Source organism: Aeromonas simiae (assembly GCF_014892695.1).
Classification (GTDB): Bacteria; Pseudomonadota; Gammaproteobacteria; order Enterobacterales; family Aeromonadaceae; genus Aeromonas; species Aeromonas simiae.
This window is the reverse complement of the sequence record NZ_CP040449.1, coordinates 2353547-2468889: the sequence shown is the minus strand read 5'-3', so window position 1 is coordinate 2468889 and position 115343 is coordinate 2353547. Positions and strand designations below refer to the sequence as shown.

Genomic DNA, 115343 nt, shown 5'->3' with positions numbered 1-115343 from the left:
TTATCACCTGTTTGGCTAAGGGAGGGGATGCGATGCCCAAGGAGGGAGATCATGTTGAAGCTGGCGTTGTTTCCCAAATCAGCCAGCAAGTCATGACGTTCCCAGCCCAGGGTGAGCGCTACACTCGGGGCTTTCTGACAGGTAGGCCAAGGGTATTCAGTTTGTTCATCGCACACACGTAGGCCATGACCTCTCCCACTTGACCGTTGTAGTTACGCAGACTGATTTTCCCCGTCAGCAACTGTTTGAACCGGTACATCGCCGTCTCTGCCAGCGAGCGACGGTGATACCCCGATATCTTCTTCCAGTGCGCCAACCCTTCCTTGCGCATCACCAGCACAGCCTCATTTCTTGGATGCCCCTTTTTCCAGAGCCCCGCACTCTTGCGAGGCGGGATACAGGCTATCGCCCCTTTGCGCGAGATAAGCTGATGGCTGGCCTTGCTGTCATAGGCGCCATCTGCATAAACACGCCCCAGCTTACGCCGCAGAGGGTTAAGCAAGGTGGGCAACACCTCAGCATCATGGACATTTTCCAGCGAGACTTCCGCCGCCACGATATCGTGGCTCACCGGGTCTACCGCCAGATGCAACTTGCGCCACACTCGCCGCTTCTCAGCGCCATGTTTTCTAACCTTCCACTCGCCTTCGCCAAACACCTTCAGGCCAGTCGAGTCGATAACCAGGTCGGTGATGCGCCCCTTGCTGGGCTGCCGATAGGTCACGGTCACCGTGCGGGCCCGCTTGCTGACACAGCTATAGTCCGGTGCGCACAACGGCACATTCATCAACTCGAACAGGGAGTCGAATAGTCCCTGAGTAGCCCGCAGAGTGAGGTTGAAAATTCCCTTGAGCATCAGGAAGGTACAGATGGTCTGGTCAGTGTAAAGCTGGCTGCGGCCCCGCCGCCCATGATGGTCGTGGTAGAGCCAGTTGTTCATGACTTCGGCATCAACCCAGAAGGTGAGTGAACCTCGGTTAATTAAAGACTTGTTGTATTTAGGCCAATTGGTGATGGGGTGAAGCGACTTGCCCATAATGCAGACTTGAAGAGGATGGTGGTGATCAGATCACCAAGTCCTCTGTTAGTTCCATTCAAGCTGCATCGATTTGGGAAACAACGCCATGATCGAGCCGTCCATTGGCGATATCGGCTATCAGCATAGGTAATTCTGTCGGCTTTAGGGTCGGCATGTGCTTCTTGCTTGGCTTTTTGAACACCTTGCGAATTGCTGCACAGGGGTTGGCATCGAGTAAACCGTGGTTAACGCTGTAGTCGAGGATTTCGTTAATCCGTTGGCACAGTCTCCGCACCGTCTCATGCTTACCGTCTGCTTCTATGGGGCGAAGCATCTCAATTACTTTAGGCGCCCGGATCTGGTTGATTGGCATAGAACCAATGAATGGCAGCACATACAGCTCAAGAGATCGCCATGAGTCATCAGCATAGGCTTCCGATACGTCATGGCGCTTCAACTCAAGCCACATGGCAGCCATACGTTCGAACGTGTTCGCGTTGGCTTCTTGTTCTGCCTGAACAAACGCAATTTGCTCTTCTTTATGACGTTTGGGGTCGATTGCTTGAGTCAATAGAGCACGAGCTTCTCGCCGCCGTTCTCGGGCTGCGGCAAGAGTAACATCAGGGTAGGGGCCAAAACTGATATTGGCGCGTTTCTTGTCGCTCGGCCTGTAGTAGTTGAACACCCATAGCCTCGCACCATTCGGCTTAACCCTTAGGTAAAGCCCGTCACCGTCACCCAAGCTGTATTCCTTGGCTTCAGGCTTGGCGGTTCTCAGCTTTGAGTCGGTCAGCTTGTCTTTACTCACGGCACATTCCCCCAGTAGTAACACCAAAACCGGTGTTACAAAACCAATGTGACCGTAGATGTTACTCTTATGGCTGGATTTAGGCGACTTGCTCGGACTACCGCGGACAACAAAAAACCCGCAAGACGTTGAATCTTGCGGGTTTCTGTACTTCTTCGTTCCCGGCCGGAACAGTGTTTGGTGGAGCTGGCGGGACTCGAACCCGCGTCCAAAATTCCTACATCCTCGGCACTACATGCTTAGTCACTCTTTACATTCGCCAACCCGCTGCGGAGAGACACGCCACGAATAGACTAGCTCGATTGGTTTTAACGCTTCCGCCCCGAGCAGGACTTCCACGCGATCCTGTGAAGGATGACCTTCCATTTCCCTAGGACACAGGCAAGCTAGGGGAGAAGGGCTCAACGCAGGTTATTAAGCTGCGAGTGCGTAGGTTTCGTCGTTTGCGACTATTTTTTTGCGGCTTTTTAGCGAGGCCAACCGCACCTCGGCATGCACCTTGGGTTTCGAGAATCCTGTCGAATCCAAAATCAGCCCCAAGTAGCAGCGATTGTACGCGCTTCGACGAGCCTCTGGCAAGGCTCATAGACGAATTGACCGGCATTTGCCGGTCAATCGAAGAAAGTTTGTGCAGACAAGGGGTTAGCCCAGACGCTTGTTCTTCATGATGCGCGCTTTCTCGCGGCTCCACTCCCGCTCCTTGGTGGCTTCGCGCTTGTCGTGATCCTTCTTGCCCTTCACCAGGCCGATCTCGACCTTGACCCAGGGGCCCTTCCAGTAGAGGGCGAGCGGCACGACGGTATAACCTTGACGCTCGATGAGGCCGGTCAGCCGATCCAGCTCGCGGCGGCTTAGCAGCAGCTTGCGCAGACGGGTCGGATCACAGACGACGTGGCTTGAGGCCATCTGCAATGGCAAGAAGGTGGCGCCGAACAGGTAGGCCTCGCCGCGCTGAAAGCTGATGTAGGCCTCACCGATATTGGCCTTGCCTGCCCGCAGGGATTTGACTTCCCATCCGAGCAGGGAGAGGCCGGCTTCGACCTTCTCTTCGATGAAGTATTCGTGGCGCGCCGTCCTGTTCAAAGCGATGGTGTTGGAGCCGGCTTTGTTTTTACTGTTCTTTTTAGTCATGAAGGGCGATTCCGGCAGAGTAATAAAGGCCGCCATTATACGTCCCTGTCGGCGGCTGTAAAATGTGCGATGGGCCGAGTGAACAATTGTTACACAGGGATGACGGTGATTTTGCGGCGCACGGTGGTAGAATCGCCGCGACAGGATTGAAGGAAGTGCCATGCCCCGTATAAACCGTAGTGCGCTGGTGATGTTCAGCGCCGAGCAGATGTTTAAGCTGGTTAATGATGTCCATGCTTACCCCCAGTTTCTGCCTGGCTGTGTTGGTAGTCAGGTGCATGAGCAGGGGGAGGATTATATGACCGCCTCGGTTGAGGTGGCCAAGGCGGGTATCGCCAAGACCTTTACCACTCGCAACGAGCTCGAGCCCCACCATCGCATTAGCATGCAGTTGGTCGATGGCCCCTTTAGCAAGCTGATGGGCTGGTGGACCTTCACCCCCCTTGATGTGGATGCTTGTAAGGTGGAGTTTGAACTCGACTTCGAATTTACCAACCGCTTGGTCGAGCTGGCGTTCGGTCAGGTGTTCCGTGAGCTGGTGGGCGCCATGGTCAATGCCTTTACCCATCGCGCCAAGGAGGTTTACGGTGTCTGAATCCTTACTCGTAGAGGTGGCCTATGCCCTGCCTGAGCGCCAGACCGTGCTCAAGCTCAAGGTGCGTCCCGGCACCACGGCCGAGCAGGCGATCCACTCATCCGGCATCCTGGCACTCCATCCCGAAATTGATCTGACGGTCAACAAAATTGGCATCTACAGCCGTCCGGTGAAGCTGACCGACGAGCTGCACGATGGCGATCGGGTCGAGATCTATCGTCCACTCATTGCCGATCCACGCGAGATGCGTAAAAAGCGTGCCGACAAGGCAAAAGAGGAGGGGCGCGCCAACCCGGTGACGGGGGCTCGTCTTAGTTAAGTCGGTGTGCTGTAAGGGGATGGAGTCAGAGAGGCTGCCCTAAACGCGTGGCTTGAACGTAGCCCACCGCGCGTCATCGTTTCATCACCCGTGTATCGTTTTTGTCCCTGCCTCCCGAGGCGTTCATATGGTCGTGAGTCTTGTCTTATCAAAGCCATCTGCCACGCAGATGGCTTTGCATTGTATCGTCACATAGCTGCTTCGGCAGGCGCTTCGCTCTTGACGCCGCTGATGCGCACCTCGACCCGGCGATCCGGAGCCAGACAGGGGATGAGCTCAACCTTCGCCTTGATGCCATCGCACTGATTGCCAGTGACCGGGCTGCCCTCACCGCGACCGATGGCGCTTACCTTGTCGGCCGGAAGACCCTGACCGATGAGGTAGTCGGCGACTGTCTTGGCCCTGGCCTCGGAGAGGCGCTGGTTGTAGGCATCGGAGCCGATGCGGTCGGTATAGCCATAGACTTCGGCATTGCCATCCTTGGGCTGTTCGGCAGCTATCTGCTGATAGAGCGACTGTAGCGCCGCTTCACCCTCGGGTTTGAGGGTGGCCTTGTTGAAGTCAAACAGCACGTCGGAGCTCAGGTTGAAGGTCTTATCGACGGGCTCGGGAGCTGGAGGAGGGGGGATCACGGCCGGAGTCGGTACCGGATCGGCTGCACGGCTGCGGTTGGGATGGATCACCAGCTCCAGGGTTGCCGTGCTGGCGTCAGTGACCCAACGCTCGGTGCCGCTGCCGATGTTCCCGTTGCTGGCATCGTCACCGACGCGCACCATATAGCGGTAACGGGCTTGCAGATCGACCCAGTCATGTACTCGCCAGGTGGCCCCCAGCCCGACGAGGGGAGCCAAGTCGGTGTCGCTGCCGTTGATGGTGTCCACCGTGTAGAGATAGGCGCCCCCCTCGGCAAACAGGGAGAAGGCATCACCGAGGGGGGAGCCGGCCGATCCCGCTCAGGGTTGCCCCTTGGCTTTTGAAGTCCTCGTCATCGACCTGCCACTTGCCGGTGTTGAGGTAGCCCAGCTCACCGCCAAAATAGTCGTTGACGTTGTAACCGACGAAGACGTTAAAAGCGGTCCCGTGTTTGTCGACGTCAGAGCCGAGATCCTTCAAATCATGGGCGATGGATGCCCCGCCACCTGCGCCGATATACCAGTCGCCAGCCTGGGACGGCGCCGCCAGGGCCAAAGCAATCAATGCACCAATGGTTGTTGCTCTCATTATGTTTCCCTCTTTTGCCAAATCCTGTTGATAAGCATCACTTTAGTTATAGCTGTTATCCCCAGGAATACGGGATGGGATAGGTAAGGCGTGAGCTGGGATACAAAAAAGCCGCCTTGCGGCGGCGTTTTAATGTCAAAACATGGCGTCATTGGGTGACTTGTTGAGTCCCGGTAACCTGTACCTCAACGCGGCGATCCGGGGCCAAGCAAGCAATTTGCTTGGCGCGCGGGGTCACCTTGGCACAGCTGTCACCGGTCACAGGGTTGGCTTCACCTCGGCCTTCAATCGAGACCTTGGAAGCAGGCAAGCCCTTGCTCACCAGGAAGTCGGCCACGGTGCGGGCACGCGCCTCGGACAGACGCTGGTTGGCGGCGTCGGAGCCGATGAAGTCGGTATAACCAATCACCACGGCCTGGCCATCCGTCGGACGGGCATCCGAGATTTGCTGGTACAGGGTGTTAAGGGCGCTGGTGCCTTCCGGCTTCAGGGTGGATTTGCCAAAAGCAAACAGTACGTCGGAGCTCAGTGAGAAGTTCTTCTCAACGACGACTGGCTCGGGGGTCGGCTCAGGAGCGGGGGCCGGGGCGGGGGCCACGTAGCTGGTGCGGTTCGGGTGCAGCACCAGTTCGAGTGAGGCGATGCCGGTGTCCGTTTCCCAAGTACGGTTGTCGTCGCCCACGTTCCACAGATAGCGATAGCGGGCTTGCAGGTCGACCAGGTCGGAGACCTTAGCGGTCAGACCTAGACCAGCCAGCGGTGCGGTGCCGTTCTTGCTGTCATCGTTACCCTTGGCATGGTAGAAGTAGGCACCCCCTTCGGCGAACACCGAGAAGATGCTGTTGAGCGGCAGGCGACCGATACCGGAGAGGGTTGCACCCTGGGTCTTGAAGTCGACGCCGTCAACTCCGCCCTTACCGGCATATTGGTAGCCGAGTTCGGCGCCGAAGTTCTCATTGAAGTTGTAACCACCGAACAGACTGATGGCGGTGGCATCCTCATCGGCATCTTGGCCAAATTCGGACAGTTCGCGGAAATCGGCCCAACCAGCACCGACACCGGTGTACCAGTCATTGGCCTGAGCAGAGGTTGCGCCGATCGCCGCCAGGGCGATGGCGATAAGGGAAGGGGCCACTTTCATTTTCATCGTTATTTCTCCTCGTTGTCGCACCTGCCGAATGGACAAGTGCCGCACTCTTGGTGTGCAGGCCTGGGAGCTGCCTGCTGGAGGCCATAAAGACTCGGCCAGTTTGCATCATACCTCAGGGGGTAAGTCTGCCAGTGCCGGTCGGGCTGGCCGTCCCCCAATTTGGGGGGATGGTGCGCTCCGGCTCTGATTGGAGCACTGTACTATAAGATGGAGAGTGAAAAATGATCAATGAGTGGTTTGGTCGGATATGACGGGGTATGACACAAAAACAAAACGGGGCGCAGAGCGCCCCGTTTTTTTCATTCACCGTAGTGAAGAAAATTACTGCTGAACTTCTTGTACGCCGGTCACGCGGATTTCTACGCGACGATCCGGAGCCAGGCAGGATACCAGCTGAGCCTTAGCCTTGATACCGTCGCACTGGGTGCCGGTAACCGGGTTGGAGGCACCACGGCCTTCGATGGCAACCTTGGAAGCCGGCAGACCCTTACCAACCAGGAAGTCGGCAACGGTGCGAGCACGGGCTTCGGACAGGCGCTGGTTAGCAGCGTCAGAACCGATGCGGTCGGTGTAACCGATCACAACAGCCTTGCCATCTTTCGGGCTGGCAGCAACCAGGTCTTGGTACAGGGCGTCCAGAGCCTGCTGACCTTCCGGCTTCAGAGAAGCCTTGCCGAAGGCGAACAGTACGTCGGAGCTCAGGTCGAAGGTCTTCTCAACAACCTGCGGAGCCGGAGCTTCTTCAGCAACCGGAGCTGCAACCGGAGCTACGTAAGAGGTACGGAACGGATGGTATACAGCTTCCAGGGTACCGATGCTCTGGTTGGACTTGTAACGAGCACCGTTGTCAGCGTGCAGGTCAGCCACGTCCCACATGTAGCGGTAGCGAGCTTGCAGATCCAGGGCGTCGTTGACACGGTAGGTCACACCAGCACCAGCCAGCGGGGAAACCTTGGTGTCCTTGGTAGCCAGACCGTCGGTGTGAGCCCAGTAGGCGCCAGCTTCAGCGAACAGGGAGAAGTCACCACCAACCGGCAGACGAGCGATACCGGAGAGGGTACCACCTTGGTTTTCGTAACGATCACCGTTGGAGTTACCACGACCGGCGTACTGGTAGCCCAGTTCGGCACCCAGGTAGTCGTTGAAGTTGTAACCGGCGAAGGCGTTAGCAGCAGCGGCGTCTTCGGTACCGTGAGTCACGCCACGGACGTTGTTCAGGCCGTTGAAGTGAGCAGCACCGGCACCGGCACCGAAGTACCAGTCGTTGTCAGCAGCGTTGGCAGCGGTGGCGGACACAGCGGCCAGGGCGATGGCGATCAGGGAAGGAGCCATTTTCATCATTGTTCAATCCTCTTGGAGATAGCACGGATGCGAATCTCACATATTGATTCATGCAAGCTGCAGGCTCTGCCGAAGGGGCGGGAGACACTGGCCGGCATCCTTTTGTTATAGGGAATGCACAAAAACTAAATGCTGAGCATTCCATGTCATTTGGATGACGCTGGGCACTTTAGTCCTATCCGAGAACATGATCAAGTTCACATTCGTATCTGGTCAGCCAAAGAATGTCGCATCCATGTGACCCCGTTCATGCTGGGGTCAGTGATCCAAATAAGCGCGATAGAGCTTTCTCTCCAGCTTCATATAGGACTCAACCCAGGGGCTGCGGGGGGCGTCAGCATGATGACGAGCAGTGAAGATGGCTCGCAGATCCGCCTCAGTGGCTGAGGCAAGCAAGGGGGTGAGCATGGCCTGATAGTGACGAGCCAAATAGGGGTCCAGAGACCAGATATTGAGGATAGCGCGGAGCACGGGGGCGATGGCCGCTGGGGCGATGAAGTGGCGGCAGCCCCGTTCCAGCCAGGACTCCAGTTCGAGCAGGGCGCTTTCCGGCGCCCAGCCTTCCATGGTGGCGTCGGATGGCGGAGTCGAACAGATATTCACCTGTTGGCTATCGGGCCATATTCCCTCCTGCGTGACATAGATTGGTAGATCAGAGGGCATAGCTAGCAGAAGATGTTGCTGAGGCGCATCCAGTGCGTGATCGAGCAGCAGGGCTTCGGCGCGGGTTTCGAGACACTGTTTCAGTTGAATATCGAACTCATTCAGGTCATTTACAGTATGTAAACGTGATAATACAGATGTGGAACGCATTTAATACTCCATTACCAAGGATGGTTGAGTGGTTGTCTCTTCTTGGTGAACTGTCAGAAACGCATGATTCCCGTGCGAGGCTGTTTACCTGAGTCGAGTGAGGCATTAACATGCGTCTGCTTCAAAGGGTTGTCGCTTATTTAAGCGTTTTAAGAGAAAGAGGCTCGACCATAACGAGTCCGTAAGAACTGATACACTGACTATGAGTCGTCGCGAAAAACAAGCGGTTTACCGCACATGGAGTATGGAACCATTATGAGTCCTAACGTTGTTCCCGTAGGGAAAAAAATCCGCCAAATCCGCGAAGCGGTTGGTCTTAGCCGCCCTAAGTTTGCCGAACTGCTGGGTGTCCCGCCAACAACCTTGAAAAACTATGAACTGGGCTACCGAGAGGTCGGCGGAGCCTTCCTGGTTGCGCTGGCCCACCACGCTGAGCTGCACCAGTTCACCCTGTGGCTGCTCTCCGATAAGAAGGCCCCCGAGATTGGCCAGATTGATCCGGAAGAGTATCTGGCCAAGGCTTAATGCCTCGCTGCCACTCAAAGATGCCGCCTTAGGGCGGCATCTTTTATTTGGGCGCTTCCTCGACGCGCCTCTCACTTCGGATGGTGCTTCTGCGCCTCATGCCGACAAGACAACCTAGATTACCCCAAGACGTGACAGCTCCTCTTCGAGTTGCGGGCGCTGCCGCTCGATGCAGGCCTCTCCTTCTTCGATGGCGTCGGCGGCGCGGTGGAAATCGAGAATGGAGAAAGAGCCGAGCCTGGGCGCAAGCTGGATCTCGGGAGGGTCACCCGCCATTCGGGCGCGGGTTATCCGCTCTTGCATGATGTTGATGCTGCCGCTCATCACGCTCCACATGCCGGGGGTGGGCACCTGCTCACTACGGTTAAACCACTGGGTCAGCGGATTGAGTGAGCGCCCTTCGTCCGGCTCGTCGGCCCACGGCTGGTGGGTGTCGGCGTTGAGGTTGACCGCGATCACCACCTCGGCGCCCATGGCGCGGGCCAGCGAGATGGGCACCGGATTGACCACGGCGCCATCCACCAGCCAGCGTCCATCTAGTTGGGTGGGGGTGAGCAGGCCAGGAATGCCGCATGAGGCGCGCACCGCCTGACGCAGTGCTCCTCGTTTGAGCCAGATCTCGCGGCCTGTGTCGAGTTCGGTGGCAATGCAGGCAAACGGGATGGGGAGATCTTCGAGCTGCGACTGAGCCAATTGGCTGGCGGCGATGCCAAACACCTTGTCACCGCGAAACAGGCCGCCGGAGAAGGCAGGATCGAGTAGCCCGACCACCTGCAAGCGGGTAAAACCGCGTACCCACTCTTCGAGCTTATCGAGTTCGCCGGCCGCATAGGCGGCGCCGACAAAGCTGCCGATGGAGCAGCCGGCCACCAGATCCGGCGAGATCCCCATCCGCTCCAATCCCCTGATGATCCCGATGTGGGCCCAACCACGTGCCGCGCCGCTACCCAGGGCTAGGCCGAGGCGAGGTTTTCTTGACACCATGGTCTCTCCTGCAAGTGAAAGCGCCAGCTTAACGTGCCCGCCGGGCGGCGTCATCCGCTGATGGCCGCCACGCTGCGGTTACGCCCTTGCGCTTTGGCCTGGTAGAGCGCGCTATCGGCCTGGCTGATGGCATGATCCAGCTCGTTGGGATGGGCCATGGGGCAATAGCCGAGGCTGACGGTGACCACCAGATCGGCGTGCAACTCTCGCCAAGGGTAGTTGGCAATGACTAGGCGCAGACGCTCACTGATGATGTGTAGCTCGGCGGGATCTGCCGCTTTGCTTGCCGTATGGCGCGTCCCGGCCAGCAGCACCAAAAACTCCTCCCCTCCCCAGCGGATCAGGCGATCCTGAGGGCGCAGGGTCTGCATGCACAGCTCCACCAGCTTTTTGAGTACTTCATCGCCGATGAGATGGCCGCAGCGATCGTTCACCTGCTTGAAGTGATCGCAATCGAACATGATCACCGCCGTAGGGGGGAGCTGGCGGCTCAACTCCCGTTGCAGTGAATAGCGGTTGAGTGCGCCGGTCAGCTGATCATGGTGGGAGATGTACTCCAACTGGTGGTTCAGGGTGCGTGCCCGCAGGCTAGAGATGGCCGCCCAGGCAAAAAAGATCAGGGTAAGCAGCATGGTCTGGGATTGCTGCAACAGCGCCTTGGTCAGCGCCCAGGGACCGATGCGATAGATCAGTGTGAGCGAGTTGTGAGGAAGGGGGTGGGTCAGTTGCAGCGCCCCCCGCTGCCATACATAGGTCATCGCCTCTGATGGCAGATAGGGCGAGGTCGATGGATTGACGATGGCAAGGGGAATATTGTCCTGATTGAGCAGGGCCAGCTCCCCGGTTAAGTTGGGTTGTTGCAGCAGTTCCGTCAGGCGGGAGAGCAGCAGATCGATACTGAGCATGCCAAGAAGTGTCCCCCCTTTCATCACGGGGGCGGAGAGGGTCACCATCTGACCCAGGCCGCCTAAGTCGTCGTAAGGACGCGACAAGAGAATGGCTTCATTGGCGTTGGGGTGAGTGGTCACTGCCTGCCAGTAATCCTGCTGATAGATGGCCGGGTCGAAGCGCACATGCTCCGATGCCCGGCGCGGGTAGAGGTACATGAAGTTATCGATGCTGGTGTAGTAGACCCACCCCACGTTGTTGGTAGATTGGCCCCTTGAAGATCCAGACACTTCGCCCCTCTTAACTTAAGAGGTAGTCTTGGAGCTATGTTCAGTACTAGTCACAACGAGAAGATGGTCGAAGTGTTAACAGGGGCCGAGCGCCGTCGACGCCGGACTCCACAAGAAAAGATCGCCATCGTGCAGCAGACCTTTGAGCCCGGGATGACCGTCTCTCATGTTGCTCGCTTGCACGACGTCAACGCAAACCAGCTTTTCAAATGGCGTAAGCAATTCCAAGAAGGGTCTCTCACGGCGATCACCGCCGGTGAGGATGTTGTTCCTGCTTCCGAGTTGGCTGCTGCCATCAAGCAGATCCGAGAGCTTCAGCGTCTGCTCGGGAAGAAGACCATGGAGAACGAGATCCTCAAAGAAGCCGTGGAGTATGGTCGAGCAAAAAAATGGATTGCGCATGCGCCCTTGTTGCCGGGGACGACGATTAAGTGCTGTGAGCCAGGCTCTTAATGTATCGCGTGCGCAGCTATCCGTTCGTGTTCATCGAAAACCGGGTTGGCAAGATGGTCGTCATCATCGCCAGCGTGATGATGCAGCCTTACTTGGCCGTATCATGGAGGCGATGGCAGAGCTTCCCTCCTATGGCTATCGCCGGGTCTGGGCGCTGTTACGGCGTCAGTCTGAGGCAACAGAACAACCTGTGGTAAACGCTAAGCGGGTATATCGCGTCATGCGCGAACATGGCTTGCTGCTGGAAAGAAAACCAGCTGCACCATTGGCCCAGCAGGCACATAAGGGGCGTGTTGCCGTCAAGGAGAGCAATCGACGGTGGTGCTCAGATGGCTTCGAGTTTCGCTGCGATAACGGTGAAAAACTACGTGTCACGTTCGCCATGGATTGCTGCGATAGGGAAGCGTTGGACTGGGCGGCCAGTACTGGGGGTTACGATAGTGACACTGTGCAAGATGTCATGCTGAGGTCTGTCGAACATCGCTTTGGGGATTCGTTGCCGGCATCACCGGTGGAGTGGCTGACTGATAATGGCTCGGCGTATCGAGCCCATGAGACCCGCGCGTTTGCACGAGAAATCGGGTTGGAGCCCAGAACGACAGCAGTGAGAAGCCCACAGAGTAACGGTATAGCGGAGAGCTTCGTGAAGACGATGAAGCGAGACTATATCGAGATGATGCCAAAACCGGATAGCCGAACAGCGGTAGGCAATTTGGCTATCGCGTTTGAGCATTATAACGAGCACCACCCGCACAGCGCCTTGGGATACCGTTCACCACGGGAATTTCTGCGCAGTCGGGTATCACAACCCTAAGCGGGAAAAAGTGTCTGGACCTATGGGGTCAAATCCAGTTGGCCAGGTAGTTGCTGGCGGTGGCCAATAGCGGAGAGAGGCTCAAGGCAAGATGAAACTGGGAAGCGCGCTCACTGCCCGGTGCTGGCAGGGGGCCGTGGCCGGTCAGGGTGCCTGCGAGTAATGGAGGCAGCCCATTGGGCAGGTGCGGGATGCGCACCTGCTCTTCGTCGACACACTCCATCTGATCGAAGAGTTCTTTGGTCAATCCGGACTCAGGATTGCTGCGCAGCCGCTCCTCTGCCTGTCCGCGCATGGCCTCGAGAAAGGCGGTCACCTGTTGCAACTGGGTGGAGAGGCGCTCGGCGCTGGTATTGGCTACCTGATATTGATGTGCTTTGAACTGCCGCAGATTGTGATGAAGCGTGATAACAAGGAGCAGCGCCAGTACGATCACTAAAAGCCCCATTAAGGTGGATGATCGGTGCCAGCTTGGCGAGGGGGGCATGAACTCTCTCCCGTGAATAAATACCGCATCTATATCATGGATTTTACGATGAATGAGGTGAATTTCGCCTGAATCTCCTTTTCCATTTTGATTGTTACGTTTCGTTACATGATTACATAGTCGCGGCATAGTTTCTCTCTACAATAGCGACATCTCGCATCAGACCTGTTCCACGAGGCCCCTCTTTCATCATGAGATTGCGAATCTGGTTACCCCTGTTGGCGTTGCTCGCCACCGGATCTGTGCTTGTCTGGCACCTTTACGCTCGTCCCACTGAGTCAGCCGGCCAGCCGGGCCGGCAGGTGCCGGTGCGCTCCACCCTGGTCGAGGCGACCCGTGCCGAGCCACGCCTGCGTCTCTCCGGTACTTTGGAGGCCAATCATTCGGTGGTGATCTCCCCCGAGGTGACCGGGCGGATTTTAGATATCCCGGTACAGGCCGGTCAGCAGGTGGCCGCTGGCGCCGTGCTGGTGCGGCTGGATGCGCAAAAGCAGCAGGCCGAGCGAGCCGAGCTGGCCGCCAGCCTGCGCGATGAGGAGCGCAAGTTGCGCGACATGCGCCGGCTGGTGAGCCGTGGGGCGGTGACCCAGTCCGAGCTGGAGGGGCAGGAGGCCAGCGTGGCCATGGCGAGGGCGCGCCTCGACGGGGCCGATTACGAGCTGTCGCTGCGTACCCTCACGGCGCCGTTTGCCGGCACGGTGAGCCTCATCGATCTCAGTCGTGGCGCCTTGGTCAGCAGCGGCGTGACCTTGCTGCATCTGGATGATCTTCAGACCCTGCGCCTCGATCTGGCGGTGCCCGAGCGCTATCTGGCCATGTTGCAGCGCGGCATGGCGGTCGATGCCAGCAGCAGCGCCTGGCCCGACGAGCAGTTCAAGGGGGAGGTGAGCGCCGTCGACTCGCGCGTCTCCGAGGACTCGCAGAACATCCGGGTGCGTATCCAGATAAGCAATCCCGACGCCCGCCTCAAACCGGGCATGCTGCTCGAAGTGGCGCTGGCGCTGCCGGCCCGCGAGGTGACCCGCATCCCCTCCCAGGCGGTCGAATACGCCGGGGCTGAGCGCTTTGTCTATCGCCTCGAGGCCGACGGCAAGGTGCGCCGCATCCCGGTGCAGCTCGGTGAGCAGCACGGTGAGACGGTCTGGATCCTAACTGGTCTCAGTGCCGGTGAGCGGGTCATTGTCGAGGGGTTGGTCAACCTGCGTGACGGCGCCAGCGTGCGCGATCTGGCGCAGGAGAAAAGCTGATGTGGCTCTCTGACGTATCGGTGCGCCGCCCTCTGGTGGCGCTGGTGATCAGTGCCTTGCTCACCGTCTTTGGGGTGGTGGCATTTTCTAAGCTCACGGTGCGCGAGATGCCGGACGTGCAGACGCCGTCGGTCTCCATCACCACCACCTACGAGGGGGCCTCGCCCGCCGTGATGGAGAGCCAGGTGACCAAGCCCATCGAGGATCAGCTCTCAGGGATCAGCGGCATCAAAAACATCAACTCCATGACCCGCAAGGGGCGCTCGATGGTGACGGTCGAGTTTCGCCTCGGCTGGGACATGGTCGAGGGGGTGTCGGACGTGCGCGACGCCCTCTCGCGGGCCCGCGCCAGGCTGCCGGACGGGGTGGACGAGCCGCTCATCACCAAGGACAACGGCAACGGCGACGTCGCGATTTGGCTCAATTTCAGCAGCGATCGCATGGACAGAACTGCCCTGACCGATTACGCCAACCGAGTACTGATTGACCCCTTGAGCCTGGTCGACGGGGTGAGCGAGGTGATGCTGTCGGGCAACCTCGAGCGGGTGATGTATGTGCGCCTCAAGGCGGCCGAGATGGCGGCGCGCGGCCTCACTGTCGATGACGTCAAAACGGCCCTAGCGCGCGAGAACGTCGAGTTGCCGGGCGGCGAGGTGCGCAACAACAGCATGACGGTGTCGGTGCAAATTGAGCGCCTCTACCACACCCCGGAGGATTTCCGGGCCTTGCAGATCACCCTCGGTAAGGATGGTCGCCCCATCTATCTGGGCGACATCGCCGACGTGAACGAAGGGGCCAAGAACGAAGACAGCGCCTACCAGCGCAACGGCAAGGAGAGCCTGGGGCTTGGTATCATCGCCCAGTCCACCGCCAACCCGCTGGCGGTGGCGCAGGGGATCGAGCAAAAACTCGCTCAGATGCAGCGTTTTTTGCCCGAGGGGGCCAAGCTTGAGGTCGATTACGACTCCACCGTCTTCATCGAGCAGGCGATCCTCGAGGTGTACGAGACGCTCGCCATCTGCGCCGTGCTGGTGGTGGCGGTGCTCTATCTGTTTCTCGGCCAGGGGCGCACCACCCTCATCCCCGCCATCACGGTGCCGGTGTCGCTCATCTCGGCCTTTATTGGTGCCTGGTACCTCGGCTTTTCCATCAACCTCATCACCCTGCTGGCGCTGATCCTGGCTATCGGTCTGGTGGTCGATGACGCCATCGTGGTGGTCGAGAACATCCACCACCACCTGATGCAGGGAAAGCCGCCGCTGCTGGCGGCCTGGCATGGCACCCGCGAGGTGGGCTTTGCGGTGATCGCCACCACCGCCGTGCTCATCATGGTGTTTGTGCCTATCGCCTTTATGGATGGCATGGTGGGCCGGCTGTTTACCGAGTTTGCCATCCTGCTCTCGCTGGCGGTGCTCTGCTCGTCGCTGATCGCGCTCACCCTGACCCCGGCCATGGGCTCTTGGCTGATGCGCGCCAAGGACAGGCCCAACCGCCTCACCGGCCTGCTTGACCGCGCCCTGGTTCGCTTAGAGGAGGGCTATCGCCACCTGCTCGGTGCGAGCCTGCGGCGCCGGCACTGGGCACCGCTGCTGCTGGTATTGTGCCTAGCCGGCATGGCGCTGCTCTATGCTCGCCTGCCGACCAGCCTGACCCCGACCGAGGATCGCGGCGTGGTCTATGTCTTCGTCAAAGGGGCCGAGGGCACCAGCATAGAGCGGATGAAGCGCAACATGCAGCAGGTGGAGCAGGCGGTGATGCCGCTGCTGGGGCAGGGGGTGGTGAAGTCGGTGAGCTTTAGCACCCCGGCGTTTGGGCGCGGCGGCGATCAGACCGGTCTTGCCATCATCCAGCTGACCGACTGGGCCGAGCGGGAGCAGACCTCGACCGAGTTTACCCGCACCCTCACCGCCCGCCTTGGCGACATTCCCGACGTGATGGTGCGCGCCTTCCAGCCGGGCTTTCGGCGCGGCTCTAACGCGGCGGTGCAGTTTGCCCTGCTTGGCGGCGACTATCAGGAACTGTTCGCCCAGGCTCAGGCGCTGCAACAGGCGGCGGTGGCGAGCGGCCTGATGACGGCGCCCGATCTCGACTATGCCGAGAAGACCCCTGAGCTGCGAGTGTCGATCGACCGGGTGCGCGCCGGCCAGCTCGGCATTCCGGTCTCTCAGGTGGCCAGCAGCTTGCAGACCCTGCTCGGCGGCAGCTCGCGCACCACTTATGTGGATCGGGGCGAGGAGTACGACGTTTACCTGCGCGGTGATCAGCGCGACTTCAACGGCAGTAGCGATCTCAGCCGCATCTACCTCAAGGCGGCCAGCGGCGACATGGTGAGCCTGTCGACCCTAGTGACGTTGGAGCAGGTGGCGAGCCCGCAGCGCCTCAACCACTACCAGCGCCAGAAGGCGGTCACCCTGACTGCCGACGTGGCCGCCGGTCATACCCTCGGTGAGGCGCTCGATTTTCTCGATCGCTGGGCCGCCGAGCACCTGCCGGCCGGCATGACGGTCGATTACAACGGCGAGTCGAAGGAGTATCGCGACAATCAGGGGGAGATGGGCATGGTGTTCGGCCTGGCCCTGCTGGTGGTCTATCTGGTGCTGGTGGCCCAGTTTGAGAGCTTCATCGCCCCCGGCGTGGTGATGGTGACGGTGCCGCTTGGCATCTTCGGCGGCCTGCTTGGGCTCTGGCTCACCGGTCAGGAGATGAGCATCTATGGCCAGATCGGCATGATCATGCTCATCGGCATCGTGGCTAAAAACGGCATCCTCATCGTCGAGTTCATCAACCAACTGCGCGAACGCGGGGTGCCGTTTGAAGAGGCCATCGTGCGCGCCTCGGTGCGCCGCCTGCGGCCGATCCTGATGACCTCGCTCACCGCCATCATGGGGGCGGTGCCCCTGATGCTCTCTCTGGGTGCTGGCTACGAGAGCCGCATGGCGGTGGGCACAGTGGTGTTCTTTGGCCTGACCCTCTCGACCCTGGTCACCTTGCTGCTGGTGCCGGCCATCTACGCCTTGGTGGCGCGCCATGCCGGGGTGGCCGGCGAGCGGGCCAAGGCGGTGGAGGCGGCGCTTTTTGCCGAGCGCGAGACGCCCTGACCAAAAGGGGGCCGAAAGGCCCCCGCTGGCTGGCGGGGGCGCGGTTCCCCTGCACTCTCTGGGGCTAAAAAGCCATCGCTCCTGCCGCCCCCAGCCGCTATAATGCGCGACCCGAAATGTCCCAGGTGGTCAATATGCAACCGGTTACCAACATCTTCTCCTATCCCCGCTACTGGGCCGAGTGCTACGGCACGGCGCCCTTCCTGCCCATGTCCCGCAAGGAGATGGACGCACTTGGCTGGGACAGCTGCGATGTGATCCTGGTGACCGGGGATGCCTACGTGGATCACCCGAGTTTTGGCATGGCGGTGATCGGCCGTATGCTGGAATCCCAAGGCTTTCGGGTTGGCATCATCGCCCAGCCCGACTGGTCATCGAAAGAGGACTTCATGCGCCTGGGCAAGCCCAACCTCTTCTACGGGGTGACGGCGGGCAACATGGACTCGATGATCAACCGCTACACCTCGGATAAGAAGCTGCGCCACGACGATGCCTACACCCCGGGCAACGTGGGCGGCAAGCGTCCCGATCGCGCCACCTTGGTTTATACCCAGCGCTGCAAGGAGGCCTATAAAGAGGTGCCTGTGGTGATCGGTGGCATCGAGGCCTCCTTGCGCCGCATCGCCCATTACGATTACTGGTCTGAGACCATCCGTCGCTCCATCCTGTTTGATGCCAAGGCCGACATTCTCATCTATGGCAACGCCGAGCGGCCGCTCATCGAGGTGGCCCACCGCATCGCCGCAGGCGAGAGCATCGACGCCATGCAGGATATTCGCGGCACCGCCGTCATCCGCCCCGAGCCCCTGCCGGGCTGGAGCGGGGTGGACTCGAGCAAGCTCGACCAGATTGGCCGCATCGATCCCATCATGAACCCCTACATGGAGGGGGCGCCGTGCAGCGACGACGAGAGCAGCGCGCCGGCAGCCCAAGAGGCCCAACCCGTGCTGGTGCAGCCGGCCAAGCCCAAGCCGTGGGAGAAGACCTATGTGAAGCTGCCGGCGTTCGAGCGGGTGAAAGAGGACAAGGTGCTCTACGCCCATGCGTCGCGCATCTTGCACCACGAGACCAACCCCGGCTGCGCCCGCGCCCTCTCTCAGGCCCACGGCGATCGCATCATTTGGGTCAACCCGCCCGCCTTCCCGCTTGAGACCGATGAGATGGACGGGGTGTTCGGCTTGCCCTATCAGCGGGTGCCGCACCCGGCCTATGGCAACGAGAAGATCCCGGCCTATGACATGATCAAGACCTCGGTCAACATCATGCGCGGCTGCTTCGGCGGCTGCTCCTTTTGCTCCATCACCGAGCACGAGGGGCGCATCATCCAGAGCCGCTCGCAGGAGTCGATCATCAAAGAGATCGAAGAGATCCGCGACAAGGTGCCGGGCTTTACCGGGGTCATCTCGGATCTTGGCGGCCCCACCGCCAACATGTACCAGCTGCGCTGCAAGAACCCTAAGGCCGAGCAGACCTGCCGGCGCGCCTCCTGCGTCTGGCCGACCATCTGCCCGCACATGGACACCGACCACACCCCGACCATCAACCTCTATCGCAAGGCGCGCGACTTGAAGGGCATCAAGAAGATCCTGATCGCCTCCGGGGTGCGCTATGACCTGGCGGTGGAAGATCCGCGCTACGTCAAGGAGCTGGCCAAGTACCACGTGGGCGGCTACCTCAAGATTGCCCCGGAGCACACCGAAGAGGGGCCGCTCTCTAAGATGATGAAGCCGGGGATGGGCTCCTATTACAAGTTCAAGGAGCTGTTTGACAAGTTCTCCAAAGAGGCGGGCAAGCAGCAGTACCTGATCCCTTACTTCATCGCCGCCCACCCCGGCACCACGGATGAGGACATGGTCAATCTGGCCCTGTGGCTTAAAGAGAACCGCTTCAAGCTCGATCAGGTGCAAAACTTCTACCCGTCGCCGCTCGCCAACGCCACCACCATGTATTACACGGAGAAAAATCCGCTCAGCAAGGTGCACCGGATCGGCGGCGATGTGTTTGTCGCCAAGGGCGAGCGCCGCCGCCGCCTGCACAAGGCAATATTGCGCTACCACGATCCGGCCGGCTGGCCGCTCATTCGCGAGGCCCTGCTCGAGATGGGCAAGGGCTACCTCATCGGCAATGGCCCCGAGTGTCTGGTGCCGCCGGAAGGCCGTGGCGAACTTAAAGGCAAGGGCGGGGCCGAACGCAGCCGCAGCAAGGGCTTGAAACCGGCCCTGACCCGCCATAGCGACATCGCCCATCAACGTGGTAACGGCGCGGGCAACAAGAGTGCCGGTGGCCAGAGCAAGGGGCACGGTAACGCCCAGACCGGCAAGGGCCCGGCGGCGGGCAAAGCCGGTAAAGGCAACGGTAAGCCGGTGGGCAGCGAGCTGAAATTAGGGAAGGGCAACGGCAAACCGGCCGCCCAAGGGGCAGCTCAGAAGCCCGCAGGGCAGGGGAAAACGGCCCACAAGGGCAAGGCATCCACCCGCGCCGGCACCGGCAAACCCACCGCCCAAGGTGGCAAGCCGGCGGCCAAAGGTGGAGCCAAGCGGCCGGCTCGGTGAGTTTGCTGATTAGAAAGCGATAGAAATAAAAAGGCGACCGGAGGGTCGCCTTTTTATTTCTTGGTACAATTCCTTCTATTTATTAAATTTAATGACAAGTATCCGCACCAGACATATAGAGACCATTACATCAGTAATTAGAATAATGGCATGCATATATAATGAGGCTTCTTCTATCCCCAGTCGGACTATTGATGGATAGAAAATACAAAGAATGAAAAGCCAAAAAATGAGAGAAATCATAGATGAACGTTTTTCATTAATCGCGTTTTTAACATCAGGCCATATGAAGAGTCCATATATAGATGAAAGTGCCAGCAGTACGGTAATGAGGAATAAATAGTATATGATTTGAGGTAACCAATAAGCTACAAACACTGACGCACCAATCTCATGCTGGGATACAAAAAACAACCTATAAATACACTCAAAAAGAACATTAATAATAAGCAGCAGCGCACCATGACAAATTTTTGCTGGCTTGTAATACCTTGCCCTATACTTAGCTCTTGATTTTTTAATAAAGAATATAAATAATAATGTAACAATGCCGAGGGTAAGATACATTTCAATTTCGTAGGTACTATTGTAATATGATATCATACATGTCCATTATGAATGGTTAATCAACCTATCTCACCTAGTGAGTGAGTTTAATTTGTGAGTTTTCGCTATCTCTGTAAATCTAGCGATTAGATTCACCTCGGGTTCATAGTCTAAAGCCCTGTTGGCGTCATCTAAAATCAGCACTTTTATTATCTCGCATGTTGGATTTCGTAAGCGCACCGCCAACCTACATGGTTAATTAGGACTGTAGGTTGTAGCTGAACGAGGTGAAGCCCAACGTGTACCAATAAATGCGTTTATCGTTGCCACGTCGCACCGTAATATTGATGCTCCTTCTCGCCAATTTATGATGTCAGTATCAAGGGAAGAATGAGCTGGTATGAGTTGGTGGTGCAGATGCAGACAGATCTGGACAGCTACTTATATCACTACAACACCCAGCGGTCACATCAAGATTGGATGATGAAGGGGAAAACTCTACATCATGTTCAAAAAGGGTCTTAAATTGATTCCGCAGGAAGTGCGCCATAAAGTAGCGTAAACAAGACACCGGTTTGAGGCCGGTGTCAGGTGATAACTAGATCTGTACACTTTGAGTGAAGAATACTCGCGTCATAACAACGTCCGGTATAGCGTCAGTTCCCCGCCGGTGTGATCGCATCTGAATTGGCGCCATCGATGCCAAGACATTCTCTTTTAGCCCCCAAGTTTCACAAATGCCATCGCAAATGCTGGATGACGAGTTGTGCTGGGCGATGGATGAGGGCTTTCTCCAAAAGATGGATGTCCTGATAATTATTCCCAGATTTCGGCTGATATAAAAAGACACCGGCTAGGAGCCGGTGTCTAGTCATAACTAAAGCAATGTGAATAAGATCGCGGGTTTTACTTTATTACGGTGATTTTCTTATTGATTATTGCAGATTCAAGGATCTCACTTTCTCCCCTAAGAATTTCACCAATTATACTTACCGAGCGCCTGGCTCTAGTTATAGATACATATAGACGGTTATGTGCGACATAATTTTGGAACATCTTGGTTGCCATAGAGGTTGCTTTGCTAACATCCGGTATTCTGCCTTTATCAACACCGACTAAGACAACTCCTTCGAACGGCGTTGTTTCCCAAATCAGCCAGCAAGTCATGACGTTCCCAGCCCAGGGTGAGCGCTACACTCGGGGCTTTCTGACAGGTAGGCCAAGGGTATTCAGTTTGTTCATCGCACACACGTAGGCCATGACCTCTCCCACTTGACCGTTGTAGTTACGCAGACTGATTTTCCCCGTCAGCAACTGTTTGAACCGGTACATCGCCGTCTCTGCCAGCGAGCGACGGTGATACCCCGATATCTTCTTCCAGTGCGCCAACCCTTCCTTGCGCATCACCAGCACAGCCTCATTTCTTGGATGCCCCTTTTTCCAGAGCCCCGCACTCTTGCGAGGCGGGATACAGGCTATCGCCCCTTTGCGCGAGATAAGCTGATGGCTGGCCTTGCTGTCATAGGCGCCATCTGCATAAACACGCCCCAGCTTACGCCGCAGAGGGTTAAGCAAGGTGGGCAACACCTCAGCATCATGGACATTTTCCAGCGAGACTTCCGCCGCCACGATATCGTGGCTCACCGGGTCTACCGCCAGATGCAACTTGCGCCACACTCGCCGCTTCTCAGCGCCATGTTTTCTAACCTTCCACTCGCCTTCGCCAAACACCTTCAGGCCAGTCGAGTCGATAACCAGGTCGGTGATGCGCCCCTTGCTGGGCTGCCGATAGGTCACGGTCACCGTGCGGGCCCGCTTGCTGACACAGCTATAGTCCGGTGCGCACAACGGCACATTCATCAACTCGAACAGGGAGTCGAATAGTCCCTGAGTAGCCCGCAGAGTGAGGTTGAAAATTCCCTTGAGCATCAGGAAGGTACAGATGGTCTGGTCAGTGTAAAGCTGGCTGCGGCCCCGCCGCCCATGATGGTCGTGGTAGAGCCAGTTGTTCATGACTTCGGCATCAACCCAGAAGGTGAGTGAACCTCGGTTAATCAAAGACTTGTTGTATTTAGGCCAATTGGTGATGGGGTGAAGCGACTTGCCCATAATGCAGACTTGAAGAGGATGGTGGTGATCAGATCACCAAGTCCTCTGTTAGTTCCATTCAAGCTGCATCGATTTGGGAAACAACGCCCCTTCGAACTCTAGCCCTCCAACATAATCTGCCATTGTTAGTACGTATAAAGCTCCTTTTTCTGCTTGGTTGACACTAATCAAATCCCCTCGTTTAGTGACTTCTATATATCGTTTTCTGGCATCCTTTGCATACTGAATCGCTTCGTGGAATAAAATTCTATCGAAAAATATGATAGCTATTTGATGGGTTTTAAGATTGAGTCGATTCTTTGTTTCGTCAGCTACATCAAAGGCTTTATGGAATATGCTCGTTGCACTATCAATTAGATGATATGTCGGATATTCATCCGCGACTTCATTCCCATATATATAAGGAGAGTCTGATATTGGGTTGTCAAAATTAGTAAATAAATTTGCTCCGTGTGAGGTAATGGAGAATGCAAGATCAGTAATCTCAGGTGAGCACCTGAAAACAGCTTTCAAAATAACTTTTTCAGAATTATTTTGTATCCCAACAGACTCATTGAAGTCAATGTCGTTCCATGCGATGTCGCCAATTGCCTGAGACAAGTCAATAGCGTAAGAAATAGGTGATAGAGTAGTGGTTTTTGTTAGGTGATGAATAAGCGACAGTTCATTCAAGTTAAATAAATGCACCTCATCAATGAAGATGGAATCATAACCTTCATGCTTACGACGTCTCCTCCAAATTGGTGAGTCCAGCTTAGACATTGCAGATATAGCAATATCATCAACATCAAATTGCGATATCTTTTCAAGAACTTCGGTGTAATCAGTGTAAACATCGAAAATAAATCTACGATCATTTACTGTAGATATAGGAGCGCCATATTTTGGCCTGCTGATGTCCTTGTATACATCAAAGGTTTCTGCGGAGCGACCTTTTATAACCACACTAATCTCATGTCTTATTAGTTCTGATATATGTAGTTCATCTTCATTTTCAAGAAATTGATAAAATTCAGCACTAATAAAATCTTTGAGTGATGAGATGTTTTTTATTTTCCCTGAAATTATATCAGATAAATGTAATAACTGAACGTTCTTTGACTCTAGAGTATCCTCGTCTAAAAGCTCACTCTCATGTATATCTTGTTTTAAAAAATCAGTATATATATCTTGTAATGTCTTTACTTCAATTCCACTTAATGATTCTCGAGGGAAGTCAATTATGTTGGATGTTAATACATCAATAAAATATGTTACATTATTTACAATCTCCCTACTAGGGGCAATGAATACAAATTTAAACCCTACACCATCATCGTGGCATTTATGAGCCCAGTACAGCATTTTTAATATCATACATATAGTTTTTCCTGACCCGGCAGGTCCTTCTATACGTGACGGTTCATTATAATTTGTCTCTATAAATTTTCTTTGTTTTTCTGATAAATGTTGATAAGGGTTAATTTGACCTAATAGTGTGGGTGTATCAATATTATCAGTGGCTAAATTTGCTGTTGTAAAGGGAGTTGTTGTTGTATTAGTTGAGTTTTGATTGTCGCTCTTGTTTTCATATGTAGAATGTGAAAACAAACACTCTATGGATTTATTAAAGTTTGTTGTTGGGCATTCCTCTTTTATGCCATCCCCACCATTATTTCCAAACCTATAGGCTAATAAATGTTTTCCAGGGTATCGTCTTGATAGTCTTTTTTCGCAAGGTTGTCTTTCAAGAGTGATCCTGTAAGAGGTACTTGATGCTACAGGAAAGGGGAAAACAATGGCCTTACTAGAGCTGGGGGGGACATATTCATTATTGTTTAGGCCTAAATTCCCCCAGTATTTAACACAAAAGCGAAGTGTTTTTTGAATCAATGTAATGAGCATTGAATCATTTAATGATGAAAGGTCACAGCATCGAAAGTCTAGGGTGAAAGTGTGTTTTTGGGCAGAAAATTCTTCAGTTGGAGATGTTAAAACATATCCATTTTTATAATTTATGAGGTTTAATCCTATATTTTTACCATTGTGCTCACTTCCATCCCCTCTAAATATGGTTATGAGGTTTTCAGATAATGAGAAGTCAGAACTCTGCAACCCTCTGTTTGATAATATAATACCGGCTGCATTTTCTGTTAGACCAATATAATCAGCGCGCAAAATAAACCTCCAAGATTTCGTTGTAAACGTTATCTGATATATCTTCAGTGCCTATTCTTGCATAGAATTGTGAAAATCTCTGTAATAGATGCTCGATGTATGGTGATTTAATAATGCACTTGAAACTAGCACTTTCATCTTCATTAATTAAGATGTTTCGATATATTTCATCCTTGTCTCGGTTATATTTTTGGTGAAATAGTATATTTGATATACCTTTTGCGGCGTCAATCGGAAGACTGATTGGCTCTGAGAGGTCGACAACTAGTCCAATATGCTCAATACCTTCAAGGTACTCAAAGAAATGTATGTTTTGTTTCTGGTTGTTAATAATGGATTCTATATATCTTTTTTTGCTGTCAGTAATGTTTTTTATTTTTGGTAATTTGCATTTATTGCAAATAAAGTCATGTAGTTGAATTATTTTATCTATGTCAGTTTTTTTTGTGCAGCGAGATGATAGAATTCGTGTGAATTCATCAATCCCAAAAGTTTTACATGTCTCATAGTTAAGTTCGTATTTTGTTGCTAGATCATCAAACTGTGTTGTCGCAGCTTTTAAGTTTTTATTATAAAAGTCATCATTACCATATATTTCCATCCATGTGGAAAGGGGATAAATAGGTAAGCAAACGACTTTATCGACTTTGTCGTGCTCTAGATCACATCTTGCAGTTATAATGATTCCTAAAGTGGATAAGCCATTTGAATTTTTGAGTCCATTAAATATTGAGCCTTGAGAAAAATAATTCCCGTTGGCTAAGTCTGATATTACACGCATTAGTTTCCTTGCAATAAAGTTGTCATTAATTTTAATGGATTTTTGGCTGTGTTTTCGTTCAGCCTATAAATATTCCATCGCCTTTTAGTCGCTGGTGCCTGATAACAATAATTGCGCCCTATAAAGTGTTTATATGCAATATTGTTGTCCATCTCAGGTTATGGGCACGACGGCCATGGTGATCCGAACGAATCTCTACTGACCAGTCAAAAATTGATGCATCTATCAGGAAGATCTGCGTTTTTTGCGCCAGCTCAACAATTGAAGCGAAGGCGCCGGGTGGCCGGAGGGAGGGGCAGGGAGGGGGTTGTCGAGAAGGAAGGGCACGGGGGAGGGGACTATAGTGCAGCGAGGCAGGGTGCCTCGTTTGGCCCGCGTGAGTGGGGGCTAACCACAATGGATAAAACGATGGGAGTTGGTCATATGAAGCGGATCCTGATGGCGTTGAGTCTGTGTGCGATTGTTATGGGAATGGGAATGGGAATGGGAATGGGTATGGGAATGGGTATGGGAGTGGCCCAGAGCGCGACGGTGGCGAGCGATGGCGTGGGGGCGCAGCAGGCGTGTGAGGCCCAAGCGGCGGTGAAGAAGCTGGCGGGCGCCGCCAAAACCAGCTTTGTGGGCAAGTACGCCAAGGATGCTGCCGCCGCTGAACCGGCCAACGCCAAGGCTGGGGAGAATCTGGGACACCCACCTTTCTGTGTGAGGCCTATCACAACCAATTTCCACGCTACCGCCCGTGGATCTAGCTTCCAACGCGCTCCATTAAACGGCATGGGGGGAACCCATCGCGGCCTAATGGGGTTCGGGGTAGGATGGTAAACAAATGAGCCCGGGCGGGCGAGTGGCATCAATGAGTAATTTATCAAAAAAGTGCCGTTTTTTGAGCCGGATCACCCATACCGCGCCATGGCCGGTGGCCGCGTTTCATCGAAAGGGGCGTGGCCCTGATGGCTTATGGGGGCCACTCGGGCGGCTGCTTTCCCGGCGCAGGCTGCGCGGCGACAGGGGGCGGCGCGTCGGTGAGCAGGGCGGGGAGTTTATGCCTCGGCTCACAGAACCGGGTAGCTAAACGTCATATGATTGATTTTATTATGAGTCTTGTGCATTCGGCCGCAGGCCTTTCACCCTCAATAAGAGAACGACTATGGCAACTGGACAATATCTGCTCTGGAAAGATGCAGAGGGCAATGAATTTCGTCCCGTCTCCCTGACCGGAACCGATCTTCTGAACAACCGCTATCTCAACAAGGGCACCGCTTTTACCGAGCAAGAGCGGGCCGACTTCGAGCTGGAAGGCCTGCTGCCGCCCCAGGAGCAGACCTTCGAGGCCCAGCTCGAACGGGTCTACGAGGGGTTCAAAAGCGCCTGTAGCGACATCGAGAAGTACCAGAACCTGCGCGCCCTGCAAGACAGAAACGAGACCCTCTTCTACGCCCTGTTGTCGCGCCATGTGGAGGAGATGACCCCCTACATCTACACCCCGACCGTGGGCAAGGCGTGCCAGGAGTTCAGCCACCGCTTCCAAAAGCCGCGTGGCCTCTACATCACCCCCGACAATGTCGATGACATGGGCAGTCAGGCACGCCACTTCGATGCCAAGTCCATTCGCATCATCGTCGTCACCGACAGCCAGGGGATCCTCGGCATCGGCGACCAGGGGGTGGGCGGCATGGGCATTCCCATCGGTAAGCTGGCCCTCTACACCCTGGCGGCCGGTATTCACCCCGCCTGCTGCCTGCCCATTGCCCTCGATGTGGGCACCGACAACCAGAAGCTGCTCGATGACCCCATGTACTTGGGGCGCACCCACAAGCGGATGCGCGGCACTGAGTATGAGATGTTCATCGAGAAGTTTGTGCAGGGGGTCAAGCGCCACTTCCCCAACGCCGTGTTGCAGTGGGAAGATTTCAGTAAATCCAATGCCTTTAACAACCTGTCCCGCTACCAGCAGGTGCTGCCCTCGTTTAACGATGACATCCAGGGCACCGGTGCCGTGGTGCTGGCCGGCATCATCGGCGCGGTCAGGGCCAAGGGCGAGACCCTGAGTCAGCAAAACTACTTGGTCTATGGCGCCGGAGCCGGTGGGGTGGGGGTGGCCGATCAGATCTGCGCCGGCCTTATCTACGAAGGGCTCGAGCCGCAGGCGGCGCGCGATCGCATTTATATCCTCGACACCCAGGGGCTGGTGTGCGACTGCCGCGAGGGGCTCGACGAGTACAAGCGCCGGTACGCCAAGCCATGCGCCCTGCTCGAGCAGTGGCAGACCGAGGTGCCGGGTAAGGCCAACCTCACCGAGGTGTTGCGTCACGTGCCGATCACCGTGCTGCTTGGCACCAGCGGCGCCGGCGGCGCCTTCCAGGAGCAGCACATCAAGCTGATGCTCGAGCACAGCGATCGCCCCATGGTGTTCCCGCTCTCCAACCCCACCGCCAACTGCGAGGCGCTGCCCGAGGATATCTATCGCTGGAGCCAGGGGCGGGCCATCGTCGCCACCGGCAGCCCGTTCCCGCCGGTGGAGTATGAAGGGCGCCGCATTCGCATCGGTCAGGGTAACAACGTCTTCATCTTCCCCGGTGTGGGGCTGGCGGCCATCGTCGGTCAGGTGCGCGAAATCACCCCTGACATGTTCACCACGGCGGCCTTTGCGCTGGCCGAGTGTGTCGGCATCAAGGACATGGAGCAGGGCTCGGTCTACCCGCCCATTGGCGATCTGCGCCGCATCTCGGTGCAGGTGGCGACCGCCGTGCTCAAGGAGATAGTGCGCCGCAACCCGACCCATCCGCTGATCGGCCAGGATCTCGAGCAGCACCTGCTGAGCCACATGTGGGAGCCGGTCTATCTGCCCTATCGCAGGGTTTAGGTTCACATCATGAAAAAGGCTGCCCACGGGCAGCCTTTTTGTTAGGTTCCGAGCGGAATCCGAGGGTGGTTTTGTCAGCACGGCGGCACTCAGGAACGATGGAAAGCGATTGCCAGCCCAAATTTAAGTGCGTAAAATCGCGTTCTCGATGCTTGCAGCAGCGAATACCCTCCAAAATAGCGGTTTCATGCCCCTTCACAAGCAGGATAAGGTCAACTCTTCACCAGGTATGGGGCGAGTTGGTCAGGAAAGAATCCTGAGTCGGTAGAAAAGGTAAATTTCCAGACCTATCGACGAAAACGCTAAGGATAACCATGTTTTCCTCCATCAAACAGAGCGTCGCCGGGCTCCAGATCCTGTTCGTGGCCTTCGGCGCCATGGTGCTGGTACCCCTGCTGACCGGGCTCAACCCCTCCATGGCTCTGCTCGGCGCCGGTGTCGGCACCCTGCTGTTCCAGCTCTGCACCCGTCGCCAGGTACCGATCTTCCTCGGCTCCAGCTTCGCCTTCATCGCACCCATCATCTATGCCACCCAGACTTGGGGCCTGCCGTCGACCATGTTCGGTCTGTTTGCCGCCGGTTTCATGTACTTCATCCTGGCCGGCATCATCCGGGTGCGTGGCATGGGGCTGGTCAACCGCTTGCTGCCGCCGGTGGTCATCGGCCCTGTCATCATGGTGATCGGCCTCTCGGTGGCCCAGGTGGCCTGCAACATGGCCATGGGCCGCGCCGGGGGGCAGCAGGTGATTCCGCTCTCCACCGCCCTGACCCTGGCCGGTATCTCGCTCACCGTGACCCTGATTGCCGCCGTCTTCTGCCGCGGCTGGATCAAGCTCATCCCGATCTTAAGCGGTGTGGTGGTCGGCTATGTGGTGGCCGTATTCATGGGTGAGGTGAGCTTTGACGGCATGGTTAACGCCCCCTGGCTCGCCATGCCCCACTTCGTGACTCCCGAGATCAACTGGGCTGCCGCCCTGTTCATGCTGCCGGTGGCGATCGCCCCTTGCATCGAGCACATCGGCGGCGTGATGGCCATCGGCGGCGTGACCGGCAAGGACTACACCAAGGAGCCGGGCCTGCACCGCACCTTGGCCGGTGACGGCTTCGGCGTCTGCTTTGCCGGCCTTATCGGTGGCCCCCCTGTCACTACCTATGCGGAAGTGACCGGTGCCGTGATGATCACCCGCAACTTCAACCCGGTCACCATGACCTGGGCGGCGGTGTTCGCCATCATCCTGGCCTTCTTCGGCAAGTTCAACGCCCTGCTCACCTCGATCCCGATGCCGGTGATGGGCGGCATCATGCTGCTGCTGTTCGGCTCCATCGCCGCCATCGGCCTCAAGACCCTGATCGAGGCCAAGGTGGATCTCGGCCTGGCTCGCAACATCGCCATCGTCGCTATTACCCTGACCGTCGGCATCGGCGCGCTGGAGCTGAAAATCGGTGACTTCGCCCTGGCCGGCGTGGGCTTTGCCTCCATCGTGGCCATTGTGCTCAACCTGATCCTGCCGCAGCACTCGGAAGAGGGTGAGATCGCCTCCGCCCGCGACTGAAAGCCCTGAATGCAAAAAGCCACCCTAGGGTGGCTTTTTTTATGCGCCTTATCTTAATCCCGTTTGCAGATCAGCGGGCTGATGAGCTCGGCCAGTTTGTAGAAGGTCTGTACCCGGGTGGTACTCGGGCGCCACACCAGACCTATCTCGCGGGAGGCCTGCTCCCCCGGCGGCTGCACCGCCACCAGTTCGGTGTTGTTGAGGATGCCGGCGTCGATGGCCATCTGCGGCAGGAAGGTGGTGCCAAGGCCGGCCCCCACCATCTCCACTAGGGTGTGCAGGCTGGTGGCGGCAAACGGGTTGATCTTGTCCTTCTCACGCAGTTGGCAGGCGCTCACTGCATGATCAGTGAGACAGTGCTCCCGCTCGAGCAGGAAGATGCTCTGATCGGGCAGCTCCTTGTAATCAAACGGGGTATGCAGGGTGGCTGCCATCTCTTTGCGCATCACCATCTTGAATGGATCGCTGCCGACCTTCTTGCAGTGAAAACCGCCGACATCGATGGGCAGCGCCAAGATCAACAGATCCAGCTCCCCCTGCTCAAGCTGCTTGAGCAGGTTGGCGGTGGTGTCTTCGCGCAGCAGCAGCTCCAGCTCGGGGTAGCTCTGGCTGCACGCCTTGACCAGCCGGCTCAGCAGGAAGGGGGCGATGGTCGGGATGCAGCCGAGACGGATGATGCCTTGCATCACGCCGCCTTGGTTCTGGCCCAGCTCCATCATGTCGCGGGCATCGGAGAGCAGGTTGCGCGCCCGCTCGACCATCTCGATGCCGATGGGGGTCATGATGAAGCTCTTGTGATCGCGCTCGACCAGTTGCAGGTTGAGCATCTCCTCGAGATTCTGGATCCCGGTGCTCAAGGTCGACTGGCTGACGTGGCACGCCTTGGCGGCGCGGTTGAAATTCTTGTGTTCGTCCAGTGCGACGAGATAGTGCAGTTGCTTCAGGCTGGGCCAACGTTGCATAGAGAAACCGATAGAGTCCATGGCGAATGTCTTGCGGCTTACTCTATCACCGGGATTGGGGGATTGTCCCGACCGGTGGGGGGGAGGGGGGAACAAATGCAGCGAGGGCGCCTAGTGGCGCCCTCGTATCACGACGTTACTCGTCGTCAAAGACACCGAAGTGCTCTTTGGCGAAGGCGATGCGTTGGGGCACCGTCATCTTGGTGTTGCCGAGCTTCTCGACCGCCTTGAGGTTGGGCACCAAGCCGCGACCGTTGGCGATCTGGATCGCCAGCCCCGGGCGGGCGTTGAGCTCAAGCAGCATGGGGCCACGCTGCTTGTCGAGCACCATGTCGGTGCCGATGTAGCCGAGCCCCGACATCTCGTAGCAGGAAGCCGCCAGCGTCAGCAGGGTATCCCAGTGGGGAACCTTGAGCTCGAACAGGTCGAGCCCTGTATCCGGGTGGTGGCGGATCGGCTGGTTGAACTGCACTGCGCGCAGCGCACGGCCCGTGCGCAGGCACAAGCCGACGCCGACGGCGCCCTGGTGCAGATTGGCCTTGCCATCCGAGGCGGCGGTCGACAGCCGCATCATGGCCATCACAGGGAAGCCCTTGAAGATGATGACCCGGGTGTCGGGCACCCCCTCGAAGGAGTAGCCATCGAACACGTCATCGAAGTTGATGAGGTTTTCAACCAGCACCTTGTCGGGCTTGCCGCCGAGCGAATAGAGGCCGGCCAGGATGTTGGAGACGTGGCGCTCCAGATCCTGAGCGGTGGCAGCGCTGCCGTTGGGCTTGTAGTAGAGCCCGTCCTCGTGGCGCAGGATCACCAAGATCCCCTTGCCGCCCGAGCCGCGCGCCGGCTTGATGCAAAAGCCCGGCCACGCCTCGACCATCTGGGCAATCTGGCTCACCGCGTGCTGCTCGGTGATGGTGCCGATGAGATCCGGCACCGTCACCCCCGCATCGAGGGAGATCCGCTTGGTCTTGAGCTTGTCATCCACCAAGGGGTAGAGACTGCGCGGGTTGTAGCGGCTGATATAGGAGTGGTTGCGCTTGTTCATGCCGAGAATGCCGCATTCTGACAGCTTCCACGGCCAGGTGTACTTTTCCCAGGGCCACATGTTAGCGCTTGTCCTTGTCGGCGTTCATCTCGTCCACCAGCGGCTTGAAGCGTTTGAGTTCGCTCAGCTTGTAGCCGGTGTAGTTACCCAGCAGCAGCACGGTCGCCATCAGCACCAGTTGCAGGCCGAGGAAGTTAAAGGTCAGGTGACGGATCAGCTCGTTATCCATGGCCAGATAGGCGATGACCGCCACCAGCAGCGAGCCGCCCCCCTGCTTGACCACTTCCTTCGGACCCTCTTCTTCCCACAGGATCGACATCCGCTCTATGGTCCAAGAGAGGATGATCATCGGGAAGAAGGTGATCTTCATGCCGTTGGTCAGGCCGAGCTTGAAGGCCAGCGCCGAGAAGATACCGATCATCGAGATCACCATGATGATGACCGCCGATATGCGCGCCACCAGCAGCAAGTTGAGCCGCGATAGGTAGGAGCGGATGATAAGACCGGTACCGACGATGAGCAGGAAGCCCACCAGGCCGGTGATCAACTGGGTCTGGATGAAGGCCACCGCGATCAGCACCGGCATGAAGGTGCCGGAGGTCTTGATCCCCACGATGACGCGCAGGAACACCACCATCAGCACGCCGATGGGGATCAGCAGCAGCCCCTTGAACAGGGTCTGCTCTTCAAGGGGCAGGCTGTGGATGGAGAAGTTGAGCCACTCGGAGGACTCGTACTTCTTAGCCAGCGCGACCCCGACCGGTTGCTCCTGCTCGATCATCGAGAAGGTGACGCGGGAGTTGTGACCGCCGGTCACGTCCAGCAGCGAGCCGGAGTTGTACTCCCACAGCAGCAGGTTGGCCGGTTGGCCCTGCTCACCGTTCTTGGGATTAAACAGTTGGTACTCCTTGCCCCTGAACACTTGCAGATAGTCGACCAGCTCCTGGCGGCGGCGGCCATCCTCGAGTTGCAGCGCATGCACCACTCGGGCAGGCACATCGGCGTTATTGAGCAGTTGGGCAATCAGGTTGGCGCGGCGCTTGTGGTTTTTCAGCAGCTCGGCGTTCTGGTTCTGATTGTCCATCTCCTTGATGATTTCGCGGGTCAGGGTGTAAGGGTCAGCCGAGCGCTCTTGGGCGCGCTCGAGAATTTGGGCCATGGCAGTGGCGTATGGCTCGCTCTCGATCTCTTTCTCAATCGCTGGCGGCTGCGGCAACAAGGCGGGTTTGGCGTAGGCGTCCGCCATCATGTCGACGCGATAGTAGAGCTCCTGGCGGCCGGCGGCAGTCCGGATGGACCACTCGGCGCGGGCATCGCCCCCCTTCTCGACAAACGAAAGACCGTAGCCGGGGCTGGCGGCGTTTTCGTTCATCAGGGTGAAGCCCTCCTGGGTACCGGGAATGGCCAACGAGGCGATGACCGGCTCGCCGGTGGCGTCAAACTCCAGTTTGGCTTCGATAGACCAGATCTGGCGCTTCTCACCCGGAGTGAGTGGGACGTCCAGAGCGACGTGGTGATAGATAGTCATGCCAAGGCCGACCAGATAGAGCAGGGCGACCAGCAGGTAGAAGGGCTTGCGCGAAACCATGGATTACTTCACATCCTTGAGCTGCGGTTTGGGTTGGATGTATTCGCGGGCCACGTCGACCACGGCGATGTCTTTGAGGAACTCACGACCGAGCAGCACGGGGAAGGCCATGTCGCTGCGATCTTTTAGGGTAAACTCGGCCTTCTCGGTCATGTCGCCGAGGCGCACGGCCAGGCGCACCACGGGACGGCGATCGAGATCGTCGGCAGAAGCCTGGCGCACGCGCACGTGGCGCACCAGCGGGGCCTCGATCTGGATGCGATCTTCGGCATCCTGATGGCTCAGGAAGAAGCGCACCCAGTTTTTGCCGTTGCGCTCGAAGATGGTGATGTCTTGGGCGCTGATGGAGGAGGTGGTGGCGCCGGTGTCGACCCGGGCCTGGAAGGCATCGTTGGCGGCATCAACCCAGATCCATTCGGCTTCGCCCACCAGCAGCTTGCCATCTAAAGTATGTCCCTGCGCCGGGGCAGGGCACTTGGCCGGTGTGACCACGACCGGTTTGGGCGAGGCGTCCGGCAGCTTTGCGAGTTTGTCATCCACCTTGTTCACACTCTCTTTCATCTGCTTGAGATCGTGGGTCAGCCGCGCAATCAGATCAGACTGTTGCTGGATCAGCTGCTTTTGCTGCAACGCCAGCGAGGAGTGCACCCGCTGCTCGCTCAGGGAGAGTTCACTCTTGATCTCGGCCAGGGTGGCCGGGGGCGGCGTGGCTGGTTTGTTCATGGCGACGCACCCGCCCAGGGTGAACATCGAGAGCAGGGTCATACCTTTCAGTGTGCTGTTCATGTGCTTCATTTAGATGGGCTTCCTGGAATGGGGTCAGTGTAACTATCCTTGCTGACGACGGCTAGTCCTTGGCCTTGCGGGCAATCAGTACGGCACGCTTGGGCGCCGGGTATCCTTCCACCGTGAGCGACGGATCGGCAGGATCCAGATAGTCGCTCAGGGATTCATTAATCATCCAGCTGGTCCGACGCTGTTCGTCAGTGCTGGTCACATTCTCGTCGACAATTCTGACATCCTCGAAACCACAACGTTCCACCCAGCGCTTGAGGGCGCGACTGGAGGGGATGAACCAGACATTGCGCATCTTGCCGTAACGATCCTCGGGCATCAGCACCTGGTTCTCATCGCCGTCGATGACCAGGGTCTCGAGCACCAGCTCGCCGCCATCCACCAGTTGGTTGCGCAACTGTTCGATGTGCTCAATGGGAGACTTGCGGTGATAGAGCACCCCCATGGAGAAGACGGTGTCAAAGGCGCGTAAGGCGGGCAGCTCCTGAATGCCGAGGGGCAGCAGGTGGGCGCGCGGGTCGTGACCAAGGAAGTGGCGAATCGCCTCGAACTGGCACAAAAACAGCGGGCTCGGGTCGATGCCGACCGCCATCTTGGCGCCTTCTCCCACCATGCGCCACAGGTGATAGCCGCTGCCGCAGCCCACGTCCAGCACATGGCGGCCGGCCAGCGGCGACAGGTGCGGTAGCACGCGATCCCACTTCCAGTCAGAGCGCCACTCGGTATCGATATGAATGCCGTGCACATGGAAAGGGCCCTTACGCCAGGGCATCAGGTGGCGCAGCAGGCTCTCGACCTTCTTGCGCTCCCCTTCGCTCAGGCTCTGCTCACTGCCAACGGATACCGCGTGCTGCAAATCCAGAGGGGTAGCCGCTGCCTGCGGCAGCTTGGCCAGGGCGCGCTCCCAGCGCGGCAGGTCTCCGTGCTGGTTGTCATGGCGCCAGGCGTGCAGTTGGGCTGGCAGGGTATGCAGCCAGTGGCTGAGCCGGGTCTTGGCGATCAGTTGATAGAAGTTGGCAAAGTCGATCATGCGTGCTTGATGGCCACCAGTGAGCCGAAGTTGAAACATTGGAACCAGAGATCCACATGGGAAAAACCGGCCTCATGGAGGCGGGCCTTGTGGACCGGGATGGAGTCGGTACGCATCACGTTCTCGAGGGCGTTGCGCTTTTGGCTGATCTCGAGCTCGCTGTAGCCATTGGCGCGTTTGAAGTCGAGATGCAGGTCGATGAGCAGCTCGTTGACCGGCTCATCTTCGAAGCGAAACTTCTCGCTCAGCACCAGGATGCCCCCCGGAACCAGCCCTTCATGAATGCGGCGCAGCAGGGCCAGCCGGGCGGCCGGCTCGAGAAATTGCAGGGTGAAGTTGAGCACCACCACAGAGGCATTCTCGATGGGGGTCTCGCAGATGTCCCCTTGCCGCAGCTCGACCGGCAATCCCTTGAAGGAGGCCAGGTGCTTGCGGGCCCGCTCTATCATGGGGGCAGAGAGATCCACGGCGGTGATGGCACAGCCCTCGGCCGTGACATGGCGGCGCATGGACTGGGTCGCGGCGCCGATGGAGCAACCGAGATCGTAGAGCCGGGTATGGGGGCGGGCGTAACGAGCGGCCATCATGCCGATGGCGGAGATGATGTTGCTGTAGCCCGGAATGGAGCGCTGGATCATGTCCGGGAACACTTCCGCGACCTGTTCGTCGAAGCAGAAGTCCCCCAGTCGGTCGATCGGGGCGGCAAAAATCTGATCTTTGGAGTGCATGTCGTGCAACCTGATTGCCGCTGTTGGGCAACCGATATTCGGGTAATGTGCGCGGTCCTGCCCATCGCCGGTGGAAACCGGATTCACAATGGGCAACGGGGCGCTAGTGTAGAGGATCGTCCCCCGTTTGTCTTGGGAGGTGGCCCGGCGCACAGTAAAAAAAGTGCTGGCGCGCCCGGCTGCGTCAAAAGTCGAGAATTCCTTGTTGGGCGCAATCGTTTTCACCCACAAAAGGGGGCAGTGGCAGGTTGAGTGCCGTGGCCACCTGGCGGGCCAGTTCGGGGGCGTGGGCATTGTCGGCGGTGTGAATGAAGAGGTAGAGCGTTTTGCCCTCATCAAGCCAGCTTCGCCAGCGTGGCAGCCAGGGCTGTAGGAAGCGGTGGTTCTGCTCTGGCTGGGGCAGGCCGATAAAGCGCACTACCGGCGCCTCGGCGGTCGCCAGCACATGGACCGGCAGTTGTGGCTTCTTGCCCTGGGCCTCGATCATGGCCGCACTCTTTGCCGCGAGAGTGGCCGGCACCGAGAACAGCGGCCGGCTGTCGAGCATGATGCGGTTGATGCCACGCTCGATCAGCAGGCGGTTGAGGGCTCGCTCGGCTTCCCCCTTGGCGAAAAAATCGGGATGGCGCACCTCGACGGCATAGGCAAAGTCTGCCGGCAGTTGCCGGAGGAAGGCCTCGAGACGGGGCAGGCCGGCCGGACCGAAGCTGGCCGGCAGTTGCAGCTTGAGCAAACCGAGGCGCTCGTGCAGCGGGGCGAGCAGTTGGATGAAGGCGCTCACCTCCCGCTCCATGCCGAGCAGCTCGCTCTGGTGGCTGATGGTCTTGGGGAATTTAAAGGTGAAGCGAAAGGCGTCGGTAGTGGCGTCACGCCAGCGCAGCACGGTATCGGGGCTCGGATTGGCATAGAAGGTGGTGTTGCCTTCGATGGCATTGAACACCTTGGCGTAGTCAGCCAGATGGTCACTTGGTCGGGTGGCGCGGCCGAGCAGATGACCTGGCCAGGCGCTGTGGCTCCATTGAGGCAGGCCAATATAAAGAGGCATGGACAGAATTCCCGCTGGGAGGTGCATCGGGCCATTTTACCCGGAGTGGGCTTTTCCTCTATAATGTGCCCCCTTTTGTGACCAAATTCTTGTGACCCATGCCTATCTACCCATATCGTTGCGATGACAGTGGTCAGGAATTTGCGAAACAGCAAAAGCTATCTGACGTCCCGCTGACCAGCCGCCCCTCTTGCCATCAGAGCGCTCTGGTTAACAGTGTCTCTGCGGCCGGTTTTTGGCCCAAGGGCGCGGGGCGGTACGAGACCAATTTCAAACCGGGCAGGAAAAAGAATCTGGCCAGCTGCGATGCAGACGGTGCTTGCCAGTCGTGCCCGGCGACTCTGGGTTAACCGTCTCTCATCATTTTCGAAGGAAGAAGTCCATGCGCACACATTATTGCGGACAGGTCAACGAGGCCCATGAAGGGCAGACCATTACTCTTTGTGGCTGGGTGCACCGTCGCCGCGATCTGGGTGGCCTCATCTTCATCGATATGCGCGACCGCGAGGGTATCGTCCAAGTGTTCTTCGATCCGGACAAGCCGGAGGCATTTGCCCAGGCGTCCGAGCTGCGCGGCGAGTTCTGCATCCAGGTGGAGGGCGTGGTACGTCTGCGTCCGGAGTCCCAGCGCAACGGCGAGATGGCGACCGGTGCCATCGAGGTGTTTGGCCACACCCTGACCATCATCAACCGCGCCGAGCCGCTGCCCATCGACTTCAACCAGGTCAACAGCGAAGAGGCCCGCCTCAAGTATCGCTACCTGGATTTGCGTCGCCCCGAGATGGCCAAATATCTGAAGACCCGTGCCAAGGCTAGCGCCTTCGTGCGCCGCTTCATGGACGAGCACGGTTTCCTCGACATCGAGACCCCCATGCTGACCAAGGCCACGCCGGAAGGGGCGCGCGACTACCTGGTGCCGAGCCGGGTACACAAGGGCAAGTTCTACGCCCTGCCGCAGTCTCCGCAGCTGTTCAAGCAGTTGCTGATGATGTCTGGCTTCGATCGTTACTACCAGATCGTCAAGTGCTTCCGTGACGAAGACCTGCGTGCCGACCGCCAGCCGGAATTCACCCAGATCGATGTGGAGACCTCCTTCATGACCGCGCCGCAGGTGCGTGAAATCATGGAAGAGATGATCCGCAAACTGTGGCTGCACGTGCTGAACGTGGATCTCGGCGACTTCCCCATCATGACCTTCGATGAGGCGATGCGCCGCTTCGGCTCTGACAAGCCGGATCTGCGCCTGCCGATGGAGCTGGTTGATGTGGCAGATCTGCTGACCGCGGTCGAGTTTGCCGTGTTCGCCGGCCCGGCCAACGATCCGAAGGGCCGCGTGGCGGCGCTGAAGGTACCGGGCGGCGCCGAGCTGTCTCGCAAGCAGATCGACGAGTACACCAAGTTTGTCGGCATCTATGGTGCCAAGGGCTTGGCTTGGATGAAGGTCAACGAAGCTGCCAATGGCATCGAAGGGGTACAGTCTCCGGTGGCCAAGTTCCTCACCGACGCCATCGTGCGTGAGATCCTGGCCCGCACCGGCGCCGCTGATGGTGACATCATCTTCTTTGGCGCCGACAGCAAGAAGGTCGTGTGCGATGCCATGGGCGCCCTGCGCCTCAAGGTGGGCCGCGATTTGGGGCTGCTGGAGAACGTCTGGAAGCCGCTGTGGGTCATCGACTTCCCCATGTTCGAAGAGGATGGCGAAGGCGGTCTGGCTGCCATGCACCACCCCTTCACCGCGCCGAGCAACTTGAGCCCGAGCGAACTCAAGGCCAATCCGTTGGCGGCTTATGCCAATGCGTATGATATGGTCATCAACGGCTACGAAGTGGGCGGCGGCTCGGTGCGGATCCACAGCGGTGAGATGCAGGCCACCGTGTTTGATATTCTGGGCATCACCCCGGAAGAGCAGCGTCTGAAGTTCGGCTTCCTGCTCGATGCGCTCAAGTATGGTACTCCGCCTCACGCGGGGCTGGCGTTTGGCCTCGACCGTCTCAGCATGCTGCTGACCGGCACCGAGAACATCCGCGACGTCATTGCCTTCCCGAAAACCACGGCGGCTGCCTGTCTGATGACCGACGCCCCGAGTTTTGCCAATCCGGCCCAACTGGGTGAGTTGGCGATTGCCAGCACGGTTTCGGCAGACGAGTAAGGCACGAGGCCGCACTGGGTGCGGCCCGTTCAGTTTTACTGAACAGTTAAATCATTGAAATTCAAAGAGTATAACGGAGAGTTTTTATGGCAGGTCACAGTAAATGGGCCAACATCAAACACCGTAAGGCGGCTCAGGACGCCAAGCGCGGCAAAATTTTCACCAAGCTGATCCGTGAAATCACCACCTCGGCGCGTATCGGTGACGTCGACCCTGCCAACAACCCGCGCCTGCGTGCCGCGGTGGCAGCCGCCCTGTCCAACAACATGACCCGCGACACCATCAACCGCGCTATTGCTCGTGGCGCCGGCGATGGCGACGGTGATCAGCTCGAAACCATCATCTACGAAGGTTACGGCCCGGCTGGTACCGCCGTCATGGTCGAGTGCCTGACCGACAACCGCAACCGTACCGTATCCGAAGTGCGCCACGCTTTTAGCAAGAGCGGCGGCAACCTGGGTACCGATGGTTCGGTTTCTTACCTGTTCAGCAAGAAGGGGGTGCTGACTTATGTCGGTGCCGATGAGGATGCCCTGATGGAAGCGGCGCTGGAAGCCGGTGCCGACGACGTGCTGAGTGAAGGGGATGACACCATCGAGGTGTACACCACCCCGAACGACTTCGGTGCGGTACTCGATGCCCTGGAAGCGGCTGGCTTTAAGGCTGAGAACGCCGAAGTGACCATGATCCCCTCCACCGAAGCCGAGCTGGATGCTGACAGCGCGCCCAAGCTGATGCGCCTCATCGACATGCTCGAAGATCTGGACGATGTGCAGGAGGTGTACCACAACGGCTCCATCTCCGACGAGATCGCCGCCACCCTGTAAGGGCCACGCGACGCAAAAAAGGCAGCCAGATGGCTGCCTTTTTTTATTGTCGGCGGACGGTTTCGGTTCGAAAGAGGATAACCCCTTCATCTGCTGATGTTTTTTTGCCCATGGCCGGCAAGGGCATGGTATGGGTGGTTGAGGGGGATTATTCAGATTTGTCCAATGAGTTATCCCCAGCTTTTGGGGATAACTCAGAAGGCGAAATAATAACTAAAACGGCGGGTCAGGTTGAAGAACTGGCGCTGTGCGTCATCCAGATCATCGGGAGAGAGTGCGCGCAGTATGCTGCGCTCGTCCTCCTTGAGATCCACCATGCTGACCCCCTCAGGTTTCTGCCCCTTGATAAAGGGGAGGATCTTCGGCTTGAGGGTGTTGCTCGGCTCGGTGGAGAGCACCAGTGCCAGGCTCTCATCGGAGAGCTGCACCAGGCTACCAGGGGGGTAGATCCCCAGCAGCTTGATGAGCAGCTTGACGTGATGGGGATCGAAGCGCCCGGCCGAGAGCTTGTAGAGCTGGGCAACCACCAGATTGGGCGGGGCAGGCAGGCCGCTGGCTCTGGGATGCAGCAGCTCGTCGTAGTGGTCGGTCAGCCCGATGATACGTGCCAGCGGTGAAATTTCGTCCCCCTTGAGCCCCTTGGGGTAACCACTACCATCGAGCCGTTCATGATGTTGCAGTGCCACCAGCCGGATCTTGGGCTCAAAGGCATCAAGCTGGTTGAGCATGTCGAAACCGTATTGGGGGTGCATGCGCAGGAAGTTAATCTCGGCCTTGCTGAGTTCACCTCGCTTTTGAGTGATTTGGGTGGGGATGCGCAGCTCGCCGATGTCATGGATCAGCCCCGCCAGCCCGACAGCTTCTATGTCCATCGGAGCCATTCCTAACTCACGCCCCATCAACATGGCCAGGTAGGCGACGTTGAGGCTGTGGTGCAGCAGGGGATCGCCCTGATGGATGCGGATAAGGTGCAACCCAAGCGGCCCCTCATGGTTGGCAATTTGAACTGCGGTGCTGCGCACTATCTGGGCTGTGTTGGCGAGCCCCTCGTCTGGCTTGAGGTTGAGCGCTCCCAGCGCATTGCGCAGATCGGAAACCGACTGGCTGAACGCTTTCTCGGCCACCCGCATCGAGCGGCGAAATGCCTTCTCATCGAACAGGGGCAGGGGGGAGGTAAACGGGTTGTCGTCGTGCTGGGGAACGTGGGTGGGTTCACGCTCAGTTTCAATGAGCGTAGCCAAGGGAAGGTCGCTCTTGTCGACATCCACCATGACCAGCAGGGTGGTGTCTAAATGGCGGATGATGTTGAGCTGCTCTTCGTCCTTTATCTTGAAGGCGTTGAACAGAAAGGGGTGGTTATGCCAGCCCCCTGGCAGGTGAACGTAGTGCCCAACCCTGAGTTGCTCTATCGATGCCTGGACGAGCGCCATGCGCCCCCCTTTCTGTTGTGCCGTGTTAGATAAAACCTAGCAAGGTTAATGAGATGGCACAAAAGAAAAGCCCGCGCAGTGCGCGGGCTTTCATCTATTCAGGCGAGGTTATCAGGCCTTGCTCTTCTTCTTGCCTTCCGCTTTCTCGGCCTTCGGCGCTTCTGCGGCTACGGCACCTTCGGTGAAGGGGCGGCCGTAGTAGGTATCCAGCAGGATGGCCTTCAGCTCGCTGATCAGCGGGTAGCGCGGGTTGGCGCCAGTGCACTGGTCATCGAAGGCTTCTACGGCGAGCTGGTCAACAGCAGCCAGGAAGTCAGCTTCGTTCACACCGGCTTCGCGGATGGAGGCCGGGATGCCCAGAGTGGCTTTGAGCTCGTCCAGCCATACCAGCAGCTTCTCGATCTTAGCGGCGGTACGGTCACCAGCGGCGGTCAGACCCAGGTGGTCAGCTACTTCGGCGTAGCGACGGCGAGCCTGCGGACGGTCGTACTGGGAGAACGCAGTCTGCTTGGTCGGGTTGTCGTTCGCGTTGTAGCGGATGACGTTGCTGATCAGCAGGGCGTTGGCCAGACCGTGCGGGATGTGGAACTCGGCACCCAGCTTGTGAGCCATGGAGTGGCAGACACCCAGGAAGGCGTTGGCGAACGCGATACCGGCGATGGTGGCTGCGTTGTGCACCTTCTCGCGGGCAACCGGGTCGTTGGCGCCGTTCAGGTAGCTAGAGGGCAGGTACTCCTTCAGCAGCTTCAGGGCTTGCAGGGCTTGACCGTCGGAGTACTCGTTAGCCAGTACAGAGACGTAAGCTTCCATCGCGTGGGTCACGGCGTCGATACCACCGAAGGCGCACAGGGACTTCGGCATACCCATGACCAGGTTGGCGTCAACGATGGCCATGTTCGGGGTCAGCTCGTAGTCAGCCAGCGGGTACTTCACGCCGGTAGCATCGTCGGTCACAACGGCGAACGGAGTGACTTCGGAGCCGGTACCGGAAGTGGTGGTGATGCAGACCAGTTCGGCCTTCACGCCCATCTTCGGGAACTTGTAGATACGCTTGCGGATGTCCATGAAGCGCATGGCCAGATCTTCGAAGGCGGTATCCGGATGCTCGTACATCACCCACATGATCTTGGCAGCATCCATCGGCGAACCACCACCCAGGGCAATGATCACGTCCGGCTTGAAGGAGTTTGCCATCTCGGCGCCCTTACGGACGACGGTCAGGGTCGGGTCGGCTTCCACTTCGTAGAAGACTTCCACTTCCATCGAAAGGCCCTTGAGCAGACGAACTACTTCGTCGGCATAGCCGTTGTTGAACAGGAAGCGGTCGGTCACGACCATGGCGCGCTTCTTACCTTCCAGGTCGCCCAGGGCGATCGGCAGGGAACCACGACGGAAGTAGATGGATTTCGGAAGTTTGTGCCACAGCATATTTTCTGCCCGTTTTGCGACTGTCTTCTTGTTGATCAGGTGCTTGGGACCCACGTTTTCGGAGATGGAGTTACCACCCCAGGAACCGCAACCCAGCGTCAAGGACGGTGCAATGGCGAAGTTATACAGGTCACCGATACCACCCTGAGTGGTCGGGGTGTTGATGAGGATACGGGCGGTCTTCATCTTGTCGCCGAAGTACTTGATGCGGTCGGCGTTGCGGTCCTGGTCGGTGTACAGACCGGAGGTGTGGCCGATACCACCCAGGTTGACCATCTTGCAGGCCATCTCGACGGCTTCTTCAAAGTCCTTGGCACGGAACAGACCCAGGGTCGGAGAGAGCTTCTCGTGAGCAAACTCTTCGGCTTCACACACTTCCAGACCTTCACCGATGAGGATCTTGGTGGTGGGGGGCACGGTCACGCCGGACATCTCGGCGATCTTGGTCGCCGGCTGGCCGACGATATTGGCGTTCATGGCACCGTTGATCAGGATGACCTTACGAACCTTGTCCGCTTCTTCTTTGCTCAGCACATAACCGTTGTGAGTGGCGAAACGCTCTTTCACTTGGTCATACACGGCATCAACCACGATGGCGGCTTGCTCGGAGGCACAGACCACACCGTTGTCAAAGGTCTTGGACATCAGGATGGAGGCCACGGCACGCTTCACATCGGCGGTTTCGTCGATGACAACAGGCACGTTACCGGCACCCACACCGATGGCCGGCTTACCGGAGGAGTAAGCAGCCTTCACCATGCCCGGGCCACCAGTGGCCAGGATCAGGTTGATGTCTTCGTGCTTCATCAGGGCGTTGGAGAGCTCAACAGAGGGTTGGTCAATCCAGCCGATGATGTCTTTCGGGGCACCGGCGGCAACGGCTGCATCCAGCACCAGCTTGGCAGCGGCGTTGGTGGAGTTCTTGGCACGGGGGTGCGGGGAGAAGATGATGGCGTTACGAGTCTTCAGAGAGATCAGAGACTTGAAGATGGCGGTGGAGGTCGGGTTGGTGGTCGGAACGATACCGCAGATGATACCTACCGGCTCGGCGATGGTGATGGTACCGAACTCGTCATCCTCGCTGAGGATGCCACAGGTCTTCTCATCCTTGTACTTGTTATAGATGTACTCGGAGGCGAAGTGGTTCTTGATCACCTTGTCTTCGATGATACCCATACCGGATTCTTCAACGGCCATTTGGGCCAGCGGGATACGGGCGTTGTTGGCGGCCAGGGCGGCGGCACGGAAGATCTGGTCAACTTGCTCTTGAGAGAAGGTAGCGAACTCGCGTTGAGCTGCCTTCACACGGGCGACCAGTGCATCCAGTTCTGCCAGATTGGTTACTGCCATAGATGTCATCTCCTGATGATTTTTTGAAAACTGTTTAATAAGACGTTGCTACGACGCTGCATCCGAGGTTCGGCAAGTATAGATGCCGTGTCAACTCAAATTCTCCCCCGCAGGGGTATTGCATAGCTTATTAAACCGCTTTCGACATCGATTGTAGGGGGGGGAGGGAGAGAAGAATTTGATCCTGGTCAAATGTAACAAAAGTACAAAAGAAATTTCTTTTCAGCAACCGAGCCACCCGGAATAGAGTTTTAGTGGGTTAGAAAAAAATCAATTTAAAACAATGAATTATTGAGGTGCAACATAACCATGTACGGGCTGAACCCAGCTTGAATCGATCCGGTGATTCGGGGGGGGAATGCGGGAAAACTGGTCATTTAATAACGTTCTCTCGCGTCATCCATGATGGAGAGGCCTAGATGCCCACCGTTCGTGATACTCAACTGGATGCGGTCACCAAGATTGTAAATGCACGGTTGCATTTGTTTACGAGGTGAGCGATTTGATAGGTGTTAGGGGCTCAGTGGATGGTTAATGAATTGTATGTCATTAGCTTGGCTTATCTGACGGGTGGCTGAATACACAGTTTATCTCATTGGTGCCGCCTGCCGGCTTGATGTAGATTGACGCGCGATTTATGGATCATTACCGACTGACTGTGAACGGGACGCTATGGCAGCAATCGATTTTTCTCTCTATTTGAAATTTTTCATCGGCCTCATCGCCATCATCAATCCACTGGGGTTGCTGCCGGTCTTCGTCAGTCTGACGAACCATCAGACGCCGGTGGAGCGGATGAAGACCAATACGACGGCCAACCTGGCGGTGATGATTATCCTGCTGGTCTCCATGTTTCTTGGTCAGCATATTCTGGATGCCTTCGGGATCTCGCTCGCCTCGTTTCGCATTGCCGGTGGATCGCTTATCACCTTGATCGCCTGGTCGATGCTGCAAGGTAAGCTCGGCGAGGTGCGTCACAACAAGCAGGAAAAGGGTGAACTGGCGGCCCGTGAATCGATCGCCGTGGTGCCGTTGGCGCTGCCACTGATGGCGGGGCCGGGGGCTATCTCCTCGGTTATCGTTTATGCCAGCCAGAGTCACTGGCAGCAGTTCATCGGCATGTCCATCGTGGTGGTGATCTTCTCGTTCTGCTCTTGGCTCATCTTTCGTGCCGCCCCCCTGCTGTTCAAGCTGATGGGCAATACCGGTATCAACGTGGTGACCCGTATCATGGGCCTTATCATGATGGCGCTCGGTATCGAGATCATGGTGGCCGGCATTAAAGCGATGTTCCCCGTGTTGCAATAACCACGCTTGAGTGTGAAAAGCCGGCATTGAGCCGGCTTTTTTATTGGTTTCCTTTCGCAGACGGATTTTCTAGAATTGATCGGTTTGTTCAGAAAACAAACTCCTTTGCCTGAGAAAATCCTGTCCTTTGCGTTCTTAGCTGAATATCTTGCCAGGAAACCAGCGTTGAACTCATTACCGCATATTGCATTAGCCCATAGTGCAGTGAATTATGCTAGGGCGGGGCACTTTGCTCGCAAATGGATACAAGCATGGAATGTTCTTGTTGGAGTATGGAAATGACTCACCATAAAACGATGATAAATACCCTGTTGGTTGCAGCCCTGTTCGGTGGTTCAGTTCAGGCCGCCGATGTTCCTGCCGGCACCAAGCTGGCGCCGGAGCAAGTGCTGGTCAAAGGCAACGGCTCCGAGCCTGCCACATTAGATCCACAGAAGGTGGAGGGCGTGCCTGAATCCAATATCCTGCGCGATCTGTTCGAGGGGTTGGTCAACTCAGGCCCCAAGGGAGAGGTGTTGCCTGGGGTAGCCGAGTCCTGGGAGACCAAGGATAACAAGCACTACGTATTCCACCTGCGTAAGGACGCCAAGTGGTCAAACGGTGAACCGGTCACCGCTCACGACTTTGTCTATGCGTTCCAACGCGCCGTCGATCCCAAGACCGCGTCTCCCTACTCCTGGTATTTGGAGATGCCCACCATCGTCAATGCCACTGAGATCATCGCGGGCAAGCAGCCGGTGGATACCCTCGGGGTGAAGGCGAGCGACGATCACACCTTCGAGGTGCAGCTAGAGAAGGCGATCCCCTATTTCGTCAGCATGCTCTCTCACACCACCACCTATCCGGTGCCGAAGAAGGCAATCGAGCAGTTTGGTGACAAATGGACCCAACCCGGCAACATGGTTTCCAACGGTGCCTATGTGTTGAAGACGTGGGTGGTCAACGAGCGGATCGCCCTCGAGCGCAACAAGCAGTATTGGAACGACGGCAAGACCGTCATTAACCAGGTAACCTACCTGCCGATCCAATCCACCAACGCCGAGCTGAGCCGCTATCTGGCCGGTGAGGTGGATCTGACTTACACCACGCCGATCGAGCGTTTCAAGCAGCTCAAGAAGGATTACCCGAGCGAGTTGCAGGTGACCGGTCTGGTCTCCACCTACTACTACAACTACAACTTCAAGCACAAGCCGTTCGATGACGTGCGAGTGCGCACCGCGCTCTCCTATGCCATCGATCGCGACGTCATCGCCGACAAGGTGATGGGGCAGGGGCAGACGCCCGCCTATGGCCTGACCCCCGACTATGTGGATGGGTTCAAGCCGGTGGCCCAGCCTTGGTCCAAGCTGACTCAGGCCGAGCGCGACGCCAAGGCAAAAGCGCTGCTGACCGAGGCCGGTTTCGGCCCGGGCAAGCCGCTTAAGTTCGAGCTGCTTTACAACACCGACGACAACCACAAGAAGGTGGCGGTAGCGGTGGCCTCCATGTGGAAGAAGCTCGGCGTGCAGGTGAGCCTGGTGAACCAAGAGTGGAAGACCTACCTCGAGACCAAGAAACAGGGGCAGTTTGACGTGGCCCGTGCCGGTTGGAACGCCGACTATAACGAGGCCTCCTCCATGCTGGATCTGATGCAGACCACCCACGGCAACAACGACGGCAAGTACTCCAACGCCGACTACGACAAGCTGATGGTGGAGTCGCGCAACCAAGTGGATGCCGAGGCGCGCAACCAGCTCTATGTTCAGGCCGAGGCGATCCTCGCCAAGGACATGCCGATCATCCCCATCTACCAGTACGTCACCCCGCGCATGGTCAAGCCCTATGTGGGCGGTTATCCGGCCAACCCGCTGGATAACCTCTACAGCAAGGACATGTACATCATCGCCCATTGATGTCACGCGTCGCATAACAAACCGGGGGCCTGCGAGCCCCCATTACAACGCGACCCTCTGGAAGCAAATCAGGACTGGTATTGTCTATGTTGAAATTTATTCTGCGGCGCCTGTTGGAAGCCATTCCAACCCTATTGGTGCTGATCACCGTTTCGTTTTTCATGATGCGCTTTGCCCCCGGCAACCCCTTTAGCAGCGAGCGCTCCCTGCCCCCCGAGGTGATGGCCAACATCGAGGCCAAGTACGGTCTCGATAAGCCGATCGGGATGCAGTACCTCACCTACTTGGGCAACCTGGTGCAGGGGGATCTCGGCCCCTCGTTTAAGTACAAGGACTTCTCCGTCAACGATCTGGTGAGCCAGGCGTTGCCGGTGTCGGCCAAGATTGGCTCGGCGGCGTTTGTGCTGGCCGTGCTGCTCGGGGTGACCTTCGGCACCATAGCGGCGCTCAAACAGAACACCCTCATCGACTATCTGCTGATGTCGTCGGCCATGGCCGGGGTGGTGATCCCCGGCTTCGTGCTGGCGCCCCTGCTGGTGCTCTTTTTCAGTATTCACCTCGGCTGGCTGCCGGCCGGTGGCTGGCAGGGCGGCGGCATCCAGTTCATGGTGCTGCCGGTGCTTGGCATGATGATGTATTACATCTCGGCCATCTCCCGCATCATGCGCGGCAGCATGATCGAGACCATGAACGCCAACTTCATCCGCACCGCCCGCGCCAAGGGGTTGCCGCTGCGCCACATCATCTTAAGGCACGCTCTGCGTCCGGCCATGCTGCCGGTGGTCTCCTATCTTGGCCCGGCGTTTGTCGGCATCATCACGGGCTCTGTGGTGATCGAGACCATCTTCGGCTTGCCGGGGATCGGCCAGCTGTTTGTCAACGGGGCGCTCAACCGTGACTACTCCATGGTGCTTGGCCTGACCATCTTGGTCGGGGCCCTGACCATCACCTTCAACGCCGTGGTCGATATCCTCTATGCCTTCATCGACCCGAAGATCCGTTACTGAGGGGGCGCGACATGGTAGTCAACACACAAAAGCGGGCGGAGGTGATGGCCTTCGCACAGCAGATGGAGGTGGAGGGGCGCTCACTGTGGCAGGATGCCCGGCGCCGTTTCCTACGCAACAAGGCGGCCCTGACCAGCCTCATTATCCTGACCCTCATCACCTTGGCGGTGATAGTGGGGCCGCACCTGTCCCAGTACACCTTCGATGATCCGGACTGGGGCGCCATGCAAAGCGGCCCCGATTGGGAGAGTGGCCACTGGTTCGGCACCGACAGCCTGGGGCGCGATCTGTTCGTGCGCACCCTGCTTGGCGGGCGCATCTCGCTGATGGTCGGCATACTGGGGGCCCTGGTGGCGGTGCTTATCGGCACCCTCTATGGCGCCGCCTCGGGCTTCATCGGTGGACGGGTCGACAGCCTGATGATGCGGGTGCTGGAGATCCTCAACGCCTTCCCCTTCATGTTCTTCGTCATCATGCTGGTGACCTTCTTCGGCCGCAATCTGGCGCTCATCTTCCTCGCCATCGGGGCGGTGAGCTGGCTCGATATGGCGCGAATTGTCCGCGGCCAGACCTTAAGCCTCAAGAGCAAGGAGTTCATCGAGGCGGCCCACGTCTGCGGCGTCTCCAAGTGGAAGATCATCACCCGCCATATCGTGCCGAACGTGCTCGGTATCGTGGCGGTCTACGCCACCTTGCTGGTGCCGGGCATGATCATGTTCGAGTCCTTCCTGAGCTTTCTCGGCCTCGGGGTGCAGGAGCCGATGACCAGTTGGGGGGCCCTGCTCGATGAGGGCTCCAAGGCGATGGAGGTGGCCCCGTGGCAGCTGCTGTTCCCCGCTGGCTTCATGGTGGTGACCCTGTTTTGCTTCAACTTCCTCGGGGACGGTCTGCGCGACGCCCTCGACCCGAAGGATCGTTAAGGAGAGACGATGAAACTGCTTGATGTGAACGATCTGCGGGTGGAGTTCAAGACCCCGGACGGCAACGTGGTGGCCGTGAACGACCTCAACTTCTCGCTGACGGCGGGGGAGACCCTCGGCATCGTCGGTGAATCCGGCTCCGGCAAGTCACAGACCGCCTTTGCCATCATGGGGCTGCTGGCCAAGAACGGCGTCATCACCGGCTCGGCCAAGTTTCAGGGCGAAGAGATCCTCAACCTGCCCGAATCCAAGCTCAACCGTATCCGCGCCGAGAAGATTGCCATGATCTTCCAGGACCCCATGACCTCGCTCAACCCCTACATGAAGGTCAAGGATCAGCTGATGGAGGTGCTGATGCTGCACAAGGGGATGACCAAGGCGGCGGCGTTCGAGGAGTCGGTACGCATGCTCGATGCGGTCAAGATCCCCGAGGCGCGCCGGCGCATGGGCATGTATCCGCACGAATTTTCCGGCGGTATGCGCCAGCGGGTGATGATCGCCATGGCCCTCCTGTGCCGACCGCAGCTGCTCATCGCTGATGAGCCGACCACGGCGCTCGATGTGACGGTGCAGGCCCAGATCATGGCGCTGATGGGGGAGCTCAAGCGCGAGTTCAACACCGCCATCATCATGATCACCCACGATCTCGGGGTGGTGGCCGGCCTCTGCGACAAGGTGCTGGTGATGTATGCCGGCCGCACCATGGAGTACGGCCGAGTGGATGACATCTTCTATCGCCCGAGCCACCCCTACACCGAGGGGCTGCTCAAGGCCATTCCCCGCCTCGACAGCCAGGGCGCTGAGCTGCCGACCATACCGGGCAACCCGCCCAACCTGCTGCGTCTGCCCGCCGGCTGCCCCTTCCAGGAGCGCTGCCACCGGGTGAGCGACATCTGTCGCAGCGAGTCCCCACGGCTGACGCCGTTTGGCGATGGGCGCCAGCGCGCCTGCCACTGGGTGTCTGAGGTCATCGGCAAGGAGGCGGTATGACGGTCGAGAAGAAGCTGCTGCTCGAGGTGAGCGATCTCAAGGTGCATTTTGCCATCAAGCAGGAGAAGGGGTGGCCGTGGGCCAAGCCCGGCACCCTCAAGGCGGTGGATGGGGTGAGCCTGCGCCTCTACGAGGGGGAGACCCTCGGCGTGGTGGGCGAATCCGGTTGTGGCAAGTCCACTTTCGCCCGCGCCATCATCGGGCTGGTGCCGGCCACCGACGGCAAGGTGGTGTGGCTGGGGCAGGATCTGACCCAGCTCGAGCAGAAGGCGCTGCGTGAGAAGCGTAAAGAGATCCAGATGATCTTCCAAGACCCGCTGGCCTCGCTCAACCCGCGCATGACCATAGGCGACATCATCGCCGAGCCCCTCATCACCTTCTATCCCAAGCTCCCCAGGGAGGAGGTGAAGGAGAAGGTGCGTGCCATGATGAGCAAGGTGGGGCTGCTGCCGAACTTGGTGAACCGCTATCCCCACGAGTTTTCCGGCGGCCAGTGCCAGCGCATCGGCATCGCCCGGGCACTGATCCTCGAGCCCAAGATGATCATCTGCGACGAGCCGGTGTCGGCGCTCGATGTTTCAATCCAGGCCCAGGTGGTGAACCTGCTCAAGTCCCTGCAAAGGGAGATGGGGCTGTCGCTCATCTTCATCGCCCACGATCTGTCGGTGGTCAAACACATCTCGGATCGGGTGCTGGTGATGTACCTGGGGAACGCGGTGGAGCTGGGGGAGGGCAAGGAGATCTACGCCAACCCGCTGCACCCTTACACCAAGGCGCTGATGTCGGCGGTGCCGGTGCCAGATCCGGCGCGGGAGCGCAGCAAGGTCATCCAGATCTTGGAGGGGGATCTCCCCTCGCCGATGAACCCGCCCTCGGGCTGCGTGTTTCGCACCCGCTGCCCCGAGGCGGGGCCTGAGTGTGCCAAGACCCGCCCCATGCTAGAGGGGAACTTTACGCATGCGGTCTCTTGCCTCAAGGTCGATCCGCTTTGAATCTGTGTTGTCACTAAGGGAGGCTTCGGCCTCCTTTTTTATTTCTGCTGCATTTCGCGCTTGGCGGCCACCCGGCTCCCTGCTATTGTGCGCCCCACAAGGGGAGTAACTTCTCGCCGGTTTGTCGTCATTACGGTGCATCCATGTCCTACAGTGCACCCGGCAGCCGGGCAGTTGATTGACCGTCAGCTGTAAGTGAGACCTTGCCGAGAGGCAAGGTGTATCTGCTCCAAACGCAAACCCACGCCTCTCGGTCGTGGGTTTTTTCGTTTTTGGAGAAGTGAAAAATGGGTGAATGGTGGATGTGGGCCGGTTTTTTCAGCATAGTGCTGGCCCTGTTATGGATTGACTTGCGCTTTGTCGGTGGTGGCAAGGCGCACAAGGTATCGCTCAAAGAGGCGGGCATCTGGTCGCTGGTCTGGATCAGTGTGGCGCTCTTGTTCAACCTGGCCATCTGGCTCTGGCTCGATCACAGTGCCGGGCGTGAGCTGGCCAATCAGAAGGGGTTGGAGTTTCTCACCGGCTACCTCATCGAGAAGGCGCTGGCGGTCGATAACGTCTTCGTCTGGTTGATGCTGTTTGGCTACTTCGCCATTCCGGCCGAGTTACAGCGCCGGGTGCTGCTCTACGGTGTGTTGGGTGCCATCGTGATGCGCGCCGGCATGGTGTTCGCCGGTAGCTGGCTCATCGAGCAGTTCCACTGGATCCTCTATTTCTTCGGTGCCTTCTTGCTGCTGACCGGCGCCAAGATGCTGTGGGCGGCCGACAAGGAGCCGGATCTTGAGAACAACGCCTTGCTCGGCTGGATGCGCCGCCGCTTCAAGGTGACCGAGACTCTGGAGGGGGAGCGCTTCTTCGTCTGGCGCGACGGGGTTCGCTATGCCACGCCGCTGCTGCTCATTCTGGTGCTGGTGGAGGTGAGCGATCTCATCTTCGCGGTGGACAGCATTCCGGCCATCTTCGCGGTGACCACCGATCCCTTCATCGTGCTCACCTCTAACATTTTCGCCATCATGGGGCTGCGCGCCATGTACTTCCTGCTGGCCGGGGTGGCCGAGCGCTTTGCCCTGCTCAAATACGGGCTGGCGCTGATCCTGATGTTTATCGGGGTCAAGATGCTGCTGCTGGATCTGTTCAAGATCCCGACCGGGATTGCGCTTGGCGTGGTGGCCCTCATTCTAGTGGCCTCCATGGGGCTTAGCCTGTGGCTGACCCGTGGCGACAAGCCGGCCAAGGCCAGCGAATAAACGAGAAGGGCTCCCGCGGGAGCCCTTGTTGTATCAGCGCGTGATGATACGCGGATTGGTGTAGCCCCAGATGGTGTACATGTCGGCCAGCAGGGCGCCGTTGTACTCCTCCAGATCCGCCTGCTTCACCTCGGCGTTGCCCTGGCGGCCAAACAGCACCACTTCGTCCCCCGGCTTGACCCCCTTGATGTCCGTCACGTCCACCATGATGGTGTTCATCGAGGTCTTGCCGACCACTGGCGCCTTCTGCCCCCCCACCAATACATAGGCCTTGTTGCTGAGCGCACGGCGGTAGCCGTCGGAGTAGCCGAGTGGCAGGTTGGCGAGCAGGGAGTCGCGCTTGAGGGTGTAGGTGCGGTCATAGCCCACCGTGTTCCCTTGCGGATAGTGGTTGACCGAGGCGACCCGGGTCTTGAAGGTCATCACTTTCTGGTACTCGGTGTAGGAGGGGATGGTGTCGCCATAGAGGATGCCGCCCGGACGCACCATGTCCAGATGCGCCTGCGGCACCTCCAGGGTGGTAAAGGAGTTGGCGCAGTGCAGGGTCAGCTTGCTGCGATCGAGCTTGCCGGCGGCGATGAGCCACTGGGTGTCGATCTGAAACTGGGCAAAGCCTTGTTTGACGTCCTCTTTCTCCTCGACCGGGAAGTGGGTCATGATACCGACCACTTGCAGCCCTTTGAGTTTGAGCAGATCGAGGGCGTCCTGCTTGGCATTATCTTGGCGCAGATCTAGGCCATTGCGGCTCATGCCGGCAGAGTTGAGGCCCAGATGATAGGCAATGGTGGTATGGTGGCGCTGTGCAATCTCTGCCATCTGCCGGGCGCTCTCCAGACTGCCGACCAACTCCTCCATCTTGTAGGGCAGGGCGGCTTCCACCTCTTGCGGGCTGGCGGCGCGAACCCGCATCAGGCGGCCATCGAACCCCTTCTCGCGGGCGACGCGGGCCTCTTCATTGCTGGCGATGCCGATGCAGGGGATGCCGGCCTTGACCACGGAGGGGATCAGCAGATCGATGCCATGGCCGTAGGCGTCGGCCTTCATGATGGCGCAGATCTGCGGGCCTTTTTCGCCGAGGCGCTCCTTGAGGGTCTGAATGTTGCGCTCGAAGGTGGTCACATTCACTTCGAGCCAAGCGTTGGCGGCAGCGAACTCCTGGCCGTTGCGATGATCGTTGGCCTGCGGCAGGTAGGGGGCGGCATAAGCCTGGCCTGACAGCAGGCCGATGATGAGGGTGGCGAGTAACGTCTTCTTGCTCATGATATTCCCTGTCATGGTGTCGTTGAGTCAGTGGTCTGCGCCGGACATAATGCTGAGTCGCAAGCGAGGCCTTGGTCAGTCTAACTGCTTAAAACAAAGTAGGAAAACGATTAACATGCATATTGAATGGGAGGTGGAATAATGATGAAAATGTCACTGCTTCCTCCTCCTCTGGTGGCCCTGCTGTGCGCCTGGTTGATGCAGTGGGGGCTCCCTCTCGGAGGGGAAGAGTGGGGGAGGGGGAGCTGGCTGCTTGCGGTGCTGCTGTGGGGGCTGGCTGTCCTCTTGGGGGTCGGTGCCCTGCTGGGGTTTCGTCGCGTCGGGACCACGGTGGATCCGCACCGCCCCGATCGCTCCAGCGCACTGGTCATCAGCGGTGTTTATCGCTACAGCCGCAATCCTATGTATCTGGGGGTCTTGTTGCTTCTGTTGCTGTGGGCGCTATGGCTGGGCGGTGGCTGGTGGGGTGCGATGCTGTTCTGGCTCTGGATGGACAGATTGCAGATCCCGCGTGAGGAGCAGGCGCTCGGGCGGCGTTTCGGGGCTGATTATGAGCGCTATTGCCAGCAGGTGCGGCGCTGGTGCTAGAAGGGCAGCAGAAACAGCAGCTCGGCCAGACTAGGTTGCCACTGCCATTCACGCAGCCGCACCCGCCCGCCGATGACGGGCACCCCCTCTTCTTGTAATTTCCCTATCTGCTCTATATGGCCTCTGGAGCCTGCGGGCAGCGAGATCTTGCCGTTAGCGCCGAGCACCCTGTGCCAGGGCAGGCTCTTGCTGGTGGTCTTTAGCACCCGGCCGACCAGTCGGGCACGGCCCGGCAGGCCGGCAAGATCCGCCACTTGACCATAGGTGACCACCCGGCCAGGCGGGACGAGGGCAAGCAGGGTTTCGATGCGTTCCTGAGAAGTCATGGGGCCTCACTGTGTGAGGCCCCATTGTGCGTGTGGCAAGGTGGGCCCGCAAGGGTCAGCCGAAGGTGCGGCTGAGCTCCTTGAGCTGATTGGCCTTGACCAGCAGGCTCTCACTGCTGGCGCTGACGCCGTCGATCTTGATGCTGTTGTCGTGGGAGAGGGCCGAAATCTGGTTCACGTTGCGGCTGATCTCCTCGATCACCGCCTGCTGCTCGTGAGTGGCCGACGAGATCTGGGTGGAGAACTCGGTGATCTTGTCGATCTCATCGAGCACCTGATGCAGGTTCTCCGAGCCGGCCCGGGTGGTCTCCAGGCAGGAGCGGGTTTGATCCAGATTGTGATGCATCATCTCCTTCCACTGGCCGAGGGTGTGCTGGATGTGGCCGATACTCCCCTGGATCTGCTCGGTGGCCTTGTGGGTGCGGGTCGATAGGCTGCGCACCTCGTCGGCCACCACGGCAAAACCACGCCCCTGTTCGCCGGCGCGCGCGGCCTCAATCGCGGCGTTGAGGGCCAGCAGGTTGGTCTGATCGGCAATCCCTTGGATTTCACTCATGATGTTGCCAATGCGCTCAGACTCGTTGGCCAGCTCGACCGCTGACTGGAATGCCTGCTGGGCCTGTTTGGCCAGGTTATCCATCTCGCTGCCCGCCTCGGTCAGTTGGGCGTCGGTTTGCAGGCTGTGGTGGCGCGCCTCGCTGATCTGCTGACTGGTCTCTTCGATATTGCGGGTGATCTCGGTGGCCGCCGATGCCATCTGGGTCACGGCCGTGGCGACTTGCTGGATCTGCATGTCCTGAGTGGCAATATCCCGGCTGGCCATGGTCGATGAGTGGCTCAGATCGTTGGCCAATGTCTTGAGGGAAAGGGTGGCATCATCGACCCGACCAAGCACGGTGCGGATCCGAGCCTGCCACAGCTTGATGTGGAAGTCGGCAATGCTATGCGGGGCATCCCCCGAATAGATGAGCCGGCTGACGCTGTCATACTCACCCTGCAACTGACCCAGAAAACGCGAGGTCTGAAAGAGTTGGCGATAGGTGAGGGCCGCCACCAGCAGCAGCGGCAACATCACCCATAGCGCGCCCAGTGGCCCGGCCTGCCAGACCAGCACCGCAAGGGCTAACAGCATCAGGCCAGTGATGGCCCACGGCAGCAGCAGCGGCAACAGCCGCCGACTCTTGGTGGAGTGGCGCTCATGCTTGCGCAGATCGGCATAGAGGCGGCTGGCAATCTCCTTGGTGCGACTGTCGGTGCGGCAGCGCACCGACTGGTAGCCACACATCTTGCCCTGTTCATAGATGGGGGTGACGTAGGCATCGACCCAGTAATAGCGGCCATCCTTGCAGCGGTTTTTCACCAGCTCCCGCCAGGCCTGACCGGCCTTGAGGTGTTGCCAGAGATCGGCAAAGGCGGCCTTGGGCATGTCGGGATGGCGCACCATGTTATGGGGGTGGCCGATTAACTCTTCCCGACTGTAGCCGGCAACCCGGCAGAAGTGATCGTTGGCGTAGGTGATGATACCGCGCATATCTGTGGTGGAGACCAGTTGCTCGTCGTCAGCAAAATCGATCTCTTGATCGAGCAGTGCAGAGGTATTCTGAACCATGAGGCGCTCCCTGATTGTTATCCCGTCCGTGATGTTGTTGTGGTGCGCACACGCGACAACCGACCCATGCGGCACATACACCAGTGTAGATGCACTCCTACTGATAGATAAAACAATCTTACTAACCGAAGGTGTGACCAAGACCGGCCAGTTGCGCGGCCTTCTGTTGCAACTCGTGGCTGGTATTGCTGACCTGTAGGAGCCTTTCGCTGTTGTCCTCGGCGTGACGGGCCACCTGTTGCAGTGACTGGCAGATCTGCTCGATGACCGCTTCCTGTTCATTCATGGTGCCGGCGATCTCTGCGGCATTGAGCTGCAAGTGGTTCATGGCGCCCAAGATCTGCTGCACCTCGGCACTGCCCCGCTCGGTCAGCTCGCTACAGTGGCGGGTCTGTTGCAGGTTCTGCTGCATCATGCCCTGCCATTGCTGGAGCGTCTGCTGGATGCCGGCGATGCGTTGCTGGATCTGGGCGGTGGCCTCCTGGGTGCGGCTTGAGAGGTTGCGCACCTCGCCGGCGACGACGGCAAAACCGCGCCCGTGCTCGCCGGCCCTGGCTGACTCGATGGCGGCGTTGAGGGCCAGCAGGTTGGTCTGATCGGCGATCCCGCGGATCTCTACCATGATGTCATCGATGCGGCGGGACTCTTCGCTCAGGGCCTTGGCGGTGGCAAAGGCTTGCTGCGCCGGCTCACCGAGGGTGTTGACCGCATCCCGGGTCTGCTCAAGGTGGTGATCGGCCTGTTCGCTGCGACCGCGCACCTCATCAATTTGCTGTACGCAGCCACGGATATGCTCGCCGACTGAGCCGGTCGCCTCGCCAAAGCGCTGCATGGCATCGGCAATCTGGTGGGTCTGCTCATCCTGACGTTGCATGGCGTGATTGGCATCGGCGCTGGCCTGATCCAGTTGATTGGCCATTTGGTGCAGCCCCAGCGTCGTGTCATCAACCCGGCCAAGAATGGTATTGATCCGCGCTTGCAGCAGTTGCTGGTGGAATTCGGCGATGGCGTGAGGGGCCGTGCCGGCATAGACCACGCGTGAGAAGCTGTCGTAGCGACGGGTCAGTTGCTGTAGGAAGCGTGGGGTGGTGATGAGTTCGGGGTAACAGAGCCCACCGAGCAGCAGCAAGGGGAGCAGCAGTACCGGCAGTATGGCAAGCCCATGGATGGCGATGCCATACAGCAAAGAGATCAGTATGGCGGGCAGCACCAGTGGGCGGCGCAGCCGGGCCAGTGAGGGGGAGGCTTTGCCACGCTCGGCGGCCCGCAGTTGGCGATAGATGGCTGCGGCCCGCGCCTTGAGGGCATCATCCGGCTTGCAGCGCACCGACTGGTAACCACAGATCTTGCCGTGCTCGTAAATGGGAGTGACATAGGCATCGACCCAGTAGTAACGGCCATCCTTGCAGCGGTTTTTTACCACCCCGCGCCACGCCTGTCCCGCCTTGAGATGCTGCCAGAGATCGGCGAAGGCGGCCTTGGGCATGTCCGGGTGGCGCACCAGATTGTGGGGGCGGCCTACCAGCTCGTCGCGCTGATAACCAGCGATATGGCAGAACGCCTCATTGGCATAAGTGATGGTCCCCATGAGATCGGTCGTCGAGACCAACTGTTGGCTGGCAGGAAATATCACTTCTTCATCAATGGGAGACACGTTAGAAGTTGTCATGGCTACGCTGTAAATTAATACGAACGAGGTAGATTGTGTCAGTAACTAAAAATGGCGTTGTTTCCCAAATCGATGCAGTTTGAATGGAACTAACTGAGGACGCGGTGATCTGATCACCACCATCCCCTTCAAATCTGCATCATGGGCACATCGCTTCACCCCATCACCAACTGGCCTCAATACAACAGGTCTCTGATTAACCGTGGCTCTCTCACCTTCTGGGTTGATGCCGCCGCCATGAACAACTGGTTCCACCACGACCATCACGGGCGACGGGGACGCAGCCTGCTCTACACCGACCAGACCATCTGCACTTTCCTGATGCTCAAGGGGATTTTCAGCCTCACTCTTCGCGCAACTCAGGGGTTACTCGACTCCCTGTTCGAGCTGATGAACGTACCGCTTTGTGCCCCCGATTACAGCTGTGTCAGCAAGCGGGCCAGCACGGTCACAGTGGCCTATCGGAAGCCCTCCAAGGGGCGTATCACCGACCTGGTTATCGACTCGACCGGCCTGAAGGTGTTTGGTGAAGGCGAGTGGAAAGTCAGAAAACACGGCGCCGATAAACGGCGAGTGTGGCGCAAGCTGCATCTGGCGGTAGACCCGGTAACCCACGATATCGTGGCAGCAGAAGTATCATTGGAAAATGTCCATGATGCCGAGGTGCTGCCGACCTTACTCAATCCACTGCGGCGCAAGCTGGGACATGTTTATGCGGATGGCGCCTATGACAGCAAAGCCAGCCATCAGCGGATAGCGCATAAAGGGGCGACAGCTTGTATTCCACCTCGCAAGAACGCGGGGTTATGGAAAATAGGACACCCAAGGAATGAGGCGGTGCTGGTGATGCGAAAGAACGGGCTGGCGCACTGGAAGAAGATATCGGGATACCACCGCCGCTCACTGGCAGAAACAGCAATGTATCGGTTCAAGCAGTTGCTGGCGGGGAAACTCAGTCTGCGAAAATACAACGGTCAGGTAGGGGAAGTGATGGCGTATGTGAGCGCGATAAACAAACTGAACACCCTGGGTCTGCCTGTCAGACAGCCCCGAGTGTAGCGGTCACCAGGGGCTGGGGAAGTCATGACTTGCTGGCTGATTTAGGCAACAACGCCACTAAAAATATTAACCTCGACTGTAATCACAATGTTGCCATTTGGTTTTTTGTGTATAAGAAAGGCGACCATCTGGTCGCCAAACTGTAATGGCAGCATTCACTGCTTGGGAGGCCGATACCGAACTCCCCGCTTACCGAGGATCTGCAACTGACCCGGCAACCGGGCGCAAAACCCCGCCCATGACTTGTGCTCGGGTTGGCTCCAGGCCACCTCTGCCGTCGCCAGCAGTCGTGGAAAGAGCATGTAGTCGAGCCGCTCGCGGGAGGTGATCAGCTCGCCCCAGAGCGGGCTCAGCACGCCGAGAATCTGCTCTTTGGCCGGGAAGTCGGCGGGGGCCGGTTCGCAGCGATAGACCTGGGCGAGATCCAGCGTGCCGGCCCAGTAGAGACCGGGTTCATCAGGGTCGCGGCTCCAGGCCAGATCGAGGTAGAGGTGCTGGGCCGGCGCCATCACCACGGGATGCCCCGCCGCCGCGGCCTCAAGCCCGGCCTCCAGTCGGGTCCATGCGCACACGACGGCTTCCTGGCTCACCTTGTTCCCATGCCGGATCTCCTCCCAGCCGATCATCTGTTTCCCCTTGCCGGCCAGGTAGCGCTGGCAGTGGCGCAGCAGATGGCCTTGCAGCTCTTTGGGGTCCCGATAGCCGTGCTGGCGCATCAGCGCCTGGCAGGCGGGGCTCTCCTGCCACACCCCTTGCGGCACCTCGTCGCCACCTAGGTGGATGAGGGGGCCGGGAAACAGCGCACACACCTCGTCTAGCACGCGCTCCAAAAAGGTGTAGGTGCCGGGCAGGGCGGGGTTAAGCACGTTGTCCTCGAAATACTGCACCGAGCGGTAGCGGGAGGCATCGGCCGGCTCGACCAGCAGCTCGGGCAAGGCTTTGATCGCCGCATGGCAGTGGCCGGGAATGTCGATCTCCGGGATCACCGTGATGCCGAGCGCCGCCGCGTGGGCCACGATATCGCGCACCTCGTTCTGGCTGTAGTTGCCGCCATAGGGGGCGGGGCCGCCGCTCAGTTGTGGCGTGATAGGCAGGCCATGCCCGCGCCACGCTCCGACCTCGGTCAGGGCGGGGAAGGCCTTGATCTCGAGGCGCCACCCCTCGTCATCGGTCAGGTGCCAGTGGAAGCGGTTGAACTTGTAGAGCGCCATCTGCTCCAGCAGGCGCTTGATGGTGGCGACCGGGTGGAAGTGGCGGGCGCAGTCGAGAAAGACGCCACGAAAGCCAAAGCGCGGGGCATCTTCCACTGCGATACAGGGCAGCGACTCGCCGTGTTGCAGCACCCATTGAGCCAGGCTCATCAGGCCATGACGCCAGCCAGGACGGCCGCCGGCCTCGATGCGAATTCCGCTCGGGGAGATGGTGAGGCGGTACGCCTCTTGCGGCAGGGGGGCCAGCTCCAGGCGCAGCAGGGCATCGTGATCCTGCTGCAAAGAGAGGCCGGTCAGTTGGTTGAAGTGGGCCAGCAGATCCTCGATCAGCGCGGGGGCGCAGACATGGGCCTGCTCCGGCAGGCGAAACTCGCCGTCCAACCGGTGTAACCGCGCCGGTTGTGGCACCAGCCCCGACTCAGGCTCTACCTGTGGCAGGGGCGGGGGGGGAGGGGGCGCCGTCAGCCCCAGGTCGCGGCGCCCTACCGGCAAGGGTTGTAACACCGCATCGGGGTGGCTCAGGTAGAAGCCTTGCGGCAGATCCGAGTAGCGCTCCATCGGGGTGCGCGGGCAGCAGAAGGCGATGTCGTGCAGCCTGGCGAGTTTGAGCTCTTTGTAGCTGCCCACTTGGCGCAGCAAGGTGGCGCCGCTGAGCGAGTCCGGATCCAGATAGCGGGCCAGGCAGAAGTGCAGTGAGCCGGCGACCGGCAACTCGGGGGCCAGGGTGAGCTGAAGCCAGAGATCGTCACCGCTGCGGGTCACGGCGATATCGATCAGGGGTGCAGACATGGCAACTCCTTGTGTTGAATGAAAAGCAGGGCGCCTTCCATGGCATCGGCGGCAGGCTCGACCAGATGGTCGGGATACTGGGCGGTGAGTGCGCCGGCAAGGGCTTGGCCCACTCCCCCCAGCAGGGCGATATATGGAGCCCCCATCTGGATCAGGCCGCCGACCAGGGTCGAGAGGGCGGCGATGGCCTCGCCGCGCAGAGCGATGGCCAGCGCGTCCCCATCCTGGGCGGCCTCCAGCACCCAGGGGGCGAAGCGGCCGTAGTCGGCGGGAATGGCGTGGCTAGCCCAGGCCACTACCTGGGCCTGATCCCCACCGAAGTGATGCAGCAATCGGGTGGCGAGCACGCTGGGGGGCAAGATCCCGTCGTGGCTGAGCAGGGCCGATTGCAGTGCGCGCAGGCCGAGCCAGGCGCCGCTACCAAGATCCGAGATGGGAAAGCCGCGCCCCGAGCAGGTGCGCACGCGCCCGCCCTGATAGATCAGCCCGACCGAGCCGGTGCCGGCAATCAAGATGGCGCCCTCCTCCCCCCCAAAGGCGCCGAGGCAAGCCCCGAAGGCATCGGACGTCAGGCGTACCTCGGCAAAGGGCAGCGGCTCGGCGAGAAAGGCGTGATAGCACTCGGGCAGCTCGGCGGAGGCCAGCGCCAGACCGGCGTGCAGGCGCCGATAGTCCTGCGGCCCCAGACCCGCCTCGCGCAGGGCGCCGTCGATGGCGGCCAGCACGGCGGCGCGGGCGACCGGGATGCCGAGCTCCAGATTGCTGCCACTGGCCCGCCCCTCGCCGAGTCGGCGTCCGCTGGCGTCACGCAGCCGGGCCCGGGTGTGACTGCCGCCCCCGTCGACCCCCACGTAGAGATCACCCATGCGCTTCCCCTTGCAAGGTGATGGCCAGCGCAAACCAGGCGGCGTGAGGGAGCCACTGCTCGCCCCAGCGCCAGTTCTGATCCAGCCGCGCCCGGTACGCTTCTGGGATGAAGGCGATATCTTGCTCATCCTCGACCCCTGCCGTGATGCCGTTGCAGATCCCGCCGAGGGCATTGGGCCAGCCTGCCGTGTAGCTCGGATTGTTGCAGCCATGGCCGGCCAGCATGCAGGCATCGAAGGGGTTGTTCCCTAAGATCCAGTCGAGCTGGTGCTGGCCATAAGCGGTCAGGGCCGAGGCCAGATGGGGCAGCCAGAGACGGGCGGCAAACGCCAGGGCAGCCAAGGAGGCCAGCCGCGCATTCTCCCCCTGCCACCAGTAGCCCGACTCGTTGTGATGGGGCATGAAAAACGCCAACCGGGCCGGCTCGTCCACCCCCTTCACATACTGACGGGCCAGGGCAAAGGGGTCGCCTGGGGCGGCGTGCCACGCCAGTTCGCTGCTCAGTGATCCCTCAAGGCAGGCGAGGGCCTCGGCGCGGCGCTCCGGCTCGGGCTCTATCTCCAGATAGGCTATCAGCGCCAGCCCAGGCAGGCCGGCCTCGACCGCGTGGTAATAGGGGCGCGAGCCGTCGTCGTTGGCGCTCCAGTAGTGGCCCCCATCGGGGTGGCGGCGCAGGCGCCGCGCCAGTCGCGCGGCCCAGTGGCGCGCTTCGCCGAGCCACTCATTGCCGAGGGTGCGGGTCAGCTCGACCGCGGCCAGCAGGGCGCAATACTCGTCGATGATGTTCTCTTGGCCGTCGTTGAGATAGGCGAGGTTGTGCTCGCGCAGGTGGCGATAGCCTGCCTCGGCCACTGCGGCGTAGTGAGCCGGCACAAACTCGCCACCGTGCGCTTCGCGGGCGGCGCGGGCTAAGGCGGCGATGGCCATGCCGCCCCCTTGCCGAAAGCCGGCCTGATAGTCGGCCGAGGTGATCCCCTGCTGGGTGGCGTAGGCGCACAGGGTGCGCTGCTCGGGGTCCTTGCTCCACCGATCGAACAGGGTCATGTAGAAAAAGCCCGATTCATCGTGCATGCGGCAGAGAAAATCGGCCCCGTGCAGGGCCTCGTCGGTGAGGCGGCGAGCCAGGTTCTGGCTGTCGATATCCTCACGGCGTGCCAGCCGCTCGCGGCAGGTGAGCAGCGACCAGACGACCAGCGGGGTTTGCTGGGGGTTCATGTAGTTGGCGTAAGAGAGGTGGCTTAAGTACTTGCTCACGTCGCCGCTTGCGTCATACCAGCCGCCGTGCACGTCGCGGCGGGCTTCGCGGCCATGGATGCGGGCGCAGCGGTCGGCCCGCTCGAAGACGCCGCTACAGCGCTGCCCCTTGAGGTAGTGCACCACATCGGAGAGGCACTGACGCGCAAGTAGCCGCTCACCGACCTCAAAGCGGGCCGAGCGCACCGTGCCTTGGTCTGTGACCACTTCGAGGCGATAACGACCCGGCGCCGTGAGCGCCGAGAGATCCGCCCGCCAGAAGTGGCGCCCTTGCCAGCCCGGCACGGTTTCTTCCGGGCCAAACGGCACGCGCAGCACTACGGCGTCATCGCTCAGGCGACGTACCCGCAGTGGGCCTGGGGTGAGCGCGGCCTGGCTGTGTTGCAGCAGCGCCTGCTTGGGGGCGTGGGGATCAAAGCCGACTTGGTTTATCAGAAGTTCCATGGGGCCTCACTCGAACAGGTAGCAGCGCACGAAGTGGTTGTCGGCGAGTCGGGTCACCGGCGGCAGGGCGCTCTGACAGCGCGGCTGAGCCGAGTGGCAGCGCCCGGCAAACGGGCAGCCGCAGGAGTCTGGTGTCCACAGCGGGATCTCCCCTTTGCGTCCCCCCTTCAACTCGGCGTGGATGCTCTTCTCAGGGTCGGGCACCGCCGAGATGAGCAGCCGGGTGTAGGGGTGCTGGGGGTGGTGCAGGATCTCATCCACCTCGCCCCATTCCACCATGTGGCCCACGTACATCACCGCCAGATCTTCGGCCACATAGCGGGCGGTGGCGATGTCGTGGGTGATGTAGAGCATGGAGACGCCGAGCTCCTCTTTCATCTGCTCCATCAGGTTGAGGATGCCGATGCGAATCGAGACATCGAGCATGGAGGTGGGCTCATCGGCCAGCACCACCTCGGCCTCCACCGCCAGATTGCGGGCAATGTTGACCCGCTGGCGCTGGCCGCCGGAGAGCTGGTGTGGGTACTTGGCGGCGGTGGCTCTGGCCGGGGTCAGCCCCACCTTTTCAAGGAGGCCATAGACCATGTCGGGCAGATCCCGTTTGTCGAGCACCTTGCTGTGCAGCAGCAGAGGGCGGGCGATGTGGTGGTAGATGGTGTGGGTCGGGTTCAATGAACCGAACGGATCTTGCCACACCATCTGCACGCTCTGGCGGTAGTCGAGCAGGGCGGTGCCTTTGTTGAACTCCTCCAGATCCCGGCCGCGATAGAGGATGCGGCCGTGGCTTGCCTTGTACATCTTGGCGATGATCTTGGCCACCGTGCTCTTGCCCGAGCCCGACTCGCCGACCACTGCCAGGGCGCGTCCCCTGGCGAGGGTGAAGCTGATGTCGGAGAGGGCCCGCATCTTGTCGCTTTTCAGGGCGTTGGAGTTGATGGGGAAGTCCTTGTAGAGGTGCTGCACCTCGATGATGGCTTCCGCTGTCTGTGCAATCGTCATGGCTTACCTCTTCACGCGCCTGCGGCCTGACTGAAGTGAATGAACGGTGGCTCTTCTTGTGCATGGAGGTGGCAGGCGGCGAGCTGGCCTGGGCGCACCTCGTGCAAGGTGGTGTACTCCTGCCGGCAGCGTGCGTGTACCTGGTTGCAGCGCGCCTGGAAACGGCAGCCGACCGGCACCTCCAACAGGTTGAGCGGGGTGCCTGGGATCCCCTCCAGCACTGTCTTGGGCCCATGCAGGGGCGGGAAGGAGTTACCAAGCCCCTTGGTGTAGGGGTGCAGCGGCGCGGTCAGAATCGACTTGGCCGGGGCCACCTCCACCAGTTCCCCGGCGTACATGATGCCGATACGATCGCAGAACTCGACCATCAAGGAGAGGTCGTGGGTGATGAAGAGGATGGAGAAGTTGAACTGCTCTTTGAGCGCATAGACCTTTTGCAAGATCTCCCGCTGCACCACCACGTCGAGGGCCGTGGTCGGCTCGTCCATGATGAGCAGCTCGGGGTTGAGGGCCAGCGCGATGGCGATCACCAGCCGCTGGCGCATGCCGCCGGAGAACTGGTGCGGATAGTCGAGCAGCCGGCTCGGGTGGATGTCGACAATCTCAAGCAGCGCCTGCGCGCGCTTTATCGCCTCATAGCGGGTCATGCCGGGGTTGTGGGCAAGCAGCACGTCGCAAAACTGCTCCTCCATGCGCAGCACCGGGTTGAGCGCATTCATGGCGGACTGGAACACCACCGCGACCTGCTGCCAGCGGTAGTCGCGCAGGCGGCGCTCGTCGTAGTGCAGGATAGCTTCGCCCTTGAACAGGATCTCGCCGCCACTGATGTAGGCGGGCGGCTTGTGCAGCCGGGCCACCGAGAAAGCGACGGTGGACTTGCCGCAGCCCGACTCGCCGGCGAGGCCGAAGATCTCGCCGCGCTGGATGTCAAAGCTGACCGAATTGACGGCGCGCACGTCGCCGCTCTCGGTGATGTAGTCGACGCAGAGGTTACGCACCGACAGCAGAGGTTGGGGGCTCATGCGGTTTTCTCCTCGGGCAGGGGGGCAGCCAGGCGCTTCCAGCGGGTCAGCCCCTTGTGGGAGCGCAGTTGCGGGTTGGCAATCTCATCGATGGCGAAGTTGAGCAGGGCCAGCCCCGCCCCCAAGGTGGCGATGGCCAGACACGGGAAGAGCACCTCCCACCAGGCGCCGACCAGCAGAGCGCTGGCGGTCTGGGCGTTGTAGAGCATGATGCCCCAGCTCACCACCAAGGGATCCCCGAGTCCGAGGAACTCCAGGGTCGCTTCGGTGACGATGGCGTAGATGATGGAGCCGATGAAGCTCACCCCGATGATGGAGATGAGGTTGGGCAAGATCTCGACCAGTATGATGCGCCAGGCCGGCTCCCCCAGCACCTCGGCGGCGATGACGAACTCTTTTTCCCGCAGCGCCAGGGTCTGGGCGCGAATGACGCGCGCCCCGTAGGCCCAGGAGGTGAGCCCGATGATGAGGGCAATGACCCAGGGGGAGGCCTCTCCGATGAAGCTCGCCAGTACCAGCAGTAGGGGGAGGTTGGGGATCACCAGCACCACGTTCATCAGGAAGGTGAGGGCCTCGTCGATGACGCCGCCAAAATAGCCGGCGGTGATGCCGATAGAGACCGCCAGCACGCATACCAAGAGGCCCGCACCAAAGCCGACCAGCAGCGACACGCGGCCGCCGTGGACAAACTGGGACCAGATGTCGCGCCCCATGCGGGTGGTGCCCATCACGTATTCGGCGCTCGGCTCCTGATGGGGGCGGGCGACCCGTTTGGTGGGGTCATGGCTGGCGATCAGCGGGGCGAACAGGGCCATCAGCACGAAGGTGACCACGATGGCGAGGCCAAACGCGGCCTTCTTGTTGCCAAGCAGGATCTTGACGATGACAGGCATCTGCATCTTATTTGCCTCCTTTGCGCAGGCGGGGATCGAGAAAGACGTAGAGCACGTCGGCGAGGAAGTTAAAGCTGAGCATGGCGATGGTCATGATGAGCAGTTGGCCCTGGATGAGGGGGTAGTCGCGCGCCAAGATCCCCTGATAGAGGGTTAACCCCAGGCCGGGGTAGTTGAACACCACCTCGGTGATGAGGGAGCCGCCGATGACAAAGCCCAGCGCCATGGAGAGCGCGGTCACGCTCGGCAAGATGGCGTTGCGCGCCCCGTAGTTGAAGATGACCCGCGAGGTGGAGAGCCCCTTGGCCTTGGCCATGGTGATGTAGTCCTCGCCGAGTAGGTTGATCATGTTATTGCGCATGGTGATGAGAAAGCCGCCGATCTGCACCAGCGCCAGGGTGCCGACCGGCATGATGGCGTGGGTCAGGATGCTTTTGATGTGCGCCCAGCCCCAGTCGGCCGGGATCTCCGGGCTGTAGGCATAGCCAATCGGCAGCCATGCTAGGCTCACCCCGAACAGGAACAGGGCCAGCAAGGAGACCACCACGGGGGGGATGGCCTGCATCACCAGGGTGAGCGGCGAGAGGAGGCTGTCCATGCGCCCGCCCCGGTACCAGGCGGCGAAGATGCCGATGACCGAGCCGATGGCAAAGCTCAGCACGGTGGAGGTGCCGACCAGAAACAGGGTCCAGCCGAGCGCACGGCCCAGCACGTCGGCCACCGGCTGCGGATAGAAGCGCACCGAGGTGCCGAGATCCCAAGTGAGGACGCTCTTAACGTAGGTAAGAAACTGCTCGCCGAGAGGGCCGTCGACAAAGCCGAAGGTGGCCTTGAGGGCCTCCAGGGCGGCAGGCTCCATCATGGCGCCGGCGCGGGCGAACATGACCGAGACCGGATCGCCCGGCATGGCGCGTGGCAGCAAGAAGTTAATGGTGGCGGCCACCAAGAAGGCGACCAGATAGAAGGAGAAACGTCGGAGTACAAAGCCCATGATGACACCTTTTTACTGCGCGCTTCCCGCCGTGCGGCCACAGTGACCCTACCCATGCGAAGTGGGGGCTGCCGACGGTGAGGGAAGTGGCCCCCCGCAGGGGGCCGGGTGTGGGTTAGCTGTTGGGTTTGAGCGACAGGACGTGCAGCAGGCGCTCGGGGGTGTCCGGGTGGACTTGCGGCTTGGCGACCGGGTTGTCGGCGCTGAACCAGCCGTGGAAGCGCTTGGTGCTGTACTCGTACCAGGTCGGGTTGTTAAACACAGGGATGATGGTCTGGTTGGCACCGACCTTCTCTTGGATGGCGAACATGATCTCCTTCTGCTTGGCCGCGTCGGCGGTCTGGGTGAAGGCGTCGATCAGCTTGTCGAGCTCCGGATCCTTGTAGCGGGGGGCCGCGAAGCGGTTGCCACGCTCACCCATGTTGCGTGAGTGGAAGGCGGTCTCGAAGTACTTGTGCGGGTTGGCGCCAGCAAAGTAGCCCTGCAATGCCGCGTCGAAGTCACCGGTGATCAGGGCCTCGGTCCAGACGGTGGCCTCCGGGGTGGCGGTCTTGGCGTTGATGCCGAGGGCCTGCAACCCTTCGACGCCGATCTGCACCGTGTTGACCCAGTCGGTCCAGCCGTTTGGCACCAGTACCTTGAACTCGATCTTCTTGCAGCTCGGGGTGTCGAGGAACTGGTCGCCGTCGCAGTCCTTGTAGCCTGCCTGTTTGAGCAGCGCCTTGGCCCCTTCCAGATCGAACTTGTTGTACTTGCCGTATTGCTGCTCGACGGCCGGGTTGTCCCAGGTCTCGAAGGCCTTGCCGAGCCCGGAAGGGTACTCGTTGATGGTGGGGTAGCCGTAGCCGGCGATGTCCACCATGGACTGGCGATCCATGGCCATGGAGAAGGCGCGGCGGAAGTTGACGTCGTTGAACGCCTCGTGGTTGCCCGGGTGCTTGGTCTGGAAGTTGACGTTAAACGCCACGGTGCCAGAGGCGGGGAACCAGTATTTGTTGTTCTTCGGATCGTTGCCGACGTAGAGGCGCTCGATATCCGGCACGAAGGAGCCGAACCAGTCCACATCGCCCTTCATCACGGCGGCCAGCACCTGATCGTTGGTGGCCATCTGCGGCATGCGCAAGCAGTCGATGGTGAGGTTGGCGTTATCCCAGTAGTGCGGGTTGCGGCACTGGGTGTAGAGCTGGGCCGAGAAGTTCTCCACCTCGGTGAAGGGGCCGCTGCCGACCGGCTTGTCGTTGGTGAAGGCGACCGGATCTTTCACCGACTTCCACTGGTGTTCGGGCACGATGGGCACCAGCACCAGATCGTTGACCACGTTAGTGTTCACTTCGCTCAAGGTGAATTTCACCTTGTTTTGCGCCAGCTTCTCGACCCCGGTGATCTGGGTCCAGATGGAGCGCTCATCCAGCGCCTTATTGGCCTTGATGAGGTTGAAGGAGAAGAGTACGTCGTCGGCGTCGAAGCCTTCCCCGTCAGACCACTTCACCCCGTCACGCAGATCGAAGGTGACGCTTTTCAGGTCATCGCCAAAGGCGTAGTGGGTGGCCAAGCGAAAGACCGGTTTGCCCCCCTGCATGTCATTGAAAATGACCAGAGGTTCATAGATGAAGTGGCGGGTGGTGTGCAGCAGGCCGGCCTGCAAGAAGGGGTTGAAGTTCTTCACCCAGGCCGTTTCTTGCTGGGCGACCAGGGTCAGTACCGTCTTGTTGTCGGCCGCCATGGCGGTGCCGGCAGCGCCGGCAACCATCAGGGTGCCCAGCATGACCGAGGCAGAGAGTGTGGACAGTTTGGCAAGCATGGTTATTCCTTTCTTCTTTTATTCCTTGTTGGGTGTGAGCGCCGCATCAGCATGCTGTGGTGCGGCCCTCCTGCGTTGGTGCGGTCTGGCGCCGCATTGCTTATCCAACGGCTCTTAGCAAAGCAGAGGAGGGGGGCCCATCACAAGCCGGGAGATCGTTGTTTTCGTAAAAAGTGAGGGGCTTTCGTCATTTTCGTCAAAATTGATTTTTAATCGTTTAAAATCAAAGTATTGAATTTATTCTCTCCGAATAGAAAGCGCCGATTTTGACCTGATTATTAAAAAATTGTGACGGTGATCCGGGCTCCTGGTCGGGCAGCCCCGACCGCGTGATCAGGCGAAGGAACGATCCCCGGCCCGCCCCCAGTTCAGGGGCGGCGGGCCGCCAGTTGACGCAGCTCTTGGCTATGCAGTTGCAGCCGCTGGCGGGTTGGCTCGTCGAGGGCGCAGTGCTGCAATACATACTCGGCGGTGGCCACCACCGTCTTCCAGCGCGGCGCCTGGGGCAGGGTGTCGAGGGTCAGGTATTTATCGAGGGTGCGGGTCTGGGGGCTCGACTTGTCGAGGTAGACCCGCCACAGCTTGCTCTTTTCGGCCAGCGCCACCTTGCCCTTGCCGGTCGCCTGCTGCCAGGCCGCCAGCGAAAGGTTCAGGGTATCGACCAGGGCGCGGCGCAAGGGGTCTTCATCCTGCTGGCGGATCAGGTTGTCGGCCAGGGTGCGGAACTCGCCGCCAAGCCGGCTCAGCTCGCCGAGCAGTTGTTCATCTTCGATGATGGCCTGGCGTGAGAGGCTCTTGAGGGCGCGCTCCAGCGCCTCGATGCGTTCGGGGGCTGGCTCCTTTTGGGTCAGCAGGCAGAGGGCGAGCGCCGGCTCACCGCGGTAGCGGGTGGCGATACTGCGGGCGCGGATGGGAGTGGGCTGGCCGGCCAGCAGCAGCGTCAGGGTGAGCTCGTCTGTTGCTTCGGTCAGCGGCAGGGGCAGGGGCTCGGCCAGCAGGGAGGCGAGGGGGCGCCCCTCCAGCTCAGCCCCTGGCATGCCGAGCAGTTCGGTGGCGCTGCGCGAGGCCAGCAGCAAGGTGCCATCGGGGCGCACGAACAGCATGCTCTCGCGTCCTTGGGCGAGCAGCGCGAGCAGGTGGCGCTGATCGTCGAGCAGGGCCTCTTGCAGTTGCAGGCGCCGCTCTACCTCCTGTTTCAGCAGGGCATTCTCGACTAAGGTGTCGCGGCCGCGCTTGGCCTCGAGCAGGGCGCGGATACGGGCCAGCAGCTCCTCGCGGGCGAACGGCTTGACCAGGTAGTCGTTGGCGCCGGCGGCGAACCCCTCCTCGATCTCCTTGGGGCCACCGAGGGCGGTCAGCAGCAGCACTGGCAGGCGATCGCGCGGATAGTGCTCACGCAGGCGGCGGCAGAGATCGAAGCCAGAGAGGGTCGGCATCATTACATCGAGCAGCAGCAGATCGACCGGCGTCTCCTCAAGGCGGCGCAAGGCGTCGTGGCCGTCGCTGCACAGCAGCAGGCGATAGCCATAGGGGCTGAGCAGCTGCTGCAAGATATGCAGGTTGATGGGCTCATCATCGACGATGAGCAAGGTAGCGACGGTCTCGCTCGCCTCCGGCGCGCTGGCCGGGGGGGGCAGCGGCAGCTCAGGGGCGCGCAGCAGTTGTGGTCTTGGCACCGAGCCATCGCTTCGGCCTGGCTGCGCGCCTTCGGGGGCCAGCGGCAGGCTGATGCAGAACACCGAGCCCACCTGGGGCTCGCTGCTGACCGTCAGCTCTCCTCCCATTTGTGCGATCAGTTGGCGGGTGATGGAGAGGCCAAGACCGGCCCCCGGCTTGGCGCCCGGCGTATCGAGGCGCACCAGCGGCTCGAAGATGTGATCGAGCTGATCGGGCGCAATGCCGATGCCGGTGTCGGCGATGCGAATGCACAGCCTTCCCGCCTCGCGATTGGCGCTTAGCACCACCTTGCCCTCCGGCGTGTACTTGATGGCGTTGCCGACCAGATTCCACAGCACCTGCTCTAGGCGCTGCTCGTCGGCCTGCACCGGAGGCAGGTCGTCGGCGCTGCGATCGATCAGCCGGACCGGCTTGCCCTGCACCAGGTGCTGGCAGAGATCGAGCACCAGTCGGATCACCGCCTTGGCCGAGACGGGGGCGGGGCGGATCTCGAGCTGACCGTGGCGCAGGCGGTGGTAGTCGAGCAGATCGTCCACCAGTCGAGCCAGACTGCCGGCGCTCTTGATGATGAGGCCAAGCTGCCCCTGCTGGCGCTCGCTCAGCCCATCTTTGCTGGCCAGCATGGCCTCGGCCATCCCCTTGATGCCGTGGATGGGGGTGCGCAGCTCGTGGGAGGTGTTGGCCAGCAGCTCGTCCTTGAGGCGATCGGCCTCTTGCAAGCTGAGGTTCTGGCGCTGGGTGAGGGCCACCTGATCTTGCAGCTCGCGGGTCTGGATGGCGATCAGGGCCAGTTTCTCGCGCACCGAGCACTGCATGTGGGCGAAGGCCCGCGAGAGGCGGCCGATTTCGTCATCGGCCCGGCTGGTGTTGATGGGGTGCTCGAGATCGCCGTTGGAGACCCGCTCGGCGGCCTCCGAGAGGGCACGCAGGGGGGCGGTGATGGTGTTGGAGAGCCAGCGAGAGAGCAGCAGCGCCAGGATCAGCGAGGCCAGCGTCAGGGTGACTGCCAGGGTTTCGAGCTGGCGGATACGGCTGTAGGCCTCGCGGGTGGAGATCTCGGCGATCAGGGCCCACTCGCTGTTGAACGCCTGCACCTGGGTATAGGCCGCCAGCACCTCGTCCCCCTGATAGGAGCGAAAGAGGCCGACTCCCTGCTCCCCGGCCAGGGTTCGCTCGACCAGCGGGGTGTTCATCGGGCGTCCGTTGCTCGAAAAGCTCTGGGCCACGCTGAAGTCAGGGCTGAGCAGGGCATCGGCGCGCATCCGCCGATCCGGGCCGACGAGAATGGTCTCGCCGGTCTCGCCGAGCCCCTCGCGTTCGGCCATGATCCGGGTCAGCTTGTCGGGGCGCAGCTCGAAGAGCACCACGCCGCGCACCGAGTCGTATTGCATCACGGGGGCGGCCAGGTAGGCGACCACCTCGCCGCTCAGTGGGTTGAAGCTAAAGTCGGTAAACTCGAACACCTGCTGCGGGTCAACGCCTCCGTCCAGACGCAGCTTGACCCGGGCGAAGGTCTGGGCCAGGGCGCTCGACTGGTAGGGGCCCGAGAGCAGATTGGTGGCGAAGTTGGGGCGCTTGGTGACCGAATAGACCACGTCGCCGTTGAGATCGACTAAGAAGATGTCGGCGTAGTTGGCGTGGCGCACCAGATCCGCATAGCCGCGGTGAAAGCGCTGGTGCACGCGGCCATACATTTCATCGGCCAGGATCAGGGCGCTGATCTCAGGCGCCACGGGCGCCTCGGGATCGGGTTTTTGCAGCTTGTCCCATGAGCCGGCCACATAACGGGCAGCGGCGCGCTGGCGCGCTTCCTCGGGGGTGAGGCCGAGCTTTTCAAAGGCGCCGGTGAAGCCGTAGAAGCGGCCTATGCTGTTGCCGGCGAAGTCCTGGCGGGCGAAGGTGACCACCTGCTCCTTGAGGTTGGCGAAGTAATCCTCGATCTGTGCCTTCTTGATATTGCGTGCCGAGACCAGGTGATTGGAGGTCTGTTCGGTCAGATCTTTGCTGTGGGAGTGCAAAAAGAGGATGGAGACGGCCAGAAAGGGCACCATGCCCAGCAGAAAGAAGACCAGCATTAGCCTGGGGCGCAGCCCGGTCGACATAGAAATCCTTTTCATGGTCGTTTTATAGGGAAACGTCGGTAAATCACGGGGCTCTATCTTGGCCTAAACCTTTGGGATTTCAACGACCTTTACCGTAAAGCGCCACCTGCCTCACAGCCTCGCGCCGTTTTTTTCGGCGCTTTGGGCAAAGGCTGAGCAAACGCGCCAAATTGACACCTCAGCAGCCAAAAAAAGCTTGTCTCACCGCATTGGCTCCGTATAATGCGCCTCGTTGTCAGGTAACTGCCTGTGCAAAGCGGGAATAGCTCAGTTGGTAGAGCACGACCTTGCCAAGGTCGGGGTCGCGAGTTCGAGTCTCGTTTCCCGCTCCAATCTCTCATCGAGAGTCTGGCGCGTTAACAAAGCGGTTATGTAGCGGATTGCAAATCCGTTTAGTCCGGTTCGACTCCGGAACGCGCCTCCATCTTCTTACAGAGCCCGCTCAATGAGCGGGCTCTGTGCTTTTGTACGCCTTCTGGACAGATGTTGATCGATGCCCTGTCGTTCAGCTTTGTTGGTCTATGTTGCTAAATTTCACTTTGTGCTTACATCTGTGCCTGAATCATAAATATTTAGGTTTTTGATGTAGAAAAACTACACAGCATGGGGTACTCTTTGCTCAGTGGTCTAACCAGTGGAGGGAGTTACCATGTTTCGTCCGTTTTCTCTGACCCGGATCTTGCTGCGCCGTACTCTGGTGCTGCTGCTCGGTGTGCTGGCCTTCCCGTTCATGCTGTTTCGTCAGGATCGGGCCCGCTTCTACAGCTATCTGCACCGTATCTGGTGCAAGACCAGCACCAAGCCGGTATGGCTGAAGCAAAGTGAGCGTGCCGAACGCCTCTTCTACTGATACACCCAGTTCCTCCACATCCCGCCCTCATGGCGGGATGTGTGTTTCTGGCGTCTGCCGATAGGTGGCTAGCCGGAGGACATCAACAAAAAAGCCCCGTAAAACGGGGCTTTTTGCATGCATCAGCGGCGATCAGTGCAGGATCCGGGCACGGATGGTGCCGTCGATATCCTTGAGCTTGGCCAAGGCCTTCTCGCTCTGCTCGCTTTCGATGTCGATCACCACATAGCCGATCTCGCTGCTGGTTTGCAGATACTGACCGGCGATGTTGATCCCCTCATCGGCGAACGCCTGGTTGATCTTGTTGAGCACACCCGGCTGGTTGTGATGGATGTGCAGCAGGCGGCTGGAGCCGCGATGACCCGGCAATGAGACCTCGGGGAAGTTAACGGCGGACAGGGTGGAGCCGTTATCAGAGTACTTGATGAGCTTGTTGGCCACTTCCAGACCGATATTTTCCTGTGCTTCCTGGGTGGAGCCGCCGATGTGCGGGGTCAGGATCACGTTGTCAAAACCGCGCAGGGGAGTCATGAACTCCTCGTCGTTGGACTTGGGCTCGACCGGGAAGACGTCGACGGCGGCGCCGGAGATGTGACCGCTCTTGAGCACTTCAACCAGGGCATCGATATCCACCACGGTACCCCGCGAGGCGTTAATGAAGACGGCGCCCGGCTTCATCATGCGCAGCTGCTCGGCGCCAATCATGTTCTTGGTGGAGGCGGTCTCAGGCACATGCAGGCTGATGACGTCAGACATGTTGAGCAGCTCGGCCATGGTGGGCACCTGGATGGCGTTACCCAGCGAGAGCTTGTTCTCGATGTCGTAGTAATAGACTTTCATGCCGAGGCTTTCGGCGATGATACCCAGCTGGGTGCCGATGTGGCCGTAGCCGATGATGCCGAGTTTCTTGCCGCGGGCCTCGACGCTGTGAGTGGCCAGCTTCTCCCAGATCCCACGGTGGCACTTGGCACTCTTTTCGGGAATGCCGCGCAGCAGCAGCAGGATTTCACCCAGCACCAGTTCGGCGACGGAGCGGGTGTTGGAGAAGGGGGCATTGAAGACAGGGATGCCACGCACCTCGGCGGCCTTGAGGTTGACCTGGTTGGTGCCGATGCAGAAGCAGCCGATGGCGACCAACTTGTTCGCCGCATCCAGTACCTTCTCAGTCAGTTGGGTGCGCGAACGCAGGCCGACGAAGTGCACGTCGCGGATGCGCTCGACCAGCTCCTCCTCGGAGAGCGAGGTCTTGAGGTACTCCACATTGGTGTACCCGGCCGCACGGAAGGTCTCCACCGTGTTGGGGTGTACCCCTTCCAGCAGCAGCACCTTGATCTTGTCCTTGTCCAATGAAAACTTGACTGTCATGACGTTCCCTTTGCCTTCTTATAGTGCGTGAATAACTCGTAAATTAACAAAAACGTTTGGGTCTGGGAACAAGTGTGATGAAAGTCAAATTTTTTGAACTTTTCAACGTTTTTAGCATATGCCTGGCGACCTTGCCTGACGTGGTTTTCGCAAAATAAAAGGCGCCCGAAGGCGCCTTTTATCGAATAAGTGTTCACATCAGCTGATAACCACCCCATCTGGGGTGCCCATCACCACCACGTCGGCACCCCGGGCGGCGAACAGGCCGTTGGTGACGACACCGACAATGGCGTTGAGGCGCGCTTCAAGCACCTTGGGCTCGGCGATGGCCATACCGTGCACATCGAGAATGTCGTTACCGTTATCGGTTACCACCCCTTTACGCCACACCGGATTGCCACCGAGCTTTCGGATCTCGCGTGCCACGTATTCCCGTGACATGGGGATCACCTCGACCGGCAGCGGGAAGGTACCGAGCACATCGACCGTCTTGGTGTTGTCGATGATGCAGATGAACTGGTCGGCTACGGCAGCGACGATCTTCTCACGGGTCAGTGCGGCGCCACCACCCTTGATCATGTCGTGAGCGGCGTTGATCTCGTCGGCCCCATCCACATAGACGGAGAGGCTGTCGATCTCGTTCAGATCGAACACCGGGATGCCAAGAGCCTGCATGCGCTCAGTGGAGGCGATGGAGCTAGAGACGGCCCCCTTGATCTGATCCTTGATGGTGCCGAGGGCGTCAATGAAGTGGTTGACGGTGGAGCCGGTGCCCACCCCGACAATGGTGCCGGGAACCACATACTGGAGGGCTGCCCAGCCGGCGGCCTTCTTCATCTCATCTTGCGTCATGACTGATCCTTAGGGGGGGTAAAAAGCGGGCGCATTATAGGATAAGGGGAGGGAGCAGGGCGACCGCTAGCATCCCCTTTCATGTGCGTTTGGTCACATTTTTTTCAAAAACGCCAGTGCTTGGATGGGGTGAGGATCTCGGGCAGTGGTACGTCCCATGCCTCGTTTGGCACGGCTGCCACCTGTTGGCAGTCATGGGCGATGCCGATCGGTTTGGGTCCAAGCTGGTGCTGCTGCCAGCAGGCCAAGGTGCGATCGTAATAGCCACCTCCCATGCCGAGCCGGTTACCTTTGGCATCGAACGCCACCATGGGGGTAAACATCAGATCGAGGGCGCTGTGGGGGATGACACGGCTCATGTCGAGCTCGGGCTCCTCAATGTTGAACTTGTTGCGCACCATGGGCGAGGTGGGGGTGTAGTGGAGGAACAACAGGTGGCCCGGGGTGAAGGGGTGCACCACGGGCAGATAGACCTCTTTTTTTTCAGCCCACAGCCAGTGGATGGTTGGCAGGGGGTTGATCTCGCCATCGTTGGCCAGGTAGCAGGCAACACGTCGTGCGGCACTGATATCGGGATGAGACTGGATACGCTCGAGCAGTTGCTGGGCGGCCAGGTGCTGTTGTTCGGCGGTGAGCGCCCGGCGGCGCTCCCTGATCTGCTGGCGCAGGGTGTGGCGTTCAGACATGGGGCCTCCTTATAGCAAACGGAGCATACCACTGCGGTGCCTTCCTGTGGATGGCCCCGTTGAGGTGAGTTAATGGCTGCTGACGGTGTGCTTGATGAAAATGGCGATGAGGGCTGCGATGGCCAGAACCAGCGGATAGAAGCACAGGCTGACCACGGCGATCGGCGAGAGCGCAAAGATGGAGCCGAGCAGTAGCGCCTGGGCCCCCCAGGGGATCAGCGCCTGTACCACACAGGAGAAGATATCGAGCAGGGAGGCGGCGCGGCGCGGCGTGACGCCGTGCTGATCGGCAAGCTCCTTGGCCACCTTGCTCGCGACGATGATCGCCACCGTATTGTTGGCGGTACAGGCATTGGTCAAACCGACCACGGCGGCGATGCCGAGTTCGGCGGCCTTTTCGTTCTGCTCGCCATCATGGCCGCGGCTGAAACGATGGATAAGGGCGGCGATCTGGCCGTTGAGCCAAGCCAGGCCACCTTGGCGCTCCATCAGGGCGCCGAGGCCGCCGATCAGCATGGAGAGCAGGAAGATCTCCTGCATGCTGCCAAAGCCTTTGTAGATGTCTTGGACGAACTGGCCGAGTTGGTAGTCGGTGCTGATGAGCCCCACGGCGCCGGCTGCGACTATGCCGGTGCCGAGCACCAGGAAGACATTCATGCCCGAGAGGGCCAGCACCAGGATGAGCAGGTAGGGCAGCACTTGGAACCACTGGCTGGTGCTTTGCGCCGGGATGGTGGCGACGTCACCCAGCAGCAGGTAGCCGAGCACCACCAGTATGGCGGCGGGGGTGGCGATGGCCAGATTCTCACGAAACTTGTCTTTCATCTCGCACCCTTGGCTGCGGGTGGCGGCGATGGTGGTGTCAGAGATGATGGATAGGTTGTCGCCAAACATGGCGCCCCCGAGCACGGCACCGGCCACCAGAACGGGGTCCATGCCGGCCGAGTGGGCCACGCCGAGGGCCACTGGCGCGACCGCGCCTATGGTTCCCATCGAGGTGCCCATGGCGGTGGCCACGAAGGCCGAGATGAGGAACAGACCCGGCAGTAGCGCCCAGCTGGGAATAATGGAGAGCCCGAGCGCCACGGTGGCATCCACCCCGCCGGTGGCCTTGGCCACGGTGGCGAAGGCGCCCGCCAGCAGGTAGATAAGGCACATGGCCATGATGTTGCTGTCACCCACTCCCTTGAAGAAGGTCTCGAGGTTGGTGTTGAACCCCTCGCGGCCGAGCAGCAGTGCCAGTATGACGGCTGGCAGGGCAGCCACCGGCGCTGGCAGTTGGTAGAAGGCAAATTCGACCCCCTGTAGGGTCAACCAGGTGCCGGTACCGATGAAGAGGGCAAGAAAGAGCAGGAGGGGCAGCAGGGCTTTGGCGCTGGGTTGGGTCTGGATCATCTGTTCCTCAGGGATTGAACAATGACCTCCTGTCGTGGCCTGTGCGAGCCCGGTGGGCTCCGGGGACAGGGCGGCATCCTGCCACTGTGGGTGCACACACTAGAGAGTCGATGGCATCGGGTCAACATAGACGTCCAGATGGATAATGCTTTTTTCAGTGTGATTCCGTTTATTCTTATTTATCTGAAGTTTCTTTGTAATTTACGTGTTTTTCCGTGAATTATTCGCATCCCTGCACGAGCTTACAAGGCGCCATCTCCGGCCTATTGTGGCTCTTTATCACCACGCGGCCGTCAAGGGCTAAACCGGGCAGGGCCTGAGGGCCGCCTTGGCCCAAGGTGCGTGCTCGCTTCTACTCTGCCCGGCGGGATGGCGGCGCGCGTTGTGACTCTGGGCGTCCGTGGCGTCTCCTGCAACCCAGGCTTTGCAAAGTGCGCCCCGGCTGGTAAAACAGGGGACTTTGCAAGCAGAACGAAATGAGGAAGGCGATGGAGACTCCGATCCGCGTAGCCGTGATGGGCTGCCAGGGACGAATGGGCAAGGTGCTGCTGGAGGCGATCCAGGCACAGGAAGGGGTGGTGCTTGGGGCTGCGCTGGAGCGTCCCGGCTCGGCCGTGATCGGCCTTGATGCCGGCGAGCTGGCCGGGCTCGGTCATCTTGGCATCGCCATCGGCGACAGCCTGGCCGCCGCCATTGAGCGGGTGGATCTCATCATCGACTTCACCCGCCCCGAGGTGACGCTGGAGAACCTCGCACTGGCCCGCGCCCATGGCAAGATGATGGTGATCGGTACCACCGGCTTCGACGATGCCGGTAAGCTGGCCATCGAACAGGCCGCCACCGAGATCGGGATCGTCTTCGCCTCCAATTACTCGGTGGGCGTCAACCTGGTGTTCAAGCTGCTCGAGCAGGCTGCCCGTGTGATGGGGGAGTACACCGACATCGAGATCATCGAGGGGCACCATCGCCACAAGGTCGATGCCCCATCCGGTACGGCGCTCTCCATGGGGGAGGTGGTGGCCAAGACCCTGGGTCGGGATCTCAAGGAGTGCGCTGTCTATGGCCGCGAGGGGATCACCGGTGAGCGGGATCGCAATACCATCGGCTTCGCCACCATCCGTGCCGGGGATCTGGTGGGGGAGCACACTGTTATGTTTGCTGACATCGGCGAGCGGGTTGAGATCAGCCACAAGGCATCAAGCCGTCTGACCTTCGCCAACGGCGCTGTGCGGGCCGCCCGCTGGCTCAAGGCCCAACCGGCAGGCTTGTACAACATGCAGGATGTGCTGAGTCTGAAATAGGCATTTATAGATTAAACATATGAAAAAGGCGGCTTTGCCGCCTTTTTTTATTGAACAATGAAAAATCATACATCACCGCGCTCTTCCCCACCCCGGTTGTTAATCTTCCTGCCACGGAACAGTCACGCTGCTGTTATTGAATGGCTGTTTTGTCGCCACAAGTGCAGGGTGTAAAAAAAGATTAAAAATGCATAACTAGTAAAACGTTTTTCTGTGTTAAGAAAAATTTAATCTTCACAGAAAGGCAGGTAATTCACTGTGTGGCTTTCGTTGTTTGTTTTTAACTTAATGAAAAATATCAACTAATTTTGCTTTTATTGAAAATGTAAGGGGCAGTGACCCTGTGCGCCGCGGAGGGCGTAAAAAAGTTTTACGGCGGGGGTTGCGCGGCGCCTGAATGCATAGATAATGACTGGAATTGCTTTTTTATAGAATTTAAATGCAATCTTCTGCGCGCCAGTGGTTGAAATGCCACTGATTTTCAGTAGAATGCGCGCAATTTGCCCGAAATATGCCGGCCCAGCGGGGTCCTCAGGTCCCGGCGAGAGGCTAGCAACACCCAGGTAAGTTGCTGATTTTCAAGCTAAAAAACTGGAGGTTGTCTTGAGTCACACTGCATTGTTAGTGCTGGAAGATGGAACTGTCTTCAAGGGCGTATCGATAGGCGCCGAGGGATGTTCCGTTGGTGAAGTGGTTTTCAATACGTCGATGACGGGCTATCAGGAAATCCTCACCGACCCCTCCTATTCTCGTCAGATCGTTACCCTCACTTATCCTCATATCGGCAATACCGGCACCAACCCAGAAGATGAAGAGTCCAGCCAAATCCACGCTCAGGGCCTCATCATCCGCGATCTTCCTATCCTCGCCTCCAACTTCCGCAATCAACAATCCCTCTCCGATTACCTCAAGACGCGCGGCATCGTCGGCATCGCCGACATCGATACCCGTAAGTTGACCCGAATCTTGCGTGAGAAGGGAGCCCAGAACGGTTGCATCATGGCTGGCAAGGCGCTCGACGAGGCCCATGCCCTGAGCCAGGCTCGCGCCTTCCCAGGACTCAAGGGGATGGATCTTGCCAAGGAAGTGACCGTCGCTGAGCCCTATCGCTGGCGTGAAGGGAGCTGGGAGCTGGGTAAGGGACACGCGACCCCGGCTGAGGGCGATCTCAAGTATCACGTGGTGGCCTACGACTTCGGCGTTAAGCGCAACATCCTGCGCATGCTGGTCGATCGCGGTTGCCGCCTGACCGTGGTGCCGGCCAAGACCCCGGCCGCTGAGGTGCTGGCGATGAACCCCGATGGCATCTTCCTCTCCAACGGCCCGGGCGATCCGGCTCCGTGCGATTATGCCATCGAGGCCATCCAGGCGTTCCTCAACACCGATATCCCGGTGTTTGGTATCTGTCTGGGTCACCAGCTACTGGCACTGGCCTCCGGCGCCGAGACCATCAAGATGAAGTTCGGCCATCACGGTGCTAACCACCCGGTCAAGAGCCTGGATGACAACACCGTCATGATCACCGCCCAGAACCACGGCTTCGCGGTGGATGAAAGCAGCCTGCCGGATTGCCTGCGCGCCACCCACGTCTCCTTGTTCGATGGCACCTTGCAAGGGGTGCATCGCACCGACCGTCCGGCCTTTAGCTTCCAGGGTCACCCGGAGGCGAGCCCCGGTCCGCACGACTGTGCCGGCCTGTTCGACCACTTCATCGAATTGATTAAGCAGTATCGCGCCTAAGGAAAGAGGAAAGAGTTCCATGCCAAAACGTAATGACCTTCAGAGCATCCTGATCCTCGGCGCCGGCCCCATCGTCATCGGCCAAGCCTGCGAATTTGACTACTCCGGTGCCCAGGCCTGTAAGGCGCTGCGCGAGGAGGGGTACCGCGTCATCCTGGTCAACTCCAACCCGGCCACCATCATGACCGACCCGGAGATGGCCGACGCCACCTATATCGAGCCCATCACTTGGGAAGTGGTGCGCGAGATCATCAAGAAAGAGCGTCCGGATGCCGTGCTGCCCACCATGGGTGGTCAGACTGCGCTCAACTGCGCCCTGGATCTGGAGCGCCACGGGGTGCTCAAGGAGTTCGGTGTCGAGATGATCGGTGCCACCGCCGACGCCATCGACAAGGCCGAAGACCGTCACCGCTTCGATCAGGCCATGCGCAAGATTGGCCTTGAGTGCCCGCGCGCCGGCATCGCTCACAACATGGAAGAGGCGTGGAAGGTGCAGGCCGAAGTGGGCTTCCCCTGCATCATCCGTCCCTCCTTTACCATGGGCGGCTCCGGTGGTGGTATCGCCTACAACACCGAAGAGTTCGTCGAGATCTGTGAGCGCGGTCTGGATCTCTCTCCGACCAAGGAGCTGCTCATCGATGAGTCGCTGATCGGCTGGAAAGAGTACGAGATGGAGGTGGTGCGCGATCGCAACGATAACTGCATCATCGTCTGCGCCATCGAGAACTTCGATCCCATGGGGGTTCACACCGGTGACTCCATCACGGTCGCGCCGGCTCAGACCTTGACCGACAAGGAGTACCAGATCATGCGCAACGCCTCCATGGCGGTACTGCGCGAGATCGGCGTCGAGACCGGCGGCTCCAACGTTCAGTTCGGCATCAACCCCAAAGATGGCCGCATGGTCATCATCGAGATGAACCCGCGGGTGTCGCGCTCCTCGGCGCTGGCCTCCAAGGCCACTGGCTTCCCCATCGCCAAGGTCGCCGCCAAGCTGGCCATCGGTTACACCCTCGACGAGCTGATGAACGACATCACCGGTGGCAAGACCCCGGCCTCGTTCGAGCCGGCGATTGACTACGTAGTTACCAAGGTGCCGCGCTTTAACTTCGAAAAGTTCGCCGGTGCCAACGACCGCCTGACCACCCAGATGAAGTCGGTGGGCGAAGTGATGGCGATTGGCCGCAACTTCCAAGAGTCCTTGCACAAGGCGCTGCGCGGCCTCGAGACCGGTAAGACCGGCTTCGACCCCATGGTTGATCTCAATGCTCCGGACTCCCTGACCCGCATCCGCTACGAGCTGCAAGATGCCGGTTGCGACCGTATCTTCTACATCGCCGATGCGTTTCGTGCCGGTCTCTCCATGGACGGCATCTTCAAGCTGACCAAGATTGACCCCTGGTTCCTGGTGCAGATTGAAGAGCTGGTCAAACTCGAGGAGACCGTCAAGGAGCGCGGCATGGTGGGTCTCGATGCCGACTTCCTGCGCGCCTTGAAGCGCAAGGGGTTTGCCGATGCGCGTCTGGCCAAGATCCTCGGCGTGGCCGAGGCCGAAGTGCGCAAGCTGCGCGCTCGCTACGACATTTTCCCGGTCTACAAGCGGGTTGATACCTGCGCCGCCGAGTTCGCCACCAACACCGCCTACATGTACTCGAGCTACGACGAGGAGTGCGAAGCGGCCCCGAGCAGCCGTGACAAGATCATGGTCATCGGTGGCGGCCCGAACCGTATCGGCCAGGGCATCGAGTTCGACTACTGCTGCGTGCACGCGGCGCTGGCCCTGCGTGAAGACGGCTACGAGACCATCATGGTCAACTGCAACCCGGAGACCGTCTCCACCGACTACGACACCTCCGACCGCCTCTACTTCGAGCCGGTGACCCTGGAAGATGTGCTGGAGATCGTGCGGGTCGAGCAGCCCAAGGGCGTCATCGTCCAGTACGGCGGCCAGACCCCGCTGAAACTGGCCCGCGACCTGGAAGCCAACGGCGTACCGGTGATCGGCACCAGCCCCGATGCCATCGACCGCGCCGAAGACCGCGAGCGCTTCCAGTCTGCGGTGGAGCGCCTTGGCCTCAAGCAACCGGAAAACGGCACCGTCACTGCGCTCGAGCAGGCGGTACTGCTGGCCGAGCGCATCACCTACCCGTTGGTGGTGCGCCCCTCCTACGTGCTGGGTGGCCGCGCCATGGAGATCGTCTATGACGAGCAGGACTTGCGCCGCTACTTCGCCGAGGCGGTGAGCGTCTCCAACGAGTCGCCGGTACTGCTGGATCGCTTCCTCGACGACGCCATTGAGGTGGACGTGGATGCCATCTGCGACGGCGAGACCGTGGTCATTGGCGGCATCATGGAGCACATCGAGCAGGCCGGTATCCACTCCGGTGACTCTGCCTGCTCCCTGCCGCCTTATACCTTGTCCAAGGCGATTCAGGACGAGATGCGCGAGCAGGTGCGCAAATTGGCGCTGGAGCTCGGCGTGGTCGGTCTGATGAACGTGCAGTTCGCGGTGAAAGATGGCGTGGTCTACCTCATCGAGGTGAACCCGCGTGCCGCCCGTACCGTGCCGTTCGTCTCTAAGGCGACCGGGGTACCGCTGGCCAAGATTGCCGCCCGCGTCATGGCCGGTCAGAGCCTGAAGGAGCAGGGCTTCACCCAAGAGGTGATCCCGCCCTACTACTCGGTCAAAGAGGTGGTGCTGCCGTTTGCCAAGTTCCCGGGTGTCGACCCGCTGCTGGGCCCTGAAATGCGCAGTACCGGTGAGGTGATGGGGGTGGGTGCCACCTTCGCCGAGGCCTATGCCAAGGCGGTGCTCGGCGCCGGTCACCAGGTGCCGCGTGAAGGGCGTGCCCTGCTCTCGGTGCGCCACAGCGACAAGGAGCGGGTGGTCAACCTCGCTGCCAAGCTGCAAGAGCTCGGCTACGAGCTCGACGCCACCCACGGCACTGCCGTGACCTTAGGGGAGGCGAGCATCAACCCGCGTCTGGTCAACAAGGTGCACGAGGGGCGTCCGCACATTCTCGATCGCATCAAGAACGGCGAGTACACCTACATCGTCAACACCGCCGAGGGCCGTCAGGCCATCGAGGACTCCAAGCAGCTGCGCCGCGGCGCCTTGCAGCACAAGGTGGCCTACACCACCACGCTCAACGCCGCCTTCGCGGCCTGCATGGCCATCACGGTGGATGCCACCGCGAGCGTCGCCTCGGTGCAGGAGCTGCACGACAAGGTGAAAAACCGCTAAGGCAAACGCCACTTGAAACCGACACCCCGCCAACTGGCGGGGTGTTTTTTTCTGGACGTGCGCATGGGGGCATCCATCCACTACAATGGCGCCTCGTTTGTCTTGCCCCTGCCTGGATGTGTGATGACCCGTTTGCCGCTGCTTGCGCCGTTTCTGTTTCTCTCCTTGCTGCTGGCTGGCTGTGCCAGTGAACCCGCCCCGGTCAGCCAAGCGGGGGCCTCCTCAGCCACGTCGACCAAACCGCTACCTAAGGCACTCAAACCACACAAGCCGGCCGACATGAAAAGCCGCATCGTTCGCTTCCTGCCGCGCGGGGTGGCCGATAAACCGGGTTGGGCCAACGACGTGGTGACATCGCTCACCAGCCAGGGGCTGACGGTGAACGATCACAATGTCTGCTCTGTGCTGGCGGTGGCCGAGCAGGAGGCGACCTACCAGGCCGATCCCGTGGTGCCTAATTTGGGCAAGATCGCCTGGAAGGAGATCAATGCCCGCGCCGGTAAGCTGCTGATCCCCGAGTTCATGGTGCGCACGGCGCTCTCCATCAAGTCTCCGACCGGTAAGAGCTATGCCGAGCGCATCGACCGGCTGCGCACCGAGCGGGAGATGAGCGAGATCTTCGAGGACATGATCGGCGAGGTGCCGATGGGCAAACGGCTCTTTGGCAACATGAACCCGGTGCGCACCGGGGGGCCGATGCAGGTGAGCGTGGCGTTTGCCGAGGCCAATGCCCGTGGCTACCCCTATCCGATCAAGGAGTCCATTCGTCACGAGGTGTTCACCCGTCGCGGTGGGGTCTGGTTTGGCACCCGGCACATCTTCGGTTACGAGGCCGACTATCCCGACACCCTCTACCGTTTCGCCGATTTTAACGCCGGCTGGTATGCCAGCCGCAACGCCGCTTTCCAGGCCGCCGTGAGCCGCCTGAGCGGCAAGAGGCTGGCGCTAGATGGGGATCTCATCCGCTACGACTCGGATAACCCCGGTCAGACCGAGTTGGCGGTCCACACCCTGGCCGGTCGGCTCAAGATGAGCAAGCAGGCGATCCATCAGAGCCTGAAGCTGGGAGACAGCCGCGACTTTGCCCACAGCGCCCTCTATCACCGGGTCTTCACCCTGGCCGATCAACAGGCGGGTAAGCGCCTGCCGAGGGCCATCCTGCCCGGTATTGAGCTAAAGAGCCCCAAGATCACCCGCAACCTCACCACCGCCTGGTTCGCCAAGCGGGTGGATGAGCGCGAGCAGCGCTGCGTGCGGCAGATGGCGAGCATTCGCTAACGAGCAAGCAGCGGGGCGGCCAGGTAGCCGCCCCTCTGTTTTGATCTTCTGGCGATCAGAGGAAACGGGCCGCTAGGGAAGCACCAGCATGAGGGCGTGATGCATCGTATCGTCGGGTTTCCTGTTAGAGGCATGCTGCCGAGGAGAACACTTGCAGTAAGATAGGGTGAGAGGTGGAGACGGTGAGGAAGGGATGGGGAGATCGCGAATTTTCAGGCTGAATTTGAGTCACCTGACGCTGGCGCTGACAGCGTTTACCTTGCTGGCCGTGCTGGGTAACAGCTTCTATGCCACCTATCGGGTACAGCGGGAGCTGCTGATCGCCAGTACCTTGGAATCTAATCGGGCCTACGCCGCCAAGTTGGCCGAGTCGGTGGGGCTGATGCTCGATTCAGCGCAGCGGCAACTGGCTTTCAGCGCCGAGACGCTCGGTCAGAGGGCGGTTGAGCAAGAGACGGCCAGCAGCGAAGTCGCACGCCTGTTTCGCCAGACGCCCATGTTCAATACGGTCTCCGTGGTGAGCCGGGATGCCAGGATCCGGGCTCTCTATCCTGATAAGGCTCATCGGATGGGCAGCCGGGCTACGTCTAGGGGGGCGCATCAGATCCTGGCTGCCCGCGAGCCCATCATCACCGATCCGTTTATCACCACCACCGGGCGTTACATCATCAGTGTCACCTCTCCTATTTTCTCGACAACGCGTGATTATCTGGGGTTTATCTCAGGCAACATCTATCTGGAGTCCAACAATATCCTGTCGCAGTTGCTGTCCCACCATTACTACAAGGACGGCACTTACATCTATGTGGTCGATCGTAGTAAGACGGTGATCTACCACCGTGAGGCCGAACAGGTAGGGCGTCTGATTAAGGGAAATTCGGCGGTGGATGCGGTGGTGCAGGGAAAAAGTGGCGCCGTTTCCCAGGTCAACTCTTATGGCATCGAGATGTTGACGGGTTATGCCGCCGTGGAGAATAGCCATTGGGGCATCATAGTGCAGCGCCCCAAAGCCGAGACGTTGACCAACCTCAATGAGCAGATCAAAGAGATCCTGCTGGCCAGTGTACCGGTGAACCTGCTGATCATTGCAGGAGCCTGGCTCGCTTCTTTGTTCATTGCCCGCCCTCTGTGGCAACTGGCCTGCAACACCGCCAACATGAGTAACCGTGATGCCCAGCTTCGCATTGCCAAGGTTCGCGCCTGGTATTATGAGGCGGCTCAGCTCAAGCAGGCCATCTTGCACAGCATCGGGCATATCAATACCCGCTTTGATGAGCTGCACGCGGAAACTCGCAGCGATCCACTCACCGGTTTGCTTAATAAGCGCGGGATCCAGTTGCTGTTGCAGTGCTATGAGGAAGAGAAAATCCCCTTCTCGGTGCTGGCATTGGATGTGGATCATTTCAAGTTGATCAATGACACCCATGGCCACGATGTGGGCGACCGGGTGCTAGTGGCGCTGGCGGCACTCATGCAGCAAAAAGCCAGAAAAGATGATGAAGTTTGCCGTAGCGGCGGAGAGGAGTTTCTCATCTTCCTGCCTCACACCCCGAAGGCGATTGCCGGTGAGATTGCCGAGCGTCTACGCCGGCTGGTGGCCGAAGCGCCGATGGAGGGGGTGGGGGCCATCACGCTGTCGATCGGTGTGTCGGAGTGGCACACAGGGCTCCCCTATCATCCCTCCCATGCCATCAAGCGGGCCGATCGCGCCCTTTACTGTGCCAAGGCCGCTGGCCGCAATCGTACCGAGCTGGACCTTGAGGGGTGAGTTGGGGCGGCAGGCGGCATTGCCGCTGGCAATGGCTTGCCTCCAGCCGCGATAGGGTAAGGGGGGAAGCCAGCATGGTATGCGGCGATGAGGGTGGTATGGCAAATAAAGTGCGTTAAGAGCAGATTTCAATACGAAAGTATGCCGAGTGTAAAGATTGCGTTGGCTGGCAGAGTGCTTGCCTTTTTAGCGGGTCGCCCACAGAGGCGGCCGCTGGCAGACCCAGCGTCCATGACGTTCAGGAGAGCATGATGACAAGCAGCATCACCTCGGCAGGGAGCACCAGCTCCCTGGCTCAGCTCTGGCAAGCGAATGTGAGCCAGACCCAGAATAAACAGACGCCGCCCCCACCCCCGCCCGGTGGCGACAGCAAGATGCAGGAGGACATGATGTCGGCCCTGTCTGATGCTGGCATTGATACCAGTCATCTAACCGAAGAGCAGTCTGATGCCTTGACCGCCTTCATGCAGACCCTGATGGAGACCTTACACCAGCAGGGCGCGGGCCAAGAGCAGGAGAGTGCGGCGCAGGAGAGTCCGATGCAGCGGGATTTGCAGAGCCTGCTTGGTCAGCTCACCGGCAGCAGCGAGAGTAGCAGTACCGACGAGTTGCAAGGTCAGTTCTCCTCCCTACTCGATAGCCTGGGGGCCGGTGAGAGTGGCGTCACTCTGCAACAGTTTCTCAGCGCCTTTTCAGACAAGATGGAAACTAACCGCAGCGAACCGGGTTATTTCGTCAACACCAGCGCTTAAATCCGTGTCTTCTATGCCAGCCTTCGGGCTGGCTTTTTCGTATTGGTCTCTTCAATGCGTCTCAGATGAGGCGTGCTTTGCTATGGTGCATAAGGTTATATTGAGACCTTTGTTAGTGGCAGCAGCGTCATGGTATCACCTGAATATTGTGCCTTGTGTGGTCAAGGTATTCATGCAATGGCAGGCGCCAAGCATCAGAACGTGGGAGAGCAAGGATGAAGAGGTTGGGATTAGCGGGAAAGATGGTATTGATCGTCTGCTTGCCGCTGTTGGCACTGCTGTTTTTCTCGGGGCGCTATGTCTATGAGCACTATGTGGATAGCCGCGCCATGGGGGCGGCACAGGTGCAGTTAGAGCAGGTGCAACTGGCGGCGTCACTGGCCCATGAGCTGCAAAAAGAGCGCGGTATGTCGGCAGGTTACATCGGCTCGCAGGGCAAGAAGTTTGCAACCGCATTACCCGCGCATCGCAAGCTGGTTGACAGCCAGGTGGCCCGCTTGCATGCCCTGTCGGAGCGGGGAATGCTCAGTGAGGTGATCCGCCCGCTGGAAGCACTGACGCCGATGCGCCATCAGGTGGATAAGTTGGCGGTGCCGGTCGCCGATCTGGTGGGCTTTTACAGCCGCTTGGTGGAGCAGTTACTGGGAGTGGTGGATGAAATTGGCCTCAATAGTCATGACGCCGCCATCGCCATGCAGACCTCGGCTTATGGCGCCTTCCTCCAAAGTAAGGAGCGTGTAGGGCTGGAGCGTGCCACCTTGAGCGCTGTTTTTGCCCGCGACAGTTTCACGCCTGAACTGTTACAGCAATTTATTGCCCTGCTATCGGCGCAGAAGACCTACCTGGAGCGCTTTAATGCCATGGCGAGTGCGGAGCAGCGCACCCTGCTTGAGCAGCGTCTGCAAGGGAGCGTGGTGGATAAGGTGAGCGCGCTGGAGCAGTTGGCGCTCAACCAGGCCGCCGAAGGGCACTTTGGGGTGGATCCCGAGCTGTGGTTTGCAGCCAGCAGCGCCAAGATTGAGCTACTGCGCCAAATCGAGGATCAACTGTTTGCGGGATTGCAGTCTGGTGTGCAAGAGCGGCACAGTGCGGCCCTGCGCCAGTTTTACTGGGCCTCGGTGCTGGTGGCCTTGTGCGTGTTGATCACCGCTCTGGTGTGCTGGCGGGTGGTGCGCGATCTGCACCGGGGATTTGTGGCGCTGCATCGCACCTTCTCTCGGTTGGTGCAGGACAACGATCTGACGGTGCGGGTGGACTGGCACTCTCATGACGAGCTGGGGGCGCTAGCCCGGGATCTGAACCGCTTTTTGGATCACCTCGAGGGGCTGCTGGGTGAAGTGCGCCGCTCTTGCGACGTGCTGACCCGCAGCGCCGCAGAATCGGCCTTGGTGATTGCCGAGGTCAATGCCGGGGTGGTGAAGGGCTTTGGTCAGGTGGATCTGGTGGCCACGGCCGCGACCGAGATGGCCTCCACGGTCAGTGAGATTGCCCGCAATGCCACCGAGACCTCTCAGGTGACCCAGCAGGCCATCGGCCGGGCCCGGCAAGGGGACAAGGAGGTGGATCAGACCATCAATGCCATCCAGAAAGTCGCCAGCAGTCTGGCCGATACCCGCCTGCTTATCGACAGTCTGCATCAGGAGACCGGCGCCGTTGCCGAAGCGCTCGGGCTCATCAAACAGATCTCCGATCGTACCAATCTGTTGGCGCTCAATGCGGCCATCGAGGCGGCCCGCGCCGGCGAGTCGGGACGGGGGTTTGCGGTGGTGGCTGAAGAGGTGCGAGCCTTGGCCGCCCGCACCCAGCAGGCGGCCGATGATATCGAGCAGATGTTGACCCGGCTGCGTGATGGGGCCGATCAGGCGGTGAATGCCATGCACTCGGGCAGCCAGCAGGCGGAGATCAGCGTGGCGGAGGCCAAACGGGCGGGGGATGAGATCTCGGTGATTGTCAGCGAGGTGCGGCGGGTCAGTGACATGACAGCCCAGGTGGCCACTGCCACCGAGGAGCAGCGCTATGTCACCGACGATATTCAGAACAACGTGCTCACCATCCGCGAGGTGTATGAATCCCACCGCCAGCACTCCGAAACCTTGCAGCAGAGCAGCACCGAACTCGATGCGCTAGCCCGTGAGCTGGCCCGCCGTGTCGCCTGTTTCCGTCTACGTGAGCAGGAGCGGCCCCACTGAGGTGAATCCGGTTGATGGAACGCGGCCCCGTAAAGGGGCCGCGCTCATTTTTGCATACTGCCGAGCAGGGGGCGACGACGGGTGAGCGGGTGCCCAAGTTTGCACAGGGTGACCCAGAAGGGGCGTAGTACCAGGTTGTGCAGCTGCATGTAGCGCTCGTTGTCGCGTGGCCCGACGCCAAACTCCAGTGGCTCCGGTTCGTGGGTGGTAACGTAGAGGGTGCCGAACCACCAGTCCCACACAGACAGATTGGTGCCGAAGTTATGGTTGAAGTGCTTCGGATCCCGGCTGTGATGGATCTGGTGCTGGGCAGGGCTGTTGATGATGTGTTCGATGCGCGGCCCAAACGAGAGCCAGACATGACTGTGGCGCAGATTGGCCGCGAGAGAGTTGAAGAGCAATACCAGATAGCCGACCCCAAACAGGGTATAGGGGCTGACGGTGCCACCGCAAAGCCAGTAAAACGCGCCACTGTAGAGGGCGAGCAGGGTTCCCTTGACCAGTTGCTCACACAGTTTTTCGACCACATGAATGCGGCTGGCTGTCGGTGGCACCATGACGGTGGCGCTGTGGTGCACTTTGTGAAACTCCCAGAGCCAGCGGCTGTGAAAGGCCCGGTGCAGCCAGTAGTGAGCCAGATCGCTGATCAGAAATACCCCGAGCCCGTAGAGCGCCATCACTCCCGCATTTTTCCCCAGCTGTGGGCGCTCTCCCCAGATGCGCGTCAGCAAGCGCTGCACATCGCCCGGCTCCAGTCGCAGGGGGTCGAGCAGCGCCAACATGGGGGCAATGAAGGCCACATGCAGTAGGGCGCGTACGAAATAGTACTGATAATCCACCCGTGCCGAGCGGTGCAGCCACACGGCTCGACCGCCGAGGAAAGTACCGAAACCGTGGTTGAAACCGCGCCGGCGCTGCCTGCGATAGAGGCAATAGGCCACCATACCCGAGATCGCGAGAAAGCCGATGCCGAGGCGGCCATTGAGATCGAACAGGCCAGAGAACTGATGCCAAAGTGGGGCCAGCAGCAGGCGGGTGATCAGGTCGGGGAGGGCGGCGAACAACTCCATGGTTGCATCTCAGGGCCGGAGGGTGCGCGGATTGTAAATGATAGTCGCTCTCAACTCTAGACGGTGATCTGCCTATACTCCTTCTCGCGTTGTCCCATTTGATCTGAGGAGGAGACACGATGAGCCACTGGATCCTGGCGGTGGAGCGAGTGATGGCGGCGCCGCCTGAGGCACTCTATCGGGCATGGAGTGAGCCTGCGTGGCTACAGCGCTGGTTTGCCCCAGCCCCTTGGCATGTGGTTCGTGCCGAGCTTGATGTGCGTCCGGGTGGCGCGAGTCTGGTGGTGATGGGGGGGCCAAATGGTGAAGAGATCCCCTGTCATGGGGTCTATCTAGAGGTGGTTCCGGGCCGGCGGCTGGTGATGACGGATGCCTACCTGCGGGCCTGGGAGCCCTCACCGCGCCCCTTCATGACGCTGGTGGTGACCTTTACGCCTTGTCCTGGCGGCACTCACTATTTGGCGCAGGCGCATCACTGGAGCGCCGCTGACATGCAGGAGCATGAGGCGATGGGGTTTCATCCTGGCTGGGACATCTGCACCGATCAGTTGGAGGCGCTGGTGAGCGGCGGGGCCTGATCCGGATGACAGCAAGAATAACGCCGGCACTGGGCCGGCGTTGTTCTTTATTCTCGCTGCGGTTTACTGGGCCGTGGACTCAGGGGCCTTGGCCACCGGCACCAGATGCAGTTCAACCTGGTCGCCGCCGCCCTGAGTCAGGGCCGGAGTAAAGGTATCGGTGGTAAAGAGCAGCTCATCACCGACCCGGATCGTGGCGCGGACGCTGTAGCGGTGGCTCTGATCGACCTTGCTCGGGTCATAGTCGAGGGTGAAGGCGAACGGCGGGGCTGCCAGCTCATCGAGCGTGGTGCGGCCGAGCACCCGGGCCGGCGCATCGGCCAGCGAGACATCTTCCAGGGTGATCTCGAGACGGGCTCCTGGTGGCAGTGCCATGCGCGCGCGATAGAGAGCAGTGCCACTGATGCTGGCGTGTTGCTGGCTGGTTTCGCTCTTGGCGGGCTCGTCGGTGGGAACGGGGGCCGGCGCCTTGGCGTCATTGCAAGCGGACAACAGCAGGGCCGAGCCGAGCAGGGCAAGGGGGAACAGAGGACGCATGGTGATCTCCTAACTGGATACAAACGGCGCAGGTATAGCATCTTCACCGCTATCGCGATAGCGAAACGGGTTCAGTACGCCCCAAAACGAGGTGCTCTGGGTCGACTCCTGTCGTCATGTCCCGGCCGCTGAACCGTCTCGGAACAGAGTGGCCGCATGGTTGGAGTTTTCTTTCGCTGAGCGGTATGGTCTTGATATGTATTCGGAACTTTCGCAAGGGGAATGTCATGCGAACATCATTGGGCGTCATGCTTGCGCTGCGGCTTTTGGGGGTGCTCTTGCTCGGGTGGAGTGGCCTTGGCGTGGCGCAGTCTCTCTCCTGGCAGGACGCATGCCGCCGTGATCTGGCCGTGCTTCCCGACTTTCTCTCTCAAAACGATGCCGGCGGGCGCTGGGCTGAGCGGCAGCAAGGGGAGGCCCGCCTGGCGCAGGCGTTGGATGCGGCGCAGCAGAAGGTGGCGACCGTTGACAATGAGGCGCAATGCGTGCGCCTGCTCAACGACTACTTATATCACTGGCGACCGGGGCATCTGGCGGTGCTACCTGTCCAGATGAAGCGAGGTGAGCAGGCGACGCCTGCGGCCCCGACGCTGGAGATGCTCTCGGATCGCACCTTGCTGCTCACCCTGCCCAACTTTGCCCCCGCGCAGGCCGATGCGCTGGCAAACCTGCTCGATGCCCATTTTTCCCAACTGGCCGAGACGCCCAACTGGATCATCGATGTGCGTGGTAACGGTGGCGGGCTGCCCCAGATCTACCAGCCCCTGTTGGGCTGGCTGTTGCCGAGGGCTCGCATCGACTATCCGGGCGCTTTCCTAGTCACCCAGGCCAACGTTGCGGCCTGGGCGCGGATCTGTCATCAGCAGATGGCGGATGCGCCTTGTGATAAGGCTGCGCAGCACCTGCTGACCCGTCTTGGCAAGGCGGATCGCCTGTGGTTACCGTTGGGCGGTATGGGCCCTTTCAGTGAGCGGGCCATGCCATTGCAACCGAACCGGCCGAAGCAGGTAGCGGTGCTGATGGATGAAGGCTGCGCCAGTGCCTGTGAACAATTCCTGCTGACCGCGCGTCAAGGGATGGGGATCAAGCTGGTGGGTCGGCCCAGCTATGGTGCCATCGACTATGGGGAGCTGCTGGCTCACCCCCTGCCTTCAGGCCGCCTGCAACTGCTCTATGCCAGCGCCCGCACTACCCGCTCGCCAGACATGGCGCTCGATGGGGTCGGGGTGCAGCCTGATGTCTTGCTGCCAAAGCCAGCCAGCCGCCGTGCCGAGACAGTACAGGTGCAGTTATGGCTGGAAAATGGCGAGTGGCGCAACTGGTCGCAGTGAGTGCCCATTAAGGCGATGTTCATGGCGTGGCGGCTATAAACCGGCTTCACTATTCGCCGCCCCTGGAGATCCTTATGCAAGAGATGCTGCTCGCCATCTGGCAACAGGATTACGCCTTGTTGAGCCAAACGGGCACCATTGGACTGCTCATCGCCTGTCTGGTGGTGATCCTGTTTCTGGAATCGAGTTTCGTGTTTCTGCCGCTGCCTGGCGACAGTCTGGTGCTATTGGCCGGTGGCTTGGTGGGGCTGGGGGTGCTTGGGCCCGAGGTGACGCTGCTTTACCTGCCGCTGGCGGCGGGGTTGGGCTCTTTGGTGGCCTATTGGCAGGGGAGGGCACTGGCTGAGACCCGCTTTATGTATCATATCGAGCGTCTCATTCCTGAGCGACAGTTGGAGCGAGCCGGTGCCATGCTGGCTCAGCACGGTTTTTTAGCCATGTTCTCTTCGCGTTTCGTGCCCTTTGTGCGAGTGCTCACTCCCATGCTGATGGGGATCTCCCGCTTACACTTGCCGCGGGTAGCCGTGGTGAGCTTTGCGAGTGCCTTTCTCTGGTCACTGGCGCTGAGCCTGGTGAGCAAAGGGATGATGCAGGTGCCGTTGCTGGCCGAGTACCACCACCTGCTGGCCAAGGGGTTGCTGCTCACCTCCTTGTCGTTGTTTGTGCTGGCGGTGATCGCCATTGGTTTGCGTCTATATCGACGCAGGCGCAGGATGGTATGTGACGATTGAGACTTGGCGCGGCGATGCTGGCGAGATAGGGCTGGCCTTGCGGCGTTGAGAGGGGTACGCTTTTACCCCTGATATTAGAGAGGAGTGGCCGTTGAGCCCTCTTCATCCGGGCTCAACGCGAGCCACGGCAGAGTTAGAGTATGCCGGCCAGGGGGGCCGGGCTGGCGACAGGAGATCGCCGATGACGCCGAGGAGCGTGACAGCCGTATGCACGACATGCTGGTGGCCATCTGGCACCAAGACTACCAACATCTAGCCCACATGCAGGCCATGGGGCCCCTGATCGCCTGCCTGATGGTGATCCTGTTTCTAGAGTCGAGTTTTGTATTTTTGCCACTGCCGGGAGATAGCTTGGTGCTGTTAGCCGGTGGTTTGGCGGGGCTCGGGGTATTTGGCCCCGAGGTGGCGCTCGTCTATATGCCAATTGCGGCGGGCCTTGGCAGCCTTATCGCTTACTGGCAGGGCCATGCGCTACACGGAACCCCCTTCATGACCTTCATCGAACGAGCCATCCCAGAAGGCAGCCTGCCCAGGGCGTCACGCCTGCTTAACCGCTATGGCTTCCTGGCCATGTTTTCATCACGCTTTATCCCCTTTGTACGGGTATTGACCCCGATGCTGATGGGGATCTCTCGTCTGCGGCTCACTGGCGTCATGATATCGAGCTTCGCCAGCGCCTTCCTCTGGACCCTGCTGCTTGCCCTGTGCGGCCATACCGTGATGGCGCTCCCCTTCTTTGCCGAGCATCAGCAACTCTTCACCAAGGGGCTGCTGGTCTGCTCAATGACTCTGTTTGCCATCGCCATTATCGCCATTTTGGTGCGCCTCTACCGTCATCGTAACGCCTGACTTAGGAGCGGGCGCCGCCCCTTCGGTGGGCGGTGCTCCAGCGCCTAGCCGACAGGCCGCGTCTCAACCCGCGCCGCGATCGCGGTGCGCTGAACAGACCCGCAGCGTTTTTTTGCTGGCCAGCGCATGGCCTAGTCCCCTTGAATGGCCGAGGCACAGCAAGCGCACTTGTCGTGGTAAGGCCGCGTGACCGCGTCGAGAGCACGCTGAAAAATCCCCCCTTAAGTTGCACCATTCACGGTGCTGACAAATCACCATCGCCAAAAATTCATTGAATTTGTCATTTTAAAGAAGTTTCTACTGGTCTTACCTGGCTGAATCTCTTTGCAAGTTAATTAACAATGATTTTACATTCAGAGGGTCATCAACGGCGGTGACATTCAACCGGCAAGGAGCCAGTTATGACCCATGTCGAGATCCCTCTCCTGCGTTACCTCGATGAGGAGGGGCGCCCGGTGGCAGACCTGCCCGCTTGGCTGGACAAGGCATTGGCACGCACTTTCTACCGCAACATGGTGGTGGTGCGTAGCTATGACAAGAAGGCGATCGCCCTGCAACGCACCGGCAAGTTGGGCACCTTCCCCTCTCATCTGGGGGCGGAGGCGGTCGGCATCGGTGTTGGTCTCGCCATGGAGGAGGAGGATGTCTATGTCCCTTACTACCGCGACATGCCCACCCTGTATGTGCGCGGAGTGCCCATGGAGAAGAACTTGCAGTATTGGGGCGGTGACGAGCGGGGGAGTGACTTTACCAAGCGCGATGGCTCCCGCTCAGAGGATCTGCCCATCTGCGTGCCCATCGCGACCCAGATCACCCACGCCTGCGGCATTGCCGCAGCCTTCAAGCTGCGTCATCAGCCGCGGGTGGCGGTGGTCTCCATCGGTGATGGCGGCACTTCCAAGGGGGATTTTCTCGAGGGACTCAACTGCGCCGGGGTGTGGCACCTGCCCATGGTGATGGTGGTAAACAACAATCAATGGGCCATCTCGGTGCCGCGCACGCTGCAATCCTCGGCGCCCACCCTGGCCCATAAAGGGATGGGCGCCGGTGTGCGTAGCTTACAGGTGGATGGCAACGATGTATTGGCCGTCTATGACGCGGTCAAGCAGGCGCTGGAGCGGGCCCGCTCTGGTAAGGGGCCGACCCTGATTGAGGCGGTGAGTTATCGGCTCGGGGATCATACCACTGCCGACGATGCCACCCGTTACCGGGAGGCGGCCGAGGTGGAGGCGGCCTGGCGCAAGGAGCCGGTCAAACGACTGCGCCAGTTCATGGTTACCCAGAAGTGGTGGGACGACACCGCCGAGCAGGCCCTGCTGGCCGAAGCCAGTGCCGAGGTCGAGCGGGCGGTAGCTCGCTACGAAGCGCAGCAGGCCCAGCCTCCCGAGGCCATGATCGATTATCACTACGCCGAGCTGCCGGCCGATCTGCGGCCCCAGCGCGATCGCATCATTGCCAAGGCGATGCGAAGGGAGGCAAATCATGAATGAGGTGAGCCTGCTCGAGGCCATCAACATGGCCCTGCACTATGAGATGGCGCATGACCCTGACGTGGTGGTGCTCGGGGAAGATGTGGGGGTGAACGGCGGTGTGTTTCGTGCCACGGTCGGTCTTCGCGACCGGTTTGGCTTTAAGCGGGTGATCGATACGCCACTGGCCGAGGGGTTGATCGCCGGCGTTGCGGTCGGCATGGCCACCCAGGGGTTGAAACCGGTGGCCGAATTTCAGTTTCAGGGCTTCATTTTTCCGGGGATGGAGCAGATCGTCTGCCAGGCGGCGCGTATGCGCAATCGCACCCGGGGGCGGCTCAGTTGCCCGTTGGTCTATCGCTCTCCCTACGGGGCCGGTATTCATTCGCCAGAGCATCACAGCGAGAGTGTCGAGGCTCTGTTTGCCCACATACCAGGGCTAAGGGTGGTGATCCCATCTAGCCCAAGGCGGGCCTATGGATTGCTGCTCTCGGCCATCCGCTGCCCGGATCCGGTGCTCTTTTTTGAGCCCGATCGCATCTATCGTTCGCTCAAGTCCCAGCTCGACGATGACGGCGTCGGTCTGCCGCTCGATGTCTGCTATACCTTGCGCCCCGGCCGGGACATCACTGTGGTGGGGTGGGGAGCCTGCTTGCAGGAGATCCTGCGCGCCGCCGAGGTGCTGGCGGATCAGGATATTCAGTGTGAGGTGATCGATCTGGCGACCATCAAGCCGCTCGACATGGCCACCATCCTCGCTTCGGTACGCAAGACGGGGCGCCTGCTGGTGGTACACGAAGCGTGTGGCAGCTTCGGTGTGGGGGCTGAAATTGTCGCTCGGGTGTGCGAGGGGGCGGCCACCGCCCTCAAGGCGCCCCCGCGTCGCCTGACTGGCGTCGATGTGGCCGTTCCTTATTATCGCAACGAAGCCTATTACCTCATTGATGAGCAAGAGATCGTCGATGCCGCGTGCACCTTGATGGAGAGCTGGACATGAAATTTTTCAAGTTACCGGATCTGGGTGAAGGGCTGGCTGAGGCCGAGATCGTCGAATGGAAAGTGAAAGCAGGAGCGCAGGTCGAGGTGGATCAGGTGTTGCTTTCTGTCGAGACGGCCAAGGCATTAGTGGATGTTCCCTCACCGGTGGCAGGGGTGATCGCCCGCCTCTGCGCTGCCGAAGGGGATATTCTGCACATCGGTGCCCCTCTGGTGGAGTTTGAAGGGGGGGAAGATGACGGAACAGTGGTTGGCAAGGTGCTCGGGAGCAGCCAGGTGTTTGAAGATCACTTTGTGGCTGGCGCCGTCGCAGCAGGCTCTGGGCTCACCCAGGCGATGCCAGCCGTGCGCCGCCTGGCGTTACAACTCGGGGTCGACATGAATGGACTCAAGGGGAGTGGTGACGGGGGATTGGTGACCGAGATGGATGTGCTCCAGGCGTTCGAGGCTCAGGGGGGAAGTCACAACGAGGTTCTCAAGGGGGCTCGCCGTGCCATGGCCAAGGCGATGACCTTATCGCACCAGAGCGTGGTGCCGGTTAGCATCACTGACGAGGTGGACTTGCGAGCCTGGCGTGCTGACGAGGACGTGACGGTGCGCCTGATCCAGGCTATCGGTGTGGCTTGCCGCGGCGAGCCGTCGATGAATGCATGGTTTGATGGTGACACCTTGACCCGCCGTTTGTTTGACGAGGTGAATGTGGCTATCGCCGTTGATTCCAAGCACGGGCTCTATGTGCCCGTGATGGAAAATGTGGCGCAGCGGACGGCGGCCGATCTGCGCGCCGGGCTCGATCGCATGATTGCGGATGTGAAGGCTCGCGCGGTACCGCGCGAGATGTTGCAAGGGGCGACCATCACCCTCACCAATTTCGGTGCTATTGCCGGTCGCTACGCCAGCCCGATCGTGTCGCCGCCCCAGGTGACGATTGTCGGTGCCGGCAAGCTGTTTGAGAAGGTGGTATTTGTCCATGGTGAAGCCCGTCCGGTGCGGGCCCTACCGCTTTCGGTCACCTTCGATCACCGGGCCTGTACCGGGGGAGAAGCGGCGCGTTTTCTGCGTTTGCTGGTCGATGCGTTGGAGGCGCCTGAAAAATAAATGCTGTTCCGCGTTAATACAGGGCAGAATTCGTTTGCTTATCAGGTAAGTCCACGTATAATCAATCGAGCTTGAAAAAGGCGTCATTTATGTCAATGAGTATGATGTTCTGCATCTTTATCCTGTTGTTCATAAGTCACCCTTCGTTTCGAAGCTTTGTCCGCCGAAAGGCACGAGTAATTTTTGAATACAGGTTTATAAAGATATGTCTAACATGATCACCGGTACCGTTAAGTTCTTCAACGAAACCAAGGGCTTCGGCTTCATCCAGCAAGAAAACGGCCCGGACGTGTTCGTACACTTCAGCGCCATCCAAGGCAACGGTTTCCGTACCCTGGCTGAAGGCCAGCGTGTACAGTTCTCCGTGACCCAAGGCCAGAAGGGCCCGCAGGCTGAGAACGTCACTGCTCTGTAATTGCACAGAATTTAAAAAAGCCGCTGCTTGCAGCGGCTTTTTGTTGCCCGGAATAATCCGGCTATCTGAAAAAGGCCACCTCAGGGTGGCCTTTTTGTATTGGTCACATTACTCAGAGCGCAGCGCGGTGAGCAGATGTTGCAGGTGTTCGACCTGGGTGCGACCGAAGGCAGTCAGATAACCGCCGTCGCTTGCCTCAAGCAGACCGCGTTGGTGCAGGCGGCGGGCGGCGTCATGGATCTCCTCCGGGCTCTCCTTGTGCAGCTTGATCCCTTGAGCCAAGTTGGCCGGGTCATAGCAGGCGAGTACCTTGAGTTCACTGACGAATTCGGGGGTGATCTGATGGATGCTGGACATGGCACTCTCCTTGGACTGAAACGAGTTCTTGAAAGAACCATAGCATTCTCCATGAGCCCTTAATGAGGGCTGTCTCAAACTCTTGCCGCCCCTTTTTCCAAGTGAGCGTTTGTTGAACACCCCTGAGACATCAACGGGATAGTGATGATTTCATGCTATGATGCCGACTCATTCATTCAAGGAGTCGTCATGGCGCGTATCGTGCTGGTATCTCTGTTGCAGGGCCTCTCATCCCGTTTTCCCGTCTACTCCCAGACCTGCCTGAATACGGCGCTGGCCAATTATGGGGGACGGGTCTGGTTGCCGCCGCAGCAGAGTCGTGACGTGGATGAACTGCGCCGTGGAGCGGGCAATCGGCCGCTTGGCATGCTGGCCGATCTCAAGGCGGGCTGGAGCCCGATTGATCCAACAGCCGGGGGCGATGATGCCGGTCGGTTGGCGCTGGCCCAATACGACGATGAGCTGCTTGGCAACCTCGATATGTACTGGCGTATCCCGGCCAAGATCAACAGTCCAATCACCGACAATCTGTTCGAGCTGCGCCGCGAAGTGGTGGATGAGGCGCTCGGCGCCAAGGTGACCCAGGCCTGGCAACAAGGGCTTGAGACTCGCTTGAAAGCACTGCTCGTGGCGGCGGCGAGTGGTGAGGATCAGCTGGTATTTGCCGAAGTGGAGTGTGCCTACTGGTTACGCTGCTGCCTCAGTGATGAGGCCGGCATCGAGCTGGTATGGCCAGAGATGGCCGGCTGAGCTGGACAAGGGAACGGGGGCATGTGACCATTACGCCCCGATTTTACCCCTCATACGGAAGGCACCCATGAGCTACACCCTGACCGACACCGAGCGCAATGCGGCGCTCAGTCTTAATGCAGACTACCGCTACGATCACTTCATCAGCAAGCTGGTGGAGCATGGTGAGCTCTATGTGCTGACCGATGAGCACGGCGTGATGATGTTGACCACGGAGGATGAAGATTGCATCCCGGTGTGGCCGCATCCTGAGTACGCCGAGGCGTGGGCCAACGGTGAGTGGGCTGAATGCAAGCCCCAGGCCATTACCCTCAAGGTATGGATGGAGCGCTGGATTGATGGTATGGAAGAGGATCAGCTCTGCGTCGCTGTCTTCCCGACCGTCGATCAGGAAGGGATCGTGGTTGAGCCGGGTGAAGTGGCTGATGCCATCGAAAAAAAGCTCGGTAAGCAGGGCAAGTCATAGTCCCCGCGCGCCGATACCGCGCACGGCCCTGATGCAATGCGCGGCTTGTAGCGAGATAGCATTCATCTGACCGTTGCCCACAAAATGGTGTGGTCATGCCGCTTAAAATCGGATAATACGCTCCCACTACCGTGTTATCCGAAGCGGCGGTATGGCCAGTGATGGGCACATCGCATCATAAACCTAGCCAGCTGGCGTTCGCTAAAGGGTCTAGTTGTATCCGAAAGGCCAGCAAGCTGAGTGGTGATCACCATCAGCAAGCGCGGCGAGATTCTCCAACCTTCTCTGATCTATGAGGCCGCGAGTATGCTCGCTAAGCCTTCTAGCGGCAAAAGTCCCATCTCTATCGGGCCGCTCCCTATGTTGGGCAGGCCACCCTCGATACCCCTTTGCTTCCTTACGGTTCACCGAGATTCAGCGGCAAGGAGCCTTCGCAACCGATGGCAAGATGTGCTGGCTGAGCGATGACGGGTTATTCCTATCCGTGTCTCTCACCACGCCACGGGAGCAGACAGGTGAGCTTTGCGATGAGCCGATCCACCGGCTTGTCAGCACCAAGTTTCGAGAGTCGCTGTGGGGGGCTACTTCATCGGGGAACTGGTGAAGAGATCGATATGAAAAAGCCCAGCCAAAAGGCTGGGCTTTAGAATGTGGCTCCCTCGACAGGACTTGAACCTGTGACATACGGATTAACAGTCCGCCGTTCTACCGACTGAACTACGAGGGAATTGGCTCCTCCTACTGGACTTCATTCATTTATCAACGGATTGGGATAACCGCCGGGCCGTCGCATCCGTCGAGACTTTGCAGCCATCTGTCATCTAGCCTGACCGGATATAGTCCGGAGAATTGTTGCGCCAAAAGATAGATATTGCTGCGCAGATGAGCGGTAGAGGAAACGACAAAAACTACTAGGTGGTCCGGATAGAGACCTGAACTGGGATGTCGTGATTGCCATAAAGTAAAAAGGCCCGTGCTGTCATGCAGGGGCCTTGGTGGTTACTCTTCTCGTTTGGGTTTCGCGGCTCGCCGCTCAAATTTAACGGGGGGGTAGCGTTCCTCCAGTAGGTCGTACAAGGCATTAAGCACCTGCACTCGCCCCTTGCACTTGAGGCTGTAAGTCCAGGCTTTCAGCCGCGCTTCCTCACAGGGGCCGAAATGGTTGATGAATAAGACCCTGAACAAGTCCCAGAGCTCATCAGTAGTGTAGATGGTCTTGTTCTGCCGGAGTTTGTTCTTGGAGAACAGGCGGACCTCGATTTTCTCGGCCAGTATCACTGCGGGGTGCTTCTTGGGCTTAACATCTTGGGTCGTCTGCAGTTTGGCAAGAATATCTCGCAAACATTCTGTCGGTTGCATACTCATCCAAGGAGCTCCTCTGCGTTGTCAAAGTCACTTGCATTGGTAGCATCGACGTGTGGGGACGAACTCGACGGGACTGCTGGGGGTTCCGCCGCGTCGTCGCCATCGTCACGACTTTGACTCGTTTTTGGCTCAAACCATACATCGTAGTACCGATCAGTGGCCCGTCCACGGATGACATGCACCCCGTTGCTGGCGAGAGCGTCATGAATCATTGGTATCTTTCGAGACATCGCTGACGCATTGCGAGGCATATCTGAACCAAGACTAACAGATGTCTGGGCTTCCAAAGCGCTGAGCAACTCATGGGGAGTACCGTGCCAAGGATTGCTCTTGGGGTAACGCTGAGCGAAAGTGGACAAAGCCACGAAGAGAGAGTCGTCCACCACACCGGCCACCTTGGCCTGCTCAACGTTGGCTTTGTAGGCATTCTGGAGTGCTCCTTTCGGTAACTTGAGCACCGTCTCCAGCCCCGCGACCCATACCGCAAAATCAGTCATCCTGCTTTTAAAGGTGATATCAACCGAATCCTTAACTGCCAGCACCTTTGCTGCCAAGGTGTGAAGGGTATAGAGCAGCGACGGTAACTCTTTATCGAACTGAGCTGACAACTCAGCTTCAGAGCGCCGTTGTTTACTTTCAATAGGGGTTAGGTTGACGTTAACACACCGACTGACGAGATCGCTTTCGGTAACGAACGTGTGGATCCCGTTAAGCACGAGGGCGCACCGTAGATCCATACTGTATTCTTGCCCGTCAGTGTATAGCTTCCTGCCTACGGTCGAACCACCAGTGGCAACCTGGCACAAACCATCACTCAAGTCGTGCCGGATGTAGCGCAAGTTATCATAGATCAAGACATGGCTGTTCTGAGCTGAGATGGCTATATCTTTAACTGCCTTCGGCATCGTTTGGCTGGCCACTTGGCAGGGATCCACCAGCTGACGGATCACCCTACTGCACATGAAAGTCTTACCAGAACCAGCTGGAGCCCTAACTACCAGTATCGGATACGGCAGTTGGGCGGCCTTCGGTGTTGCCACCGTATAGGTGAGCCAAGCTAGCAGTAGAAGCTTTTCCTTATCTGAGCAGTTGAACCACTTTAACAAGGCTTTGAGATCGAATTTCAGTTCAGGGGTCGGGGCTGCAATCATGGTGCTGGTCTCGGTGAAATAGAGACCATTTGGTATCGTCGTTGTGACAACGGCTCTACCATCAGTGGCTTGCAAGAAGCGACCGTCCCCTAGGTGATAGAGGTAGCCACCCAGCATCGGAGCAACCCGGTAGTGAGCAGTGATGGTCTCGCCGTCTTCGAAGGTTATCGCATCGAGCTCGTCGAGCACCTCTTCAAACCTGGTTCTGTTGAGTCCCATTCCTACTTTTTTCGCATGGCTATGCATGCCGCGTCGAACTCGTTCAGCTTTAAGTGGGTGACACACAGCAGGCTGGTCCGTGAAGATAACCAACGGCTGATCCGCGCTGTCTTTTGCCAAAGACACAGTATCTTTGAAGCTGTTCGCCAATACTACGGCATCGAACTTTTGTTTACTCATCACATCATCCCCACTTGACCATCGAAAACACCATCCACCTTCACATTCAGCTCAAAACCGTCCAGCACTAAGGAACTGGCTTGCTTGAGCACTGCGATCGCTTTCGCTACCTGCTGATCTTGCTCAGCAATAGGAACTCGAATAAGGAACGCATCATGGATGGTCAGGCGTAGGTCAATACCCGCGTCTACAAGGCCGATAACTGCACGGCGCATGATGTCAGCACCTGTGGCTTGAACAGACCAGTTACGTACAGCAAGAGGGTTGCTCAGGGGGGTGACCCCAGCAGCCCAGTCCCGACAGCGGACATAGCCGTCACGGAAAGCCAGCTGAGATCGGTGGTTCAGCTCTGCATCGACACGGTTGAATATTTCACGCAGGGCGCTCCAGCGTCGCTGGGCTTCTGCCAAGGGAATGCCATGTTCCTTAGCATAAGCTTCGGGTCGTTGGCCGTAGGAATACGGTAACACAGATGCCTTCAGCTCAGCCCTTGTAAGGTTTTTGAGGTCGGGATGCTGACCAACATAGCTGTATAGGTCACCTTGCTTGTAGGCAGTCTGAAGCTTTTCGTCGTTTGCAAAACAGGCAGCTATAGCAGGTTCTTGTTGCCCGTAGTCCAGAAGTATGTATAAATATCCAGTAATGGGATTGAGCACAAACGGCCAGAACTTCTTTTTTAGGGAAGTCAGACTTGGCCCGTATATCACATTTCTCCCTGTCGTCGTTGCGAATGGTTTCGAGTTATGCTGAAGGATGAATACGTCATCGGTGTTCATGTTTATAAAGTCCTTGGATCGCCCAATGGCATCAAGAACAACATGATCCCCCTGAGCGTTGTTGATTGGGGGTAGGATAAAACATGGGTGCCATTCGACACCCTTTTTATGGATCTGATAGTTAAATTTGGCGTATGTAAATGGGATTTCGTTGGTAGATAATGTAGAAGGTATTTGAGATAATTTGGAAGGATTTGAGCGGGGTAAATATGAAGGGGTGCTATTGCTAGCAATAATATTTCGATTTAGCTTTTTTGCAAAGCCACGTTCAAATTCTGAACTATAAGATATCATTAATATTGTCGAGATTGATATCTATGTTTAATATGTCATCATATTGGCGAGATGGTTTTTTTGTAACCTTCTCATCATATTCTTTTTCTTCATTTTTAAGATCCCTTTCTAGATCGTGAGTAGATGATATACAATATTTTTTAAAAATAGGATGATCTTTTGAGTCTACTATAGAGTCAGCGAATACTAGCTCTAACACATTTGTATACTCATCCTCCGTTACAGGTAGAATATTGGTCTCGGTGTTTTTTGTGAACACATAAGAATCTTTTAGACGTGTTGTTGTGTACACGTCATGGTCGGATTCCATAAGTTCTCGTTTCGCTTTGCTGAAGCCGTCACTAGAGAGCAAATTGATCTGGATTAAGCTTACTGCTCCAGTCGCTGAGCGGATTGGGATGATGCAGCATTGCCTAACCAAATCTCCTAGTTCTTGAACTAACGCATTGCTTACAGCATAGATGCGGCGAGTTCCACCTGTTCTTTCATTAAGAACGAACAGTTGCGTACACCGGGACCTATCCACAAGAAATGGCGTATCATCACCTGGAACTCGAAAAAGCTTATTCTGAATCTGAGCAATCGGATCAATAAAACAGGGGCTCAGACGTTCTAATATAAGAGTCATGATAAATCCTCAAGGAAGAAGTGGTCATGCTCTCTAACATTTCGAGAGATTATTTTTCCAAATTGTTAAAGAGCGTGTTTCTTGATAATTACCTGCCAGTTTGAATATGGCGCAGGTAAATATCGATATATTGCTGGTGATGCTAAGCGCTCAGCACATCCAGCGAGATGAATAGTACCAAATCAAAAAGGATGTTCAAGCATGATTTTTCTATGGAAATGCCAATGCACTATTAGTTAAATAATATTTAACAATATTTTTTGAGTTGCATTGATATAAATATGGAAGGCACTGTAGTTAGAAATACAAAACAATGGCCCAGAGGCTGTTGTTTTTGTTTTTGGCTCCTGTTGAGGCTGTTTTTGCTTGGGGCGTTTGTTGCCAGGTTGTGTGTATTGTTGTGGTGAAAAAAAATTGATGGAACGATGCTGGCGTAGATCGAGTGAAGAAAACTTGGGGGTAGGTCGTGACGGTGGGGCTTCGAACTACCCCGCCGAGCCGTCGCGTCCGTCACGATTTCTCATCGTTTGGTCAGTGTTGAACGAAAAAAGCGGGATTGCTCCCGCCCATGTCTCAGGCCTCGCACTACTCGTACAGGCTGACGCTACAATCCTCACTTGATGCCATACAGTCTCTAGCTGGGCTGCCGTCTAGTTCAACCTGATAAATCCGCTCCTTCTCTACCCGATACATAGCAGAGCTTGTCTTGAGCGGAGTGGCGAACGGGCCTTTCCAATCCACAGAGCAGCTGGGTTCTTGGAAGTTGCCATTATCATCCATCAGGGATGCCCCACAGCTTTCGATCACCGTCAGGCCGCTCTGCTGGATCGTGATGTATCGCTCTGTGCCGCTTCCACCTGCAAAGTTGAAACTGCGCTTGCCGATGAAGGGGAGGCGTTGATTACCTTGTTGAGCCGTTTGCGGGACCACCTCCTCTTTCGCTGCCTCGCACATCTTCTCTAGCAGGGCATCGATCATGACGTCAGGCTGTGGCTGGCCGTTTATCTCCAGCGCTTCCACGCTGAACTCCTCGTCTTGGATCCACATCTGGAGTATGCCCCGTACAGGTCTATCCCCATAGGTGAACGTACCGCTCACATTGACCAGTTTGCGCCCATCAGTGGCTTTACCTGCTGACCACTCGGGATCTTTGAAGAAGCTATCGGCCTGCTGCTCCAAGGTCACCCCTGGACAGCTTTCCAGTTCTCCCGTCTTCACCGTCAGCTCATCCCATTTACTAAGCAATCCAGCTTGAGCTGTAGAGGCCATCAGCAGTGAAACGCTGGCTGCCAAAGCAATTTTCTTCATCATTACCATACCCATTGGAACGCCCTTACTGCTTGATAGTTGTAGCGTTTGTCAAACTCTTCTTGGGACAGACAAAGCACCTTGATGAACTCGATCAGTGACAGTAAAACAGGGATCCCAGTTGAGCAGGCCGCCAGATAGATCAGCCCCCAGCCCCAGTTACCGGCATAGAACTTGTGCAGGCCAATTCCACCGCCAAAGAAGACCAGCAGGGTCATCAAGACCTTTCGCTTACCTCTATGGTGAACTGTGCTTCCCGCTGGTGCTGGTGGAGTTGAAGCTGGATTCGACGCCTGCTCACGGATAGGCCACGCGGCTACATTGATAGGTGAAGGAAGTACTTCTGCTATTGCTTTGGCCTTCTTCTTGGCTGAGCCCCATGTATCGATTGCATCAACGAAGGAGCCTGTCAGCGACAGCTCAACAACCCCTTCTTCCGGTGAGTCGAAATGCGCGGTGACGCGTAACCCGAACGGGTTGATACCGTACTTCCAGGATGCTTCCAGCTCTCCTTTGGCGCGATCGGCTTTTTTGATGGTGCCCCCTTCGGCTTGCAGGTGGGCGGCTACGTGCTCGAAGACGGCCTCGTAATCGTCATGACTGCGCAGAACGAGATCAGATATTGTAGTTATCGTGGGAGATCCCATGGTTTTACTCCTTGTAGGTTGGGTTATAGATAGTGGTGATGGACCCCGACAGGTGGTGTCGGGGGTAGTAATAAAGAGGGTGAAAAATTTGGCTTACATCCGGCTGAGCAGGGCCTTGAGGTCACGCTTGACCAATGCTTGGATCCCCGCTGGGCTGATCACTTCAAGGTGCGGTAGATAGGTTTTGATCACGGGTAGTAGCTGGGATCCATCGAATACCCTGCTTGCCAGCAAGATGCTGCCGTCTTCCAGTTCTCTAATCAGTGCCTGCTCGGGGAGAATGTTTCTAAGCTTGAATTCGTGGGCTATTGGGGAAGCTGCCTTGATAACGACTTCGTGAGTGGGAACGGCTTCTTGCTCGATCAGCCTTTGAAGCAGTTGCTGCTGTGGTTCACTGATCGTCGATGGCGTTTCTATCTGCTGGAGGCTGGCGATACTCGACACGGGTTCGAGAAATGGCGTATCAGCCATCACTCCTGCCAAGTACCAACGACCCCGTTTATTGACCAAGCGGTATGGCTCAATCTTTTGCTCTGCTTGCTCACCGACCCATGTCAGCCTGACGTTGAGCTGTTGGCTGATTGCTTTGGCAAGCGGCTTTAGCCATTGGTGATGGCTGTCGTCTTCATCGAGTTGAAAGCCTGCAAGGACGAATACAGGTGTTGATGCAGGGTTGAGCCAGAGCTTGATCAGACTTTCGTGATCATCCGGGAACAATGCTTTGGCCCCGAGTTGCTCGCACAGTCTCAAAATGGCAGGTGTGGTGGTTCTCCCTAGATAGCTGGGGTCGAGCCAATAGGTTTGTCCGTCACGTTCCAGCGGTAGATAAGCCAGTCTGACATTCAGGTCTCGCTGGATAGTGCGAGCCGAGACGTTGAACTCGGTGGCCAACTCTGAGATCACCAACCGCTGCCCGTTGTTGAGCTTGGTCAGGATCACGCCGAGGCGTTGGGCTAGGGTGTCGTGTTCTGCCATCCAGGGAAGCATCGTAGTCAAAGGTATCCCAGTGTCACGGAGGTGCCCGACAGGGCGTGTCGACTTGGATTTTCACGACGGGAGGGTCTTTAGGTAAGCAGAGTTGGCATAGCTGCGGGGGCTTTGGTATCTGAAAAATGCGGGAAGGTTGATGGAATGCCGACGATCTCGTCGAGGCGTCGAGTCTGCCCGTCAGCACGTCACGACCGTCGGCATTTTTCCCCTAAATTCCTCCGTTTTGGCTGAGTTGGGGGAGGGCTGAGTGGGCTGTGTTGCTAGGTATCAACGCCTGTTCCACACAGTTGGCCACTTGAGTGCTGGTGTGTCTCAGCCTGCTGGCGTGAAGGTGTGCATACCGCTGGCTAGTCTGGCTGCTGGCATGGCCCAACTGGGCTTGCACGTCATACAAGGTTCCGCCACTGGAGACGATCAAGGCTGCAACGGAGTGGCGGCAAGTATGGATACAGACTGGCCCTTCAATCCTTGCCCGCTTGAGCATCCGGTTAAATGGTCTGGTGACGTTGTTGAGCGGCTGACCCTGTTTCTGTCCTGGAAACAGATAGGGGTTTCCTTCTATAGGGTGGGTCTCCTTGAGGATCTGCATAGCCATATGGTTGAGGTGGAGGATCCGGCTTTTCCCGTTCTTGGTGTGGGGGATGAACAGGGTCAGCTGGGATTGATCGAGGTGTTCCCACTTGGCCAATCTCAACTCGTCCTTACGCAGCCCTGTCAGCAAGAGCAGTTTGACGTACTGACCGGCATAACCGTTTTCATCGATATCCGCAGCCATAAACAGCCGCCTGATTTCTCCCTTGTCCAGATAGCGTGTCCGTTGGTTGTTTTCAGTCAGGGTTTTGAGGTGGCGCAACGGGTGTTGCTCCAGATAGCCCATCCGAACGCTCCAAGTCAGGATCGCCTTGAGCAAGGTAGTGATCCGGTTGTTGGTCGCTGGCTTCACTTTACCCAGCAGATTGGTTTGCAGGGCTTGGCCCTGTTCCAGTTTGATTTCAGACAGCAGCCGAGATCCCAAGGCTGGTTTCAAATGGTCACGAAACCGCTGAGCATCATCTCGCCACGATCTCTTGTGGTGTTGGGCATATGGAAAGTAGTGCTGTTCAAACAGCTCGGCCAAAGTGAGCTCCTGCCGTTTATCTTCTTTCTGCTGCTTGGGGTCGATGCCCTGCGAAAGCAGTCGTTTATAGTCTGTGGCAATCTCTCTGGCCGTGTTCAGGTCAACATCGGGGAAGCGACCTATGGATATTGCCCGTTTACGTCCTTGCCAGAGATAACGAAGCAGGAATTTCTTTGAGCCTTCCCCTTTGCCTACCAGACATTTAAAGCCTGGGATCTGGGTGTCGCTGTATTCGGCTTCAGTTGATTTGGCATGGGGTGGATTCGGAGGTAGCGCTTCAACGGCTTTTTGAGTGAAGCGAAATCGAGAGGGAGCATTTGCCATCGTCTGTCTCCTGTCATTTGATAAGTGGGGTAGGGTTGGTCTGCCCAAGAAAAAACAGCACAGGGATGTCAATTCCTTGTGCGGCCGGAGTGAGATTGGGGATTGGCTGAGCCTAATGCTGGTCTCAGGCCAGAGGTGGAACAGGGCTTGGCTTACTTCCGGTCGATATCCGGTCTTCTGTGCGGGAAAATTCGCCAAACGTAGAAATTTGCCGTCGGTGGCGACGAGCTGACGAATTGACCTAAGCGGTTCCCGACGCTTCGTCGCCACCGACGCGACTTTTTCAGCTTTTTGCCTGAACTGGATCAGTCTGGTGTCACAGTCAGGGTGAATGCATCCATCTGGGCATAGCAGCAAAAGCTCTGCTGCCAGACGTCAAACCATTCATTCACCTCTGACGGGGAAATCTCTCCCATCATCGAATGGGTGTACTCTTCGATGCTGAAATCAAAATCCAACTCCTTGGCCAACTCGGTGCACCAACCTTGGCCCACATAGGCAAAGTCGGTGACGTAGCGCAGATGCCAGCCATCATCCCAACGTTCGAGGCGTATTTCGACAGGGTGATAGCCTCCGGTTGTTGCGCTGTAGTCAGGATCTCGGTAGTTGAGGGTCAGGGCTGCGGGTGTTGTGCTATCCGGGATCTCATCAGGGAAATCCTCCAACGCTGAGCTGATGGCCTGCTCCAGTAGCGTTTGCAGGTCGTGACATATCCTCACAGGCAAGCCCGTGATAACGAGGGTAGGTTTCATATCTTGGTTCTCGTTGAGATTGAGTAAAAGGGGTCGGGGAGAGTAGGAGGATGGAACGGTTACTGAGCTGCGTTGGTCTCTGCTGGCAGCTTGGTCTTGAGTCCATCGAACCACTCGGCATGTTTCCCCGTGATCAGATGACCGAACCGCACGTCAGGTGCAGCCTTGGTCAACTCCAGATGGCGCAGCACGGCAGCTAGGAACCCCGCATTATTGCTACTGCCTTTGAAGTGCCAGATTACCTTGAACAGGCCAGAGGTAAATGCCTTATCCGGCTGTTGCTCGTTTAGCAGATCCACTACTTGCGCCAGACCGAACCACTCCTTGGAACAGAGGCCGCCACCACTGCTACCTGTCAGACGGATCAGTCGTTCAGCCTGTTCGGGTTCATGGCCAATCTCATAACCCACGGTGGTAGTTGAGCCTGGCGAGAGCAGAGTCGCTACGCCACTGACCAAGACCACCTTGGCTGGTGATACTTGTATGCCATCAGACTTAGTTGTGAATGCGGTAATTACTTGTTGTTTGGCTGCTTGCTTATCGGTTTTGGTGTTCATGCTTAGGATCCTTCGAGATCGTTAGATAGTGGATTTCAGGTAGATAGTGGTGCCCAAATCAGGCGAGGTTTGATCTGGCTTGAGAGCAAAGGCCAGATGCTGAAATACAGGGAGTGGTGCAGACAAGGCATCAAACGGTGAGCCGTAGCCAGAGAAGCGATAGGGTTCCCATGCTTCGACAGCGGTGAAGGGCAGCCAGAACACAGCATCTTCGGCACAGTCGATCAGCTTGATGGTTCCTGCAGCTAACCGCCAGTAGTCAGCGTAGTAACCGTTGTCGTCATCTCTGACTGACTCGCCTGTGTGGGAAGCTATCGAGATCAATACTTCAGGTGCTTCACTGTGCAGGGACTTGGCCTTGAGCACGGTCGCCTCTTTGACCACGACCAGCAGCACAGGCTGATTTTCATCTGGCAGGAACTCAGGAACATACTTACCGTTTGTAATGACCTCCTGCATCAGCAAGCTCAGCGTCTGCCAGCTATAGGCATAACCCTTGAGCGTTTCGTGTGAAGCGTATTTCCCTTCTTGAATGAACTCATCCATGGCAGTCTCCCTTAGTCTGCTGGGCCGGTGATGTAGCCGATAGTGCCGCCGATGATGGTGCCTGCGACGGCTCCTGGGATACCGCCTTTGGCACCGATGCCTGCTCCGGTGATAGCGCCTTTGACTGCTCCCTTGGTGCTGCCCTTGACCGTGAAATCGATACTGCCGTCTCTCATTGGCTTGATGCTGACTGCGGCTACTTGTTTGCGCAAAATTTGGTGGATAAACATGTTCTGTCCTTTGGATCGTGGATATGAAAAAGGCCCTGAGCGGTTAGCTCATGGCCTGATGTTCGGGATGAACATGGATTTAATATATATTTGATTTAAATGCTCATTCGGGTATCTTTTGTGAAATCGTTCACCTATGGATATGTATATGAATAATTTAATTGAAGAGCTATATACTGAGATTGATTTCGAAATGTTCTCTGACTGTGAACATGCAGTTCATGGTGTCACTTCATGCCCTAAGTGTTGCTCTGGACAATATTTTAATGATAATGAAATTAATTATTCGTGTGAGCAGAAAATGAAGTTGTATATTATACGGTACCTGCCTGTGCATGCATCTGAGGTACGCAGTAGTGTCGGGGTTTTAAAAAACAATGCGGTGATGAATAGAATACTAAGCCAAGATAATTTGAATGTTTTATCGATTGGTGGTGGTCCTGGTTCTGACATTATAGGGTTTCGTGAGGCCCATCGCTCAATCCATGAGCTTCGAGAATTTTTGGAAGAAGAATCTTATGTCGCAGAAATAAATTATTTAAAAGTGGAGATAAATGATGATTGGAATGCTCTATTTGAACGGGTCATCAATATTAATGTTGATGGTCGGCTTGGGCATGTTAACGAAAACTACGAGTGCATTTATGGGGATGCAACATCTATAGTTCTAGGTATTGACACCCAAGATGTTATTTTACTATCGTATATAGTTTCTGAATTAACAGATGATGAGGCCATTATGTTAGCGAACAACATTAAAAGATGGTCTGATGAAAATACAATAATTATTGTCAATGATCGAAATCAAGAAGAGGTTACAAATAGAGTAAACCTGATGTTTGAAATACTTAATGCTCAAGATGCGGGGGAGTTTGAAAGCACCGGTTGGGCTGGTTTTTTCTATCCAGATGAGATTAGAGATTCATGTGAAGTAAAGTTGAATCGTTCATCTATGGTTTCTTATGCTGTAGGTTGCCAATGATACTTAGCGCAAGCAGAAGAACTGATATTCCAGCATTCTATACTCCATGGTTTATGAATAGAATCAGGGAGGGTTTTCTACTTGTAAGAAATCCATTTAATGCACATCAGATTTCTAGGATATCACTACTTCCATCGGAAGTAGATGCGATCGTGTTTTGGACAAGGAATCCCCAAATGCTTATGACGCATTTGGATGAGCTGGATTTGTTAGGGTATAGATATTATTTCCAATATACAATTACGGGTTATCCTAAGCTATTAGAGCATTCTGTGCCAAGACCGCACAGGGCAATAGCAACATTTTCTGAGCTAAGCGATCGGATTGGTAAGGACCGCGTTATTTGGCGTTATGATCCCATACTGTTGTCAAATATTGTAGATTTAGATGAACATAAACGACTGTTTAAGAAAATAGCCTCTATGCTTGAGGGGAAAACTAGTCGGGTTGTTATTAGCTTTGCAGATCTTTACAAAAAAACAGAAAGAAATTTGGATGTTATATCTGAGCTGGAATATAAAGATATTTTGCATGAGCAACAATCAGTATTAGACCTATCATCTTATATGTCTGAGGTAGCATCTGCGCATGGCATGGAGATCGAATCATGTGCTGAAGGTCTAGATCTTTCACAGGTAGGGGTCTCACATGGGAAATGTATTGATGATGCTCTTCTAATGAAATTGTTTGGAATTTCGTTAAGTGAAAGAAAAGACACTGGTCAGCGAGCCGAGTGTGGTTGTATTAAAAGTGTTGATATAGGTGTTTATAACACTTGTTTGCATGGATGTTCATATTGTTATGCCACATATAGTCAATCATCTGTTTTAAAGAATAAGGCAAAACATGATCCTAGAAGTCCATTTTTGATCGGTGGTACAGAGGGGGTGTCCACCGAGCTATTACGTCCTGAAGTAATTCAAGGTAGTCTATTTTGATTTGGATAAGTGTCATGAGCAGTTTCGTTTGCTAGATATTATTATTTATGGGGTTGGGGGGTATTATGTGCAGCATAATGAATACTGAAAAGGATTGCTTGCCTGCGCGTTTTCGTCGTAGAGGTTCCGAGATCAGGCGTGAATTACTCACTGAGTATGACATTGTACCTATCGCACATTTTAAACTCCTCCCTGGGCAGGAAAAATATAGTTACTCAGGTTATGTGCTTAAAGAGCGTTACTATTGTTTTCAATTTACACATAAGGAAAGTGGCGCAGTAGGTTCTTTTTTATGTGGGTATAAAGCGGCAGAAGATTTTCTATCATTGCTTGAGATTGGGCCGATTTCAATATTTAACCCGCTTCGGTCTGAAAATTTTGGTACAGGTACAGGTACAGGTACAGGTACAGGTACAGGTACAGGTACAGGTACAGGTACAGGTACAGGTACAGAGGTACCTTTAAAGACGATAAAGATTAATGAAAGTAAGCAACTTTTCGTTGATGCAGCAAGGCTATTAATGATGCTTTGGGATAGTGCCAGCAAAGGAATGACACCTTTAGCATTAGCCCTACAGGGAGCTATCAAAGCAGGAATGGATAAACCTGTAGAATACAGACATGTACTGACGGTCAACACGATATTGGCTAAAAGTGGAAGGACATTAACAAAGCACTTAGAGGCACGCCTACGGTATGTAACCATTAAATTCAAAGACTATGATTTTGAACCGCTTAATAAAGTTGTGGAGCGCGCAAAATATAAAAATCATCCTCCATTTTTTTAGTTAAGTTCTTTGTTTGAATATTCCGATTTACATTTATTTTCGTGTCTTGGCGATGGTTGTTGTCAGAACCATCATATCCATTTGCGGAGGCATTCTTTATTTAATCTGCTGCCTCAACTGTGCGGCGGAACTCGTCACTTCCATTTACCTGTAACTTTCCATCGACTACGTTTACGCAGCTATTTCTGGTCGAACGGCTCACAGCAACACGGCTACCTTCCCTAGAACTGCCTTGGTCTGGGCCTAGTATTCTCAAGAACTCATCCTGGGTCAGCTCGCCAATACTCTTGGTCGCCATGCAAACAACTCCTTTTAAACGCAAAGGTTTTTGTGAACAGGCAGTCTGCCATAGTTTGGGTTTCATTCAAAACATGGGATACCCAAAGGAGACATTTCTGACAGTCTTTGTAGGTTGAACTGCTGGGGGATAGTAGGGGGCTTTAGTGG

General features: G+C 58.2%; 95 protein-coding genes, 3 tRNA genes, 1 other RNA gene and 4 pseudogenes (1 of these 103 cut by a window edge). 47 read left to right on the top strand and 56 right to left on the bottom strand.

Features of this window, described 5'->3' with window-relative positions; translation table 11 throughout:
- Positions 1-182: the 3' portion of a hypothetical protein gene (locus FE240_RS11585; protein WP_226798795.1), read on the top strand. 340 nt of this gene lie to the left of the window's left edge; the window shows 182 of its 522 coding nt (coding positions 341-522); its start codon lies beyond the left edge, outside the window; the stop codon is at positions 180-182.
- Here the strand turns inward: FE240_RS11585 and FE240_RS11580 are convergent.
- From FE240_RS11580 to smpB, 4 genes and pseudogenes are all read right to left on the bottom strand, one after another.
- Positions 119-1036 (bottom strand): IS5 family transposase, encoded by a 918-nt coding sequence (locus FE240_RS11580; RefSeq protein WP_193000518.1) that lies wholly within the window; start codon positions 1034-1036, stop codon positions 119-121. The two genes, FE240_RS11585 and FE240_RS11580, sit on opposite strands and share 64 nt — an antisense overlap.
- 67 nt (positions 1037-1103) lie before the next feature.
- Positions 1104-1826 (bottom strand): annotated as a pseudogene (locus tag FE240_RS11575) (phage integrase central domain-containing protein); the annotation flags it as partial.
- A gap of 178 nt (positions 1827-2004) precedes the next feature.
- Positions 2005-2364, bottom strand: a transfer-messenger RNA (tmRNA) gene (gene ssrA, locus FE240_RS11570).
- Between the two features lie 104 nt (positions 2365-2468).
- On the bottom strand, positions 2469-2957 hold the full coding sequence (gene smpB, locus FE240_RS11565) for an SsrA-binding protein SmpB (RefSeq protein WP_193001101.1): 489 nt from the start codon (positions 2955-2957) through the stop codon (positions 2469-2471).
- A gap of 160 nt (positions 2958-3117) precedes the next feature.
- Here smpB and FE240_RS11560 point away from each other — a divergent pair, with 160 nt between their 5' ends.
- Positions 3118-3552: an SRPBCC family protein gene (locus FE240_RS11560; protein ID WP_193001098.1), complete on the top strand. Its 435-nt coding sequence runs from the start codon at positions 3118-3120 to the stop codon at positions 3550-3552.
- The gene (locus FE240_RS11555) at positions 3545-3871 is read left to right on the top strand and encodes an RnfH family protein (RefSeq protein WP_193001096.1); all 327 of its coding nucleotides are present in this window, start codon (positions 3545-3547) and stop codon (positions 3869-3871) included. Before FE240_RS11560 ends, FE240_RS11555 begins: the two co-directional genes overlap by 8 nt.
- Positions 3872-4059: 188 nt before the next feature.
- Here the strand turns inward: FE240_RS11555 and FE240_RS11550 are convergent.
- The 4 genes and pseudogenes from FE240_RS11550 to FE240_RS11535 form a co-directional block, all read right to left on the bottom strand.
- Positions 4060-5092, bottom strand: a pseudogene (locus FE240_RS11550) (OmpA family protein).
- Positions 5093-5240: 148 nt separating this feature from the next.
- Entirely contained in the window at positions 5241-6239 is a 999-nt protein-coding gene (ompA, locus tag FE240_RS11545) for a porin OmpA (protein WP_193001094.1), read from the bottom strand.
- A 324-nt stretch (positions 6240-6563) separates the two neighbouring features.
- The gene (gene ompA / locus FE240_RS11540) at positions 6564-7583 is read right to left on the bottom strand and encodes a porin OmpA (RefSeq protein WP_193001092.1); all 1020 of its coding nucleotides are present in this window, start codon (positions 7581-7583) and stop codon (positions 6564-6566) included.
- Positions 7584-7841: 258 nt separating this feature from the next.
- Complete coding sequence (locus tag FE240_RS11535) at positions 7842-8396, bottom strand: hypothetical protein (RefSeq protein WP_193001090.1); 555 nt, start codon at positions 8394-8396, stop codon at positions 7842-7844.
- A 255-nt stretch (positions 8397-8651) separates the two neighbouring features.
- Here FE240_RS11535 and FE240_RS11530 point away from each other — a divergent pair, with 255 nt between their 5' ends.
- A complete protein-coding gene (locus tag FE240_RS11530; RefSeq protein ID WP_042046110.1) occupies positions 8652-8921 on the top strand; it encodes a helix-turn-helix domain-containing protein in 270 nt (89 codons plus the stop codon).
- 114 nt (positions 8922-9035) lie between these two features.
- Here the strand turns inward: FE240_RS11530 and rssA are convergent, their stop codons facing one another.
- Together rssA and FE240_RS11520 are read right to left on the bottom strand one after the other, a co-directional pair.
- The gene (rssA, locus tag FE240_RS11525) at positions 9036-9902 is read right to left on the bottom strand and encodes a patatin-like phospholipase RssA (protein WP_193001088.1); all 867 of its coding nucleotides are present in this window, start codon (positions 9900-9902) and stop codon (positions 9036-9038) included.
- Between the two features lie 53 nt (positions 9903-9955).
- The gene (locus FE240_RS11520) at positions 9956-11083 is read right to left on the bottom strand and encodes a sensor domain-containing diguanylate cyclase (protein WP_193001085.1); all 1128 of its coding nucleotides are present in this window, start codon (positions 11081-11083) and stop codon (positions 9956-9958) included.
- Between the two features lie 63 nt (positions 11084-11146).
- Between FE240_RS11520 and FE240_RS11515 the strand changes: the two are divergent.
- Positions 11147-12350 (top strand): annotated as a pseudogene (locus FE240_RS11515) (IS3 family transposase).
- A gap of 28 nt (positions 12351-12378) precedes the next feature.
- Here FE240_RS11515 and FE240_RS11510 read toward each other — a convergent pair.
- The gene (locus FE240_RS11510) at positions 12379-12786 is read right to left on the bottom strand and encodes a hypothetical protein (RefSeq protein WP_193001083.1); all 408 of its coding nucleotides are present in this window, start codon (positions 12784-12786) and stop codon (positions 12379-12381) included.
- Positions 12787-13028: 242 nt separating this feature from the next.
- On the opposite strand from FE240_RS11510, the gene FE240_RS11505 reads away from it, so the two are divergent.
- From FE240_RS11505 to FE240_RS11490, 4 genes and pseudogenes are all read left to right on the top strand, one after another.
- The gene (locus FE240_RS11505; protein ID WP_193001081.1) at positions 13029-14084 is read left to right on the top strand and encodes an efflux RND transporter periplasmic adaptor subunit; all 1056 of its coding nucleotides are present in this window, start codon (positions 13029-13031) and stop codon (positions 14082-14084) included.
- Positions 14084-17182: an efflux RND transporter permease subunit gene (locus FE240_RS11500; RefSeq protein WP_193001079.1), complete on the top strand. Its 3099-nt coding sequence runs from the start codon at positions 14084-14086 to the stop codon at positions 17180-17182. The genes FE240_RS11505 and FE240_RS11500 overlap by 1 nt, the downstream gene beginning before the upstream one ends.
- 134 nt (positions 17183-17316) lie before the next feature.
- Positions 17317-19734, top strand: a complete 2418-nt coding sequence (locus FE240_RS11495; protein ID WP_193001077.1) for a YgiQ family radical SAM protein — start codon at positions 17317-17319, stop codon at positions 19732-19734.
- Positions 19735-20658: 924 nt separating this feature from the next.
- Positions 20659-20842, top strand: a pseudogene (locus FE240_RS11490) (IS481 family transposase); the annotation flags it as partial.
- Between the two features lie 629 nt (positions 20843-21471).
- On the opposite strand, the gene FE240_RS11485 reads toward FE240_RS11490, so the two are convergent.
- The 3 genes from FE240_RS11485 to FE240_RS11475 are packed head-to-tail and all read right to left on the bottom strand — an operon-like array spanning position 21472 to position 25327.
- Positions 21472-22389, bottom strand: coding sequence for an IS5 family transposase (locus tag FE240_RS11485; protein ID WP_193000518.1), 918 nt, complete (start codon positions 22387-22389; stop codon positions 21472-21474).
- A gap of 48 nt (positions 22390-22437) precedes the next feature.
- Positions 22438-24546, bottom strand: coding sequence for a UvrD-helicase domain-containing protein (locus FE240_RS11480; RefSeq protein WP_193001075.1), 2109 nt, complete (start codon positions 24544-24546; stop codon positions 22438-22440).
- Positions 24536-25327: a hypothetical protein gene (locus tag FE240_RS11475; protein ID WP_193001073.1), complete on the bottom strand. Its 792-nt coding sequence runs from the start codon at positions 25325-25327 to the stop codon at positions 24536-24538. The genes FE240_RS11480 and FE240_RS11475 overlap by 11 nt, the downstream gene beginning before the upstream one ends.
- 495 nt (positions 25328-25822) lie before the next feature.
- On the opposite strand from FE240_RS11475, the gene FE240_RS11470 reads away from it, so the two are divergent.
- The 3 genes from FE240_RS11470 (at position 25823) to FE240_RS11460 (ending at position 29743) form a co-directional block, all read left to right on the top strand.
- Entirely contained in the window at positions 25823-26149 is a 327-nt protein-coding gene (locus FE240_RS11470) for a hypothetical protein (protein ID WP_404800083.1), read from the top strand.
- 325 nt (positions 26150-26474) lie between these two features.
- The gene (locus FE240_RS11465; protein ID WP_193001072.1) at positions 26475-28190 is read left to right on the top strand and encodes an NAD-dependent malic enzyme; all 1716 of its coding nucleotides are present in this window, start codon (positions 26475-26477) and stop codon (positions 28188-28190) included.
- Positions 28191-28504: 314 nt separating this feature from the next.
- A complete protein-coding gene (locus FE240_RS11460) occupies positions 28505-29743 on the top strand; it encodes a uracil-xanthine permease family protein (RefSeq protein WP_042046105.1) in 1239 nt (412 codons plus the stop codon).
- A 53-nt stretch (positions 29744-29796) separates the two neighbouring features.
- On the opposite strand, the gene FE240_RS11455 is transcribed toward FE240_RS11460, so the two are convergent.
- From FE240_RS11455 to FE240_RS11425, 7 genes are all read right to left on the bottom strand, one after another.
- Positions 29797-30705, bottom strand: a complete 909-nt coding sequence (locus FE240_RS11455; RefSeq protein ID WP_193001071.1) for a hydrogen peroxide-inducible genes activator — start codon at positions 30703-30705, stop codon at positions 29797-29799.
- A 136-nt stretch (positions 30706-30841) separates the two neighbouring features.
- A complete protein-coding gene (locus FE240_RS11450; RefSeq protein ID WP_042046104.1) occupies positions 30842-31810 on the bottom strand; it encodes an alpha-L-glutamate ligase-like protein in 969 nt (322 codons plus the stop codon).
- Position 31811: 1 nt separating this feature from the next.
- The gene (locus tag FE240_RS11445) at positions 31812-33338 is read right to left on the bottom strand and encodes an inactive transglutaminase family protein (RefSeq protein ID WP_193001070.1); all 1527 of its coding nucleotides are present in this window, start codon (positions 33336-33338) and stop codon (positions 31812-31814) included.
- 3 nt (positions 33339-33341) lie between these two features.
- Complete coding sequence (locus tag FE240_RS11440; protein WP_449695098.1) at positions 33342-34124, bottom strand: ATP-dependent zinc protease family protein; 783 nt, start codon at positions 34122-34124, stop codon at positions 33342-33344.
- A gap of 61 nt (positions 34125-34185) precedes the next feature.
- Positions 34186-35163, bottom strand: a complete 978-nt coding sequence (cmoB, locus tag FE240_RS11435) for a tRNA 5-methoxyuridine(34)/uridine 5-oxyacetic acid(34) synthase CmoB (RefSeq protein ID WP_193004538.1) — start codon at positions 35161-35163, stop codon at positions 34186-34188.
- Positions 35160-35891: a carboxy-S-adenosyl-L-methionine synthase CmoA gene (cmoA, locus tag FE240_RS11430; RefSeq protein ID WP_193001069.1), complete on the bottom strand. Its 732-nt coding sequence runs from the start codon at positions 35889-35891 to the stop codon at positions 35160-35162. The genes cmoB and cmoA overlap by 4 nt, the downstream gene beginning before the upstream one ends.
- 184 nt (positions 35892-36075) lie before the next feature.
- Positions 36076-36936: a DUF72 domain-containing protein gene (locus FE240_RS11425; RefSeq protein WP_193001068.1), complete on the bottom strand. Its 861-nt coding sequence runs from the start codon at positions 36934-36936 to the stop codon at positions 36076-36078.
- Between the two features lie 98 nt (positions 36937-37034).
- Between FE240_RS11425 and FE240_RS11420 the strand changes: the two genes are divergently transcribed.
- The 3 genes from FE240_RS11420 (at position 37035) to FE240_RS11410 (ending at position 39912) form a co-directional block, all read left to right on the top strand.
- Complete coding sequence (locus FE240_RS11420; RefSeq protein ID WP_193001067.1) at positions 37035-37286, top strand: FmdB family zinc ribbon protein; 252 nt, start codon at positions 37035-37037, stop codon at positions 37284-37286.
- A 32-nt stretch (positions 37287-37318) separates the two neighbouring features.
- Positions 37319-39085 carry an aspartate--tRNA ligase gene (aspS, locus tag FE240_RS11415; RefSeq protein ID WP_193001066.1) on the top strand — a complete coding sequence of 589 codons (1767 nt, stop codon included), beginning with the start codon at positions 37319-37321 and terminating at the stop codon, positions 39083-39085.
- 86 nt (positions 39086-39171) lie between these two features.
- Positions 39172-39912: a YebC/PmpR family DNA-binding transcriptional regulator gene (locus FE240_RS11410; RefSeq protein ID WP_193001065.1), complete on the top strand. Its 741-nt coding sequence runs from the start codon at positions 39172-39174 to the stop codon at positions 39910-39912.
- Between the two features lie 194 nt (positions 39913-40106).
- On the opposite strand, the gene FE240_RS11405 is transcribed toward FE240_RS11410, so the two are convergent.
- Both FE240_RS11405 and adhE read right to left on the bottom strand, forming a co-directional pair.
- The gene (locus tag FE240_RS11405; protein WP_193001063.1) at positions 40107-41342 is read right to left on the bottom strand and encodes an HD-GYP domain-containing protein; all 1236 of its coding nucleotides are present in this window, start codon (positions 41340-41342) and stop codon (positions 40107-40109) included.
- Positions 41343-41453: 111 nt separating this feature from the next.
- Complete coding sequence (gene adhE, locus FE240_RS11400) at positions 41454-44120, bottom strand: bifunctional acetaldehyde-CoA/alcohol dehydrogenase (RefSeq protein ID WP_264293142.1); 2667 nt, start codon at positions 44118-44120, stop codon at positions 41454-41456.
- Between the two features lie 672 nt (positions 44121-44792).
- Between adhE and FE240_RS11395 the strand changes: the two genes are divergently transcribed.
- From FE240_RS11395 to FE240_RS11365, 7 genes are all read left to right on the top strand, one after another.
- Entirely contained in the window at positions 44793-45428 is a 636-nt protein-coding gene (locus tag FE240_RS11395) for a YchE family NAAT transporter (protein ID WP_193001059.1), read from the top strand.
- A 278-nt stretch (positions 45429-45706) separates the two neighbouring features.
- Positions 45707-47320: an ABC transporter substrate-binding protein gene (locus FE240_RS11390; protein WP_193001058.1), complete on the top strand. Its 1614-nt coding sequence runs from the start codon at positions 45707-45709 to the stop codon at positions 47318-47320.
- Between the two features lie 86 nt (positions 47321-47406).
- On the top strand, positions 47407-48327 hold the full coding sequence (gene oppB / locus FE240_RS11385; RefSeq protein ID WP_193001057.1) for an oligopeptide ABC transporter permease OppB: 921 nt from the start codon (positions 47407-47409) through the stop codon (positions 48325-48327).
- Between the two features lie 11 nt (positions 48328-48338).
- Complete coding sequence (gene oppC, locus FE240_RS11380; RefSeq protein WP_193001056.1) at positions 48339-49247, top strand: oligopeptide ABC transporter permease OppC; 909 nt, start codon at positions 48339-48341, stop codon at positions 49245-49247.
- 9 nt (positions 49248-49256) lie between these two features.
- Positions 49257-50237, top strand: coding sequence for an ABC transporter ATP-binding protein (oppD, locus tag FE240_RS11375; protein ID WP_193001055.1), 981 nt, complete (start codon positions 49257-49259; stop codon positions 50235-50237).
- Positions 50234-51229 (top strand): murein tripeptide/oligopeptide ABC transporter ATP binding protein OppF, encoded by a 996-nt coding sequence (oppF, locus tag FE240_RS11370; protein WP_193001054.1) that lies wholly within the window; start codon positions 50234-50236, stop codon positions 51227-51229. Before oppD ends, oppF begins: the two co-directional genes overlap by 4 nt.
- Positions 51230-51516: 287 nt before the next feature.
- Positions 51517-52476: a TerC family protein gene (locus FE240_RS11365; protein WP_193001053.1), complete on the top strand. Its 960-nt coding sequence runs from the start codon at positions 51517-51519 to the stop codon at positions 52474-52476.
- A 33-nt stretch (positions 52477-52509) separates the two neighbouring features.
- On the opposite strand, the gene alr is transcribed toward FE240_RS11365, so the two are convergent.
- Positions 52510-53736, bottom strand: a complete 1227-nt coding sequence (gene alr, locus FE240_RS11360; protein ID WP_193001051.1) for an alanine racemase — start codon at positions 53734-53736, stop codon at positions 52510-52512.
- A gap of 141 nt (positions 53737-53877) precedes the next feature.
- On the opposite strand from alr, the gene FE240_RS11355 reads away from it, so the two are divergent.
- Complete coding sequence (locus tag FE240_RS11355) at positions 53878-54324, top strand: methyltransferase family protein (protein WP_193001049.1); 447 nt, start codon at positions 53878-53880, stop codon at positions 54322-54324.
- Here the strand turns inward: FE240_RS11355 and FE240_RS11350 are convergent.
- The 3 genes from FE240_RS11350 to FE240_RS11340 all read right to left on the bottom strand — a co-directional run bounded on the left by FE240_RS11350 (position 54321) and on the right by FE240_RS11340 (position 57928).
- Positions 54321-54650, bottom strand: coding sequence for an MGMT family protein (locus tag FE240_RS11350; protein WP_193001048.1), 330 nt, complete (start codon positions 54648-54650; stop codon positions 54321-54323). The two genes, FE240_RS11355 and FE240_RS11350, sit on opposite strands and share 4 nt — an antisense overlap.
- 55 nt (positions 54651-54705) lie before the next feature.
- Complete coding sequence (locus FE240_RS11345) at positions 54706-56259, bottom strand: methyl-accepting chemotaxis protein (RefSeq protein WP_193001046.1); 1554 nt, start codon at positions 56257-56259, stop codon at positions 54706-54708.
- Between the two features lie 121 nt (positions 56260-56380).
- Positions 56381-57928, bottom strand: a complete 1548-nt coding sequence (locus tag FE240_RS11340) for a methyl-accepting chemotaxis protein (protein ID WP_193001044.1) — start codon at positions 57926-57928, stop codon at positions 56381-56383.
- Positions 57929-58069: 141 nt separating this feature from the next.
- On the opposite strand from FE240_RS11340, the gene FE240_RS11335 reads away from it, so the two are divergent.
- A complete protein-coding gene (locus FE240_RS11335; protein WP_193001042.1) occupies positions 58070-58987 on the top strand; it encodes an IS5 family transposase in 918 nt (305 codons plus the stop codon).
- 155 nt (positions 58988-59142) lie between these two features.
- Here the strand turns inward: FE240_RS11335 and FE240_RS11330 are convergent, their stop codons facing one another.
- The 9 genes from FE240_RS11330 to FE240_RS11290 form a co-directional block, all read right to left on the bottom strand.
- Positions 59143-60987 carry a beta-N-acetylhexosaminidase gene (locus tag FE240_RS11330; protein WP_193001040.1) on the bottom strand — a complete coding sequence of 615 codons (1845 nt, stop codon included), beginning with the start codon at positions 60985-60987 and terminating at the stop codon, positions 59143-59145.
- Complete coding sequence (locus FE240_RS11325; RefSeq protein ID WP_193001038.1) at positions 60972-61853, bottom strand: BadF/BadG/BcrA/BcrD ATPase family protein; 882 nt, start codon at positions 61851-61853, stop codon at positions 60972-60974. The genes FE240_RS11330 and FE240_RS11325 overlap by 16 nt, the downstream gene beginning before the upstream one ends.
- Positions 61846-63552 (bottom strand): glycoside hydrolase family 9 protein, encoded by a 1707-nt coding sequence (locus FE240_RS11320; protein WP_193001036.1) that lies wholly within the window; start codon positions 63550-63552, stop codon positions 61846-61848. Before FE240_RS11320 ends, FE240_RS11325 begins: the two co-directional genes overlap by 8 nt.
- A 6-nt stretch (positions 63553-63558) precedes the next feature.
- Positions 63559-64551: an ABC transporter ATP-binding protein gene (locus FE240_RS11315; RefSeq protein WP_193001034.1), complete on the bottom strand. Its 993-nt coding sequence runs from the start codon at positions 64549-64551 to the stop codon at positions 63559-63561.
- Between the two features lie 11 nt (positions 64552-64562).
- Complete coding sequence (locus FE240_RS11310; RefSeq protein ID WP_193001032.1) at positions 64563-65573, bottom strand: ABC transporter ATP-binding protein; 1011 nt, start codon at positions 65571-65573, stop codon at positions 64563-64565.
- Positions 65570-66472 (bottom strand): ABC transporter permease, encoded by a 903-nt coding sequence (locus tag FE240_RS11305; RefSeq protein WP_193001030.1) that lies wholly within the window; start codon positions 66470-66472, stop codon positions 65570-65572. The genes FE240_RS11310 and FE240_RS11305 overlap by 4 nt, the downstream gene beginning before the upstream one ends.
- A 1-nt stretch (position 66473) precedes the next feature.
- Complete coding sequence (locus FE240_RS11300; protein WP_193001028.1) at positions 66474-67457, bottom strand: ABC transporter permease; 984 nt, start codon at positions 67455-67457, stop codon at positions 66474-66476.
- Positions 67458-67572: 115 nt separating this feature from the next.
- On the bottom strand, positions 67573-69258 hold the full coding sequence (locus tag FE240_RS11295; RefSeq protein ID WP_193001027.1) for an ABC transporter substrate-binding protein: 1686 nt from the start codon (positions 69256-69258) through the stop codon (positions 67573-67575).
- 368 nt (positions 69259-69626) lie between these two features.
- The gene (locus FE240_RS11290; protein ID WP_193004537.1) at positions 69627-73010 is read right to left on the bottom strand and encodes a hybrid sensor histidine kinase/response regulator; all 3384 of its coding nucleotides are present in this window, start codon (positions 73008-73010) and stop codon (positions 69627-69629) included.
- A gap of 283 nt (positions 73011-73293) precedes the next feature.
- On the opposite strand from FE240_RS11290, the gene FE240_RS11285 reads away from it, so the two are divergent.
- From FE240_RS11285 to FE240_RS11275, 3 genes are all read left to right on the top strand, one after another.
- Positions 73294-73369 (top strand) — tRNA-Gly (locus FE240_RS11285).
- Between the two features lie 18 nt (positions 73370-73387).
- Positions 73388-73461: transfer RNA gene (locus FE240_RS11280), tRNA-Cys, on the top strand.
- A 225-nt stretch (positions 73462-73686) separates the two neighbouring features.
- Complete coding sequence (locus FE240_RS11275) at positions 73687-73887, top strand: DUF2517 family protein (protein ID WP_042048665.1); 201 nt, start codon at positions 73687-73689, stop codon at positions 73885-73887.
- Between the two features lie 132 nt (positions 73888-74019).
- Here FE240_RS11275 and serA read toward each other — a convergent pair whose 3' ends face one another.
- From serA to FE240_RS11255, 4 genes are all read right to left on the bottom strand, one after another.
- A complete protein-coding gene (gene serA / locus FE240_RS11270) occupies positions 74020-75252 on the bottom strand; it encodes a phosphoglycerate dehydrogenase (protein WP_193001025.1) in 1233 nt (410 codons plus the stop codon).
- A gap of 198 nt (positions 75253-75450) precedes the next feature.
- Positions 75451-76104, bottom strand: coding sequence for a ribose-5-phosphate isomerase RpiA (gene rpiA / locus FE240_RS11265; protein WP_193001023.1), 654 nt, complete (start codon positions 76102-76104; stop codon positions 75451-75453).
- A gap of 104 nt (positions 76105-76208) precedes the next feature.
- Entirely contained in the window at positions 76209-76790 is a 582-nt protein-coding gene (locus FE240_RS11260; protein WP_193001021.1) for a 5-formyltetrahydrofolate cyclo-ligase, read from the bottom strand.
- Between the two features lie 69 nt (positions 76791-76859).
- Positions 76860-78185 (bottom strand): Na+/H+ antiporter NhaC family protein, encoded by a 1326-nt coding sequence (locus tag FE240_RS11255; protein WP_193001019.1) that lies wholly within the window; start codon positions 78183-78185, stop codon positions 76860-76862.
- Between the two features lie 488 nt (positions 78186-78673).
- On the opposite strand from FE240_RS11255, the gene dapB reads away from it, so the two are divergent.
- The 7 genes from dapB to FE240_RS11220 all read left to right on the top strand — a co-directional run bounded on the left by dapB (position 78674) and on the right by FE240_RS11220 (position 90457).
- A complete protein-coding gene (gene dapB / locus FE240_RS11250) occupies positions 78674-79486 on the top strand; it encodes a 4-hydroxy-tetrahydrodipicolinate reductase (protein ID WP_193001017.1) in 813 nt (270 codons plus the stop codon).
- Positions 79487-80089: 603 nt separating this feature from the next.
- Positions 80090-81226 (top strand): glutamine-hydrolyzing carbamoyl-phosphate synthase small subunit, encoded by a 1137-nt coding sequence (gene carA / locus FE240_RS11245; RefSeq protein WP_193001015.1) that lies wholly within the window; start codon positions 80090-80092, stop codon positions 81224-81226.
- A 19-nt stretch (positions 81227-81245) separates the two neighbouring features.
- A complete protein-coding gene (gene carB, locus FE240_RS11240) occupies positions 81246-84470 on the top strand; it encodes a carbamoyl-phosphate synthase large subunit (RefSeq protein ID WP_193001013.1) in 3225 nt (1074 codons plus the stop codon).
- Positions 84471-84593: 123 nt separating this feature from the next.
- Positions 84594-85748, top strand: coding sequence for a DUF1615 domain-containing protein (locus tag FE240_RS11235; protein ID WP_193004536.1), 1155 nt, complete (start codon positions 84594-84596; stop codon positions 85746-85748).
- Positions 85749-85971: 223 nt separating this feature from the next.
- Positions 85972-87516, top strand: a complete 1545-nt coding sequence (locus tag FE240_RS11230) for a sensor domain-containing diguanylate cyclase (RefSeq protein ID WP_226798793.1) — start codon at positions 85972-85974, stop codon at positions 87514-87516.
- Between the two features lie 251 nt (positions 87517-87767).
- Positions 87768-88268, top strand: a complete 501-nt coding sequence (locus tag FE240_RS11225) for a hypothetical protein (protein ID WP_193001009.1) — start codon at positions 87768-87770, stop codon at positions 88266-88268.
- Positions 88269-88483: 215 nt separating this feature from the next.
- Positions 88484-90457 carry a methyl-accepting chemotaxis protein gene (locus FE240_RS11220; RefSeq protein WP_193001007.1) on the top strand — a complete coding sequence of 658 codons (1974 nt, stop codon included), beginning with the start codon at positions 88484-88486 and terminating at the stop codon, positions 90455-90457.
- A 44-nt stretch (positions 90458-90501) separates the two neighbouring features.
- On the opposite strand, the gene FE240_RS11215 is transcribed toward FE240_RS11220, so the two are convergent.
- Positions 90502-91527 (bottom strand): sterol desaturase family protein, encoded by a 1026-nt coding sequence (locus tag FE240_RS11215; protein ID WP_193001005.1) that lies wholly within the window; start codon positions 91525-91527, stop codon positions 90502-90504.
- 119 nt (positions 91528-91646) lie between these two features.
- On the opposite strand from FE240_RS11215, the gene FE240_RS11210 reads away from it, so the two are divergent.
- Positions 91647-92105 carry an SRPBCC family protein gene (locus FE240_RS11210; RefSeq protein WP_193001004.1) on the top strand — a complete coding sequence of 153 codons (459 nt, stop codon included), beginning with the start codon at positions 91647-91649 and terminating at the stop codon, positions 92103-92105.
- 63 nt (positions 92106-92168) lie between these two features.
- On the opposite strand, the gene FE240_RS11205 is transcribed toward FE240_RS11210, so the two are convergent.
- Positions 92169-92642: a YbaY family lipoprotein gene (locus FE240_RS11205; protein ID WP_193001002.1), complete on the bottom strand. Its 474-nt coding sequence runs from the start codon at positions 92640-92642 to the stop codon at positions 92169-92171.
- A 227-nt stretch (positions 92643-92869) separates the two neighbouring features.
- On the opposite strand from FE240_RS11205, the gene FE240_RS11200 reads away from it, so the two are divergent.
- From FE240_RS11200 to FE240_RS11170, 7 genes are all read left to right on the top strand, one after another.
- Complete coding sequence (locus FE240_RS11200) at positions 92870-93973, top strand: S41 family peptidase (protein WP_193000999.1); 1104 nt, start codon at positions 92870-92872, stop codon at positions 93971-93973.
- A gap of 74 nt (positions 93974-94047) precedes the next feature.
- Complete coding sequence (locus tag FE240_RS11195) at positions 94048-94704, top strand: DedA family protein (RefSeq protein ID WP_193000997.1); 657 nt, start codon at positions 94048-94050, stop codon at positions 94702-94704.
- A 207-nt stretch (positions 94705-94911) separates the two neighbouring features.
- The gene (locus FE240_RS11190) at positions 94912-95553 is read left to right on the top strand and encodes a DedA family protein (protein WP_193000995.1); all 642 of its coding nucleotides are present in this window, start codon (positions 94912-94914) and stop codon (positions 95551-95553) included.
- 401 nt (positions 95554-95954) lie between these two features.
- Positions 95955-97043 carry a pyruvate dehydrogenase (acetyl-transferring) E1 component subunit alpha gene (pdhA, locus tag FE240_RS11185; protein WP_193000993.1) on the top strand — a complete coding sequence of 363 codons (1089 nt, stop codon included), beginning with the start codon at positions 95955-95957 and terminating at the stop codon, positions 97041-97043.
- Complete coding sequence (locus FE240_RS11180) at positions 97036-98019, top strand: alpha-ketoacid dehydrogenase subunit beta (RefSeq protein ID WP_193000991.1); 984 nt, start codon at positions 97036-97038, stop codon at positions 98017-98019. The genes pdhA and FE240_RS11180 overlap by 8 nt, the downstream gene beginning before the upstream one ends.
- On the top strand, positions 98016-99116 hold the full coding sequence (locus FE240_RS11175) for a dihydrolipoamide acetyltransferase family protein (RefSeq protein ID WP_193000989.1): 1101 nt from the start codon (positions 98016-98018) through the stop codon (positions 99114-99116). Before FE240_RS11180 ends, FE240_RS11175 begins: the two co-directional genes overlap by 4 nt.
- Positions 99117-99321: 205 nt before the next feature.
- The gene (locus tag FE240_RS11170; RefSeq protein ID WP_005302803.1) at positions 99322-99531 is read left to right on the top strand and encodes a cold-shock protein; all 210 of its coding nucleotides are present in this window, start codon (positions 99322-99324) and stop codon (positions 99529-99531) included.
- A 108-nt stretch (positions 99532-99639) separates the two neighbouring features.
- On the opposite strand, the gene FE240_RS11165 is transcribed toward FE240_RS11170, so the two are convergent.
- Positions 99640-99888 (bottom strand): TIGR02647 family protein, encoded by a 249-nt coding sequence (locus FE240_RS11165; protein WP_042048641.1) that lies wholly within the window; start codon positions 99886-99888, stop codon positions 99640-99642.
- A gap of 189 nt (positions 99889-100077) precedes the next feature.
- Between FE240_RS11165 and FE240_RS11160 the strand changes: the two genes are divergently transcribed.
- Together FE240_RS11160 and FE240_RS11155 are read left to right on the top strand one after the other, a co-directional pair.
- Complete coding sequence (locus FE240_RS11160; protein WP_193000987.1) at positions 100078-100638, top strand: hypothetical protein; 561 nt, start codon at positions 100078-100080, stop codon at positions 100636-100638.
- Between the two features lie 67 nt (positions 100639-100705).
- A complete protein-coding gene (locus tag FE240_RS11155; protein WP_193000985.1) occupies positions 100706-101104 on the top strand; it encodes a DUF2750 domain-containing protein in 399 nt (132 codons plus the stop codon).
- Between the two features lie 651 nt (positions 101105-101755).
- Here FE240_RS11155 and FE240_RS11150 read toward each other — a convergent pair.
- The 13 genes from FE240_RS11150 to FE240_RS11090 all read right to left on the bottom strand — a co-directional run bounded on the left by FE240_RS11150 (position 101756) and on the right by FE240_RS11090 (position 112188).
- Positions 101756-101831, bottom strand: a tRNA-Asn gene (locus FE240_RS11150).
- Between the two features lie 272 nt (positions 101832-102103).
- Positions 102104-102469 carry a hypothetical protein gene (locus FE240_RS11145; RefSeq protein ID WP_193000983.1) on the bottom strand — a complete coding sequence of 122 codons (366 nt, stop codon included), beginning with the start codon at positions 102467-102469 and terminating at the stop codon, positions 102104-102106.
- Positions 102466-104019, bottom strand: coding sequence for a hypothetical protein (locus FE240_RS11140; protein ID WP_193000981.1), 1554 nt, complete (start codon positions 104017-104019; stop codon positions 102466-102468). The genes FE240_RS11145 and FE240_RS11140 overlap by 4 nt, the downstream gene beginning before the upstream one ends.
- Positions 104019-105089: a DNA polymerase gene (locus tag FE240_RS11135; protein ID WP_103252483.1), complete on the bottom strand. Its 1071-nt coding sequence runs from the start codon at positions 105087-105089 to the stop codon at positions 104019-104021. The genes FE240_RS11140 and FE240_RS11135 overlap by 1 nt, the downstream gene beginning before the upstream one ends.
- On the bottom strand, positions 105076-105717 hold the full coding sequence (locus FE240_RS11130) for a hypothetical protein (protein WP_139428053.1): 642 nt from the start codon (positions 105715-105717) through the stop codon (positions 105076-105078). Before FE240_RS11130 ends, FE240_RS11135 begins: the two co-directional genes overlap by 14 nt.
- A 585-nt stretch (positions 105718-106302) precedes the next feature.
- The gene (locus tag FE240_RS11125) at positions 106303-107028 is read right to left on the bottom strand and encodes a hypothetical protein (protein ID WP_193000979.1); all 726 of its coding nucleotides are present in this window, start codon (positions 107026-107028) and stop codon (positions 106303-106305) included.
- Positions 107028-107672, bottom strand: coding sequence for a TM2 domain-containing protein (locus FE240_RS11120; RefSeq protein WP_193000977.1), 645 nt, complete (start codon positions 107670-107672; stop codon positions 107028-107030). Before FE240_RS11120 ends, FE240_RS11125 begins: the two co-directional genes overlap by 1 nt.
- A 93-nt stretch (positions 107673-107765) precedes the next feature.
- Positions 107766-108647 (bottom strand): helix-turn-helix transcriptional regulator, encoded by an 882-nt coding sequence (locus FE240_RS11115; RefSeq protein WP_167576702.1) that lies wholly within the window; start codon positions 108645-108647, stop codon positions 107766-107768.
- Positions 108648-108870: 223 nt separating this feature from the next.
- Positions 108871-110103: a tyrosine-type recombinase/integrase gene (locus FE240_RS11110; protein ID WP_193000975.1), complete on the bottom strand. Its 1233-nt coding sequence runs from the start codon at positions 110101-110103 to the stop codon at positions 108871-108873.
- Between the two features lie 305 nt (positions 110104-110408).
- On the bottom strand, positions 110409-110855 hold the full coding sequence (locus tag FE240_RS11105) for a DUF2787 family protein (RefSeq protein WP_193000973.1): 447 nt from the start codon (positions 110853-110855) through the stop codon (positions 110409-110411).
- Positions 110856-110914: 59 nt separating this feature from the next.
- Positions 110915-111412: a hypothetical protein gene (locus tag FE240_RS11100; RefSeq protein ID WP_193000971.1), complete on the bottom strand. Its 498-nt coding sequence runs from the start codon at positions 111410-111412 to the stop codon at positions 110915-110917.
- 21 nt (positions 111413-111433) lie between these two features.
- The gene (locus tag FE240_RS11095; protein WP_193000969.1) at positions 111434-111958 is read right to left on the bottom strand and encodes a hypothetical protein; all 525 of its coding nucleotides are present in this window, start codon (positions 111956-111958) and stop codon (positions 111434-111436) included.
- Positions 111959-111969: 11 nt separating this feature from the next.
- Positions 111970-112188: a hypothetical protein gene (locus FE240_RS11090; protein WP_193000967.1), complete on the bottom strand. Its 219-nt coding sequence runs from the start codon at positions 112186-112188 to the stop codon at positions 111970-111972.
- 148 nt (positions 112189-112336) lie between these two features.
- Here FE240_RS11090 and FE240_RS11085 point away from each other — a divergent pair, with 148 nt between their 5' ends.
- The 3 genes from FE240_RS11085 (at position 112337) to FE240_RS11075 (ending at position 114896) form a co-directional block, all read left to right on the top strand.
- A complete protein-coding gene (locus FE240_RS11085; RefSeq protein ID WP_193000965.1) occupies positions 112337-113170 on the top strand; it encodes a hypothetical protein in 834 nt (277 codons plus the stop codon).
- Positions 113167-114108, top strand: a complete 942-nt coding sequence (locus FE240_RS11080; protein ID WP_193000963.1) for a DUF1848 domain-containing protein — start codon at positions 113167-113169, stop codon at positions 114106-114108. The genes FE240_RS11085 and FE240_RS11080 overlap by 4 nt, the downstream gene beginning before the upstream one ends.
- 77 nt (positions 114109-114185) lie before the next feature.
- A complete protein-coding gene (locus tag FE240_RS11075) occupies positions 114186-114896 on the top strand; it encodes a hypothetical protein (protein WP_193000961.1) in 711 nt (236 codons plus the stop codon).
- The last annotated feature ends 447 nt before the right edge of the window (positions 114897-115343 follow it).

What these genes read in the sequence shown, in the direction of transcription:
- FE240_RS11580 (WP_193000518.1), bottom strand. Translation starts at nt 1,036, where the DNA reads ATGGGCAAGTCGCTTCACCCCATCACCAATTGGCCTAAATACAACAAG.
- smpB (WP_193001101.1), bottom strand. Translation starts at nt 2,957, where the DNA reads ATGACTAAAAAGAACAGTAAAAACAAAGCCGGCTCCAACACCATCGCT.
- FE240_RS11560 (WP_193001098.1), top strand. Translation starts at nt 3,118, where the DNA reads ATGCCCCGTATAAACCGTAGTGCGCTGGTGATGTTCAGCGCCGAGCAG.
- ompA (WP_193001094.1), bottom strand. Translation starts at nt 6,239, where the DNA reads ATGAAAATGAAAGTGGCCCCTTCCCTTATCGCCATCGCCCTGGCGGCG.
- ompA (WP_193001092.1), bottom strand. Translation starts at nt 7,583, where the DNA reads ATGATGAAAATGGCTCCTTCCCTGATCGCCATCGCCCTGGCCGCTGTG.
- FE240_RS11535 (WP_193001090.1), bottom strand. Translation starts at nt 8,396, where the DNA reads ATGCGTTCCACATCTGTATTATCACGTTTACATACTGTAAATGACCTG.
- FE240_RS11530 (WP_042046110.1), top strand. Translation starts at nt 8,652, where the DNA reads ATGAGTCCTAACGTTGTTCCCGTAGGGAAAAAAATCCGCCAAATCCGC.
- FE240_RS11505 (WP_193001081.1), top strand. Translation starts at nt 13,029, where the DNA reads ATGAGATTGCGAATCTGGTTACCCCTGTTGGCGTTGCTCGCCACCGGA.
- FE240_RS11500 (WP_193001079.1), top strand. Translation starts at nt 14,084, where the DNA reads ATGTGGCTCTCTGACGTATCGGTGCGCCGCCCTCTGGTGGCGCTGGTG.
- FE240_RS11495 (WP_193001077.1), top strand. Translation starts at nt 17,317, where the DNA reads ATGCAACCGGTTACCAACATCTTCTCCTATCCCCGCTACTGGGCCGAG.
- FE240_RS11485 (WP_193000518.1), bottom strand. Translation starts at nt 22,389, where the DNA reads ATGGGCAAGTCGCTTCACCCCATCACCAATTGGCCTAAATACAACAAG.
- FE240_RS11475 (WP_193001073.1), bottom strand. Translation starts at nt 25,327, where the DNA reads ATGCGTGTAATATCAGACTTAGCCAACGGGAATTATTTTTCTCAAGGC.
- FE240_RS11470 (WP_404800083.1), top strand. Translation starts at nt 25,823, where the DNA reads ATGGGAATGGGTATGGGAGTGGCCCAGAGCGCGACGGTGGCGAGCGAT.
- FE240_RS11465 (WP_193001072.1), top strand. Translation starts at nt 26,475, where the DNA reads ATGGCAACTGGACAATATCTGCTCTGGAAAGATGCAGAGGGCAATGAA.
- FE240_RS11460 (WP_042046105.1), top strand. Translation starts at nt 28,505, where the DNA reads ATGTTTTCCTCCATCAAACAGAGCGTCGCCGGGCTCCAGATCCTGTTC.
- FE240_RS11455 (WP_193001071.1), bottom strand. Translation starts at nt 30,705, where the DNA reads ATGCAACGTTGGCCCAGCCTGAAGCAACTGCACTATCTCGTCGCACTG.
- FE240_RS11450 (WP_042046104.1), bottom strand. Translation starts at nt 31,810, where the DNA reads ATGTGGCCCTGGGAAAAGTACACCTGGCCGTGGAAGCTGTCAGAATGC.
- FE240_RS11445 (WP_193001070.1), bottom strand. Translation starts at nt 33,338, where the DNA reads ATGGTTTCGCGCAAGCCCTTCTACCTGCTGGTCGCCCTGCTCTATCTG.
- FE240_RS11440 (WP_449695098.1), bottom strand. Translation starts at nt 34,124, where the DNA reads ATGAACAGCACACTGAAAGGTATGACCCTGCTCTCGATGTTCACCCTG.
- cmoB (WP_193004538.1), bottom strand. Translation starts at nt 35,163, where the DNA reads ATGATCGACTTTGCCAACTTCTATCAACTGATCGCCAAGACCCGGCTC.
- cmoA (WP_193001069.1), bottom strand. Translation starts at nt 35,891, where the DNA reads ATGCACTCCAAAGATCAGATTTTTGCCGCCCCGATCGACCGACTGGGG.
- FE240_RS11425 (WP_193001068.1), bottom strand. Translation starts at nt 36,936, where the DNA reads ATGCCTCTTTATATTGGCCTGCCTCAATGGAGCCACAGCGCCTGGCCA.
- FE240_RS11420 (WP_193001067.1), top strand. Translation starts at nt 37,035, where the DNA reads ATGCCTATCTACCCATATCGTTGCGATGACAGTGGTCAGGAATTTGCG.
- aspS (WP_193001066.1), top strand. Translation starts at nt 37,319, where the DNA reads ATGCGCACACATTATTGCGGACAGGTCAACGAGGCCCATGAAGGGCAG.
- FE240_RS11410 (WP_193001065.1), top strand. Translation starts at nt 39,172, where the DNA reads ATGGCAGGTCACAGTAAATGGGCCAACATCAAACACCGTAAGGCGGCT.
- FE240_RS11405 (WP_193001063.1), bottom strand. Translation starts at nt 41,342, where the DNA reads ATGGCGCTCGTCCAGGCATCGATAGAGCAACTCAGGGTTGGGCACTAC.
- adhE (WP_264293142.1), bottom strand. Translation starts at nt 44,120, where the DNA reads ATGGCAGTAACCAATCTGGCAGAACTGGATGCACTGGTCGCCCGTGTG.
- FE240_RS11395 (WP_193001059.1), top strand. Translation starts at nt 44,793, where the DNA reads ATGGCAGCAATCGATTTTTCTCTCTATTTGAAATTTTTCATCGGCCTC.
- FE240_RS11390 (WP_193001058.1), top strand. Translation starts at nt 45,707, where the DNA reads ATGACTCACCATAAAACGATGATAAATACCCTGTTGGTTGCAGCCCTG.
- oppB (WP_193001057.1), top strand. Translation starts at nt 47,407, where the DNA reads ATGTTGAAATTTATTCTGCGGCGCCTGTTGGAAGCCATTCCAACCCTA.
- oppC (WP_193001056.1), top strand. Translation starts at nt 48,339, where the DNA reads ATGGTAGTCAACACACAAAAGCGGGCGGAGGTGATGGCCTTCGCACAG.
- oppD (WP_193001055.1), top strand. Translation starts at nt 49,257, where the DNA reads ATGAAACTGCTTGATGTGAACGATCTGCGGGTGGAGTTCAAGACCCCG.
- oppF (WP_193001054.1), top strand. Translation starts at nt 50,234, where the DNA reads ATGACGGTCGAGAAGAAGCTGCTGCTCGAGGTGAGCGATCTCAAGGTG.
- FE240_RS11365 (WP_193001053.1), top strand. Translation starts at nt 51,517, where the DNA reads ATGGGTGAATGGTGGATGTGGGCCGGTTTTTTCAGCATAGTGCTGGCC.
- alr (WP_193001051.1), bottom strand. Translation starts at nt 53,736, where the DNA reads ATGAGCAAGAAGACGTTACTCGCCACCCTCATCATCGGCCTGCTGTCA.
- FE240_RS11355 (WP_193001049.1), top strand. Translation starts at nt 53,878, where the DNA reads ATGATGAAAATGTCACTGCTTCCTCCTCCTCTGGTGGCCCTGCTGTGC.
- FE240_RS11350 (WP_193001048.1), bottom strand. Translation starts at nt 54,650, where the DNA reads ATGACTTCTCAGGAACGCATCGAAACCCTGCTTGCCCTCGTCCCGCCT.
- FE240_RS11345 (WP_193001046.1), bottom strand. Translation starts at nt 56,259, where the DNA reads ATGGTTCAGAATACCTCTGCACTGCTCGATCAAGAGATCGATTTTGCT.
- FE240_RS11340 (WP_193001044.1), bottom strand. Translation starts at nt 57,928, where the DNA reads ATGACAACTTCTAACGTGTCTCCCATTGATGAAGAAGTGATATTTCCT.
- FE240_RS11335 (WP_193001042.1), top strand. Translation starts at nt 58,070, where the DNA reads ATGGGCACATCGCTTCACCCCATCACCAACTGGCCTCAATACAACAGG.
- FE240_RS11330 (WP_193001040.1), bottom strand. Translation starts at nt 60,987, where the DNA reads ATGTCTGCACCCCTGATCGATATCGCCGTGACCCGCAGCGGTGACGAT.
- FE240_RS11325 (WP_193001038.1), bottom strand. Translation starts at nt 61,853, where the DNA reads ATGGGTGATCTCTACGTGGGGGTCGACGGGGGCGGCAGTCACACCCGG.
- FE240_RS11320 (WP_193001036.1), bottom strand. Translation starts at nt 63,552, where the DNA reads ATGGAACTTCTGATAAACCAAGTCGGCTTTGATCCCCACGCCCCCAAG.
- FE240_RS11315 (WP_193001034.1), bottom strand. Translation starts at nt 64,551, where the DNA reads ATGACGATTGCACAGACAGCGGAAGCCATCATCGAGGTGCAGCACCTC.
- FE240_RS11310 (WP_193001032.1), bottom strand. Translation starts at nt 65,573, where the DNA reads ATGAGCCCCCAACCTCTGCTGTCGGTGCGTAACCTCTGCGTCGACTAC.
- FE240_RS11305 (WP_193001030.1), bottom strand. Translation starts at nt 66,472, where the DNA reads ATGCAGATGCCTGTCATCGTCAAGATCCTGCTTGGCAACAAGAAGGCC.
- FE240_RS11300 (WP_193001028.1), bottom strand. Translation starts at nt 67,457, where the DNA reads ATGGGCTTTGTACTCCGACGTTTCTCCTTCTATCTGGTCGCCTTCTTG.
- FE240_RS11295 (WP_193001027.1), bottom strand. Translation starts at nt 69,258, where the DNA reads ATGCTTGCCAAACTGTCCACACTCTCTGCCTCGGTCATGCTGGGCACC.
- FE240_RS11290 (WP_193004537.1), bottom strand. Translation starts at nt 73,010, where the DNA reads ATGCTGGTCTTCTTTCTGCTGGGCATGGTGCCCTTTCTGGCCGTCTCC.
- FE240_RS11275 (WP_042048665.1), top strand. Translation starts at nt 73,687, where the DNA reads ATGTTTCGTCCGTTTTCTCTGACCCGGATCTTGCTGCGCCGTACTCTG.
- serA (WP_193001025.1), bottom strand. Translation starts at nt 75,252, where the DNA reads ATGACAGTCAAGTTTTCATTGGACAAGGACAAGATCAAGGTGCTGCTG.
- rpiA (WP_193001023.1), bottom strand. Translation starts at nt 76,104, where the DNA reads ATGACGCAAGATGAGATGAAGAAGGCCGCCGGCTGGGCAGCCCTCCAG.
- FE240_RS11260 (WP_193001021.1), bottom strand. Translation starts at nt 76,790, where the DNA reads ATGTCTGAACGCCACACCCTGCGCCAGCAGATCAGGGAGCGCCGCCGG.
- FE240_RS11255 (WP_193001019.1), bottom strand. Translation starts at nt 78,185, where the DNA reads ATGATCCAGACCCAACCCAGCGCCAAAGCCCTGCTGCCCCTCCTGCTC.
- dapB (WP_193001017.1), top strand. Translation starts at nt 78,674, where the DNA reads ATGGAGACTCCGATCCGCGTAGCCGTGATGGGCTGCCAGGGACGAATG.
- carB (WP_193001013.1), top strand. Translation starts at nt 81,246, where the DNA reads ATGCCAAAACGTAATGACCTTCAGAGCATCCTGATCCTCGGCGCCGGC.
- FE240_RS11235 (WP_193004536.1), top strand. Translation starts at nt 84,594, where the DNA reads ATGACCCGTTTGCCGCTGCTTGCGCCGTTTCTGTTTCTCTCCTTGCTG.
- FE240_RS11225 (WP_193001009.1), top strand. Translation starts at nt 87,768, where the DNA reads ATGACAAGCAGCATCACCTCGGCAGGGAGCACCAGCTCCCTGGCTCAG.
- FE240_RS11220 (WP_193001007.1), top strand. Translation starts at nt 88,484, where the DNA reads ATGAAGAGGTTGGGATTAGCGGGAAAGATGGTATTGATCGTCTGCTTG.
- FE240_RS11215 (WP_193001005.1), bottom strand. Translation starts at nt 91,527, where the DNA reads ATGGAGTTGTTCGCCGCCCTCCCCGACCTGATCACCCGCCTGCTGCTG.
- FE240_RS11210 (WP_193001004.1), top strand. Translation starts at nt 91,647, where the DNA reads ATGAGCCACTGGATCCTGGCGGTGGAGCGAGTGATGGCGGCGCCGCCT.
- FE240_RS11205 (WP_193001002.1), bottom strand. Translation starts at nt 92,642, where the DNA reads ATGCGTCCTCTGTTCCCCCTTGCCCTGCTCGGCTCGGCCCTGCTGTTG.
- FE240_RS11200 (WP_193000999.1), top strand. Translation starts at nt 92,870, where the DNA reads ATGCGAACATCATTGGGCGTCATGCTTGCGCTGCGGCTTTTGGGGGTG.
- FE240_RS11195 (WP_193000997.1), top strand. Translation starts at nt 94,048, where the DNA reads ATGCAAGAGATGCTGCTCGCCATCTGGCAACAGGATTACGCCTTGTTG.
- FE240_RS11190 (WP_193000995.1), top strand. Translation starts at nt 94,912, where the DNA reads ATGCACGACATGCTGGTGGCCATCTGGCACCAAGACTACCAACATCTA.
- pdhA (WP_193000993.1), top strand. Translation starts at nt 95,955, where the DNA reads ATGACCCATGTCGAGATCCCTCTCCTGCGTTACCTCGATGAGGAGGGG.
- FE240_RS11180 (WP_193000991.1), top strand. Translation starts at nt 97,036, where the DNA reads ATGAATGAGGTGAGCCTGCTCGAGGCCATCAACATGGCCCTGCACTAT.
- FE240_RS11175 (WP_193000989.1), top strand. Translation starts at nt 98,016, where the DNA reads ATGAAATTTTTCAAGTTACCGGATCTGGGTGAAGGGCTGGCTGAGGCC.
- FE240_RS11170 (WP_005302803.1), top strand. Translation starts at nt 99,322, where the DNA reads ATGTCTAACATGATCACCGGTACCGTTAAGTTCTTCAACGAAACCAAG.
- FE240_RS11165 (WP_042048641.1), bottom strand. Translation starts at nt 99,888, where the DNA reads ATGTCCAGCATCCATCAGATCACCCCCGAATTCGTCAGTGAACTCAAG.
- FE240_RS11160 (WP_193000987.1), top strand. Translation starts at nt 100,078, where the DNA reads ATGGCGCGTATCGTGCTGGTATCTCTGTTGCAGGGCCTCTCATCCCGT.
- FE240_RS11155 (WP_193000985.1), top strand. Translation starts at nt 100,706, where the DNA reads ATGAGCTACACCCTGACCGACACCGAGCGCAATGCGGCGCTCAGTCTT.
- FE240_RS11145 (WP_193000983.1), bottom strand. Translation starts at nt 102,469, where the DNA reads ATGAGTATGCAACCGACAGAATGTTTGCGAGATATTCTTGCCAAACTG.
- FE240_RS11140 (WP_193000981.1), bottom strand. Translation starts at nt 104,019, where the DNA reads ATGAGTAAACAAAAGTTCGATGCCGTAGTATTGGCGAACAGCTTCAAA.
- FE240_RS11135 (WP_103252483.1), bottom strand. Translation starts at nt 105,089, where the DNA reads ATGATATCTTATAGTTCAGAATTTGAACGTGGCTTTGCAAAAAAGCTA.
- FE240_RS11130 (WP_139428053.1), bottom strand. Translation starts at nt 105,717, where the DNA reads ATGACTCTTATATTAGAACGTCTGAGCCCCTGTTTTATTGATCCGATT.
- FE240_RS11125 (WP_193000979.1), bottom strand. Translation starts at nt 107,028, where the DNA reads ATGATGAAGAAAATTGCTTTGGCAGCCAGCGTTTCACTGCTGATGGCC.
- FE240_RS11120 (WP_193000977.1), bottom strand. Translation starts at nt 107,672, where the DNA reads ATGGGATCTCCCACGATAACTACAATATCTGATCTCGTTCTGCGCAGT.
- FE240_RS11115 (WP_167576702.1), bottom strand. Translation starts at nt 108,647, where the DNA reads ATGGCAGAACACGACACCCTAGCCCAACGCCTCGGCGTGATCCTGACC.
- FE240_RS11110 (WP_193000975.1), bottom strand. Translation starts at nt 110,103, where the DNA reads ATGGCAAATGCTCCCTCTCGATTTCGCTTCACTCAAAAAGCCGTTGAA.
- FE240_RS11105 (WP_193000973.1), bottom strand. Translation starts at nt 110,855, where the DNA reads ATGAAACCTACCCTCGTTATCACGGGCTTGCCTGTGAGGATATGTCAC.
- FE240_RS11100 (WP_193000971.1), bottom strand. Translation starts at nt 111,412, where the DNA reads ATGAACACCAAAACCGATAAGCAAGCAGCCAAACAACAAGTAATTACC.
- FE240_RS11095 (WP_193000969.1), bottom strand. Translation starts at nt 111,958, where the DNA reads ATGGATGAGTTCATTCAAGAAGGGAAATACGCTTCACACGAAACGCTC.
- FE240_RS11090 (WP_193000967.1), bottom strand. Translation starts at nt 112,188, where the DNA reads ATGTTTATCCACCAAATTTTGCGCAAACAAGTAGCCGCAGTCAGCATC.
- FE240_RS11085 (WP_193000965.1), top strand. Translation starts at nt 112,337, where the DNA reads ATGAATAATTTAATTGAAGAGCTATATACTGAGATTGATTTCGAAATG.
- FE240_RS11080 (WP_193000963.1), top strand. Translation starts at nt 113,167, where the DNA reads ATGATACTTAGCGCAAGCAGAAGAACTGATATTCCAGCATTCTATACT.
- FE240_RS11075 (WP_193000961.1), top strand. Translation starts at nt 114,186, where the DNA reads ATGAATACTGAAAAGGATTGCTTGCCTGCGCGTTTTCGTCGTAGAGGT.